The organism is Haloglomus irregulare, assembly GCF_007421925.1.
Taxonomy (GTDB): Archaea; Halobacteriota; Halobacteria; order Halobacteriales; family Haloarculaceae; genus Haloglomus; species Haloglomus irregulare.
In genome coordinates this window covers 56,175-157,944 of record NZ_QMDX01000008.1, presented here as the reverse complement: position 1 = coordinate 157,944, position 101,770 = coordinate 56,175, and the positions used below count along the sequence as shown (strand labels likewise).

Sequence of the window (101,770 nt, the reverse complement as noted above, 5' to 3'; positions counted from 1 at the left end):
GGGCGCCCACACGGGACTTGGACTGGCGCTCGGAGTGGTTGAACGCGCGCCACTCCGGCCCGGGGTCGATCTGGTCCTCCTCGATGACCAGACCGCAGTCCTCGCAGATGAGTTCCCCCCGATCGGCGCTCTTGACGACGCTCTCCGAGGAGCACTCCGGACAGATCTGCGTGTCCTCGTCCTCGGTCTCGGTCTCGGTTTCCGCCTCCCCCTCCTGCGAGCGACTACGTTCGCGCTGCCGTGTGGGCCGTGTCATCGCAGTAAAAACTTGGTGGCCGGGACCATAATAAAACCCGGGGCCATGCCCGGTTCCAGGGCAACAAAACCGCTACCCACCGACGGTCTTCGGGCCCGGCCACCGGAACCGCTAAGTGGGGGCTTGGACCACCTCCGGGCATGCCCGTGGTAGAGTGTGATCCGGCCGAGGCCCGCGAGCGACTGGCGGCGGCCGGCATCGAGGTCCGGGCGGGGAACACCGAGCACGAACTGTGGCGGGCCGAACATGCCGGCGCGACCGCCGTCGCCTACGAGGGGAAGGTGGTCGTCCAGGGTGGGTCGGCGGAGCGGCTGGTGGGGCTGCTCCGCGGGAGCGGCGGCCGCGCGCACGTCTACTTCGACGGTGCCTGTCGTGGGAACCCCGGTCCCTCGGCCGTCGGCTACGCGGTCGTCACCGGGGACGGCATCGCGGCCGAAGGGGGCGAGACCATCGGCCGCGCGACCAACAACCAGGCCGAGTACCGGGCGCTCGTCACCGCCCTCGAGGTCGCCGCCGACATCGGCTTCGACGAGGTCCACGTCCGCGGGGATTCGGAACTCATCGTCAAGCAGGTCAAGGGGGCGTGGGACACGAACGACCCCGAACTGCGGGAGTTCCGGGTCCGGGCACGGGAGCTGCTGGCCCGGTTCGACGAGTGGACCCTGGAGCACGTTCCGCGGGAGATAAACGCCCGCGCCGACGAGTTGGCCAACGAAGCACTCGATGACGCCTGAGGACAGCAGCACCGACGGGGACGCGACGGCGGCGGAGCGTGACGGTGACGAGGGGACGACCGGCGACGGCGAGCTCCCGGTCGACGCGGCCGACGAGGCCGAGCGGCTGACCCGGCTGGCGCGCGACGCCGTCGACCCGAACGAGGCGGCGGCCTACCGGGACCGCCGGGGCGACCTGCTCGCCGAGTACGGCTTCACCGCCCGGGTCCGGGGGGAGGAGTCCGAGGCGACGCTCGTCCTGCATCCGGACTCGTGGGTCGTCGACGGGAACGTCGTCCCGGCCCGCATCGAGGACACGGACCGCGCCGTGGAGCGCCCGCTGGAGGGCGCGGTCGACACGGCGGAGTGGGACGCGGTCGCGGCACATAACGAGGCGGTCGCGGAGACCGTCGCCGAGGCCCACGGCGAACCCCACGGGGCGAACGCCGAGGCGTTCGCGACGTTCATGAGCAACCATTACGCCCGCCCGGTCGAGCAGGCGACCGACCGGATGCGCGAGGAGTTCCTGGAGGAGTACTTCCCCCGGAACGCGTGGCCGGACGACGACCAGCGCGCGGCCGTGGCCGAGTCGCTGGAACTGGTCGCACGGGCCGCGACCGAGGAACGGAGCGACTAGACCGGCGGCCGGGACCGGGGGCGAGCGACCCGGAAGTGACCCCCAGTCGCTCCAGCGGCGTCGAGCCGGTGAAACAGAAACGCCTTAACAGGGCCGCACCGATTCGAGCCCATGACGAATCTCTGGACGGACCTCGAGACCGGACCGGACCCGCCGGAGGAGATCTACGCGGTCGTGGAGTGTCTGAAGGGCGAGCGCAACAAATACGAGTACGACAAGGACGTGCCCGGCGTCGTGCTCGACCGCGTCCTCCATTCGAACGTGCACTACCCCTCTGACTACGGGTTCATCCCGCGGTCGTACTACGACGACGAGGACCCGTTCGACGTGCTGGTGCTCGTCGAGGACGCCACCTTCCCGGGCTGCATCATCGAGGCCCGTCCGGTCGCACTCATGAGGATGGACGATGACGGCGAGCAGGACGACAAGGTCATCGCCGTCCCCACCGAGGACCCGCGCTTCGACCACGTCCAGGACCTCGAGGACATCACGGGGCAGCAGCTCGACGAGATCGACGAGTTCTTCTCGACCTACAAGAACCTGGAGGAGGGCAAGGAGGTCGAGACCCTGGGCTGGGAGGACAAGGGGGCCGCGATGGACGCCATCGAGCACGCACAGGACCTCTACGAGGAGCACTTCGGCTGACCGGGGCCGCGCACACCACACGCGCCGGATCCGCGACCGAGGGACCGGCAACGGTTGCCGGGAGTACAACCCACGGTAATGTCAGCCGGCAGGAGGATAACTTATGCACATGAGTAATTATTTGCGTGTGCGTCCCGTATCTACTCTCGTATGGCGACCCGAGAGCCCCCTCCGGTGGGTATCGACCACCCGACCGTCGTTCCCGAGAGCCTGACCGACCCGTCCGCCGAGGACGGGGTAGGGGAGGACGACGACGAGACCGGGACGGAGCCGTCAGCGGGGGAATGAGCGTCGCGTCGGACCCTGGCCCCGGAAATCGTTGCTGCTACCCTGGAGCGGCGCGTTCGACGGCGAAACGAAGGTTCTTGTAGCCCGACGCCGCCATCGTCGGTATGGGCCTGTTCGACCGACTGCGCGGAGACGACGGGCCGCGCGTCGCCTTCTTCGGCATCGACGGCGTTCCCTATAGCCTCATCGCGGACAACCCGGAGGTCTTCCCCAACCTGACCGACATCGCGGCCGGGGGGAGCGCCGGGGCCATCGACAGCATCGTGCCGCCGGAGTCCAGCGCCTGCTGGCCCGCCCTCACGACGGGCGTCAATCCCGGCGAGACCGGCGTCTACGGCTTCCAGGACCGCGAGAACGGCTCGTACGACACCTACGTTCCGATGGGCCGTGACGTGCGGGCGACCCGCATCTGGGACCGCGTCGAGAACGCCGACCGGAACGCCTCGGTCATGAACGTCCCCGTGACGTTCCCGCCCCAGCGGGACGTCCAACGGATGGTGAGCGGGTTCCTCTCCCCGGGGGTCGAGAAGGCCGCCTACCCCGATGAGTTCCGCGAGCAGCTGGAGGAGAACGGCTACCGCATCGACGTGAACGCCAAACTCGGGCACAAGGAGGACAAGTCCGAGTTCATGGAGGACGCTCACCGGACGCTCGACGCCCGTTTCGAGGCGTACAAGCAGTTCATCCAGCAGGACGACTGGGACCTCTTCTTCGGCGTCTTCATGACAACCGACCGGGTCAACCACTTCCTGTTCGGCGACTACGACGAGCGCCCTGACAGCGAGGAGGCCGAGCTGTTCCTGGAGTTCTACGAGAAGGTCGACCGCTATCTCGGCGAGCTCCGGGCGATGCTGGACGAGGAGACGACGATGATGGTCGCCTCGGACCACGGCTTCACCACGCTCCACCACGAGGTCCACTGCAACGCCTGGCTCCAGCGCGAGGGCTGGCTGGAGTTCGACACGGACGACCACGACGAGTTGGGCGATATCTCCGAGGACGCGAAGGCGTACTCGCTCATCCCCGGCCGGTTCTACCTCAATCTGGAGGGTCGCGAGCCCAACGGCGGTGTCCCGCAGGACGAGTACGAGGAGACCCGAGCGGAGCTGAAGTCGATGCTGGAGGAGATGACCGGGCCCGACGGCGAGCCCGTCGCCGACCGCGTCGTCACGAAGGAGGACGCCTACCGGGGCGCCCACGACGGCATCGCGCCGGACCTGACGGTGGTCCCGAACCACGGCTTCGACCTGAAGTCCGGGTTCAAGGGCCACGACGAGGTGTTCGACACCGGCCCCCGCAACGGGATGCACTCGTTCGACAACGCCTCGCTGCTCATCGACGACCCGGAGGCGCCGGTCACTGACGCCGACCTGTTCGATATCGGCCCGACGGTGCTCGACCTGATGGACGTCGACTACGACCGGCCGGAGTTCGACGGCCGCAGTCTCGTCAAGCAGTAACGGGTCGACTCCCGCCCTCTCCCGTACGTTCAAGTACGATCCCGGGAGCAACAGCCGTATGCCGACACCGGATACCGAGGCACTCGCCGCCCGCCTCCGGGCCGTCGAGCGGGCGCTGACCGACGACGGGACGACGCTGGAGGCGGCAGCCGACGACGAGCGACCGTCTCATGGAGACCCCGACAACGCACGACGCGACCCGGCCGAGAACGCTCCCGCTGATACCCCGCTGCCGGACGACGAGCGGAGACCCGCCGACGGCGTCCGGACCGACGGCGCGGGCGCCGGTGTCGAGCGGCGACTCGCCCGACTGGAGGCTGCCGTCCAGGCGCTCCGAGCCGCCCTCGGCGCGGAGGGGAACGGCTCGGGCTGCAGCATCGAGCCGGAGGCCGACATCGAGCCGCCGGAAGCGGTGACGGCCAGCGCAGCCACGCGGGCGACGGAACGAACTCGCTCGCGGCCCACTGGTCGACCCGACCGCGACTGGCCGGACGACCTGAGCGACGGGGCATGAGCGCCGTCCGCCTCGCCGTCACCGTCCTCGTCGCGGGCGCGCTGCTCGGTATTGGCGTCCCGGCCGCCGAGCGGGGGACGGAGAACCGCACGGCCACGCGACTCGACGGAACGGCCACGACGTTCACGGCGGTCCTCGAACGGTTCGCGCGGACGAACGACGCGACCCGGCGGGGAGGTGCACGCCGGTCGGCCGGGCTCCGTGTTCCCGCCGATGGGGCCGTCCGTATCGGCGAGGGCGGCGTCGCCTGGCGGGTCGACGGTGGTCCCTGGCATCGTCGTCAGGTGACCGTCCGGGTACACACCGGCGGCGACCTCATCCGCCTCGGACCCGGGCAGCACCAGCTCCGGCTGGAGCTCCAGCGTGGCGGCGACGGTCCGGTGGTGGTCATCGTGCGCCCCGACAGCTCCGGCCCGGAGATTGAAACCGGAGGCCGGGACCAGACGGCCCGTGTTCGATGAACTGGACCCGCTGCTGGGGCGTGAGGACGCAAATCCGGCCGACTGTGCCTGCGACCCCGATACGGAGGCGGAAGATACGCTCCGACTCGACGCGAGCGGCTGCCCGGGCCGCGGGCGGCTCGAGCACGCGCCGGCCTGCCGTGCGACCGCCGTCGATGCGGCCGACGGTCGCTCCCGACGGGCGGTACGGACCTCGACGGCGGGCGTCGTGCGGACCTACGAGGGACGGGGGGTCGCGCTGCTGACCGCTGCCGGTCGGTTCGCCGAGATCGCCGAGGTGCACGACGAGCGACTCGCCGAACGGGCGCGGCGTGACCCGCTGGGCGCCGCCGCGGCAGCCGCGGGGCGAAGCGGTCACACGAGTCGAGCGGCCGCTGAGACCGGATTGCTCGCCGCCGCGGAGGACGTCCCCGACTACCACGCGGCTCTCGGGCCGCTCGTCGGGCCGGCGGTGAGCCGGTCGCTGGTGGCGCGAGCGCCGCCCGCCGACGCCGTGCTCGCCGAACGGTACGAACTCGAGACGGGTGCGGTCGTGCGAGTGTACGAGCGGACCGACGGGGAGGAGGTGCCGCGCCGGTACCACGTCGAGCCGCCGGTCGTCCGGCTCGACACCGGAACGCTCGAACGGCTCGCGGCGGCACGGGAGCGGCTCGCGGAGGACGCCGAGAGCCCCGCGGCCGCCGTCGGAGCCACCTTCGACGGGGCGGGGACGACGGAGGACAGCGAGGCGGACTCCGATACCGGCCTCACGATGCTCACGCGGACCCTGGAGAAGCATACCCGCGGCGCCGGGGTGTTGGCGGACCTGTTCGCCGACACGGCGGTCTCCGACGTGTTCGCGACCTCGCCGGTCACCGAGACGCCGCTCCGGGTCCGCCGGGGTGACGAGACGATGACGACGAACGTCCGGCTGACGGTCCCGGGTGCGGCGTCGCTCGCGGGCCGGTTCCGGCGGGAGTCGGGGCGGTCCTTCTCGCGGGCCGACCCGACGCTGGCCGCGACGACGACTGTCGCCGACCGCCGCGTTCGGGTCGCGGGGGTCACCGATCCCGTGACCGAGGGCCACGCGTTCGCCTTCCGGGCCCACGACCGGGAGGCGTGGCGGCTGGTCGACCTCGTCGCGAACGGGACGGTCCCGCCGCCGGTCGCTGGGCTGCTGTCGCTGGCGGTCGAGCGCGGCGTCGCGTGCCTGGTGACGGGCGAGCGCGGCGCCGGCAAGACGACGCTGCTCGGCGCGCTCCTGTGGGAGCTGCCGGCGACCACGCGAACGGTGCTGGTCGAGGACACGCCGGAGTTGCCCGCGGCGGCGCTGCAGGGCGCCGGCCGCGACGTGCAGTCGCTCAGGGTCGGGGAGGGGGACGGGGCTGGCTCGGCCCCCTCCGCGGCCGAGGCGCTCCGGACGGCGCTTCGCCTGGGCGAGAGCGCCCTCGTCGTCGGGGAGGTCCGCGGCGAGGAGGCACGGGTGCTGTACGAGGCGATGCGTGTCGGCGCCGGCGGAGCGGCCGTCCTCGGAACCATCCACGGCGACGGCGCCGCGACCGTCCGCGAGCGACTGGTGACGGACCTCGGGGTCCTGACCTCCTCGTTCGCGGACACCGACGTGCTGGTGACGGTCGGCGCCCGCGAGGTCGAGCGCGGTCGGGAGCGCCGGGTTCGCCGCGTCGAAGAGGTCACGCGGACCGATGACGGGGACGCGGCGTTCGCGACGCTGTACGGGGGCCGAGACGGATTGGCCGCGACCGAGCGGCTCCGCGGCGGCGAGAGCGAACTGCTGGACGGACTGCGAGCCCCCGGGGAGTCCTCGGCGGACGTGCTGGCGGCGGCAGCCGAGCGCGGCGCGGCACTGGCTGCCGAGGCGGAGGTCGCGTCGTGATTCCCGACCCCCTCGTCGAACGAGTCGCGGCGCTCGGGTCGCGCCTGCAGGCCGCGCGCCGTGTCGGCGATGGCCCACGGCTGGTGGGTCGGATGGCGATCCGGGCGCGGCTCGACCCCTCGCCGGAGGCGGTCGCGGCCGCCGGCGCCGCGTGCGAGGGGCCGCTCGCCGACCGACTGGCGCGCCACGTCCGGCGGGCGCGGGGACGCGAGGGAGCCGGGCTCGACCCGTTCGCGACCGCCATCGCCGACGAGCAGCCGCGGCTCGCGGGGGCGGTCCGCGAGGTGGCGGCCGCGACGAGAGCCCCGGCGGCCGAGCGCGACCGGCGCCTCGACCGGGCAACGACGGCCGCCGTCGAGGCCGTTCGGGACCGTGCGGCGACCGCGGCGGCATCGCTTCGGGGTCCCGTGACGGCGGCCTACGCGTTCGGCGTCCTGCTCCCGCTGGCGCTCGTCGGCGTTCTCCCGGCGGTTGCGACCACGGGCGTCCCGGGCGACGTACTGCTCACTATCGTCGTGGTCGTCTACGACCTGCTTCTCCCTGCCGGGCTTGTCGTCGCGGCGGCGTGGATACTGGGGAACCGACCTGTGGCTTTCCCACGGAAGCCGGTCCCCGGGACGCACCCGGCCCGCGCCGACCGGCCGTGGCGGGCCCTGGCAGCCGGGGGTGCTGCAGCGTTCCTCGCCGGTGTCATCGTGTTGCTCGCACCGGTACCGGGATGGGCCGCTCCGGTCGCCGCGGGCGGCGCCACGACGCTCGCGCTCGCCGTTCGCTTCGGACCCGTGGTCGTCGTCCGGCGCCGGGCGGCCGCGATGGAGCGGGCCATCCCCACCGCGCTGGTCGCCGTCGGCCGGGAGGTGAGCGCCGGCGTTGCTGTCGAGCGGGCCATCGCCAACGCCGGCGGGTCGCTCGGCGTGCCCGCCGGGCCGGCGTTCGAGAGCGCGGCCGAGCGCGGCCGACGGCTCGGATGCGGCATCGAACCGGCGTTCCTGGGCACGGGGGGTCCGCTGACCGACCTGCCGAGCCCCCGCTGCGAGCGAGCCGTGGCGACGCTCGCCCGGGCCACGCGGGCGGGCGCTCCCGCCGGTGACCTGCTGGTCGAGACCGGCGACCACCTGGCGGAACTCCGTCGCGTGACGGAGCGAACCCGCCGCGAGACCGCACGCCTGACCGCGACTCTCGCCAACACGGCCGCCGTCTTCGGCCCCCTCGTCGGCGGAGTGACGGTGGCGATGGCCGCCGGGACCGCGGGACGGATGGGGGCCACCGGCGGCGGTCCGGCGACCGTCTCGCCGGCCGGAGCCGCGGAAGCCGGGCTCGGAACGGCGCTCCCGGTGGCGGAACTCGGCATCGCAGTTGGGGTCTACGTACTCCTGCTCGCGGCCGTGCTCACGGCGCTCGCGACCGGCCTTCGGTACGGGCCGGACCGTGCCCGTATCGGCTATCGGGTCGGCCTCGCGGTGCCACTCGCCGCGGCCACCTTCTGTCTCGCCGTGGCGGTCGCCGGGGTCGTGGTCTGAGCCGACAGCCGTCGCGCGCCCATCCACAAGCGCCTTACAGCGGCGCGCCGCAGCCGGAATCATGATCGGTATCGTCGGGGGCGGGATGGCCGGGCTCGCCGCCGCACGCCGGCTGCAGGACCACGGCCACGAGGTGACGGTGTTCGAGGCCGGCGAGCGCCTCGGCGGTCTGGCCGCCACCTACGAGACCCGCGGCGACCCCATCGAGAAGTTCTACCACCATCTCTCGAAGTCCGAGCGGACAATCGTCGAGCTCGCGGAGAACCTGGGCCTCGGCGACGCCGTCGAGTGGCGCGTCGGGAGGAACGCCTACTACGTCGACGGGGTCGTCCACCCGCTGGACACGCCGGACGAGATACTCGCCTACCCGCATCTCTCGCTGTACGACAAGTTCCGACTCGGGATGCTCACCCTCGAGGTGGACGTCCGGGGCGGTCGCCCCTCGTTCGACACCTACGACGACCTCGCGGACTTCGAGGACGTCCCCATCCGGGAGTTCCTGCTGGAGCACACGACCCGCGGCGTCTACGAGTTCTTCTTCGAACCGCTGCTGGACGCCAAGTTCGGGTCGCGCAAGGAGGACGTGAGCGCGGCCTGGCTGCTCGGCCGCATCAAGTTCCGCGGTGAGCGCGACCTCCGGCGCGGGGAGATTCTCGGCTACCTCGACGGCGGGTTCGCGGAGCTGCTCGACGCGCTGGTCGCGGACGTGGGCCGGGACACCATCCGGACCGGCGCCCGTGTCACCGACATCGCACACGGCGACGCCGTCGAGTCCGTCACCGTCGAGACCGATACGGGGGCGACCGACCACGATGTCGACGCGCTGGTCGTCGCCACGATGCCCCACCTCCTCGACCGCTGGGTCGGCTACGAGTGCGACATCGACTTCCAGGGCTCCGTCTGCGCCGTCCTCGGGATGAGCGAACCGCTCATGGACACCTACTGGCTCAACATCGCGGACGAGGCGCCGTTCGGCGCGCTCATCGAGCACACCAACTTCGTGCCGCCGGAGCGCTACGGCGGCGAGCACCTGCTCTACGCCGCCAGCTACGTCCAGGACCTCGATGAGCCGCTCTGGGAGATGGGCGACGAGGCGGTGCGCGAGCACTGGCTCTCGGGCATCGATGACCTGTTCCCGGCGTTCAACCGCGCGACCGTCGAGTGGATGAAGATCGGGCGGAACCCCCGGACCGCACCGGTCTACGAACGGGGCTACCTGGAGAAGGTCGTCCCGTACGACCTCGGCGACGACGTCGCCGACGGGCTCTACTACGCCGGGATGGCCTCACGGGCCCAGTACCCGGAGCGGTCGCTGAACGGCGCCGTGGTCGCTGGCTACGAATGCGCCGACCGCATCATCGGGGAGTGACTGGAATAAGGGGCCCGTATACTCTGGCAGTCCGACACCCGAGAGTGGACGGTTCGTCTCAGCGGAGATGGGGTCGGCAGATTCGTCCGGTACGTATCCGTTCTCTCACACCTCTCGCGACCGGTCGTCCTCGGAGCCGTGTCGCAGCGTCGGGGCTGTCGACTCCCCGCCGGAGGACTGGATGATGTCGAGTGCCGTCATCAGGTCGGTTCGCGAGAGGAGACCGGCGAAGGAGCCGTCCGGTTCCTCGGTGACGATGAGCCGTCCGACGCCGTGCTCCTGCATCTTCGAGAAGGCCGCCATCGCGTCGGCCTCCACGTCGATGGTGTAGAGGTCGGTGGTCATCACCTCCTCGACGCGGAGGGCGTCCCGCTCGGTCTCGTTCGCCGAGCGGGCGTCCTCCAGGGTGATCATGCCGACGAGCCGGTCGTTGCGGGTCACGGGGAAGCCGGTGTGGCGGGTTCGGAACATCCGGTCGATGAGCTCCGCGACGGAGGTTTCGGCGTCGACAGTCCGGACCTGGTCGACGGGCGTCATCACGTCGTCGACGGAGACACCCTCGAACGCGGCCCGGAGCATCGTCTGCTGGGCCTCCGAGGAGGCACCCATGTAGATGAAGAAGGCGATGGCGACGAGGTAGAGGTTGATGCCGCTGCCGCCGAAGAGCGCGAAGAAGCCCAATAGGAAGGCGAACCCCTTGCCGACCGAGGCGGCGAGTTTGGTGGCACGGGCGTACGGCCGGTCGCGGGCGAGCAGCGCCCGGAGCACGCGGCCGCCGTCCATCGGGAAGCCCGGGAGCATGTTGAACACCGCGAGCGCGACGTTGGTGAGCGCCAGGTAGCCGAGCAGGAGGGCGGCGCCGGCGTTGGCGGCCTCGGCAGACCCACCCGGGAGGACCCGGAAGGCGCTGAAGAAGGCGGCCCCGAGCGCGACGCTGACGACGGGGCCCGCGACGGCGATGTACAGCTCCTGCTTCCAGTCCTCGGGGAAGCGCGACAGCTGGGCGACGCCGCCGAACAGCCAGAGTTTGATGCTGGTTATCTCCACGCCGTAGCGCATCGCCGTCACACTGTGACCGAGTTCGTGCAGCAGCACGCAGACGAACAGCCCGACCGCCGCGGCGGCCCCGAGCCCGAAGGCGACAACCGGGTCCCGAGTCAACGGCCCGGGGGCGATACCCGCCGAGAGCGTGCCGTTCAGGATGCCCACCCACTCGCCCATCTGGGACCCGATGACGTACGCGAACACCGGGAGGACGAGCAGGAAGGTCAGGTCCAGCTCGATCGGGATGCCGAAGATCCTCCCGATGCGATAGCTTGGCATATCGCCGTTTGACCACCACGATGCTTCAACCCACGGTGTCGGAGCAACGTGCCGTGAATCAGGCGTCCGGTTCGACGAGGTCGACCGCCGCGCGGAGCCACTCGAAGGCCTCCGCCAGGGCGTCGGGATCGTCGCTCCGGAGCTTCAGGCGGTTGTGGCCGGCTTCCCGGTCCGGGTAGCAGCCCACCTCCACGCCGAACCGGTGACGGACGCTGTCGAGCCGTTCGATGAGGTTGGCCTCCGGCTCCTCCGTGTAGAGCAGCCGCGACTCGACGTCCCCGGCGAACTCGTCGGCCACTGCCTCGAACATGTGCTGCATCTCCCCCGGGATGCCCGGCAGGACGTAGACGTTCTCGACGACGGCGCCCGGCGAGAGCCCGGCATCGTTGATGAGCGGGCGGGCGCCCGCGGGGAGCGACGCCTCGGCCTCGATGTCCACGTCGAGTTCGGGGTAGTCGCCGGCGATGGCCTCCAGCGTCCGCTCGAGATCCGCCCGCGCGAGGTCGTTCGGCTCCAGCGGCAGGTCGAAGGCCGTGGCGACGGCGTCCATCGTCAGGTCGTCCGGCGTCCCGCCGAGCCCGCCGGTCACGATGACGGCGTCGTACCGGCCCGCGTACTCCCGGACCGCGTCGGCGATCTCGGCCGCCACGTCGGGGACAGTCAGCACCCGACGGACGTCAACGCCGCGCTCGCTCAGCTCGCGGGCCAGCCAGGTCGCGTTCGTGTTCTCCGTGTCACCGGCCAGGAGTTCGTCCCCGACGGTGACTAGTGCTGCGTCCATGTCCCGGACCAGGGGGGGCGGCCGCATAAGCCGGGTGGGACCCGGGCGGGCAGGGGCCGGCGACGGGGTCGGTCGGACCGGGGTTACTTTACCGCGGCACCCGTTGGGCCAATGTGTCGAACCCCGCGACTGCGGGCCTCCGCAGCCAGCACGAGGAGCGCACGACTGAGTGTTCCGTGACCGGGACCCTGCCGGGATGGCTGGAGGGGACCTACCTCGCCAACGGCCCCGGCGTCTTCGAGGCTGGCGACACCGACCTCGGCCACTGGTTCGACCCGTTCGGGATGCTCCGGCGGCTCCACGTCGGCGACGGGACCGTTCGCTACCGGAACCGCCACGTCGATAGTCGGGACCGCCGCCACGCCGACGCCGGCAGAGGCGTCCGCACGCCGTTCCCCGGGACGCCGGCCGACCGCTCGCTGCCCGTCCGGCTCTACCAGACAGTCGCCGGTGTCTTCCCCGACAACCCGGTCATCGGCGTGGCGAACGTCGCCGGAACGGACCTGGCGGTCACCGAGTCGCCCTGGGCCCAGGCCGTCGACGACGACCTCGAACCGCTGGGGCGGGCCGACGAGACCGCCGGCCTCGACTGCGACCTGACGCTCGGCCACCGCCATCACGTCCCCGCGTTCCGGCCGGACGGCCCGACGTTCTACGAACTCGGGGTCACCTACGGCCGGGAGGTCGAGTACACGCTCTTCCGCCGGCCGGACGACCCCGGCGCACCGACCGTGACCGGCGACGGCGACGTCCCGCTGCCCGAACCCGAGCCGCTCGCAACACTCTCGTTCGAGGAGTTACCGTACGTCCACGCGTTCGCACTGACCGAGAACCACGTCGTCGTCCCCGAGATCCCCTTCGGTCTCGACGGGTCCGTCCTCCTGCGGGGGGCATTCACCCGCGAGACGTTCCTCGACGCGTTCACCGACTACGGCCGCGACGCCCGGTTCCACGTCCTGACCCGCGACGGCGACCGCGTCGCCACGGTCCCGGCGGACCCCTTCTTCGTCTACCACGTCGCCAACGCGTACGAGGTCGGCGACGGGGCAGCCGAAGGGCTCGTGCTCGACCTCGTCGCGTTCCCCGACGAGCGGGCCGTGACGGGCCTCACCCTGGACAACCTCCGGAGCGACGACGTCGACCTGCCGGCGGGCGACCTCGTCCGCTACCGGCTCCCGCTCGACGGTGAGGGGGAACGCACGGCCCGCGAGCCGCTGCTCTCGGGTCCCGTCGAGTTCCCGACCGTCCACTACCGGCGCCACAACGGCCGCGAGCACCGCTACGTCTACTGCGTCGAGACGCGTGGCGACGGTTCGCTCCCGACGCATCTCGCGAAGGTCGACACCGCCCGGGCGCCGGGCTACGCCGACCGCTGGACGGAGCCGGACTGCCACCCTGGCGAGCCGGTGTTCGTCCCCGCGCCCGAGGCGGATACGGAGGACGACGGTGTGGTCCTCTCGCTCGTCCTCGACACCGACGCGGACCACACCTTCCTGCTGGTGCTGGACGCGGCCTCGTTCCGCGAGCTCGGCCGGGCCGAACTCCCGCACCGGCTCCCCTTCGCCTTCCACGGGGAGTTCTACGGGCCGACCGACCCCGGCCGGAGCGTGCAGTAGTGGTCCGGGAGCCAGCAACACGCCCAGGGAGAACGGTTCTCCCGGTACCGATTTCACGCCCGCTCGTGAGAATCCAGGGGAGATTCTCTCCAATCTAACCCACTTCGAAAGAAATGGACGCGGCTACGAGTTTATTCGAGTGATAAGTTGTGAGTCCGGGTGCGAGAATCGAACCCGCTTCCCAAGCACCACAAGCTTGGAGGATACCAATACCCCAACCCGGACACGCACCCGTGAGTAGCGCGACGGCGCGAATATACGTTACGCCTTCAGCGCTGCCCGCCACACCGACACACACCGTCGACCGCACCGCTTTAGCCGTCACGTATCCAACAGCCGGGTACGCGTGGCCATCACGGACAAGATCTACGTCAAGAACCACCGGCAGCTCGCCTCGCAACTGGAGACGAACTTCCCGAAAGGGGCGTTCTCCGGCGCGACCCTGGACATCCTGTTCGGGGGCGAGGGGCTGACCAACCTCGACGAGGCGACCCAGGACCGGGTGCTCGACTTCGCCGAGGACTTCCTCGACTGCGACTGCCAGTCCAACCCACACTGTGGCCACCCGGAGGAGAAGTTCATCTCGTACCTGCTGGACCTGCGCGCGCAGGGGCTCGGTCCGGATGCCATCGTCGACGTGATGAGCGACGACTACCTCGTCTACGCCTATCCCGGCGACGTCCTGAGCTTCCTCGACAGCGGCATCCGCACCCTGGAAGCGGCCGAGCAGCTCGCGGACGTGGACAGGCAGGGCGAGCAGGCTGAGACGATCCGGCGGCGACGGAAGGACCTGACCGGGTAGCACCGCGAACAGCCGGTACGAGTCGACTGCATACCGCACAAGCGGAGCGAGCGCGGTTTCACCGGCCGGAGTGAGGGGAGCGGACGGGGGGCAGCGGAGTTTTCCGAACGGTTTTTGCGAGGAGCGGATTGCCGGCTCCGCCGGCAATCTATGAGCTGGCGGGTCCCGCCCGCCAGCCGGTTCCCGCAGCGCCGCCGCAGGCGGCGCGAGGAGACCCGACAGGTAGAACGCTCGTCTACATGTCGGGGTACGCCTTCGCTGCGGCGACCGGTCCGGCGACGTCGTTGATCCAGCGGACGGCGACGATCTTCTTCAGCTGCTCGGCGGCCGGCCCGCCGAACGTCTCGGTGACGTTCCTGACGCCGATGACGTTGTGCGCGACGGCGTCGTCGCCGACGGAGACGAGCGTCCCCTTGTCCTCGTGCTGCCACTTCTTCATGGGCTGGCCGCGGATGGCGCGGGCGACGTTCTCGCCGGCGACCTCGGCGGCCTGCCAGGCGGCCTGGGCGGTCGGCGGGGCCGGGGTCTCGCCCTGGTCGACCAGCGCGGCGTCGCCGAGCGCGAAGACGCGGTCGTCCTCGGTGCGGAAGTCGGTGGCCGCGTGGAGACGGTGTGAGCGCTCGTCCTGATCGACGCCGGTCGTCTCGGCGGCGTTCTGGCCCGTGATGCCGCCGGTCCAGACCAGCACGTCGTAGTCCAGTTCCGTGTCGTCGCCGACGTAGACGGTGTCCTCGTCGACCTCGCCGATGAACTCCCCGGTCATGATGTTGACGCCGGCCTCCTCGAGCAGGTTCCCGAGCTTGGCCTGCACGACCGGGTCGTTGTTCGGGAAGACGTTGTCCAGCCCCTCGACGAGGTGGATATCTATCGGGGCGCGGTGGCGGTCACGGAACTCGGCGATCTCACCAGCCGACTGGATGCCCGAGAGCCCGGCACCGCCGACGACCACCTGGGCGGGGTCGTTGCGTGAGGCCTCGCGAGCGGCCTGCTTGACCTCCTCGTGGATCTCGAGGGCGTCGTCGAGGGTCTTCAGCGTGAGCGAGTGCTCCTCCAGCCCGTCGATGCCGAAGAAGGCCGTCTGCGAGCCGAAGCCGACGACGAGGTAGTCGTAGTCGACGGTCGAGTCGTCCGCGAGACGGATCGTCCGGTCGTCGACGTCGACCTCCTCGACGCGCCCCTCGACAAAACGGGTGCCCGGGCCCGCGATGTCGTCGCAGTCGAAGGTGATCTTCCCCTCGAGCGAGGGGTCCCGGATGCACCGGTGGGACTCGTGCAGCACGAGATGGTGCGGGACGTCGGAGATCCACGTCACGTCGGCCTCCCCGTCCAGTTCGTCCTCGAGACTCAGGACCGTGCCAGTCCCGGCGTAGCCCGAACCAAGCACGACAACGTCCTCTGTCATGATGCCGATTCTGGGTCGACCGGATACAAAGCTGTTGATTCGGGGGCGCGAGACCGTGTGACGTGCTCACGCAGGCGGTTCGGGACCATCGGGGGTCAGGACGACCGCTGATCACAGCCGAACCTGTCATCCACGGTCGCACAGGGTGAGGGGGCGGTGGGCTGAGGACACGCAGTCAGTGCGCGGGCTCCTCGGCGGGCGCCCGCATATCGTCGATGGTGATGATGAGCGTGTTGTTCGTGTCGTCCTTCCCCTCCAGGGTCCCCTTGATGACCAGTTTCGAGAGCGGGGTCGGCCCGACCTGGATGGGGTCGCCCTCGTGGAACGCCGAGATGGAGCCCTGCATACGGATCTCAGCGCGGCAGAGCTCCGGGTGGTGGACGCTGGTGAGGTCGATCTCCTGGACGTTGGCCCCCTCGACCGCCTCGTCGTTGTGGAAGAACGGGACGTCGGCGGCCTGATCCATCTCTTCGATCTGGAGGGCCTCGTAGGCGCCCGCGGTCGGCTTGTACCCGCCTTTGGGCCCGGGTACCCCCTCCACCAGCTGGAGGGCCTTCAGGGACTGCATCTGGTTGCGGATGGTGCCCGGGTTGCGGTCGACACGGTCGGCGATGTCCTCTCCCTTCACCGCGGTTTCGGACTCCCGGTAGAGGTTGACGAGTTCCTGTAGGATCGACTTCTGACTGGGAGTGAGCTCGATGGACGACATGTAACGGACGATACACCACCGTTTTGCATAAATCCGGTGGTGGTTCGGCTGAGCGGTGTGCTGTCCGGACGACCGCAGCGACCGCCGGAGACCGACACCGCTTTGCACGCGGCTCCGGGACCGCCGGTATGGACGGCAACCGCGTGCTCGTGACCGGCGGCGCCGGGTTCATCGGGTCGAACCTCGCGAACAACCTGGCCGCCGACAACGAGGTCATCGCGCTCGACGACGGCTACCTCGGGACGCCCGACAACCTCGACAACGCGGTCGAGTTCATCGAGGGGTCCGTACTGGACGACGACCTGCCGACCGATGTCGACGTCGTCTTCCACCTGGCGGCGCTCTCCTCGTACTTCATGCACGAGGACGACCCCGCGAAGGGCGCACGGGTCAACATCGAGGGGTTCGTCAACACGGTCGACCAGGCCCGCCGCGACGGCTGCGACCGGGTCGTCTACGCCTCGACATCCTCCATCTACGGCGACCGCACCGAGCCCTCGCCGGAGGACCTGCCCGTCACGGCCCGGACGGGCTACGAGGCCTCGAAGCTGGCGCGCGAGCGCTACGCCGAGTACTTCGCCCATCACTACGACCTCACGACCTGCGGGCTCCGCTTCTTCTCCGTCTATCAGGGCTTCGGCGGCGCAGAGGCCCACAAGGGCGAGTACGCCAACCTCATCGCCCAGTTCGCCGACGCCATCGCGCGCGGCGAGCGCCCGGAGATCTGGGGCGACGGCACCCAGACCCGGGACTTCACCCACGTCGACGACATCGTCCGGGGCATCGAACTGGCGGCCGACCACGACCTCCAGGGCATCTACAACCTCGGGACCGGCGAGTCGTACTCGCTCAACGAACTCGTCGACCACCTGAACGACGCGCTCGGGACTGACATCGAGCCCCGCTACGAGGAGAACCGCATCCCCGGGGACGCCTACGTCCACGACACGATGGCCGACCCCTCGGAGATGCGGGAGGCGACGGGCTGGGAGCCCGAGATCGACTTCGCGGAGGGTATCGAGCGCGTCTGCGACCAGTACCGGTGAGGGCCCGGCCGAACGACCGGTGCCCATAGCCATATCAGCGGGGGCGTCGGACCCGTGTGTATGGACGTTCGGCTCATCGGTGTCCCGATGGACCTCGGCTCCGACCGGCGTGGCGTCGACATGGGTCCCTCGGCCATCCGCTACGCGGGGCTGGCGACGGCCGTCGAGACCGCCGACCACACGTGCGTGGATGCCGGGAACCTCCCCGTCCCGGGGCCCGAGACCCGCGACAGCGCCAGCGGGGAGTACGGGGACCGTGCGAAGTTCCTCGCCGAAACCCGCGAGGTCTGCACCACGCTCTCGGATGCGGTGCAGGACACGCTCGCCGACGGCCAGTTCCCGCTCGTCCTCGGCGGCGACCACTCCATCGCCATCGGCTCACTCGGCGGCGCCGCCCGCGACCGGGACATCGGGCTGGTCTGGTTCGACGCCCACGGCGACTACAACACCCCCTCGACCACTCCAACCGGCAACGTCCACGGGATGAGCCTGGCGGCCACGCTCGGGGTCGACGAGTTCGTCGGCCACGACTGGGCCCGCAGCGGTATCGACCCCGCCAACACCGTGCTTGTCGGCGTCCGCTCGCTCGACGGGGACGAGCGCGACGCGCTCGCGGCCTCGGAGGTGACCGTCTACACCATGAGCGACGTCGACGAACGGGGGGTACCCGCCGTCGCCGACGAGGCGTTCGACATCGCAACCGACGCCCGGGACGGCTTCCACGTCTCGCTGGACATGGACTTCCTCGACCCCGATGAGGCGCCCGGGGTCGGGACGCCCGTCCGCGGCGGCGTCACCTATCGCGAGGCCCACGCCGCCATGGAGGGCGTCGCCGACCACCGCGACGACCTCGTCTCGCTGGAGGTCGTCGAGGTCAACCCCATCCTCGACGACCACAACCGGACCGCCGAACTCGCGGTCGAACTGGTCGCGAGCGCCCTCGGCAAGCGTATCCTCTGAACGGGCCGACGCCTCGGGCTTCCTCGCGGCGCCTGCAGCGCTCCGGTGCCGGGGGAACGCGCTCGCCTCGCTCGCGTGTGTCCGCCTCCAGTCACAGATACTGGGCCCTCGTAGAATATCTCCCCCATTTTAGAGTTACGAACCGTTTTCGACAGTTAGGCGGCTAGTTCGGAACGTATACCGACAACCGGTGATACGACACGGCGGAGGCGAGAGCTCAGACGGTCGCCGTCGCGAGAAACGCCGTCCCACCGTTGAACAGGTCGACCGCGACGCTGTCGGCGCCGAACGCCGCGCGCAGGTCGGTCGGGAGGTGGCGCCCGGGGTACCAGTTCGTCGCTCGCGCGGAGACCCGGTTGATGAGCGGGTTCAGCAGTCGACCCGGGCCGGACTGGTACGGCTGAGCGTCGAAGACGACGAACCGGCCGCCCGGGCGGAGCACGCGTCGCGCCTCGGCGATGGCGCGGACGTGGTCGGGGATCGCGGACAGCGAGAGCGTACAGAGGACGGCCCCGAAGGCGTCGTCGGGGAACGGGAGCGACGCGGCGTCACCGCGGGTAACGCGGATGGCGACGTCGTCGCTCCGCTCGGTCGCGCGGTCGCGCGCGGCCCGGACCATGCCCGGCGAGTGGTCGAGACCGACGACGGTTCCGCCCGGGGAGAGGCGCTCGGCCAGGAGGTCGAAGTTCGGCCCGGCACCGCAGGCCAGGTCCATGACGGGGCCATCACGGTCCGGGGCGAGGCGGTCCGCGGCGGTCCGCCGGAGTTCGTCGTAGCGGCCCATGAACGCGCCGCGGAGGAACGCATCGAACAGCCGCGGGTGCTCGCTCCACCAGTCGTACACCCGGTCCGCGTACGACTGCGAGCCCACGTCCGACATGGCCCGGACTGTGCGGGGGTCGGTATTGTGTCTGCTGGTCGCGGAGGCGGGGCCAGGGTTTTGATACTCGGACCCGTCCCCGAACACGTGCGCGATAACACGGAGGCCGACGGGGAGGGCGGCAACGGGCCGTCCCCGACACTGGTCGCGGGGGGCGCCGTACTGGTAGCGGTCGTGGTCGTGCTGGTCGGCGCGCTGGTCGTCGGCGGCGAGACGGGCGCCTCCCTCGCGATGGGGGCGATGACGGTCCTGTTCGTCACGGTCGGGCTCGGGCTGTTCCACATCGCCCGGAAGGTCGGTTCCGAGGCCGACGACCCCGCCGAGGTCGAGCGCCGGATGGCCGAGGGCCTCGGGATGAGCGAGGAACGGACGCAGCTGCGCGTCGACCGCGTCGAGGGCGAGGAGGAGACGATTCCGAGCCAGCGGGCGCTGGACGACCGGTTCTACGAGGACGAGCCGGAGTAGCCGGTCACTCCTCTCCCGTCGCGTCCGCCCCCGCGTCGGGGGCGTTGTCGATCGCCGGGATGGTGTCGACGCTCGCGACCCAGTCCCCGTCGTCGAGCCGCATCACGACGACCCCCATCGTGTTCCGGCCCTGGGTCGACACCTCGTCGACGTGGGTCCGCATTATTTGTCCGCTCTCGCTCATGATGACCAGCCCGTCGTCCGCGGTGACGGCGTTGACGGAGACTACGTGGCCGTTGCGCTCACTGGTCTTGATGTCGATGAGCCCCTTGCCGTAGCGCGACTGTCGCCGGTACTCCGAGAGCGGCGTTCGCTTCCCGAAGCCCATCCGGGTGACGGTCAGGAGCGCGCGCTCGTCCTCGTCGCCGGTGGCGACGAGCCCGGCGACCTCGTCGTCCCCCTGGAGCTTGATACCGTTCACGCCGCGCGCGGTCCGGCCCATCGACCGGGCCTCGGACTCGTCGAAGCGGATGGTCATCCCCTGTCGGCTGGCGATGACGAGGTCCATCTCGCCGTCGGTGACCTCGACGTCGGCGAGGCTGTCACCCCCCTCCAGTTTGATCGCGCGGATGCCGCCCGAGTGGACGTTCTCGAACTCGCCGACGGCGGTCCGCTTGACGTAGCCGTTCCGGGTGGCCATCGCGAGGTAGTTCTCCTCGTCGAGGTCGGCCACGTCGACGACGGCGTTGATCTCCTCCTCACCGTCGAGGTCGAGCACCTGCTGGGCCGACGTGCCCCGCGCGGTGCGGCCCATCTCGGGGATCTCGTAGGTCTTCAGGCGGTAGACCTGGCCCGTGCTGGTGAAACAGAGCAGGTAGTCGTGCGTGTTCGCCTCGAAGACGGTCGCGACGCGGTCGCCGTCCTTCGGCCGGACGCCGATGATGCCCTTGCCGCCCCGGTGCTGGGGGTCGAACTCCTCCAGAGGCATCCGCTTGACGTAGTCCTCCTCGGTGACGACGACGACCACGTCCTCCTCGGGGATGAGGTCCTCGCGCGTGACCGAGCCGACGTCCTCCATGAACGTCGTCCGGCGCTCGTCGTCGTACCGCGCCTTCATCTCCTCGAGCTCCTCGGTGACGACACGGTCGAGTTCGGCCTGCGAGCCGAGGATGGTCTCCAGGCGCTCGATCTCGTCCTGGACCTCCGCGTACTCGGTCTGCACGTCCTCGGCCTCCATCGACGTGAGCGACCCGAGTTGCATCCGGACGATATGCTCGGCCTGGGCCTCGCTGAGGGTGAAGCCGAGCGCGTCCTCGTCGGTCTGCAGGGCCTCGATGGCCGCCGAACGGTCCTCGCTCCCTCGGATGAGGTCGACGACCTCGTCGACGTTCTGCAGCGCCTGCAGCCGCCCCTCGAGGATGTGCGCGCGGTCCTCGGCCTCCTCGAGCAGGAACTCGGAGCGCCGGCGCACGACCTCGCGCCGATGGTCGACGTACGTCTCCAGCAGCCGCTTCAGGTCGAGCCGCTGGGGCTGGTCGTCGACCAGCGCGACGCAGTTGACGCCGAACGTCGTCTCGAGGTGGCGCTCGACCAGCTGGTTCTCCACGACCTCCGTGTTCGCACCGCGTTTCAGCTCGATGACCACGCGGACGCCGTCGCGGTCGGACTGGTCACGGATATCCGTGATGCCCTCGATCTTCCCGTCGTTGACGTCGTCGGCGATGCGCTCGATGCGCCGGGCCTTGTTCTCCTGGTACGGGAAGGCGGTGATGATGATGCGGTCCTTCCCGCCCTCGTCGTGCTCGACCTCGTAGTCGGCCCGGACCCGCACGCGGCCCTTGCCGGTCGTGTAGGCGTCGTAGACGCCCTCCTTCCCGACGATGCGCGCACCGGTCGGGAAGTCGGGACCCTCGATGGGGCCGGGCGACTCCTTCGTCTCGATGAGGTCCGCGATGGCGCAGTCCGGGTTCTCGATAACGTGGATACAGGCGTCGACCACCTCGCCGAGGTTATGGGGCGGGATGTTCGTGCTCATCCCGACCGCGATGCCGGAAGCACCGTTCAACAGCAGGTTGGGCAACGCCGCCGGCAGCACCGCCGGCTCCGTGAGCCGGTCGTCGTAGTTGGACTCGAAGTCGACGGTGTCCTGCTCGATGTCGTCCAGCATCTCCTCGGCCAGCGGCGCCATCCGGGCCTCCGTGTACCGCATCGCGGCCGGCGGGTCGCCATCGATGCTGCCGAAGTTCCCCTGGCCATCGACCAGCGGATAGCGCAGCGAGAACCCCTGGGCCATCCGCGCCAGCGCGTCGTAGATGGCGCTGTCACCGTGGGGGTGGTAGTTCCCCATCGTCTCCCCGACCACGTTCGAGGACTTCCGGTGGCCAGCGTTCGAGGTGACGCCCATCTCGTGCATCGCATAGAGGATGCGCCGCTGGACTGGCTTCAGGCCGTCCCGGGCGTCCGGCAGGGCGCGCCCGACGATGACGCTCATCGCGTAGTCGATGTACGACTGCTCCATCTCGTCCTCGACGCGGACGCTCTCTATCCGCTCGGCGACCTCGTCGGGGATATCCGGTGTCTCTGAACTCATGTTGTGTCCTGGTGGGTTCCGGTGTGGACTCGTCGGGGCCACTACGGCGGCCGAAATCGGGGGTTCATCCGGGCTGGGCCCCGAACCCGTTATCCGAACCTACGGTGCCCCCCCGTTAAAGTCTCCCGGCCCGGCACGTCCACGCCGGCTCGTTCCGCGAACTGCCGTCGAGAATCGAGTGCGGTGGGCGACTCAGATGTCGACCCACTCGGCGTCCTCGGCGTGCTCCTTGATGAACTGCTTGCGGGGTTCCACCGCGTCGCCCATCAGCACGGAGAACATCCGGTCGGCGGTCGCCGCGTCCTCGATGTTGATCTGCTTGAGGATGCGGTTGTCGGGCTTCATCGTCGTGTCCCAGAGCTGCTGCGGGTTCATCTCGCCGAGGCCCTTGAACCGCTGGACCTGGTCGGGCGAGCCGTCACAGACCTCGTTGACGATGCGGTCGCGCTCGGCCTCGGTCATGGCGTCGTATGTCTCCCCCCGGTACCGGACCCGATAGAGGGGCGGCTGGGCCGCGTAGACGTAGCCACGCTCCAGTAGCTCCGGCATGTGCCGGTAGAGGAAGGTCAGCATCAGCGTCCGGATGTGGGCGCCGTCCACGTCCGCGTCCGTCATGATGATGATCTTGTGGTAGCGACACTCCTTGATGTCGAACTCGTCGCCGATGCCGGTGCCGACGGCGGTGATGAGGTTCCGGATCTGGTCGTTCTCGAGGATGCGGTCGAGCCGGTGCTTCTCCACGTTGAGGATCTTCCCGCGGAGCGGCAGGACCGCCTGGAACTCGGGGTTCCGGCCCTGCTTGGCGCTCCCGCCGGCGGAGTCCCCCTCGACGACGAACAGCTCGGCCTCCTCCGGGTCGCGGCTCTGGCAGTCCGCCAGCTTCCCCGGGAGGCTGGTCGAGTCGAGCGCGGACTTCCGGCGGGTCAGCTCCTCGGCCTTCTTGGCGGCCATCCGGGCCTTGGCGGCTTCGACCGCCTTCGCGACGACGGCCTCGGCGGTGTCCGGGTGCTCCTCCAGATAGGCCGAGAGCCGCTTGTGGACGATGCCCTCCACTATCCCTCTGACCTCGCCGTTGCCGAGTTTCGTCTTCGTCTGCCCCTCGAACTGCGGGTCGGGATGCTTGATGGAGAGGACGGCGGTGAGGCCCTCGCGGATGTCCTCACCCTTGAGCGTGCCGTCGATATCGTTCAGCATCCCCTGTGTGGTGGCGTAGTCGTTGACCACGCGTGTGAGCGCGGTCTTGAACCCGGTCATGTGGGTACCACCCTCGCGGGTGTTGATGTTGTTCGCGAAGGCGTGGATGGAGCCCTGCACCCCGGCGGTCGCCTGGATGGCGATCTCCACCTCGACCGGGCCGTCGTCCGTCTCGCCGGTCCCCTCGATGTAGGCGACGTCGTCGTGGAGCACGTCGCGAGTCTCGTTGAGGAACCCGACGAACTCGCGGATACCGCCCTCGTACTCGAAGGTCTGGGAGCGGTCCTCGCGCTCGTCCCCGATGGTGATGGCGACGCCCGGGTTGAGGAAGGCCAGTTCCCGCAGCCGGGAGGCGAGCGTGGAGTACGTGAACTCCAGCGTCTCGAAGATCTCCGGGTCCGGCCAGAACTGGATGGTGGTCCCGGTCTCCTCGTCGGGCTCCATATCCCGGACCCGTTCGAGCCCCTGTTCGGGGTCGCCGTGGTCGAAGCGGTGCCGGTAGACCCCGCCGTCGCGCCTGACCTCGACCTCGAGCCACTGGGAGAGCGCGTTCACGACGGAGACGCCGACGCCGTGGAGTCCGCCCGACACCTGGTAGGAGTCCTTGTCGAACTTCCCGCCCGCGTGGAGGACGGTCATCACGACCTCGACGGCGGACTTGCCGGACTCGTGCTCACCCACCGGGATGCCGCGACCGTCGTCGCTGACCGTCACCGAACCGTTCTCGTGGACCGTGACCTCGATATGGTCGCAGTAGCCGGCGAGAGCCTCGTCGATGGAGTTATCGACGACCTCGTAGACGAGGTGGTGCAGCCCCCGCGTGTCAGTCGAGCCGATATACATCGCGGGCCGCTTCCGGACCGCTTCTAGTCCTTCGAGGGTCTGGATGTTGTCCTCGCTGTAACCCTGAGACATCTATCTACCGTATCTAATAGCCCCCCACTTTTAAACCCTCCCACGCGCGCGCGCGCTTTCCCCGAGCCGGTGTCGGCGTCCCCGGATGCCGGACGGCAGCCGGGCGTCCGACGGGTGCGCTCCACTTCCACCATGGTAGCGGGCAGGTTTTACGCTCGCGCGGGATAGGAGTCCGGTAATGACATCGTTCCAGTCGGAACTCGGTGGAAGCGGGGGTGATGGCGGCGAGGGCATCGCCGAGGAGCTCGCCGGGGAGCAACGCGCCATCTCCATCGCCGAGTTCTTCGACAAGAACAAGCATATGCTCGGGTTCGACTCGGGGGCCCGAGGGCTCGTCACGGCCGTCAAGGAGGCCGTCGACAACGCCCTCGACGCTACCGAGGAGGCCGACGTCCTCCCGGACATCTACGTCGAGATCGAGGAACTGGACGACTACTACCGGCTCGTGGTCGAGGACAACGGCCCCGGCATCACCAGGGAACAGGTCCCGAAGATCTTCGGCAAACTGCTGTACGGCTCCCGGTTCGGCAAGCGCGAGCAGAACCGCGGCCAGCAGGGGATCGGTATCTCCGCCGCGGTGCTGTACTCCCAGAAGACCTCCGGCAAGCCCGCGAAGATCACGTCCAAGCCACGTGGCGGCGACGCGCGCTACTTCGAGCTCATCATCGACACGGACACGAACGAGCCCGAGATCGACGTGGACCGGGGGACGACCTGGGAGCGTCCCCACGGCACCCGCATCGAGTTGGAGATGGAGGGGAACATGCGTGCGCGCCAGCAGCTCCACGACTACATCGAGCACACCGCGGTCGTCAACCCGCACGCCCGCATCGAACTGCGGGAGCCGGGACTGGACGAGCCACTGAAGTTCGAGCGCGCCACCGACCAGCTCCCCGCCGAGACGGCCGAAATCAAGCCCCACCCGCACGGGGTGGAGCTGGGAACGCTGAAGAAGATGCTCGCCGCGACGGATTCGTACTCCGTCAGCGGCTTCCTCCAGGAGGAGTTCACACGCGTCGGCGCGACCACTGCCGGCAACGTGGTCGACGCCTTCCGTGACCGCCAGTTCGGCCGGGAGATGGCCTGGCGCATCCCGACCGCGGGTGACGACGCCGACGTGACCGCCGCGGTGGTGGATGCGACGGCCAACAAGGGTGCCGAGGCGACCGACGCGTTCGGTGACCGGGTGGCGGCCGAACTCGACGAGCACGATGCCGTCGGCCACGGCGACGTGTCGCGGGCGGTCGACGCCGCTGCCGAGGCCATCGAGGAGGAGTTCGACGTCCGGCTCGGTACCACGGTCCGGGAGAACGCCGTCGCGGCCGCCTGGGCCGAGGTGACGACCGTCCGGGAGTCGGACTGCTACCGGCTCGTCGACGACGCCACCACGAAGCGGAAGGACGACGCTGCCATCGAGGGACTGGGACGCCGTGTCGCCGGGCGATTCGCCGACGCGGAGGCCGCCGAGGCTGGCGTGGGCGACGGCGCGCGGGACCGCGCCACCCGCGACACCCTCGCGGAGTGGGTGGAGTGGGCCGCCGAGCGGACCGAGGAGCGCGACGGCGAGACGTTCGGCGCGACCGCCCGGGAGAACGTGGTCGACGCGTTCTGGGCTCGCGCTCGGACGGTGCGGGCGGACCCACCGAAGGTGAGCGCCCTCGTCGACGACCGCGACGCGGTCGCGCGGCTGCTGGAGGCGATGCGGGAGACGGATATCCTCTCCCCGCCGACGGACTGCCTGGCACCCATCACCGCCGAGCTGGTGGAGGCCGGCCTCCGCAAGGAGTACGACGCGGACTTCTTCGCGGCCTGCACCCGCGACGCGGAGGTCCACGGCGGCGACCCGTTCATCGTCGAGGCCGGCATCGCCTACGGCGGTGCCTTAGACACCGAGGGGAGCGTGGAGACGCTCCGCTTTGCCAACCGCGTCCCGCTGGTCTACCAGCGCGGCGCCTGCGCGACGGTCGACGTCATCAAGGACATCAACTGGCGCAACTACAACCTCGACCAGCCGGGCGGGAGCGGCATCCCGAACGGGCCCGCGGTGCTGATGGTCCACGTCGCCTCGACGAACGTCCCGTTCACCAGCGAGTCGAAGGACGCCGTGGCCAACGTTCCGGAGATCGAGGACGAGATCGAGCTCGCGCTGCGGGAGGCCGCCCGCGAGCTGAAGACCTACCTCAACAGGCAGCGCTCGCTGAAGGAGCGCCGGCAGAAGCGGGACACGCTGGCCGAGATCCTCCCGGAGATGGCGGACAAGCTGACGGAGGTGACGGAGCGCGAGCCCCTGGACATCGACGACTCGCTGGCCCGCATCATGAACAACGTCCTCGTCGAGCGGCGCCGGGAGAACGGCCACTGCAAGCTCGTCGTCGAGAACAACGACGACGCCGGCGTCGAGCCGGAGATCACCGACATCTGCTCGGTCGACCCCGGCGAGGTCGAGGGGGCGAGCGTCGTGGAGATGGACGGGGAGTGGTTCGTCCGCTGGGAGCCGTCCGTCGGCGCGGGCGAGACGGCCGAACTCGTCTACGACGTCGACGACGCCGAGTTCGAGGTCGCCGTCGAGGGTATCGCCGAGGAGAAACTGACGACCAACACCTGACATGAGTACCGACACCGACGCCGACGCCGAGACGGACCCGAACAGCGAACGCGCCCGCGAGGAGCTCATCGAGCTCGCGAGCGAGTTCTACGACCAGTTCGCGGAGGGGGACGTCCCCCGGATGCGCATCCCCACCCGCACGAAGAGCAACATCGAGTACAGCGAGGAGAAGGGTGTCTGGGTACTGGGCGACCGCCGGACCACCCGGACGGCCAAGACGAAGGCGGGCGCCCAGAAGCTGCTGAAGGCCATCTACACCATCGAGTTCCTGGCCCAGCAGCTGGAGGAGGGCCGCTCGTCGACCCTGCGTGAGCTCTACTACCTCAGCGAGTCCTGGGACAACGAGTTCGCCCAGTTCAACGACCAGGACGACTCCAACGGCCTCATCGAGGACCTGGAGGTCGTCTCGGGGGTCACCCGCGAGGACTTCCACATGCGGCCCGAGGAGTCCGGCGCCACGCTGATGGGGCCACTCCTGCTGCGCGAGCAGACCCGCCGCGGCGAGCGCGAGATCCACTGCCAGGAGGACGTCGGCGAGGGCGGCTACCAGATCCCCAACAACCCCGACACCATCGAGTTCCTCGAGAACGACGCGGAGTTCATCCTCTGTGTGGAGACCGGCGGGATGCGCGACCGGCTCGTCGAGAACGGGTTCGACGAGGAGCACGGCTGCATCGTGGTCCATCTGAAGGGCCAGCCCGCCCGCGCCACCCGGCGCATCACCAAGCGGCTCCACGGCGAGCTGGACATCCCGGTCGTGGTCTTCACCGACAGCGACCCGTGGTCGTACCGCATCTACGGCTCCGTGGCGTACGGCTCCATCAAGTCCGCGCACCTCTCGGAGTACCTCGCCACGCCGGCGGCCCAGTTCGTCGGCATCCGCCCGCGGGACATCGTCGAGTACGACCTGCCGACGGACCCGCTGAGCGATTCGGATATCAACGCGCTGGAGTCAGAGCTGGACGACCCGCGGTTCCAGACGGAGTTCTGGCGCGAGGAGATCGAGCTCCAGCTCGATATCGGGCAGAAGGCCGAGCAGCAGGCGCTGGCCTCCCGCGGCCTCGACTTCGTGACCGACACCTACCTGCCCGAGCGGCTGGGCGAGATGGGCGTGTTCTGACCGAACCCGGCACGCCAACGCTTTTCGCGGGTCGCTCCCTCCGGGACAGCGTGCCGGAGGAGTGGATCTGCACGGAGTGTGAGTACCCCTACCACGAACCCCCGGAGGAGTGTGGCGTCTGCGGGAACGCGGTCGTCGTCCCGCAGGACGAGTACGACGCCCACACTCGCGGCGTCGACGGGGTGCTCACGCGGGCCCGGGGCCGGCTGTTGGACCCGATGTCGGCCGACCGGAACCTGCTGGGTGGTGGCCGGTTCGTGCGGCTCGCCTTCCTCGTCATCGTCGCGCTGACGGCCGTCGTCGGCCTGTTCCTCGCCGTCGGGCTACTGTTCGGCTGACTCAGCGGAGGTCACCGGGCCACGACTCCGAGAGGACGACCGGGACGCCCCGGGCGGCCACGTCGGCGGCGAACGCCCGGGAGTCAGCCTCCAGCGCGGGGAACGTGTCGTAGTGGACGGGGAGGGTCAGGTCCGGGTCCAACGCGGCGGCCAGGTCGGCCGCCCCGTGCCGGTCCATCGTGAACGAGCCACCGATGGGCGGACAGAACAGGCTCACGTCGAGTTCATCGTGGCCCGGCAGCACGTCCGTATCCCCGGGCCAGTAGACGCGGATACCGTCGGCCACGCCGGCCCCAGCGGGCGTCGGGAGCGTGAGATGGAACCCGCAGCCGAACCCCTCGGGGTGGTACGGCTCGCCCGACGGGCGCACGTGCGGGCCGTCGGGGTCGTTGTACGCCGGGGTCGTCCGCACGATGACGTCGTCGACGGCGAAATCGGCCTCGTCGTCCACGCGGCGGACGGTCCCGGGGAGGTCGACCGGTCGCGCCACATCGCGGTCGATGCGGTGGGTGTTGACCCCCTCGAACACGACGATGGTAGTCCCCTCGCTCGCGACCCGCCGGATAGCCGCCGGGTCGTAGTGGTGGTCGTGGGTGACGCAGACGAGGTCCGCGTCCACGGGTTTGACGGCCGGGCCGCGGGGATGGGTGACCCCCTCGCCGCCCGCGCCGTCGGGCGGCCACTCGCCCGCGAGGACGCCGTACCGGCCGGGGTCGCAGTAGACGACGGTTCGGTCGGCGTCGGCCGCGGCGACGGCCGGCGCGGGCGTCTCGAGCCGCAGGGTCGCGTACCCGAGCCAGTCGGCTCGGATGCCGTCGTGACGGACCATGCCCACGGCTCCGGCCAGCGGCCACCTCAACGTTCCGGCGCGGGGTTTTCAGCACCAGAGAACGCGAGAGGGTTCTTATATCGTCGGGCCGCCTCGGTCGAACAACGAGGGGTCCACAGTATGGTCAGCGACGACGAACTCGAACGACACGTGAACCGTGTAGAAACCAGCGGTCCGCGGCGTGCCCCGAGCGGTCCGACCATCGGAACCGACGACGCGGACGTCGGCCTGGCCGAACGGTTCGACCGGATGCAGACCGCCGCCCGTGACACCCACGTCGAGCTGGCACGTCGCATCGAGCACGTCGACGAGGCCAGTGCCGAGGTCGCCCGCGTCGATGACCTCGCGGCCCGGATGGAACGAATCGAGGCGCGACTCGCGGCCATCGAGGACGAGATCGCCGACTGACACTCCGGCCGTCGGCCCTCCGATATCAGCACTCGCCGTCCGCCGGCAGCCGATCTGTGATAGATATCGGATCCGAATCGCCGATTCTGCCCGGATACTGGGCATATAAATGGGTTATACCGGGGTAAAGTGAAAATAGAGTGGCCCCGTACGCGAGAGCGAAGCGGGCGCGTTTCACTCCTCCGAGACGAGCGATGTACTGGTCGTCAGGCCGGCGCACCCGAGTCGAGGAGGAGCCCTCCTCCCGAACCTTTCTCGCGCAAAGCGGATCGCCGGCGAAACCGGGCGACAAGCCGACCCGCGGCGCAGGAAACCTCCTTTACAGCACGTCGCCGAAGTCCTTGTGACCGTTGATGTCGACGCCCTCCTCGGTGACCTCGGCGAGGTAGACCCCGTTGCCGGAGCCGGTGTCGCGCTCGACGGCGGCCTTGACGCCGCTGGCGGCGACCTGCTTGGCCTCCTCGACGGAGAGGTCGTCACTGTACTCGCGCTCTAAGGTACCGTACGCGACGGTGAGGCCGGAGCCGGTGACGGTGTAGTCGTCGCCCATGACGCCGCCCGCGGGGTCGATGGAGAAGACGTGGTAGCCGTCGTCGTCGACGCCGCCGAGGATGGGGTTGATGGCGAAGAACGGGCCGCCACGGGCGAAGTTGCCAGCGAGGGTGGCGAGCGCCTCGATGTTCATGTCCTCGCCGCGACGGGCCTCGTAGAGGTCGACCTCGGCGCGCAGCGAGCGGATGAACGACTGGGCACCGCCGACGGAGCCGACGAGCGTGAGCGCGGCGTTCGGGTGGATCTGCTCGACCTTCTGGACGTTCTTGTTGGAGACGAAGCGGCCGCCGAGCGACGCGCGCATGTCCGTCGCGATGACGACGCCGTCGTCGGTGGAGATACCGATGGTGGTCGTGCCGGTGGTGTTGACCTTCTCGGCGTCCTTCTCGGAGACGTCCGGAAGGGTGCCCAGTTCGGGCTCGTACACGGCTGATTCCATCCCGTCGTCGAGGCTCGGAGCGGAGAACTCGTTCTGACGCATTGATGCCGTATACACTCGTCGCGTTGATAAAGTCACTCCTTCGGCCACCGGCGCGGCGCTCGTACCCCGGGTCACACGGGCCCGTCGTCATCGACCCCGGGGCCGGCGTCGGTGTGGGCGCGGCCGGCGAGCAGGCCGAGTGCCGCGCCGACGGCCGTCCCGAGGACCGCGGTCCCGAGGACGGTGTAGCGGAGAGCCGCCTCGAAGCCGACCACCGGCGCGCCGACGGTGACGAGGCCGCCAAGCGCCAGCGGCGCGGCCGTGGACCCGAGACGGCCCACGGACTCGCCGACGCTGACGAGACCGCCGCGGGCGCCCGCGTCCGCCAGCCCGGTCACCGTCGAGCGGTAGAGGGTGAGGACGGTCCCGAAGCCCGCGCCGACGACGGCGGCCGTCGCGGCCGCGACCGCGAGCGAGGTCGCCAGCCCGAACCCGGCGAGGCCGAGCCCGCAGAGCGCCATCGTCACGGCCAGCGGCGCCCCGCGGCCGTCGAACGCGGCGGTCAGTCGGCCGACCTGCGTCCCACCCAGCGCGGAGCCGAGACTCGCCAGCCCGACCACGAGGCCGGCGACGGCGGCCGACCCGCCCAGCAGCCGCCCGGTCACGACGGAGGCGTAGGTGAGAAAGGCGAACCAGAGGAACGAGGGGACCGCGCGACCGACGAGTGCCGCGAGGACGAGTGGGTCGCGCAGCCGCCCGAACAGCGAATCCTCGCCATCCGCATCGGCACCGTCTCCGGCGTCGGCACGGGTCGGCTCGTCGAAGACCAGCAGCACCACCAGCGCGACCGGTATCGCGGCCAGGAAGAGGGCGAACGGAAGCCGGAACTCCGCACTGACGAGCGCGCCCGCGAGGACGGGGAAGACGGCCAGCGAGAGCCCGACAGCAGCGAAGCGCACGCCCTGTGCGGTCGCCTCACGTTCGCCGGCGTACAGGTCGCCGACGCTCGCGATGAGGACCGGCCCGATGCCGGTGTAGCCGAGCCCCTGCAGGAGCCGGAGCCCGACGACGACACGGAAATCCGTCGTCAGGGCGGCAGCAGCGCCGGCGACCCCGAACAGGGCCAGCCCTGCGGCCAGGACGGGACGGCGGCCGACCCGGTCCGAGAGCGCGCCCACCAGCGGGATGGCGACGATGGACGGGGCCGTGAAGGCGGCCATCAGCAGCCCGACGCGGGCGACCGAGACACCGTAGGGACCCGCCAGCGACTCCAACACCGGCGAGACGACCGATGACCCCATCGGCGAGATGACGCTCCCGAGCAGCAGGACCTGGAACGTCCGGTCCCGGACCACGTCCGACTCCGTCCCGAACAGCCGCGTGAGGAGGCCCGCGACGGGTCCGCCCGTCGCCGAGCTCGCTCCCCCGCCGGGTCCATCGGCGCCCGACATTCAGAGACCCATGTCGGCCGTCGCGCGGTCCAGTCCCAGTACGAGCGCGGCGCCGGCGGAGCCCGCGGCGAGAAGGCCGATGACGACCGACATCGACGGCGTCGCGACGCTCCCCGCGATGCGCATCGCCGGCAGTCGGAGGGCCCCGATCATCAGGCTCACGAGCAGCGTCAGCGTCGCGGCCCGGTAGTGGTCAAGCGCCCACCGGATGGCGTGGGCCACGGTCAGCAGACCGACGACCGCGCCCGCACAGAAGGTGACCACGACCGCGCCCGGGCCGACGAGGTCCGCACGCGCGCCCCCCGTGGCCAGCGCGAGCGCGGCGTCGACGAACGTCCCCAGCGTGCCGATCATGAACTCGTACTGGCCGAGCACCAGCAGCAGGAAGGAGCCGCTGATACCGGGTAGCACCATCGCCGAGACGGCGACCGACCCGGCGAGGAAGACCACGGGGAGCGTGCTGGGCAACGCGGCCGCGATGGGCCCGGTAAGGATGAAAGCGGCCACGACCCCGCCGACCGCGACAGCGACCCGACGTGGGGTTCCGACGTCGACCTCACCGTAGAGGACGACCGCGCTGGCCGCGATGAGCCCGAAGAAGAACGCGAACGTGAGCGCGGGGAACCGGGCGAGGGCGACCGCCAGCAGCCGCGAGAGCGTCACCACGGCGGTCACGATGCCGCCGCCCAGCGCGAGCAGGAAGGGCACCTCCATCTCCCGGAGTCGGGTCACCAGCGCGGCACGCCCGGCGCTCGTGTGGACGTCGGCAAGCAGGAACACCGCCAGCGGGTCGAGCTCCGTGATGGCGGTCACCAGCCGCTCGTAGATGCCGACGATGAGCGCCACCGTCCCGCCCGACACGCCTGGAACGGTGTCGGCGGCGCCCATCGCGGCACCCTTCAGGTAGACCGAGAGCCACCAGGGGACCGCGATGCCGGAACCCGTGGTCTCGGTCGGTCGGGAGTCCGACTCCCCCATTTCAGGGGAGTGCGGCGAGCGGCGGCGTCGACCACACGGGCGCTGCCAGCGACGCCGTACCGTTGGTCGGCGCCGGGGTCGGCGTCGGCGTGGTGTTCGTCCCGGACCCACCCTCGTCCGTGGTGTTGGTATCGCCACCGGAGTCGGTGGTGTTCCCGTCGTCGGTCCGACCCTCCGGCTCGGCGAGGACCGTCTCCTCGAGCGTCACCTGCACGGTGCCGTCGTCACGGCCGATGACCTGTTCTTCGGAGACGTTGGCGGTAGCCTGGAACCGGGACGCGACGAGCGAGTCGTTGGTCGTCACCGGGGTGGTGAGCCGGTACGGCCCGGTGGCACGGACGGAGACGTTCGTCGCGCCGTTCTCCGGCCCGAACCGGTCGTACCCCTCCGTCGAGTACGGTACCGTCATCGTGAACGAGCCGTCGTCACCGGTCTCGACCTGCTGCTCGTAGGTGAACGTCCGGTTGTTGGTCGGGATGCGCATCTGTACGCTCGCGGTGACGTTCGCGTTCGCCGGACCCTCGCCCTCGATCGTCGCGCCCTCGACCCGCTCGAAGGTCTTCAGATACGGCTGCTGCTCGATGGGTTGGGGCGGCTGCCGGTTCAGCCGCGACCAGAGACCGAACGCCCGGCTGATGGGCGTCTGGGCGCTCCGTTCGGAGGCCCAGACCAGTCGGTAATGCTCCATCGCCGGCACGGGTTCGGCCGGCTTGCCGAGCACGCCGCCGATCTGCGCGGTCCCGTCCTGGCGGACGTACTGTTCCGCCGCGCTCATGTTGGGGAAGCTCCGGACCGGCTGGGTCGACGCGGTGATTCCGGGGATGGTCTGCCCCCGGTAGTCGACCCGTTCCCAGTCGGCCACAACGACGCTCCCGTCACGGAACGTCGGCTCGGCCCGGCTGCCGTGGTACTGGTAGAGCCGCGTCCGGAAGCTCTCCATCGACCGCTGGCTGTGGACCGCGTATCGGCTCACCAGTCGGGTCCGCTGCTGTCTCTGTTGGGCGACGAACAGCGTCCGCTGGAGGTCCCGCGCTCCGAGTTGCCGAAGGCCCGGGTCGGACGGCCCGGACCCCCCGTACTCCGTGACGACGTGCTCGCCGGTCTCGTTGTCGACGGCGTATCGCCGCTGCCACGCGGACGGGGCACTGAACTTCCGGGTCCCGGCGACACCCAGCTGGTAGTCGAGCATCACGTACCGGGTCTGTTCGTCGCCACCGTTGACCATCCGCTCGCGCGCGTACGACTCGTTGGTCGAGAGCAGCACCTCGGCGGAGTACTGCGCGTTCTGCTGGAACGGGTTGGCGTTCGGTACCCGGTCGCCGAGCACCGTTATCCAGTGGCCGTAGTCCCACCACGCGAGCACGCCGTAGTCCCCGGACCCGTACTGGAAGTCGTCCGTCCGCTCGTAACTGCCGTATATCCCATCCGACAGTCCGCTGTCGGGGTTCTCACCCCATTCGCCCTCCTCGGGTGTCTGCTCGTCGAGCCAGCTCAACCCGGCCTCCCAGTTCTGGACCTCGCCCGGGGAGGCCTGCCCGGCCGCCGTGTCGACGACGTTGGAGTAGCTACCGCCGCTCGGACGGATCGCGAGCGGTGCCGTCACGATGAGGAGTATCGCGACGATGGAGAGCACCTGATACCCCTGGATGCTCCGGATGTCACGGGCGATCTCGTCGACGTCGAGCAGGTCGAACGCCTGCTTGGCGGCGTAGGCGTTCAGCGTGCAGACCGAGAGGATGAAGTAGTAGTCGAAGCGCCGCTGGGTGAACATCGCGGCCAGCAGGAACAGCGACCAGATGACGATGAAGCTGCCGATGGGGTCGATATCGTCCTGCTTGAGCGTCCGGTACGTGAGGTAGACGAGACCGCCGATGGCGGTGTAGAAGGCGAGCCCGTAGGCGTTGTAGACGAACTGTCCGGGGTTCTGCACGGGCGTTGCCTCGGCGACCGTCCGGGCGGTATCGGTCGCACCGAAGCCGATGACCCGGAGGAGCTGGTTCCGGAAGAAGCCGAAGAGATCCGGGAGCACCACTGCGACCAGGCCAACGATCACGAGGCCGACGCCGACCAGCGCGGCCGGGAACGCTGCCCGTGGGAGGTCCCGGTCGAGTCGCTCCCAGACCCGGCTCCCGCCGACGATGACCACACAGGCCAGAGCGGCCCCGCCGGCGACGAACGGCTGTGCGAGCGAGAACCGGGTCGCAGAGAACCCGAACTCGTTAATCGGGAGGAGCACCATGACGGACGTAACGGTCATCGTCACCGCACCGGCGATACCGACGTGATCGGGGCTGTGACCACGGATGAACGTCCCCAGGAGGTAGAGGGCGAAGAACAGGCCCAGGATACCGGCGAGGAACACACCGGGCGGCCACACCCAGACGTAGAGGCCGGTCGCGACGCCGGCAGCGGTCGACCAGAGCAGCGTCGGCCGGAGCGCGTCCCAGTCACCCGTCGTGAAGAGCTCCCAGATGGGGCGGTCTCGCTGGGCGACCGCGAGCGCCGCGAGCACGAGGACGACGGCCACGGCCATGAACAGCGTCTCGGCGACGTGGTGGTCGGAGAAGCCGACGATGGAGCGGGTGAGGAACTGTCCAGGTGTCAGCGCGAGGACGAGTGCGCCGACGATACCCCCCGCCTTTCCGCCGACGCGCTTGCCCAGGTAGAACACCGGGATGAGAACGAGGGCACCGAAGACGGCGGGCGCGAACAGCGTCACCAGTTTGACCTGGAACTCGGTGGGCGACCCCAGCCCGTAGACGAGGGCCGCGGTCGCGATGAGTTGGTCGAACAGTGTGCCGAACTGGCCGACGCTGGTCCCGGTCGGGAAGCTGGTCCACGGGTCGAACGGCATCGTCGCCGGCCACTCCTCGACCGTGTACTGGACCATTCGGTAGTGATACCAGGCGTCGTTGCCGGCGAACAGGACCGTCTCGCCGTTGACGTACCCCTCCCAACCTCGTGCGCGGATCCAGAGCATGAACCCGAACAGCGCCGCGAGCACCGGGACGTGATAGTAGGCCCGGAGCGCGTCGGTCGACAGGTCGAAATCCTCGACCTGTTCGGAGAGCGACTTCGAGGGCTGGCTCATTGACCGAACGGGGGGCCAAAACCCGCATAAGCCTTTTGCGATGGCCGCGACGGTCACAGTGCCGGCTCTCGGCTCCGTGCGCCGTGGCCGAGGCGGTCCCGACGGGTCGCGGCGGACCGACACGCCTTTGCGCGCTTCGGCCGGGCCCCAACCCATGACCGACACCGGCGAGGACGACCCGACCGACGGGGCCGACGAGGAGGGGCTGACCTACGCCGAGGCCGGCGTCGACATCGACGCGAGCGAGGCCGCGACCGCGGCGCTCGTCGGCGCCGCCGAGGGTGTTGCGGGCGACTACGCCGGGTTGCTCGACATCGGCGACCGGTATCTCGCGCTCGCGACCGACGGCGTCGGCACGAAACTGCTCGTCGCCGAGGCGCTCGGCGACTACTCCACCGTCGGCATCGACTGCATCGCCATGAACGTCAACGACCTCGTCGCCGCTGGCGTCACGCCGGCCGCGTTCGTCGACTACCTCGCGGTGGACGAGCCGGACGAGGGGTTCGCCGAGCAGGTCGGCGAGGGACTGCGCGCGGGCTGTGACGCCGCGGACATCGAACTCGTCGCCGGGGAGACGGCCGTGATGCCGGAGGTCGTCACCGGCCTCGACCTGGCGGGCACCTGTGCCGGCCTCGCGACCGACGACGACCTGTTCCCCGGCGAGGCCGGGGCGGGCGACGCGCTCGTCGGCTTCCCCGCCTCGGGCATCCACTCGAACGGCCTCACGCTCGCGCGAGAGGTGACCACGCGCGGGCACTCGTACACGGACCCCTTCCCGGTCGCGGAGTACGGCCGGCCGAACTGCTCGCGCGTCGCGGACGGCGAGACGCCCCGCATCGGCGACGTTCTGCTGGAGCCGACGCGGATCTACACCGACCTGCTGGGTCCGCTCCGCCGGGCCGAGGCTCGCGCCGCCGCCCACGTCACTGGCGGCGGCTGGACGAACCTGACCCGCCTGGGCGAACATCGGTACGTCATCGACGACCCGTTCGACCCCGACCCGGTTCTCGACTTCGTGCGGGCCGAGGGGTCGGTCGACGACGGGGAGATGCACCGCACGTTCAACATGGGAACCGGCCTCGTCGCCGCGCTCGACCCCGCCGATGCGGACGCGGTGGTCGAGGCGACCGACGGGCGCGTCATCGGGCACGTCGAGGCGGCGGACGGCGACGCACACGTCGAGATTCGCGACCTATCGCTCGAGTAGCCGTTTCATACCGATAGTTCTGCGTCAGATATGGCTGTTCGTGTATTAGCAACGCTCGGATGAGGTAATACCTCCCCTCCGGCTCCCACTCTCGTCAGCGGAGATGCGTCGCCACGTCCGCTTCGGTGATGATGCCGACCATCGTGCCGCCGTCCATGACGATGATGGCGGGGTTGTGGTCGAGGTAGTCGTTGATCTCGTCGAGCGTGGCGTCGCCTCCGACCGTCACGATGGACTCGCCCATCGCCTCGGCGACGGGGATCTCGTCGACCTCGTCGGCGCCGTAATGACGGACGTCGGAGTTGGAGATGAGCCCGACGGGGGTGCCGCCCTCGTCGGTCACGGGGAGCTGGGAGAAGCCGGCCTCGCCCATCAGGTCGATGGCGGCGGCGACGCTGTCGTCGCGGGAGACGAAGGTGAGGTCGCGGTTCATGATGTCCTCGGCACGCTTGATGGCGCCCTCGGCCTCGTTCATCGCGTTGACGATGCGGCGCAGCGTCGAGAGCCGGGGGTCGACGTCGCCACCCTCGATGCGCGCGATGAGCGGCTGGGAGACGCCGGCCATCTCCGCCAGCTCGCTCTGGGTCATGTCCAGGTCCTTCTTCCGCCGCTCGCGGAGCTCGGCGGCCGTCGGCAGTTCCATACCGAGTGATAACCACGGGTTATCACAAAAGCGTTCTGGGGGGGACGACCCCCGGTTACAGCCCCTCGTCCGGCGTCGGGATGCCCTCCTCGGGCGGGACGCCGTCGTCCTCGAGTTCGAACGACTCGCGGACCTCGCGGATGCGGTCCCGGATGTCGGCGGCGAGTTCGAACTCCAGGTTGTCGGCGGCCTCCCGCATCCGGCGTTCGAGGCGCTCGATCAGCTCGCGGGCCTCGTCGGGGTCGTCGGCCTCGAGGCCGCTCACGTCGCCGGTCTCGGTCTCCGCGCCGGGGAGGTTCGTCTCCCCGACCTCCTTCTCGATGGTCGTCGGGGTGTGGCCCTGTGTCTCGTTGAACTCCCGCTGGATGCGACGGCGGCGCTGGGTCTCCTCGATGGCCGCCGCCATCGAGTCGGTCGTCTCGTCCGCGTAGAGGACGACCTCGCCGTTGACGTTCCGCGCGGCCCGGCCCATCGTCTGGACGAGTGTCGTCTCCGACCGGAGGAACCCCTCCTGGTCGGCGTCGAGGATGGCGACGAGACTCACCTCGGGGATGTCCAGCCCCTCGCGCAGCAGGTTGATGCCGACGAGCACCTGGATCTCGCCGAGCCGCAGGCTCCGGATGAGTTCGTGGCGCTCCAGGGTGTCCGTCTCGTCGTGCATGTACGCGACGTCGACCCCGGCCTCCTCCAGGTACTCCGTGAGGTCCTCGGCCATCCGCTTGGTGAGCGTCGTCACGAGGGCGCGCTCGTCCCCGGGCATCGCGTCGATGCGGTCAAGCAGGTCCTCGACCTGGCCCTCCGCGGGCTCGACGGTCACCTCGGGGTCGACGAGGTGGGTCGGCCGGACGATCTGCTCGACCACCTGCTCGGAGTGGTCGCGCTCGTAGTCGCCCGGCGTCGCGCTGACGTACAGGGTGCGGTCGGTTCGCTCCTCGAACTCCTCGAACGAGAGCGGCCGGTTGTCGTAGGCCGTCGGGAGCCGGAAGCCGTTGTCGACGAGCGACTCCTTGCGCGCCTTGTCCCCGGCGAGCTGTCCGCGGATCTGGGGCAGTGTCTGGTGGGACTCGTCGACGACAGTGAGGAACTCATCGGGGAAGTAGTCCAGCAGCGTGTAGGGCGCCTCCCCGGACTCGCGGTCCGAGAGGTGGACGGAGTAGTTCTCGATGCCCGAGCAGTAGCCCGTCTCGCGCATCATCTCCAGGTCGAAGGTGGTCCGCTCCTCGATGCGCTGGGCCGCAACGAGGTCGCCCTGCCGCTCGAAGTGGCGCACCCGGTCCTCCATCAGCCTCTCGATCTCCTCGATGGCGCGCTCTATGCGCTGCTCGGGGATGGAGTAGTGCTCGGCCGGGTGGAACAGCACCGCGGGCTCCTGGCTCCGGATCTCGCCCGCCAGCGGGTCGAGCTTCTGGAGCCGGTCGACCTCGTCGCCCCAGAACTCCACCCGCACCGCGTAGCGGCCGTACATCGGGAACACCTCGACTGTGTCCCCGCGCACGCGGAAGGTGCCGTTCGTGAAGTCCACGTCGTTGCGTTCGTAGTTCAGGTCGACCAGCCGCGCCAGGAGTTCGTCGCGGTCGATCTCGTCACCCTCCTCCAGCCGCATCGCCATGTCGACGTAGTTCGCGGGGTCGCCCAGCCCGTAGATGGCCGAGACGGAGGCCACCACGATGACGTCGTCCCTGGTGAGCAGCGACCGCGTCGCGGAGTGGCGCAGCCGGTCGATCTCGTCGTTGATGGAGGCGTCCTTGTCGATGTAGGTGTCCGTCCCCTCGACGTAGGCCTCGGGCTGGTAGTAGTCGTAGTAGGAGACGAAGTACTCGACGGCGTTGTCCGGGAACAGGTTGCGGAACTCCTCGTACAGCTGCGCCGCGAGGGTCTTGTTGTGCGCGATGACCAGCGTGGGCTGCTGGAGCTCCTCGACGGCCCAGGAGACGGTGTTGGTCTTCCCCGACCCCGTCACGCCCAGCAGGGTCTGTTTCGTCATCCCCGACTCGTAGCCGTCGACGAGTTCGCGGATGGCGTCGGGCTGGTCCCCGGCGGGGTCGAACGGGGCGTCGACGCGGAAGGGGCGCTCGGCCTCGGGCCGGTCGGGCGAGAGGGCACCGCCCGTCGAATCACTCATGACGGTGACTGGAGGGCGGGACACTTGAGCGGCGCGCCCGCGGGCCGGTCGGCGCGAGGGAGGCGGGGGTCAGTCGTCGCCGGCCGCCGGCTCCGCCGCCACGGTCGCCGACTCGGCACGGCGGTGTAGCGCCAGCGAGCAGGCAAGCGCGACCAGGCCGGCGAGCGTCGCCAGCCCGAACGCGACCTGGTAGCCGAACTCCGTGTAGACGCGCGCCCCGGCCACGGTCTCGCCGGTCCAGTAGGCGTCGAGGACGAGGCCCATCGCCACCGGGAAGACGGCGGCGCCGGAGAAGCCGATGCCGTTGACGACGCCCATGGCGACACCCGAGGCGGCGGCGCTGTGTTGCTCCTTGACGACGGCGTAGCCGAGCGCGAACGCGCCGCCGAGCGCGCCCGCGATGAACAGGACGATGCCGACGACGAACTTCGGCGGCGTCCCCAGCGCGAGGACGGCGAACGCGGCGGTGTAGACGACGCCCCCGGCGACCATCAGGACGGTCCGGCGCTCCAGGCGGTCGGAGAGCCGGCCGATGAGCGGCGGGCCGAGCAGCAGGCCGACGCTCCCCACCAGCGCGTAGGTCGAGGCCTCCGTCACGCCGACGTTCGGGTAGTTCTGGACCATGTACGGCACCCCCCACAGCCCGATGACGGTGAGGTTGACGCCGATCTCGCAGAAGAGGACGATGCCGACCAGCCAGGTGTCCGCGCCGCCGAGGACGCGCTTGGCGTTCGTGACGACCTTCGACAGCGACAGCGTCTCGGCCGACGGGACGCCCTCGATGGCCGGGAGTCCGGCGTCGGCGGGGGAGTCCCGGGCGGCGACGGCGACGATTACGCCCATCACGAGGCCGATGAGGCCCAGCCCCAGCATCGCGGTCTGCCAGCCCGTCCGCTCGACCAGCAGTGCCAGCGGCGTGGTGGCGATGATGCCGCCCAGCCCCGCGATGGCGATGGTGACGCCGGACATGGTGGCGAACTCGTCCGGGCGGAACCAGTTCGCGCAGAACCGCAGCGTGGCGATGAAGACGACGCTCCCGCCCAGGCCGACGAGCAGCCGCGCGGCGAAGGCCGCGGGGAACAGCGGCGCCACCGCGAACAGCACGCCGCCGATGCTCATGACGACGGTGCCGACGGCGGCCGTCCAGCGGATGCCCGCCCGGTCGGCCAGGACGCCCGCGACGATCTGGAGCGGCGCGTAGACGTAGAAGAACGCGGCGTGCAGCGTCCCGAGTTCGGCCGCGGTGGCGTCGAACGACCGCGCCAGCCGGTCGGCGAGGACGGCCGTCGACAGGCGGTGGATGTTGACCAGCAGGAACGCGCCCGCCAGGACGGCGAACACGAGCCACCGACGCTGCCCGGGGTTCCGGAGCGGTCTCACGCGTTCCACGCCGTCGGCAGCGAACTTGAAAGAACCGACTGTGGCCGGCGGCCGAACCGGCTGGACCCGCTACATCCCCTTCGCCATCAGCCGGCTCCGGATGAGGTCGGCGTCCTTGTTGCCGGCGGCCGTATTGAGCAGCACGACCGTGTCGTCCGTGCCGAACTCGCCGGCCCGGGAGAGCGCCCAGGCGCCCGCGGCGGCGGCCGCGCCGGCCACGCCCGCCTCGAGCCCCTCGTGGAGGGCCACGGTCGCCGCGGTGTCCATGATGTCCTGGTCGTCGGCCGCGACCGCGCCACCGCCCGTCTCCCTGACCGCCCGGAGCGCCGCCCGCCCGCCGGCCGGGTTCGGCACCTCCAGCGCACCACAGACCGTGTCCGGGTACTCCCACGGCTCGGCCGTCTCGGCGCCCGCCTCGAACGCCTCGACGATCGGCGCACAGCCCTCGGACTGGGCGAGGTACAGCGGCGTCGTCTCCTCGACCAGCCCGAGGTCGCGACACTCGCGGGCACCCTTGGCGAGCCCCGTCACGCCGACGCCGTCGCCGGTCGGGCAGACCACCGCGTCGGGGAGCTCCCAGTCGAGCTGCTCCAGTAGCTCGTAGTAGGCAGTTTTGGCCCCCTCGTGCCGGTACGGCGTGACGAACGCCCGGAGCGGGTGGTAGTCGTCACGCTCGGCTATCACGTCCTCGTACGCCTCGATGGCGTCGTCCAGTCGGCCGTCGACCACGTACATATCACCGCCGTGGACGTTGATCATCGCCTTGTTGACGAACGACGCCCGGGACGGGACGAACGTGTGTGACTCCATGTCGGCCCGGGCGGCGTAGGAGGCGATGGCCTGGCCGTCGTTGCCGGTCGAGGGGAGCGCCACGTCCGTCGCCCCCTGTGCGGCCGCGGCCGAGACGGCGAGCGCCGCGCCGCGGTCGTCGAACGTGCCCGTCGGGTTCCGTCCCTCGTCCTTGACGAGGACACGCCCGACCTCCAGTTCCTCGGCCAGCCGCGGGGCCTCGACCAGCGGCGTCGACCCCTCGTCCATCGTGACGGCCGCCGACTGCGGGACCGGCAGTACCGGCGCGTACCGCCAGATGCCCGCGTGCCCGTCGGTGAGCGGGTCACGCGCGAACGACTCCCGGGAGAGGTCGAGCGACTCGTAGTCGTACGTCGGGTCGAGGACGCCGCCACAGTCCGGGCAGCGCCCCGGGCCGTCGGCCGCGTCGAACGACGCCCCACAGTCGAGACAGTCCAACCCGTTGAACGCGTCCGTCGTCTGCATGCTCGACATTCGGGGGCGGTCGGCAAAGACCTGTTCGTCGCCGCCGGACGTGCCGGGAACGCCCGGCGCGGCGGGAGAATCTAGAATCAGTTCGAACGGAGTTCGCATAACCGCTTAGTGGGTGTTCCGCGTTCATCCGAGTGACATGTGCCCTGCTGGACCCGACGACGGACCCGCGGACGGACCGTCGCGGCGACGCCTCCTCGCGGCGACGGGGGGCCTCGGCGCGGCGCTGCTCGCTGGCTGCACCGGTGACCCCGACGGCGACGGTGGCGACGGCGGAACCGGCGGCAGCACCGACGGTACGAGCGGCAGTAGCGGCGGTGGTAGCGACGGTGACGGCGAGAGTGCGGCCACCTGGCGGACCGCGGAGCTCACCACCGTCCGCGGCGACGAGTCGTTCAGCATCGCGGAGCTGTCCGCGCCCGTCGTCATCCAGTCGTTCGCGGTCTGGTGCCCCAAGTGCCAGCGCCAGTCCGAGGCGCTCGCCGAGCTGGGTGACTCGGTGACGGTCGTCGGTCTCAACACCGACCCCAACGAGGACGCCGAGAAGGTCCGGACCCACGCGGAGGGTAACGGCTTCGACTGGCGGTTCGCCGTCTCACCACCGGCGATGACGGAGTCGCTCATCGACGCGTTCGGCACGACCGTCACGAACGCGCCGAGCACGCCCGTCATCGTGAGCTGTGGTGACGGGAGCGCGGAGTTCATGGCCGGCAGCATCCAGTCGGCGAGCGAGCTCCGGACCGCCGCCGGGGACTGCTGAGATGGGGTTACTCGGCCAGCTCGCGACCTCCTACACGCTCGGGCTGGCGACGCCGCTCTCGGCCGTCTGCGTCATCCCGCTCTATCCGGGGTTCCTCGCCTTCCTCTCGAACCAGGACGAGGACGCCCCCTCCATCGCCGTCCTCGGGGGGCTGGTCGCGCTGGGGGTCATCAGCTTCATGGCGGGCATCGGCGTCCTGTTCACCACGCTGCTCGAGATATCCCTGACCGCGGTCGTGGAGTCGGTGTCGGTCCCGGCGTTCGTCCTGCTGGCGGCACTCGGCGTCGTCCTCGTCGCCGACCTCCACCCGCAGTCGCGGCTCCCGACCGTCGAGCCGCCGGGGAGCCAGTACCCGTCGCTGTCCGCGTTCGCCTACGGCGCCTTCTTCGGCGCCATCGTCCTCCCCTGCAACCCGGGGTTCATCTCCGTCTTCTTCGCCCGCGCCTTCCTGTTCACCGACCCCGTGTCCAGCATCACCAACTTCGGCGTCTTCGGCGTCGGCATGGCCACCCCGCTGCTCGCCTTCGCCGTCGTCTCCGAGGGCGCGCGGAACCGCGTGCTCGGGCTGCTGACGGGACACCAGCGCACTATCGAGGTCCTCACCGGGCTGACGCTGCTCGCCATCTCGCTGTACTACCTCCTGTTCGTCTTCGAGGTCGCCGGGCCGCTGGGGCTGCCCGGCGACTCGCCGGTGGAACCGCGGCTCGTGACGACAGCGGTTTAGTCCCCGCCGCGAGAACCGCACCACATGACCGATGTCGCCGTCGTCGGCGGTGGGCTGGCCGGGCTGGTCGCCGCCCGACGACTCGCGGAGGCCGGCGCTCGCGCGGAACTGTTCGAGCGCCGCGACGAGTTCGGCGGCCGGGTCCGGACGACCCACGACGGGGACTACACGTTCGACCGCGGGTTCCAGGTGCTGTTCACCTCATACCCCGCGGCGAGGCGCGAGCTCGACCTCAAGCGGCTGAACCTGCGACGGTTCCCGCCGGGGGCCATCATCTGCCGGCCGGGGCGGCGGTCGACGCTGTCGGACCCGCTCCGGGACCCCGGGGCCGCGGTCGAGACGATACTGAACCGCGATGTCCGGCTGACCGACAAGCTCCGGCTGTTCCGGCTCCAGCGCCAGCTCGCGGGGCGGAGCGAACGCGAGGTCTTCGCCGGGGAGGATACGTCCATCCGGGAGTTCCTCGCGGACTACGGCTTCTCGACCGCGCTCGTCGAGCGGTTCGCGGAGCCGTTCTACGGCGGCGTGACGCTGGACCGCTCGCTCGCCTCGTCGGCGGCGGTGTTCCGGTACACGTTCAAATGCCTCTCCGCGGGCGCCATCGCGGTCCCGGCGGCGGGGATGGGGGCCATCCCGGAGCAGCTGGTCGCGCGCGCCGAGCGAACCGACGCGACCCTCCACGCCGGGCAGGCCGTCACCGGCGTCGAGCCGGACGGGCCGGACCCGCAGACCGACGGCGTCGCGCTCACGCTGGACGGCGTGTCCGGCACCCGTCGGTTCGATGCCTGCATGGTCGCGACGGACCCGAGGACCGCGAGCGACCTGACAGGTGTCCGGGCGCCGGAGGAGCGCCGGGGCTGCACGACGGGCTACTACTCGCTCCCGGCGAACAAGGACCTCCGGACCGGGGGGCGCATCCTGCTCAACGCCGCCGACGCGCGGCCCAACGAGGTCGTCCCGATCTCCGCGGTCGCACCCGAGTACGCCCCGGACGGCCGGCAGCTGCTGAGCGCCACGTGGCTCGGCGTCGAGGACGCGGCCGACTCGGAGCTGACCGAGGAGCTCCGTGCGGCGCTGGCCGACTGGTATCCCGAGCACCGGTTCGACGAGCTCCGGCACGAGCACACGGACCGCGTCCCGTTCGCGCAGTTCGCGCAGCCGCCGGGCTTCCGCGACAACCTGCCCGGAATCCGCGACCCCGACGGGCCGGTCTACCTCGCCGGTGATTACACCTCCTGGTCCTCCATCCAGGCCGCGCTCGACAGCGGCGCCCGCGCGACGGGGGCGGTGCTGGACGAGCAGGGCGTCTGACGGGCCGGCGACCGGTTCACAGCAGTTCCCGGAACCGGCCCAGCGGCGGGAACGCCAGCGTCTCCGCGGCGGCCTCGTCGTGGACGAGCGGCCGGAGCAGGTCCGCGTCGGTCACCAGCGGCGACATGAAGTCGGCCGTCGACATCCCGTTGACCGGCGTGCCCGCGGCCAGCCGGGTGAACGGCGGCAGCATCAGCAGGTCCGCACCCCGGTAGCAGCCCCGCCCGTGGAGGTAGCAGGGCCGGCGCTGCCCCTCGATCTCGATGGTCGGATGGTCGTGGCCCACGACGTAGAGGTCCGGGTCGGCGGGGTCGTCCCCGTCGACGGCGGGCGGCTCGTGGCCGTGCAGGACGACCACCTCGCGGTCGCCATCCGTGAGGCGGTGCGCGTCGGCCGTGGGCCCGTCCCACAGCTCCCCGAGCATGGTGTCGTGGTTGCCGGGCGTGACAACCACGCGGGCGGCGGCGTCCTCGACGGCCCGCTGCAGGTCGCGCAGCGACTCGCGGACGCCGCGCGGGACCCCCTGGAAGGAGTGGAGCAGGTCGCCGCCGACGACCAGTTCGTCCGGCTCGAACCGCTCCAGCAGCGCGACGACCCGCTGTGTGATGTCGCGGTCCTCGCCGAGCCGGAGCTGGACGTTCGAGCGCTGGTCCCGCCCGAGATGCGTGTCGGCGAGTACGAGCGCGCCGGCGCGTTCGAGGTAGACCGCGCGGTCGCGGAAGGTCGCGCCCTCGACGGCGGCACCCCGCGTGGACATGTCCCCTCGTTGCGGACGGGCGGCGAAAAGGGTCCCGGCTGTGGCGGCCGCCTCAGACCGCGAGGTCGCTCTTCTCGCTCTTGACCTCGACGGCCGCGGCGTCGACGTCAATCACGTCCATGTGCATCGGGATGAACTCCCGCTTGGCGAAGGTCTCGCGCTCGTCCTCGCTACCGACGGTGCACCAGAGCTGGACCTCGTCCGGGCCGTGCCAGTCGCCCTGGCGGGCGATGCCGAAGCAGACGTACTCCTCGCCGTCGACCTCGATGACGGCCTCCTTTCGGATGCCGGGGTCCCCGTGGATGATGAGCCGCTTCATGTGGGTGGGTTTCGAACATCGGGGGTTAAGCGTGTCGAAGCACCGCCTCCGGGGGTGAGCGGGGGTGGAACCGAACCGGTTTTAGGGGCCGACGCGCTACCGTCGGCAAACCATGGAGATGCCACGCCGGTTCAACACGTACTGCCCGCACTGTGACGCGCACCACCAACACGAGGTGGAGAAGGTCCGGACGGGCCGCTCCTCGGGCACCAAGTGGGACGCGCGTCGAACCCGTCGGGGCAAGAGCGTCATCGGCAACGCCGGGCGCTTCTCAAAGGTCCCCGGTGGCGACAAGCCGACCAAGAAGACCGACCTGCGCTACCGCTGCTCGGACTGTGGGTCGGCCCACCTCCGCGAGGGATGGCGCGCGGGCAAACTGGAGCTGACGGAATAATGTCGGGTGATTTCGTCTCGGTCCGATGTCCGGACTGCGAGAACGAACAGACCGTCTTCGGCAAGGCCTCCACCGAGGTGGCCTGCGCCGTCTGCGGCCACGCGCTCGTCCACCCCACCGGTGGCCTCGCCGACATCGAGGCCGAGGTGCTGGACGTCGTCGAGTCCCGCGCGTAGACGACCGGCATCTCTCGTCACCGTTCTCGCCCGCTCAGCGGCCGCGCTGGTCGCCGGCGCCCGCTCAGGACCGCGTCTCGACCACCGACCGGTAGGCGTCGTCCAGTTCCCGCGCCACGCGGTCCAGCGAGTGCTCGGCGGCCGTCTCCTCTGCGTTCTCGCCGAGACGCTCGCGGAGCCCCGGGTTCGCCGCCAGCCGGTCCAGCGCGTCGACGTACTCCCCGAACGACGAGCACATGAGACAGTCCTCCCCGTCCGTGTAGAACTCCCGGAAGACGGGGATGTCGCTCAGGACGACCGCTTTCCCGCAGGCCATCGCCTCCAGCACGACGATGCCCTGGTTCTCGTCCTTCGTCGGGAGGAGGAACACGTCGCCGGCGCCGTACGAACCGCGGACGTCCTCCACCCAGCCCGTGAACGTGACGTTCTCGGGCGGGTCGCTCGTCCACTCGCGGACGACCGGCGAGGCGTGCGGTCCCTCGTCGACGTGGCCGAACCAGGTGAAGTCGTAGTCGACCGCCCGCGCGAGTTCACAGAACGTCGTCAGGCCCTTGCGCTCGAAGACGCTCCCGACCGTGAACACGCTCAGCCCGTCGATACCGTACCGGTCGCGGTACTCCTCGCGGAGCCCCTCGTGGCCCGCGAGCCGCCCGGCGTCGACGCCGTTGGTCATCTGGCGGATGGGGGCGTCGACGGGGTAGGTCTCGATGTTCGAGCGGGTGTATTCGGAGGGGACGAGGACGAGGTCGGCCTGCGAGTAGAACCAGCGGAGGTAGCGCCGCAGCGGGCCCGTCACCCGGGAGGAGAACCGGAACGACTCGGCGAAGTCCTCGGCCGTGACGTGGGCGTGGAGGACGAGCGGCACCCCGTTCCGGCGGGCGTGGCGGGCGACGGCGACGCTCCCCGGCCCGATGACGTTGCAGTGGGCCAGGTCGTAGTCGCGGAAGGGCGAGTCGCCGAGCAGACGACGACCCGCCGCGGCGACCGGCGACCCGCCGCGCCACGGCGAGGTCTCGACGACGTGGTCGGTGTCGGCCAGCGCCGCCCGCTGGTGGGCAGTGCTGGTGCCGATACCGCTGCGCGCCAACCGGTCCTCCAGTTCGAGGTAGTTGAGGACCCGCATCGCCGGAGGGATTCGGGCGGCGGGCTAAACGCTGTCGGGTCGCGACGGCGGGATCGTGACGGGCCGCATCCGGTTCGACCGTGGATTCATGCCCGCTTCGGCCCTCCACGGAGGCATGGGACCGGTTCGCGCGGCCATGGACACGGTCGACCTCTCGGAGGAGCAGCGACTCGTCCGGCGGTCCATCCGCGAGATCTGCGAGGCGTACGGCGACGACTACTGGCGCGAGTGCGACCGCGAGGAGCGGTACCCGGACGCGTTCGTCGACACGCTCGCCGGGGACGGCTGGCTCGGCGCGCTCGTCCCCGAGGCGTACGGCGGCCCGGGGATGGGGACGCCGGAGGTCGTGGTGATGATGGAGGAGATCGCCGCCAGTGGCGGCGGGTTCGCCGCCACGCAGGCCGTTCACGGCGGCATCTACAACGTCCCGCCCATCGTCGAGTACGCCAGCGAGTCGCTGAAGGAGGAACTGCTGCCGAAGCTGGCCCGCGGCGAGGCGGCGGTCCAGTCGCTCGGCCTGACCGAGCCGAACGCGGGCTCGGATTCGACGGCGCTCGAGACCGTCGCCGTCCCCGCGACCGACGACGGCGACCCGGAGGAGTACGTCGTCGACGGGCAGAAGCTCTGGATCTCCCGGGTCGACCGGACGGACTACATCGTCCTGATGGCCCGGACCACCCCACGGGACGCCGTCGAGAAGCGCACCCGGGGCATCTCCATGTTCCTCGCTGACGTGGACGCGCTCCGCGAGCAGGGCGCCCTGGAGACGCGACGGATACCCAAGACGGCCGCGAGCGCGGTCCACAGCTACGAACTCTGGTTCGAGGGGGCCCGGGTGCCGGCGGACCGCCTCATCGGCGAGGAGGGCCGGGGGTTCTACCAGCTGCTGGACGGACTCAACGAGGAGCGGCTGGTCATCGCCGCCGAGTGCATCGGGCTCGGCGAGGCCGCACTCGACGCCGGCGCCGAGTACGCCGCCGAGCGCGAGGTGTTCGACCGGCCCATCGGGAAGAACCAGGCCATCCAGCACCCGCTGGCGGAGGCGTTCGCCGACCTCGTCGCCGCGAAGCACGTCGTCTACAACGCCGCCGACCGGATCCACGACGTCGAGCGCGAGCAGGCGGGCGTGCTGGCGAACACGGCGAAGTACCTCGCCGCCGAGGCCGCCTTCGAGGCCGCCGACGCCGCGGTCCAGGCCCACGGCGGCTTCGGCGTCGCCCGCGAGTACGACGTGGAGCGGTACTTCCGGGAGGCCCGCCTCTGCCGGCTGGTCCCCATCGCCCAGGAGCTCGCGCTGAACTACATCGGGACGACCGCACTCGGGCTGCCGAAGTCGTACTGATACGTCCGTTTCCGGGGCGGTTCGTGATCTATCGGGGTGATACCCGACTTGTTCCGGAGTTTGAACGGGGAATACGGACATTACCACGCGATCCGCATCGGCTCGGCATCCCGGCGGAAACCGGAACGGCGTAGTGGCGCCCACGACTCCGACCGGGTGGATGGGTGTTCGTACGGCGGCGGGCCGACTGCGCGGCGGCGGCCGGGGGTGGGTGCTACTGGCCATCGCGGCCGGTTGGGTGTTCGTCATCGGCGGGCGCTTCCTCGTTCCGGCGGTGCTGCCGCAGGTGACCGGCGCGTTCGAGGTGGGAAACACCGGCGGCGGGGTCGCGGTGACGGTCATCTGGGCGACCTACGCGCTGATGCAGTCGCCGGCCGGCGCGCTGGTCGACCGGGTGGGCGAGCGCCGGCTCCTCGCGGGCAGCCTGCTGCTGTCGGCGGGCAGCGTCGGCGTCCTCGGGGTGGCGCCCGTCTACCTCGCCTTCCTCGGCGGCTGTGCGGCCTTCGGCTTCGCGACCGGGCTCTACGGACCCGCTCGCGGGACCGCGCTCGCCCGGACGTTCCCGGACGACGACGGCGCGGCCATCGGCGCGACGCTGGCCGCCGGGTCCGTCGGCTCCGCCGTACTCCCCTTCCTCGCGGGGGCGCTGGTGGGGTCGGCCGGCTGGCGGCTGGTGGTCGCCGGGCTGGCGCCGCCGCTGCTGGTCGCCGCCGCCTTCGCCTGGCACAGCGTCCCCGAGCGCGACGGCGCGTCGACGCCCGACCCCGTCCCACTGGCCGACCTCGGCGGGGACGTGTTCCGCGCGGTCCGGCGCCGGGGCGTCGCCATCGCCGTGGCCGCGGTGACGCTGATGCTGTTCGCGTTCCAGGGGCTCTCCGCGTTCTACGTCACATACCTCGCGCGGACGCTCGACCAGCGGGTGGCCGCGGGGCTGTTCGCGCTACTGTTCGTCGGCGGCGCGGTCGCGCAGTTGGGCGGCGGCGCGCTGGCCGACCGCTACGGCGAGCGGATCGTCCTGACCGTCGTCTCCGCGGTCGGCGCCGTCGCGGTCGCGGCCGTGCCGCTCGTGGGAGGCCTGCTCCCGCTGGCCGCCCTCTCGCTCGTGCTCGGGACACGGCTCGCCATCGCGCCGGTGTCGAACGCCTACATCATCGCCGTCCTCCCGGACGCGGTGACCGGCACCGCGTGGGGCACCCTCCGGACGGCCTTCTTTCTGCTCGGGGCGACCGGCTCGACCGTCGTCGGGGTGATGGCCGACCGCGCCCTGTTCGACGAGGCGTTCTACCTGCTCGCGGCCGTCACCGCGGTCGCGGCGCTGCTCTACGCGTTCCTCCCATCGCGGGCGACGGCCGGGGCCTGACGGCCGCTCCGGCCGACGGCCCTACCGGAGCCCGCCCTCGAACAGTTCGCCGTCCTCGTTGTCGTGGGTGACCACGACGGTGGCGTCCTCGCGGCGGGCCAGCGCCTTTATTTCCCGGAGCGACTCGATCGACCGTCCGAGGTCCCAGTTGAACGAGGCCAGGTGCTCGCGCTCGTAGCCGTCCTGCGTGTGGGCGATGTCCGCCCCGAGGACGACCGTCCCCGCGTCCGGGAGCTCGACGACGACCGACTGTTGGCCGGGCGTGTGCCCGGGGGTCGGCATCGTCCGGACGCTCCCGTCGCCGAACACGTCGTACGGGCCCTGGAGCGCCGTCACGTCGTACTCGGCCGACCGGAGCATGTCGAAGTCACCCTCCAGATAGAACACCTCCTGGACCGGGACGGGCCAGTTGGCGTACCGGAGTTCCTGCTGCTGGACCAGGAACTCGGCGTTCGGGAAGCTGTCCATGTGACCGGCGTGGTCCGAGTGGAGGTGGGTCATGATGACGTAGTCCACCTCCGTCGGGTCGTAGCCGGCGTCGTCGAGATGAGCCCGCGGGTGGCTGTCCGGGCCGTAGTCGATGGTCGGCAGGAACGCCTCCATGAAGCCGGCGCCGTGCTGGCCGTACGCCGCCGGGTCGTCCAGCATCTCGTGGCTGATGCCCGTGTCGACCACGACCGTCCCCTCGGGGTGGTCGACGAGGTAGAACGGGCAGACCGCGTCGTACCCCTCGCCGGGGTTCGTCAACTGTACCAGGAAGCTGTTGTCGAGCGTCCACGTCGCCGTGTTGAACTCGTGTACCACGTCGGCTGTCGTCATGTGACAGCACGTCGCACGGACGGCTGACCGATAAAACTAGGCGGCGTGGTCGAGTCGGGTCACTCCCCGTCGTCCGCGACGTCGCGACGACGCCGCGAGCCGAAGTCGAGCATCCCGCGGGGACCGAGCGCCTCCAGTTCGTCGGTGGCCGTCTCGGGGACGTCGGACTCGCGGATGCGGCGGGCGACCTCGTCCGCCACGTCGGGCACCTCGACGGCGCCGCCGGTGGCGGTCTCGACGGCGCCGCCGGTGGCGGTCTCGACGGGTTCGCGGAACAGCTCCTCCTCGACGGTGTCGACGAGTTCGGCGGCCTCCCGGTTCAGCTCCAGCACGTCCGCAGCCAGTGTCGGGTCCGGCCCACCGGTCGCGACGGAGCGGTCGTCGCCGAGGGCAACGCGGTCGAGCTCGACCGACGGTTCCCCCTTCACGTCGGCCTCGCCCGGCACGATCGCGCCGGGTCGACCGGCCCGCAGTCGCCGGACAACGAGCGCCGCGGCGCCGAGGCAGGCGGCCGGGAACAGATACCGTCGCCAGCGGGGGTCCGGAATCGCTCATCGGCCGGTGGGAACGGCTTCGAGGAGAGAAGTCCGGGTGCTCCCGGCGGCCCGGTTCAGGCGCCGCCGTCGTCGGTCCGCTGTCGGTACTCCTCTCGGGCGGCCTTCAGCGCCGCGACCAGGACGTAGATGGCATCGACGATGTCGATGTCGTCCATCGCGGACTCCACGTCCGCGTCGACCGGGAGCGCGTCTGTCGCCGCCGGCTCCGAGGCGGCCGACTCGTCGCTTACGCTCGCCGGCTCCGAGGCGGACGACGACTCGTCGTCGGCCCCGTCGTCCCCGCCGCGGAGGACGCGGACCAGCAGTGCGACCCCCAGCAGGACGACCGCCCCGGCTGCCAGCTTCTTGCCGCCGATACCTCCCTCGTCATCGCTCTCGTCTGCCATACGCGGCCGTTCAGCCCGGTGGGGCTTAAACGGTGTCGGGAGCGGAGCGACGACGACCGCGGCCGGGCGCGAACGCCCCGTCGAAAGGACCATGCCACCCGGCCCCGAGGACGGGATATGCGTCAGGCGACGTTCGTCATCAGCGCCGGCCGCGGCGGGCTCCACCCCGCGGACGCCGCCGTCGCCGCCGAGCCGGGCATCCAGCGGCTCTCGATCCGCCAGATCGACATCCTCGACGACGGGACCGGTATCGTCGTCTACACCTCCCGCGGGGAGTTAGAGCGGGGGAAGCGGCTGCTGGAGGCCCGCGACGACATCTACGACGTCGACTACGTCGGCGAGACGGACGGCATCACGCTGGTTCACTTCGAGCCGAACGATACGGTCCGGAACCTGTTGGCCGTCGGCCGGAGCCAGCCCATCGCCCTCGACCTCCCCATCGAGTGCCTCCCCGACGGGGGGGTCCGGGTGACCGTCCTCGGCAGCGACGCCGCCATCAGCGAGGTCGTCGACGGAATGCCCGAGTCCCTGGCGCTCTCCCTGGAGTCGATGGGGACCTACGACCCGGACCGGTCGGACCCGTTCGCCGCGCTGACCGAGCGCCAGCAGGAAATCCTGCTCACGGCGCTCGAACTGGGCTACTTCGAGACCCCACGGCAGACGAACCAGGAGGCCATCGCCGAGGCGCTTGACGTCTCGACCGCGACCGTGGGCGAACACCTCAGGCGCATCCAGGCGACGCTCATCCCCTCGGTGGTGCCCCGCGCGCTCCGGGAGTAGCGACCCGGCCCCCGGGAGAGCGGCCCGTCGCGGGCATCAGCCGGAAAGGTACGAACCGATGTAGGCGCCGATGCCCCCGACCACGGCCGCGGGGATGCCGCTCTCGATGATCTGCTTGCCCAGCGCCGCCTGGTCCAGGCCACCGCCGCCACCGCCGGCGCCGGTGGAGTACTGCGCGATGACGTTGATGGTAAGGAAGAGCGTGAGACCGGTCATCAGGTAGAAGCCGACGAGCGAGGCGGACCCACCGATAGCGGTCGCGGTGAGGCGCCGCCCCGGGAGGGCACGGCCGATGAGCGCCCCTGCGCCGACCGCCATCAGCGGCCCGACCAGGAACGGCGTGATGACGTTGTGCAGCAGCATGATGCTGACGAGCGTGTTGTCCGTCGGCGCGGTGCCGGGCTCGACGAACTGCTCGATGAGGAAGCCGAGGATGAAGTTCGACCCCAGTCCGAGGCCGACCCCGGCGGCGATGAAGATGCCGACGACGCTGCCGACGTACCCCAGCAGCGAGCGCCCCCGGGGCGCAAGCAGACCGTCCTCGGTCCCGCCCTCGGCGTCACCGGCCCCCTCGGCCTCCTCCGCGACCGGCGGGAGCTCCGTGCTCCGGCCGCCCCCCTCCGGGGCCGTGGTCCCCCCGTCGCTCCCGACCGGGCGGTCGGCCGTCGTTCGCCAGCCGTCGGCCGCGAACCGCTCGGTCCCGTCCCGCTCTGTCATGTCCACGGGATGGGGAGTCGGTCACAAAGGGGTGATGCCAGGGTTGCAGGGAGGTTTAAGACGTGGAGTGGTCGGGAGCCACGGGACCTATATCCGGGGGGCGCGACCGAATCCGGCATGGAAGTCGACGGCGCGGCGGCGCAGTGTGACGCGGTGCTGGCCGAGCTGACGGCCACCGTCATCGGGGAGCGGTCGTTCTTCGAGACGGTACTGACGGGGGTCGTCGCCGACGGACACGTGCTGCTGGAGGACGTGCCGGGGACCGGCAAGACGCTGACGGCCCGGAGCCTGGCCACGACGCTCGGACTGGAGTTCAACCGTATCCAGTTCACCCCGGACCTGCTCCCCTCCGACATCACCGGGACCCACATCTACAACGAGCAGGCGGGCGAGTTCGAGTTCTCCGAGGGGCCCGTCTTCGCGAACGTCGTCCTCGCGGACGAGATCAACCGCGCGCCGCCGAAGACCCAGGCCGCACTGCTCGAGGCAATGGAGGAGGGCCAGGTCTCCGTCGACGGGGAGACGCGGAGCCTCCCGGAACCGTTCTTCGTCATCGCGACGCAGAACCCCGTGGAACAGGAGGGCACCTTCCGGCTTCCCGAGGCCCAGGTCGACCGGTTCACCGTCAAGAGTTCGATGGGCTATCCCGACCGGGACGGTGAGCTCGAACTCATCGACCGGCGGGCCGACCGGGACACCCAGGCGCCCAGCGCGTCGAGCGTCACCGAGCGCGAGGCCGTGCTGGCGATGCAGGCGGTCCCCGAGACCGTCGAGGTCCACGACTCCGTCCGGGAGTACGTCGTCGACCTCGGGCGGGCGACCCGCCAGGACAGCCGGGTCGAGGTCGGCGTCTCCCCCCGTGGCGTCCAACTTCTCTTCGAGGCCGCCCGGGCGCGGGCCGTACTGGAGGGGCGCTCCTTCGTCGCCCCCGACGACGTGCGCGCGGTGGTCTATCCGGTCATGACCCACCGGCTGGTCCTCACGGGCGAGGCGCAGGTCCGGGACATCGACAAGCGCGACGTCGTGACGGACGTCCTCGACCGGGTGCCGGTTCCGGCGATGGACGACCTGTAGCTCAGAGGCTGAACAGGAGGAGGGCTGCGCCCGTCGCCAGCACCAGCGCCATCAGCCCCGTGACGCCGGGGACGGCGACGGCCCCGGTCAGTAGTGACCCCGCGCCGAGGGCAACCCCGACGGCCAGCACGCCGACCGCGAGGCTGCCGCTCGCGTGGGTCACCTCCGCCCGGGTCGTCCGAGCGTCGGGAACCAGCTCCTCGGTCAGCCCGCGGCCGTACTCGCCGAGGTCCCAGGCGAGGACCGCGAGCGCCGCGACGGCGAAGGCGAGCGCCCCGGCCCCGACCAGCAGCGCGACGGCCGCGAGCGCGAACGTCGCGAATCCGGCCAGCGACGGCCCGAACACGCGTTTCAGCCCGGTTATGATGACGACCCCGCCGAGCAGTCGGAGCGCAGCCGACGCGGCGAACAGGCCGAGTCCGGCGACGACGACGCCGAGCGCGAAGGGGCCGAACGCGGCGAACGACTCGGCCAGCCCCGCCCCCACGAGCTCGAGGAGCCGCCCGCGGAATGTGTCCGCGACGCCGCTGGCCGTCAGGAGTCCGGCCACGGCCGCGGCGGCGAGCAGTCCGCCGAGTGGTGGCGCCACCCGCCGGGCGAGCGACTGCGGGCTGGCGCGGCTGGCCATCCGGAACAGCCGGTAGACCGCCGTGACGCCCAACGCCGCGGCCGCGAGGGCCACCAGCAGGTAGCGGAGTGCCGGCGCAGCGACGGTGCCGACGACAGGGCCGGTGATGGCAGCCGGCAGTGTCGAGCGGAGGCCGTCGAGCGTCGGGCCGTCTCCCGCGAGTGCCACGGCGGGGAGCCCGACCGCGAGGAGGAGGGCGAGTATCGCGACCGACCTCGTCCCGCGCTCGGCGGCCGCGAGTCGCGTCACGACGGCCGCCCGGCGCTCCGGGGCGACCAGCGTGTCGGCGGGAATCGTCCGCAGCGCCCGCCCGACGAGCAACGTGGTCACCAGCAGCAGGACCGGGAAGACGACCGGTGCGAGGTCCGGCGGCGAGGCGAGTAGGTGGCCGACCGCGGTGCCGAACGCGCCCGCGACGAGGCCGAACACGGCCCGGGCCAGGCCGAGGTCCGGGAGGACGAGCAGCCCCAGCAGGACGGCTGGCCCGACGGAGGCGCTCGCGGCCCGCGAGGTAGCCGCGCTCAACTCCCCCTCCTCGGGGACAGTCGACCCCGAGAGCGCCGCGACGAAGCCGGCAGTTCCGATGGCGAGCACGGTCACGAGCGCGGCGAGCCCGCCGCCGACGCTGTCGAGCGCGACGCTCGCCGGCAGCCCGGCGCCCGCGACGACGAGCAGCCCACCCGGCACCAGCAGGCCGGCGCCGAACGCCTGGACTGGCGGCCGCTCGCTCGCGAGGGTGTAGACGGCGGTCGCCAGGATGACCCCGGCGAGCAGCGCCTGCACGGTCGCGCCGAGCCCCAGCACGAGCCGTCCGACGAGCAGCGACGCCAGCAGCGCGACCGCGCCGCTGGCGGCCGAGGTGCCCTGGACGCGCCAGAGCCGTCGGCGCGCACCGACGAGCCGTTCGCGGAGCCGCTCCCGGCGCGACGGGGGCTCCGTCTCAGCGAGCGGCGAGGTCATAACGACCGCCCCCACGAGCCGAACACGTCGGCCAGGGCCAGCGCCAGCGGCGCGTCCAGCGACCAGTCGACCACGGGCACCTCCCGTCGGACGAGGCGGCGCCGACGCGTCTCGCGCCGGACCGTCGCGAGCCGTCGGCCGAGCGACGGGTCGCCGCCCTCGACAGCGGTCCGTATCGCCGGCGACAACACGGTCAGGGCGTGGCCGCGATGGACCAGCGCGTCCGACAGTCCCGTCACCAGGTCGTCGCTCAGGGGCGTGCAGCAGACCACCTGCGTCCGCGGCGGGAGCCGCTCGGCCAACCGCCGACCGACCTGCTGGCCGACCGCCTCGCCCGGGCGGCTCGAGCCGTTCCCGGTGTCGGCGTCGGTCCCGCCGTCGGGCGCGGCGGTCCGGTCGGGGCTATCGGCCGACTCCTCGCCGGCGTTCTCCAGCGCGGTCTCGCTGGCGGTCCGGACCGCCCCGCCGCCGCCCGGAGCGACGTAGCCCCCAGCGCCCTCGCCCAGGTTCGAGAGGACGCTCACCCCGACGCGGTGGTTCTCGTCGAGCAGCGTCGGCAGCGCTCGGGAGACCGCGTAGACCGAGAGGTCCAACGAGTCGGGGCCGTAGCCGGGGACTGTCCGCTGGGCGTCGGGCCGGTCATCGACGAGGAAGACGACGGTCATGGCCCGCTCCTCGCGGAGGTCGACGGTCGTCAGCTCGCCGGTCCGGGCGTAGCGGCGCCAGTCGATGCGGCCGACGGGGTCGCCGGGCTGGTAGTCACGGGTCGCGTAGAACTCGACACCGCTGCCGCCCGAATCAGTGGGCGTCCGCCCGACGTACTGGATGGTATGGTCCTGCAGCGGGACAGCGTCGAGCAGCGTCTGGCAGGTCACCGCGTCGGCCCCCGCCGCCGCGACCTCGGTCTCCGTGGCGACGGCGCCGGCCAGGGTCCGGGTTCGGGCGACCGGCGTGCCGAACTCGAAGGTCCCCCGCGGGAGGCTGCAGTCGTACGAGAGCGTGGCCGTCTCCCCCGACCGGAGCGCGGTCGCCAACTGGGTCGGGCCGTCGACCGGGACGCCGTTGGGAGGGTCGTCGGCGACCCGGAGGTCGGCCAGCGGCCGGTCGCCGGTGTTCTCGACGGCCAGCGTGACGGTCACGTCGTCGCCGGGTCGGGGCTCGGTGTCGCTCACCGAACGCTCAACGCGCAGCGATGGCTCCGGGGCGCCGCTGAGATAGCCGAACACGCCGTACGCCAGCGGCACCAGCGCGAGGATCATGAACGTCGACTCCCCGGTGGCCAGCCCGAGCACGCCGGCACCGAGCGCGGCCAGCAGCCCGGGTCGCAGCCGGTCGGCGCTCATATCGCCGCACCTCCGTCGGTCCCCCCCTCTGTGGGTGGTGACTCCCCGTCGACACCCGCGTCCGAGGCCTCCGTCTCGCCGTTACGCTCGTCGGCGAGCAGTCGTTCCGTCTCGGCCAGCGCGTGCCGGACGCGACGGTGGTAGGCACTCTCGCCCCGCAGCAGGTCGAACAGCCACTGGCCCCACGACGGCGTCGGGGCCTCGGGGCCGCCGACGAGCGCACTCGCCCGGAGGTCGTCGGTCCATGCGCCGGTCTCGACCGCCTCGCGCGCCGTCTCGTGGTCGACGCCGTGCTCGATGGCGTACGCGTCGACGGCGGCCGTCCGGACCGTCTCCTCGACGTCCTCACGCTCGTCGAGCCGGCGCTCGCGCGTCGCCTCGAGGTCTGTGGCCGCGGCCAGGTCCCCGTCGAAGCGGCCGCCGAACCGCGGCGCACACCCCGTCGGTTCCGACCGCGGGAGCAGCGGCTCGATGGTCGTCGACCGCGACGCTCGCGACCGGAGGAACAGCAGCACGAGGGCGACGCCGACGAGCAGGGACAGCACCACGGCCGGCGGCAGCGCGCGCAGCAGCTCCAGGACGACCGGCGGCAGCGGGACCGACCCCGGCGCCAGAGCGACGACGACGGCGAGCGCGAGCGCCAGCATGGCGACGACGGCCACCACCCTCCCTGCCCCACCGAGGTCGTCGCCCGCGCTCATCGGTGGGCATCCCCCTCGCCGTCCGCGTCGGGCTCGCCGGCCGGCTCGTCCGGGCCAGCATCCGCCGCGGCCGCCGGGTCGATGTCGAGTTCGGTCGCCGCCTGCTCGGCGTGGTCGGCGTGGTCGGCGGGGTCCGCGTCACTGTACTCGACGGCCCGGAAGGCATCCGTCAACTGCCGGACCGGCTCCGCCGGGAACCCCTCGTCCAGCCCGCGCCCTGCGACCTCGCCGGGCGTCGTCGTCCGTGTCCGGCGGACGCCGAGTCGGTCGACGAACCGCGCCCAGGCCCGTTCGACCCGTTCCCGTGAGTCGAGCGACCGCGATCCGGCCGCCGGGGCGTCGGCCGTCGTGGCCTCGTCGCTGCTCCCGGTGACGCGCTCGCGGAGCGATCGGACCCGCTCGCCGGGGACCGCGAGGAGCCCCAGCAGGGCGGCCCGGAGCGCGATCAGCCGCTCCCGGGCGTAGGCCCCGAGGTCGACATCCGGCGCCGAGATGGCGGCGACGGTCGCCCGGACCTGCTCGCGGAGCGCCGCGAGCGTCCCCTCCGCGCCGGAGGCGAAGCCGACGAGCCCCGACAGCAGGTCCGCCGCCAGGTCCGACAGCGTCGCCCGAAGCTCCTCGGGCAGGCTGCGCCCGGACACCCCGGACTCCCGGTACAGATAGCCGAGACCACCCGCCAGCGCGAGTAGCCCGAGGAGCACGGCCAGCGGGGTCACGAAGACGGCCTGCGACCGCGTGACCGTCAGCCCGGCCGCGGTGGTGACGGTCACGTCGACCGTCGGGGCGAGCGGGAGCGTCGTCGTCAGCGTCCCGTCGGTCCCGGTGCGGCCGGCCTCCGAGCCGTCGACCGCGACCGTCGCGTTCGCCACCGGCGACCCGCCGTCGATCACGTCGAGCGTCGCGGACCGGCCCGGGAGCCCGACCGGAAGCACCTCCGAGCGCAGCGACACCTCGATGTCGGCGAGCGTCACCGACCGCTCGGCCGCGAACTCGCCGCGCTCGGCGCGCACCGTCATCGACTCCGCCACCGGGAGCACCGCCGAGAGCTGGCCGCTGATATCGGTCTCGCCGACGCGCTCGCCGCCGACGATGACAGTCGCGTTCGGGACCGGCGTGTCGTCGAACACGACCCGTACCGTCGTTGTCTCGCCCGGGCCCGGGTCGCCCGCGAGGCGGAGTTCGAGCTCGCCGTCGATCGGGACGCTGACCGTTCCGTTGTCGGGCCGGGAGAGGGAGTAGTGCCGGTCGGATAGCGACTGGCTCCCCGGCACGGCGACAGCGTTCGCCGGCGTCCGGACCCCGACCGAGAGCTGGCGGACGAACGGGACGCGTGCGGTGACGAACCCGTCCCCGTCAGTCCGCCCGACCGCCTCGCCGTTGAACGTCACCGTGACGTCCGGGACTGGCTCGCCGTCGCGAACGACGAGGACGCGCGTCTCCCCGCCGGGAACCGGGTCGTTCGGGAAGCAGACCACGTACGGGTCCGAGTCCAGGCATTGCCCGCCAGAGCGTTCGATCGCCTCGACGAGGCTGCTGGGCGTGTCGGTCCCGTCACCGGCCTCGCCACCGGTGCTCCCGTCGCTTCCACCTGCCTGCTCGCCGGACTCGCCGCCGAACAGCCGCGCGAACGCCTCGACGAACCCGCCGCCGTCACCACCACCGCTATCCCCCGATTCGACCGCACCGCCGGAGCCGGCGGCACCGGACCCGCCGCTTCCGCCACCACCGCCCGAGCCGGCACCGGACCCACCGCTGCCACCCGAGCCCCCGCCGGCGAGGCTCTCGAACAGCGACGACGGGCCGTCACCGCTCAACAGCCCCGACTGGTCGAGCCCGAAGTCCCCGAGTCCGCCACCGCCAGCAGCATCACCGCCGCGTCCGCCGCTCCCGGCGGGCCCCGCGCTACCCTGCCCGGTCGTGGCGTTCGCTCGTTCGGAGCCGGCCAGGGCGCCGACCTCGCGGGCCACGTCGTCCGCCGGCGCGGCGGCGCCGAACAGCGGGAGCACCGCCGCCGACAGCACCAGTGCGCAGGCGGCCGCGACCGCCAGTAGGGCTCGTACGGGTCGGCGACCGCTCGACGTCACGTCACGCCCCCTCCATACCCTATCTCTCTTGCAGTGCCCGTTTATGTATTGTGGACACCCGACCGCGGGCTGGCGGGTGCTGCCATCGGTCGCATCGGTCAGTCCGGGGGGGCCGCCACCACTAGCGTCCGCCCCAGGGCGTCCCCCAGACGTTTCCCGTCGCCACGGTAGCCGATGACCGCGACCGCGACTGTCCAGTAGCCCAGGCCGTCGACGAGCCGGAGCGCGTTCCGCACGAACGAGCCCCAGGCCCCCAGCGGCGAGCCGTCGGCGGCGACGACGCGGAGGCCAAGCAGTCGCTTGCCGAGCGTCCGACCGGTGCGCCACTCCAGCAGGAAGTGGTAGCCGAAGGCGACGCCCATCGCAGCCACGAACAGCAGCGCCCGGGTCCGCCCCGGCGAGACGACTGCCGCCGGCATCACGCCGGCGGCCAGCGCCGGCCCGACGACCAGCGCGGTCACGACGGCCTGGTCGAACAGGAAGGCGACGGTCCGGCGCGGGAGCGGTGCGGGGGCGGGCGACACGTGCCGGATGAGGGGCGCCGGGACCGAGACTCCTGCGGCAGTGGTCACCACACCCCCGGCAATCGTGGACCCCGTATAGTCGGTTCGACCCGACATCTGGCTTCGATACGGCTAATAGTATCCGGATTAGCCACCCATTCAGTCGCTGAGACGCTACTGAGCGTTGCTTCCGTCAGAAACCTTTACACGGCCGATGGACGTGGTGGGCGTACGGGTATGCCAGGGAGGCTCACGACGACGGCCGACGCGGGGATGATGTCATGAGCGGGACCACCGATGGGGAGACAGGAGGGGAGCCGATACGCCGGAGCGTCGAGGTGGAGTACTGGGTCGTGGACGAGTCGGGCCACCTGACCGAGCCCGGGGAGCTGGTCGGGGCCTCCGCGGGCGTCGAGCGGGAGTTCGTCGAGCCGCTACTGGAGGTGAAGACGACACCCTGCGAGACGACGGCGGAACTGCGCCGGGAGCTACTGGGGCGACTCGGCTCCGTCCTCCGGCGCGCGGACGAACTCGGTCTGGGGCTGGTGCCCCTGGCGACACCGTTGCACGCCGACGAGATCTCGGAGCTGCGCGGCCAGCGGACCCGCATCCAGAACGAGGTCGTCGGCGAGGCGTTCCGGTACGTCCGCCACTGCGCCGGCACCCACATCCACGTCGAGCAGCAGCCGGGCCATGCGGTCGACCAACTGAACACGTTCGTGGCGCTGGACCCGGCACTGGCGCTGGTCAACTCGGCACCGTACTTCGAGGGGGAGCACCTCGCCGCCGGGGCGCGGTCCGAGCTCTACCGTCGGATGGCTTACGGGGACATGCCACATCAGGGGCGACTGTGGCCGTACGTCGACGATGCCGGGGAGTGGACCCGCAGGCTGGAGCGCCGGTACGAGGAGTTCGCGACGGCGGCGCTTGAGGCGGACGTCGACCGCGCGGTGTTCGAGTCGCAGTTCGACGCGGAGAGCGCCGTCTGGACCCCCGTCCAGCTCCGCGGGGCGTTCGGCACCGTGGAGTGGCGCTCGCCGGACGCCGCCCTTCCGGAGCAGGTACTGCGCCTCGCCGACCGGCTGGCGACGGTGACGCGGACCATCCGGGACGGCGACTGCCGCATCGATGGCCATCGCGGCAGCATCGACGACGAGGAGGTCGTGCTCCCGGAGTTCGGCGCCGTCATCAAGCGTGTCGACGCTGCCGTCTCGGAGGGCCTGGGGTCGGACGCCGTCCGGTCGTATCTCGACCGGATGGGGTTCGACGTGTCGGCCTACGACCCCATCGCGCACGAACTCGAGGGACGGGCACCGGTCTCGCCGGCGGCGGCCCGGCAGCTCCGGTTGGAGTACGCCGACCGGCTCGACCACGCCGTCCGGGAGGCCGGCTGGACGACCCTCGACCGATGACCCGCGCTGACTATCCGTCAGGTTCACGGGTGATATACACCGTGAGCGGTCGCTTCCGCCGGCACCTGCGGCAAGGATTGACGCGAGCCCGTCGGACTCCCGGCTCACGGTGGTAGGTACGGACGTGACGCGCGTCGCTCTGCTGAACGCGGCCCACGAGCCACAAGCCACCAGCCGCAACTTCCGGCGGGAACTGGACGCCGACGTCGTCGAGTTCCACTGTCCGGAGGGTGAACTCCCCGAGGGGTTCCGGTTCGACGGCGTCGTCGTCACCGGGTCGCGGGCCTCGGTCTACTGGGACCGCGAGTGGATCGGGCAGCTGAAGACCTGGGTTCGGGGGGCCGTCGAGGCCGGGCTGCCCGCGCTCGGGGTCTGTTACGGCCACCAACTCCTGGCCGACGTGCTCGGCGGCCGCGTCGAGCCCATGGACGAGTACGAGATCGGCTATCGCACCGTCGAGCAGGACGGCGAGACCCGGCTGCTCGACGGAATCGACGACGAGTTCACCGTCTTCACCACCCACTCGGACCGTGTCGTCGACGCGCCGCCGGGGGCGACGGTCTTCGCTCGCAACGACTACGGCATCCACGGCTTCCGCAAGAACCGGGCCTTCGCCGTGCAGTTCCACCCCGAGTACGACATGGAAACCGCAGCCGAGGTCACGCGCGGCAAGGACGACCAGCTCCCCGACGAGCGCATCGAGCGCGTGCTGGACGGCATCACGGTCGAGAACTACGAGGCGGCCTGCGAGGCCCGGACGCTGTTCGACAACTTCCTCGAGTTCGTCCGCGCGGTGCGGGCCGAGCGGACGGCGGCCGACTGACGACGGGACCGTCGGGCATCCCGTGGAACGTGGCATCCCGCCAGCGGTGCTCCGGGGACCGGGCGCTGACGGTTCCGTGCCGTGGCCGGTCACCGGCGCTCCGACGCCCAAAGAGGGATACGAGGGCCCGTGCTTCCTGGGGTATGCTGCTGTCCCAGGTCAACAACGCGCGACAACTGGTGGAGTTGCTGAGCGACGACGGGTTCACGCGGGCGCTCACGCAGGCAGAGGACCTCGTGGCGGACGTCAACGACACGCTGAACCGGGTCGAACGTGTCGAGGACGAGGCCGGCGAGGCGGTCAAGGAGGCCAACGAGACGCTCAACGCCGTCGATCGCCGGCTCGACAAGGTCGACCGGACGATCAACCTGCTGGAGGCGAAGATCGAGGCGGGGTTCAGCCTCGGCTTCCTCGTGTTCGCCGTCAACTTCTATCTCGCCGGCGACCTCCTGTTCGCGGTCAGTCTCGCGTTCATGGGCCTGCTCGGGGCAGGACAGCTACTCGTGACCGTCCGGAACATCCCCCAGGTCCAGAAGCTCCGTCAAGCTGCGACCTTCCTCGTCCGCCGGCTGGCGGAGGACGGCCCCCGGGACGAGGGGTCCGCGGGGCGGGCGGGGCGCGGCGAGAGGCGAGAGCGGCGGTAGCGCTGCCCGGGGCCGACCTCATGGGGCAGCCCCGGCGACGGGACCGTCCCCGGAGCCCGCACACGCCATCACGGTGGCGACGGGAACGGCGTCCCTCCGACGGGAGTCAGATGGATCCCGAATACGTCCGACTCTCGTGTGTCGTGTACCCGTCAGCGGACGCTCTCGGCCCGCTGCCGGATAGCAGGGGTTCTACGGTGGTAGGTCGGGACCCATCACGCTGGCAACCGGTAGACACAACCCGCCGCCGGCCGCGGGGCCGGACATGTCGCTCCACACTGCGGAGTTCGACGTCGAGGGGAAGCGAGCCATCGTCACCGGCGCGAGCCAGGGTATCGGGCGGACGGTCGCCGAGACGCTCGCGACCGGGGGCGCCGACGTGGCCATCTGCTCGCGGTCGCAGGACCGGGTCGACCCGGTAGCCGAGGGCATCAACGACGACCCGGCCTCCGGCGACTGCCTGGCCGTCGAGTGCAACGTCCGCGACCGCGAGGCCGTGGAGGCGTTCGTCGAGGCCACCGTCGAGGAGTTGGGCGGCGTCGACGTCCTCGTCAACAACGCCGGCGGCGAGTTCGTCGCCGCGTTCGACGACATCTCCCCGAACGGCTGGGAGTCCATCATCGACCTGAACCTCACCGGGACGTTCCACTGCACGCAGGTCGCCGGCGAGGCGATGCGGGGCGGGGACGACCCGGGTGGTGTGGTCATCAACATGTCCAGTGTGAACGGCCAACACGCCGCGCCCAACGAGAGCCACTACTCGGCGGCGAAGGCGGCCATCATCCGGCTCACCGAGACGCTCTCCGTGGAGTGGGCGAGCCACGACATCCGCGTCAACTGCGTCGCGCCCGGACTCATCCAGACCCCCGGCGTCGCGGAGACGCTCGGCATCGACGAGTCCGACATGCCACCCCGCGAGGCGGTCGACCGCCGCATCGGCCACACGGAGGACATCGCCGACGTGGTCCAGTTCCTCGCCTCCCCGGCCGCCGCGTTCGTCAACGGCGAGACGTACACCGTCAAGGGCGTCCCGCGGGCCGGGAACTCGATGAGCACCGACCTCGGCTTGCAGTAGGGCCACGGGCGTCGAGGCGGTCGGGGTCGGTCTCGCCTCCCCGAGGCGGTGTCGGCCGCCAAGTGCCGTCTGTGCGCGGAGCCGCCGGCCCGCCGAGTCGGGCGAGGTGGCGACGTGGCCGGCGGGGACGATGCGAGCCAGAGACGGCAGGGGAACGGCAGGATGCGTCCGAGCCGCCATATCACCGCGCCGTCAGAGCGGGTTGCCGACGATGGGGGTCTCGGTCGGCGTCGGCGTCGGCTCGGGCGTGGGCGACGGTGTGGGCGTGGGCGACGGGGTCGGTGTCGGCGTGGGCGTGGGCGATGGGGTCGGTGTCGGCGTCGGTGACTCCGTCGGTGTCGGTGTCGGCATGGGCGTGGGCGACGGGGTCGGTGTCGGCGTCGGCGTCTCTGTCGGTCCCTCGGTCGGCGTCGCGGTCGGGGTGGCCGTCGCGGCCACGGTCTCGTTGGCCGCGCCACCGGCCGGTCCGGGGTCCGCCTGGGCGGCATTGGTTCCGGGGACCGCCGGCGCCGCGCTGAAGACCGTGAAGGCCACGGCGACGGCGCTGGCGGCGAACAGCGCGAACGCGGCCAGTTTGATGGACGGCGTCCCGCCGCCCGACACGTCGGGCGTGGGTTCGCCGAAGCCGGCGTCCGCGGAGGCAGTCGGTCCGCTCTCGGCGGCCGCGCCGGCGCCGACGGCCGAAGCACCCGTACCGGCGGTCACACCGGTTGCGGCGGGGTCGGCCTCGGCGGTCGGCTCCGGTTCCGGCTCGGGGGCGACGAACTCGGATTCGCCGGCGCCGGCGCCGAGCCAGCCCTCGAAGTCGAAGCCGCCGTTCTCGAACTCGAAGTCGGCGGCCTCGCGGGTGGTCGTGTCGGTCGTCGTGCTCGCGCCAGCACTCGACCGGCTCGACCCCGGCAGCAGGCCGGCGGCCCGACTCAGCCCCTCCACCACGACCGCGCCGACGAGGCCGACCGCCATCAGCGGGATGGCCCTCGGTCCGGAGGGGAGTTCGGCCTGGTCACGCTCGAAGGTGACCACGCGCGGGCCCTCGCCGTCGAGTCCGACGTTCGCCGGGAGTTCGGAGGGCCGGTAGACCGGGTCCGGGGCCTCGTCCTCCTCGTCGCCGTCGGAACGCTCGGGCGGGTTGACGTTGCGCATCCAGGACTGGAAGTCGAAGCCGGTCGAGTCGGCGCCACCACCGCGCCCGCCGACCGGCTGTCCACCGTCGCTGGAGAGTCCACGGTGGTCGTCCGTCCGTTCGTCCGGTGGTGCGTTCGACCCCGGGGCGTTCCCGAACTCGAACCCACCCACATCATCGTCCCCTGTATCGTCGGCGGGAGGCCCCGCCGCGTTGTCGTCGTCTCCTGTCATGCGCGAAACTCGTCCCTGGACTCTACGCTGTGGAGGAATCGCATAAACACGCTGCTGGGTAGCTGGGGTGGTTTATCCGTCCCCGGCGACCGCCTCAGCCGAAGTTCTCGACCTTCGCGGCGTCGGGCGCCCCACCGGCGGCCGTCAACGCCTCCGTCGCGGCGTCGAGGAACGACTCGAACCCGTAGATGAACAGCTGCTCTTCGACCGCACCCGTCGCGACGGCCGCGACGGCCTCGGTCAGCGGTTCGTCGCCACCGAGGACGTAGATCTCCACGCCGGCGGCCGCGAGCGCGGACAGGCGTGCCTCGTGCACGGGCTCGTCGTCCCGGTAGACGATGGCGGCCTCGTGGCCGTCGGCGAGCGCGCGTTCGGCGATACCGACCGCGGGACCGATACCCGGCCCGCCCGCGAGCACGACCGTGCGCGGTTCGTCCTCGTAGTAGTTGGTTCCGAACGGGCCGGCCACCTGAACGCGGTCGTCGGTCGCCAGCGCGAGCAGGTACTCGCTGAACGCCCCGCCCTCCTCGGGGTCGTAGCCGACGGTGATCTCGAAGGACTCCGCCACGTCGGGCGAGGAGATCGTGTAGAACCGGGAGACGGGTTCCCCGTCGACCGCGGCGGTGAGCTTGACGAACTGGCCGGGCCGGGCATCGAACCCGTCGGGTGACTCGAACTCGATAGCGACCGTATCCGGGCCGCAGTCCCGCACCGCGACGACACGGAGGTCGGAAGCGTCCATACGGGTAGTGGGGCAGCGACCGGCAACGACCTTTCGCTTCGGACCGGCGCCAGGGGACGGGTCGCGTGCCGGCGGGGTCGGAGGGCAGCACGCCCGCGCTCGCGCTCGGTCGGGGGGGACGAGCGGGCCCGGGTGGGGAGAAACGGCAATATTCAGAAGGCTTAACGTGCGTCCATGGGAATCGGGTCATAGTATGCCAGACGACCTGAACTGGGCCATCGGCGGGGAGGCCGGCGATGGCATCGACTCTACCGGGAAGATCTTCGCACAGGCGCTCTCCCGGGCGGGTCGACACGTCTTCACCTCGAAGGACTTCGCGTCCCGGATCAGGGGCGGATACACCGCCTACAAGGTACGGACGTCCGTGGACCGCGTCGAGAGCGTCGTCGACCGACTGGATGTCCTCATCGCCCTGACCGAGCGGACCGTCGATGAGAACATGGACGAGCTCCACGACGGTTCCGTCGTTATCTTCGACGGGGAGCGGACCATGATGAAGGACTTCGAGGCCCCCGGGGAGATGACGGGGCTTGACGTCCCGCTGAAACGACTCGCGGAGGAGGCCGGTGGGGCCATCGTCCGCAACATCGTCGCGCTGGGGGCCGCCTGTGAGGTGGCCGGCTTCCCCATCGAGAACCTCGACGAGGCCCTGGAGAAGCGGTTCAGCGACAAGGGGAGCGCCATCGTCGATACCAACAAGGAGGCCGCACGGCTCGGCCAGCAGCACGTCCAGGACGAGTACGAGTTGGAGACCAGCTACGAGCTGGAGACGACGGACAGCGACTACGTCCTCCTGAACGGCGACGAGGCCATCGGGATGGGCGCCATCGCGGCCGGCTGCCGGTTCTACTCGGGCTACCCCATCACCCCGGCGACGGACGTGATGGAGTACCTGACCGGCCGCGTCGACCGCTACGGCGGCAAGGTGGTCCAGGCCGAGGACGAGCTCTCGGCCATCAACATGGCGCTGGGCGCGGCCCGGGCCGGCGCACGGTCGATGACCGCGACCTCCGGCCCGGGCATCGACCTGATGACGGAGACGTTCGGGCTCATCGCGCAGACGGAGACGCCGCTGGTCATCTGTGACGTGATGCGCTCCGGTCCGTCGACGGGGATGCCGACCAAGCAGGAGCAGGGCGACCTGAACATGACCCTCTACGGCGGACACGGGGAGATTCCCCGCTTCGTGGTTGCTCCGACGACCATCGCGGAGTGCTTCCACAAGACGATCGAGGCGTTCAACCTCGCCGAGAAGTACCAGACGCCGGTCTTTCTCGTCAGCGACCTGGCGATGGCGGTCACGGAGCAGACCTACGAACCCGAGCAGTTCGACATGGACGCCGTCGAGATCGAGCGCGGGCGCGTCGTCGACGAGGACGGGCTCGAGGAGTGGACCAACGAGAAGGCCCAGTTCACCCCCCACGCCGCCACCGACGACGGGGTCTCACCCCGCACCTTCCCGGGGGTCGAGGGCGGCGCGCACATGACGACCGGGCTGGAACACGACGAACTCGGGCGCCGGACCGAGGAGGAGGCCGTCCGCGTCGAGCAGGTCGAGAAGCGCCAGCAGAAGGTCGAGACGGCCCGCGAGCACGAGGACTGGTCGCCACGCGAGTTCGGCGACCCCGGTTCGGACAACCTCGTCATCTCCTGGGGGTCCAACGAGGGCGCCATGCTGGAGGCCATCGACCGTCTCGAGGAGGAGGGGGTCGGCGTACGGTTCCTCTCCTGCCCCTACGTCTTCCCGCGCGAGGACATCGCCGAGGAGATCAACGCGGCCGACGAGGCCATCGTGGTCGAGTGTAACGCGACCGGCCAGTGGGCGGACGTGCTCGAACACGACGCCCTGGAGCGGGTCAAGCGCATCAACAAGTACACCGGCGTGCGGTTCAAGGCCGACGAACTCGCAGAGCGAGTGAAGCAAGAGCTGGCGGGCGAGACCGCCGAGGTGGAGGCAGAATGAGCTCCGATATCAGGTTCACCGACTTCAAGTCCGACGCACAGCCCACGTGGTGCCCCGGTTGCGGCGACTTCGGCACGATGAACGGCATGATGAAGGCCCTCGCGAACACGGGGAACTCTCCGGACGACACGTTCGTCGTGGCCGGCATCGGCTGTTCCGGCAAGATCGGGACGTACATGCACTCGTACGCGCTGCACGGCGTGCACGGACGCGCGCTCCCGGTCGGCATCGGCGTGAAGATGGCCAACCCCAACCTGGAGGTCATGGTCGCGGGCGGTGACGGCGACGGCTACTCCATCGGGGCCGGCCACTTCGTCCACGCCGTCCGCCGGAACGTCGACATGTCCTACATCGTGATGGACAACCGCATCTACGGTCTGACGAAGGGCCAGTTCTCGCCGACCTCGCGCGAGGACTTCGAGACCGCCACCAGCCCGGAGGGGACCAAACAGCAGCCGGTCAACCCGCTCGCGCTGGCGCTGTCGGCCGGCGGCACCTTCATCGCGCAGTCGTTCTCCTCGGACGCCCAGCGCCACGCCGAGATCGTCCAGCAGGCCATCGAGCACGACGGCTTCGGCTTCGTCAACGTCTACAGCCCGTGCGTGACGTTCAACGACGTCGACACGTACGACTACTTCCGCGACACCATCGTGGACCTGGACGAGGCAGACCACGACCCGACCGACTACGACGACGCCAAGGAGAAGATCCTCGACGCGGACAAGGAGTACCAGGGCGTCATCTATCAGGACGAGAGCTCCGTCGGCTTCGAGGAGCGCGAGGGCATCACCGAGTCGATGGCCGACATCCCCGAGGGCGCGCCCGAGGACGCGATGGACCTCGTCCGCGAGTTCTACTGACGCCCGTTTCCGAGTTTCCGTCGCTGTAACCGGTCTGTTTCCAGCATCCGCCGACAACCCCGAGCGTTCGAAGGGAAATAGGTAGCTATCGGGGATACCGCTGGACCCGTGGACGGCGTTATCACGCGCTGAAAACGCTCGAAAACTCATTACAGACGTGTCATGTGTTACCGGCCGGGGTCAGAGGTTGTCACCCCGCGACACGGCTATCGGTGGTGGTAGCGGAACTCCGTGCCGAAGGGGGGTACGGGATGTACCCGTTCGGGGGCGGCGGCACGGCCGTGAGGCGCCCCGGTGGTGGGCGCGCGGCCGACGACAGTACGTTTTTGAGTGCAGCGGTGTTCCACCCGGGTATGTTCGGAGGAGGCGGGCTGAACCCCCGCAAGATGAAGCAGATGATGGAGCAGATGGGGATCGACCTCGAGGACATCGACGCCGAGGAGGTCGTCATCCGGACCCCCGACGAGGATCTCGTCTTCACCGACGCGGAGGTCCAGAAGATGGACGCGCAGGGCCAGGCCACCTACCAGGTCGTCGGCACGCCGGAGTCCCGGCCGCGCGGCGAGGGCGCCACGGCGGTCGGGAGCGGGGCGTCCGACGGGAGCGAGAGCGAGAGCGGGGCCGACGCCGAGGCGGAGACGGGCGGCAGCCCCGACATACCGGACTCGGACGTCGAGATCGTCGCGGCCCGGACCGGCGCGAGCGAGGACACCGCCCGCGAGGCACTGGAGGAGACCGGCGGCGACCTCGCCGCTGCCGTCGAGCACCTGGAGTGACCGACGCCGACGCCCCCGGCGGCGCGGCGGGGAGCGACGGCGACGAGGGGTCAGGCGCGCCGGTTCTGCTCGTCCGCGAGAACCGCGAGTACCTGCTCCGTCCGGGCGAGACCCTGGAGACGGACCTGGGCGTGCTGACGGTCCCGGACGACGTCCGGCCGGGCGACACCGTGGAGACCCATCTGGAGACGCCCTTCACCGTCCGCCGGCTGCGGGGGCCCGATCTGTTCCACCACTTCGAGCGGACGGGCGCGCCCATGGTTCCCCGGGATATCGGGCTGGTACTGGGCGAGACGGGCGCCGGCACCGGCGACCGCGTGCTCGACGCGGGCACCGGGACCGGCGTCCTGGCCGCCTATCTGGCCCGGGCGGGCGCGCGGGTGACGACCTACGAGACGGACCCGGAGTTCGCCGAGGTGGCGCGGCGGAACATGCGGATGGCCGGCGTGGCCGACGCCGTCGAGGTGCGGACGGGCGACGTGACCGCGGCTCTCGACGCCCTCGCGGGCGGCGAGGACGAGCGACTGGGCTCCGCCGGCGGCTTCGACGTCGTCACGCTCGACACCGCCGACGCGCCGACAGTCGCGGCCCGGGCGACGGACCTGCTCGTCTCCGGCGGCTATCTCGCGATGTACGTCCCGTTCGTCGAGGGGTCGCGCGAGGCCGCGACCGCCGCACGCGAGGCCGGGATGGTCGACGTGACGACCCACGAGACCATCCAGCGCGAGTTCGTCTACGGCGACCGCGGCTCGCGGCCGGACACCGCGCCCGTCGGCCACACCGGGTTCATCACCATCGCACGGCGGCCGGACGCGCCGACCCCCGACGCCTGAGCCGCCAACGCGGGGACGACGTCCAGGCCGGTGCCGGCCCCTGATTATAAGACGGCACTGGTCCAATACGGGAACGTCCCATGAGCGAGGCTACCACCGACATCGACGAGACGACGACGTGGCCGGAACTGGCGATCAGCCTGTACGACCGCCTCACCGGGCGCGGCGCAGAGATCAGCTACGAGTTCGAGGACATGGAGGTCGAGGTCCCGAGCAAGGCGGGCCCGGACGCCGAGCACGCCCACTGGCGCGTGGACGGGACCCTCCGCATCACGACGCGCGAACGTGAGTGACTCCGCGATACCGACACTGGTCGAGACCATCGACCGGGTCGGCGCCGGTGCCGGCCCGCCGGGGCTCGACGTCAGCGCCGACCTGACCGTCCACGTCGCCGGCCACCGGCTGGCGGTCGAGGCGTACACCGATCGGGTGTTCGTCGACTTCCCGTCGGTCGGGTCGGTTCTGGACGTGTTGCGCGCGACGCCCGGCGGCAGTGGCGACGCGAGCCAGGCCCTGCCGGCCGCGCTGGCGGCCGCGGACCTCACCGCCGTCGCCCGGGTCGGCTCCCGTGAGGTGGCCACGCTGGGGGCGGACGCGAGCGGCCCGCTCGGCTACCTGGGCTACGACCACGTCGCCGTCTCGCCGCGTCACCTCCTGCTCTCGGCGGTCGGCGTCTGACTCAGGCGTCGACCGACCGAATCAGCTCCAGCAGTTCGCTCCGGTAGTCGTCGGCGTCGGCACCGGTATCCGTCGAGAGCGTCGCGTCGAGGTCGGCCGGATAGGCCCCGCCCGAGATGACGAACCCGTCGTCCGACCAGACCGCGAGGAACCCCTCGAACTCCAGGGTCCGGCCGTCGGGGAGCGTGTAGGTCGTCTTGAACGGGGTGAACTCGGCGCGGGCGCCGGACCGGACCCTGGCGCGGTTCGTCTCCCCCTTCGCGACCCGCTCGAACCCGCGGTCGACGAGGTCATCGGCGAACGCCCCGCGGGCCTCGCTGGCGACGCGTGAGCGGATGAGCGGCGCGACACCCGTCGGCAGCGGCGGCGTGAACGACACCCGTGTCGCGAAGAAGAATCGCCACATGTGGTCGACCCCCGTCGCCGCCTCGACGGCGGCCCGGAGATCCGCGTCCTCGTACACCTGTGTCCGACCCTCGACCCGCGCGGTCGGGAGGCTGAACAGCGTCTCGACCTCGTCCTCGACCAGCGACCAGTCGTCCCGGTCGAGCCGGTCGCGGGGGAGCGCCGGCGGCCCCACGCGGGACTCCGTTCCCATACCCCGACAACGGCCGCCCGACATATAGGGCTACGCACGCGGGGACCCGCCCGCAGCGGGGTCGCCCGCCCCGCCCGATCTCACATGGATATCCGGTCGGGCAGCTCCGCGGCGACCCTCTCCAGCGGCGCGGTGTCGGTGTCGAGCTCGCCGCCGACGACGAGGGCATCCAGTAGCCGGAGCGCCGCGTCCACGTCGGGGGGGCTCGGGCGTGTGCCGGCTGCTGAACACGGCCGTCCGTCGGTCCGTCACCGTCCCGTGCGTCGAAACGCTCTTGCCCGGCGGCGGTGTCGCCCAGGCTATGACGGGCCCGGCGTGGTTGTTGCAGGCTGGCAACCAGCCCATCGACCGCACGCTCGGGCTCCTCCCGCCGTGGTTCCCGGAGCCCCTGGCCCGGCTGCTGCTCGCGCTGGCCGCCCTCGCCGTCTTCTACTACGCCTCGACGTTCGTCCAGCAGGTGCTCGGCCGGCGCATCGCTCGCCGGTTCCGTCGTCCCTCGCTCACCCGGACAGCGCTCCGGGGCATCCAGGTCGGGGTCGTGCTGGTCGGCATCGTCCTCGCGCTCCGGGTCCTGCAGGTTCCCATCGGGAACCTGGCGCTCTCGGTGACCGTCTTCTCCGCCGTGGCCGGCTTCGTCCTCGCCCCCATCATCGGGAGCGTCATCAACGGGCTGTTCGTGCTCAGCGAGCAGCCGTACGAGATCGGCGATATGATCCACCTCCCCCAGGCGGATGTCTACGCCTTCGTCGAGGACGTCACGCTCCGGTACACGAAGGTGTTCACCCTGGACAACACCTTCCTCATCATCCCGAACGGGAACATCCGGGAGCGGGACGTGGTGAACTTCTCCGCCGAGGACTCCCGGACCCGACTGTCGCTGGACGTGCTGGTCACCTACGAGTCCGACATCGCCGAGGCCCGGGAGCTCATCGAGCAGGCGGCACAGCGGACCGAGAACGTCATCGAGGGCGGGCCGGACATCCGCATCGGCGGCGCGCGCTACCCGGCCAAACCGACCTGCTACATCGACTCCTTCGCGGACCACGGCGTCAACCTGCGGCTGCGCTACTGGGCGTCGGAGCCGTACAAGTTGCTCACGCTCCGGTCCCGGGTGCAGACCGCCGTCTGGGAGCGGCTGGCGGACGCCGACGTCGAGATCGCCTACCCGCACTCGCACCTCTTCTTCGACGACACGAGCGGGGAGATGCAGGTGGCCATGCGGTCGGTCGACGGTCGCGACGGCGGCCCGGGGGGCGCCGACCCCGCGGCGAGTCGGGCGACGGGCGACGGCGACCTGCCGGAGGGGACCATGGAGCGTCCGCCCGAGGAACTGGACCGGATACCGGACGAGGATCGCGGATCGGACTGAGTCAGTCGGTCGCGTTCGCGGTGATGACGGTGCAGTCCAGCTTCTCGCGGAGGTAGGTCTCGATATCGGGGTCGTCGATGAGGCTCCGGAGCATCCGCCGCCAGCGCCCGGCCTGCTTCTGCCCGATGACGACGTAGTCGGCCCGCTCGGCGGCCACCTCCTCGAGGATAGTCTCCTCGACGAGGAACCCCGACCGAACGACGTAGGTGGCGTCGATCGGCCCGAACGCCCGCTCGACGGCGCGTTTCAGGTCGGCTCGGGTCGCGTGGTCCCCCTCCTGGTACAGGTTGACGTGCAGGACGGTCAGCCCGGCGTCGTGCTCCGCGGCGACCTCGCGGGCACGGGCGAGCGTCCCCTTCGAGTGGGCCGTCAGCGGATACCTGACCGGGACCACGACCTGCGTCATTATCCACCCCCGAGGACCGACGCGGGGTGAACCTTTCCGTTCGACGTCCGCACAGCGGGGGTCATGGGCGGCGGGGTCACAGGCCCCGCCGCTCGATGCGCCCCTCGACGGCCGGCGCGATGCCGTTCGCACGGGCGTAGTCGACCAGCAGCTGGTGCTGGGTGTCGAGCGTCGCGACCGGCTCCAGCCCGGTCAGCGTGGGGAACTCGTCGTCCGTGTGTAGCAGGTAGGCGGCCGTCACCAGCCGGTAGGTCCGGTCCGTGGCGACCGGCTCGCCGCCGACGGTGACCTCAACCAGCTCGTGGCCGCGGTAGTCGTAGGTGAGCGTCGCGCCGGCGACGTGGCCGTGCCACCACGCCGGGGCGCCGAAGCCGACGTCGGAGCCGCCGGACTCCGCGAGCACCGCGCGGAGGGCCGTCCCGTCCAGTTCGACGACGACCGCCGGCTCCTCGAACGGGATGACGCTCACCAGGTCGCCGACGGTCACGTCGCCCGCGAGCGGCGGGCCCGACCGCACGCCGCCGCTGTTCTGGAGCGCCACGTCCGCCCCGACGCCCCCCTCGCGGGCGGCCCAGAGGTAGGCGTCGGCGACGAAGTTGCCGATACGCGACTCCCCGTGGAAGCAGTCGCCCTCCGTCCGCTCGACCGGGTCGGCGGCATGGCCGACGACGTCGTCGAGCCCGGCCGCGGCCATCCGTTCGCGGAGTTCGTCGGCGAGGGCGGTGTCCATGCGGCCGTCCGCGGCCGCGTGCCGGCGGACCTCACCGGTCGCGGGCAGCACCTCGAAGCAGACCTCGCCGTTCGCGCCGGGACGGGTGAGTATCGTCCCGTCGAACCGCTCGACGGTCTCGGCGTGGAGATGCCCGCCCAGCACGACGTCGGCATCGGTCTCGACGGCGACCCGCTCGTCGTCCCGGCCCAGATGCGAGAGCGCGACCACGTAGTCGGGGGCCCGCGCCGCCTGCAGGTCGGCGATCGCCTCGCGGGCCGCCACGACGGGGTCGGTGAAGCCCAGCCCCTCCGCCTCCGGGTTGATGGAGGCGGTGAGCGCGCTGGTGATGCCGACGAAGCCAACGCTCGCGCCGGCGGCCTCCCGGACCGTCCATGGGACGGTGTGGTCGGCCGCGAACCGTGCCCCGTCCTCGCGGACGTTGGCGGTCACCCACTGCTGCGGGGAGCGGGCCACCAGCTCCCGCGTCCGCTCGGGGCCGAAATCGAAGTCGTGGTTGCCGAACGTCTCGACGTCCGCCCCGACGGCCTCGAAGAACGAGAGCGCCTGTTCGCCACGCGTCGACAGCGCGAGCACCCCGGGCGCAACGTTGTCGCCGGTCCCACAGACCAACGCGTCGCCGCCACCGTTCGCGGCGCGGCGCTCGCGAAGCGTGCCCGCCAGCCGCCCGACGCGCTCCGGCGCGTCGTACACGTTCTCGATATCGGAGTAGTGGAGGAGCCGAGGACCGCTCATCACCCGGACGGAGTCGCCGGACGGTCATGACCGCTTCGGCTTCCCCGTGACCCGTGGGAAGGTTTTAATCCCGGACTCCGCTACGCGGGGTATGACCGATGTCGACGGCGACGCGACCGCCGACCTCGAACCGGCCGACGACCGGCTGGAGGCTCGCCAGGGCCCGGAGGGACCGCTGTACGTCGCCTACGACGAGGCCGAGAAGGGACAGAAGGGCCCGTTCCTAGTCGCGTACGCCTCCCCCGCCCGCGGGGACCGCTGGGGCTACTACTGCACCAACTGCGAGACGTTCGACAACGCGATGGACTCGATGGGCCGGGTCCAGTGCAACCAGTGTTCGAACTACAAGAAACCCGACGAGTGGGACGCCGCACACGAGTAGTCCGGTAACGCCGTCTCCTTCCGCCATACTCCCCGCAGTAGTCCGAAACATCCGTATCCCGGCAGTTATTCCGTATGTAACCGGGCAGCCTCGTACGTGATCGTAGCCTGCACGAGGGGCCCAGGAACCGCGGGTCGCGTCTACGCGTGCGTGAAGTAGGTCGTCAGTTCGTCGCCCACGACGTCGTCCAGGCGGACGAAGCCGACCCGCTCGAACTGGAGCAGGTCGTCGACCCCGTAGTCGCCGACCCCGGGCTCCGCGCGCCCGGACACGTCGCCGTCCATCGTCCGCATCGTCACGGGGACGTTCTCGTCGGCGTCGACCCAGTGGACCACGTCGACGCCCTCCTCGCGGACGACCTCGATACCCTCGTCCGTGTGGACGAGGCGGCCGTCCTCGTTGCGGACGGGACCCCAGCCCTTCAGCCAGACGCGGTCGCCCTCGGCGGGGACGTCACCGGGCTCCAGCAGGACGGCGTCGTCCAGGGGGACGTCGCGGCGGCCGCGGTCCTCGTGTTCGGGGTGGACCGGCGGGTGGCCGGCGTCGGGGCCGCCGTCGACGGGCAGGCGCTCGCCGTCCCGGACCAGGAACGCGCGGTCGGTCCCCTCGTCGACGCGCTCGCGGTTGGCGCTGTAGATCGCGGACATCGAGAGGTCCGCACTGGAGGTGGAGACGCCGAGCTCCGTCATCGCGGCCACGACGGCGCCGCCACGAACGCCCCGGCGCTCCAGCGAGGCGAGCGTCGGCGCGCGGGGGTCGTCCCAGCCGTCCAGCTCGCCCTCGGCGATGCGCTCCTTGATGCTGGACGTGGAGAGGGGCACGTCGTACTCGTCGACCTCGATGCGGCCCCAGTGGGTGACCTCGGGGTACTCCCAGCCGAAGTAGTCGTAGAGGAACCCCTGGCGCTTGGCCGAGTCCTGCAGGTCGATGCCGCGGATGATGTGGGTGATGTCGAACAGGTGGTCGTCGATGGCGGACTGGAAGTCGAGCATCGGCCAGCAGCGGTACTCCGCGGCCGCCTCGCGAGGGTGCGGCGTGTCGACCATCCGGAACGCGACCCAGTCGCGCAGCGCCGGGTTCTTCTGCTCGATATCCGTCCGGACCCGGAGCACCATCTCCCCCGACTCGTACTCGCCGGCGACCATCCGGTCGAACTCGGCGTGGGTCTCGTCGGCGTCCTGACCCCGATGTGGGCAGGGCTCGGCGTCGGCCTTCAGCTCCGAGAACTGCTCCTGCGAGCAGGTGCAGGCGTAGGCGCCCCCCGCGTCGATGAGGTCGCGGGCGTGCTCGTAGTAGGTCTCCACGCGGTCGCTCGCCCGGACCACCTCGTCCGGCTCGAACCCGAGGTAGTCGATGGCGTCGATGATGCCGTCGTAGGCGTCGAGGTCCGGGCGCTTCGTCTCCGGGTCCGTGTCGTCGAACCGGCAGAGCATCCAGCCGTCGTACATCGATTTGTACGTTCCGATGACCGCGGGCATCCGGGCGTTGCCGAGGTGCCACGGCCCGTTCGGGTTCGGCGCGAGCCGCATCCGCACCTCCTCGTGGTCCGCAACATCGGGGAGGTCGGGGAGGAGCTGCTCCTCCGCCTCGGCCTCGGCCTCCAGTTCGGCGACCGCGTCGGGGTCGACTTCGGCGAGCCGGTCGCGCTTGGCCTCGTCGGCGAGGTCGTTGACCCGCTCGCAGACCGGCGCGATCACGCCCGGTATCTCGTCGCCGTGTTCGCGGAACTCCGGGTTCTCCCCCATCAGCGGGCCCATGATGGCGCCCACCTGCGCGTCGCTGCCGTGTTTGAGCGCGTTGAAGAGGGCGGCCGTCTCGGCCTCGCGTTCGACCCGCTCGCGAAGGTCCTCGTCCATGCCATGGGGTTGGCGGGTGGGGGTCAAAACGGGTGTGGATCGCGTGGGATAGCGAGCCCCGGCCGGGGACGTTCCGACCTCGGGAGCCCTCGCGCGCTCGCGCTTCCAGTCCGCCGGGCGTGACGTTCCACCCGAGCCGACACGCCGCGTGTTCGCCCGCTACGACACCCGGACGACGCGCACGTCCAGGTCGCTCGCGGCCCGGGTGACGTGGGCGCGGTCCTCGTCGCTGACGTAGACCAGCCCCTCGACCTCCCAGTCGGGCCAGTCAGCCCGGACCAGCTCCCGGGCCGCGAGCAGGTCCCCGACCGTGCCCACGCGGGCGCCACCGGGGTCGAACGCGACCAGCCGGACGGTCTCCTCGGCGAACGTGTCCCGACCGCGAAGGGTGCGGAACAGGTCGGCCTTCGTCACCTCCGGCTGCCCCTCCGGGTTGACGTACTCGGTGCCCGGGTGGGCGGTGTAGACCTCCGGGAGCTCCTGCTCGCGCCCCGTGAGACAGACCGCGTCGACGACGTGATGGTCACCCTGGTCGCCGAGCGAGAGGCCCGCCGGGAGGTTGACCCACCACTTGCCGTCGGGTGAGGCGTCCGACTCGATGAACGACCGCCGCAGCGACTCGGGAACGTCGGTCATGCTCGGCCGGGAACTCGGGGCGGAGCGGACAAAGCTCTCCCGCTACGGGCCGGGCGTTCCGACGGATGCGGACCGAAACCGGCCACCCGCCGTCGGGAGCGGAGAAACGTGGGGGGCCGGCACGAGCGAACCCTGAGCCCGTCGCCGAGCCGTCCGCCGAGGGACCCAGTCGCGCAGGAGAGCCAGAGCCCTCTACGCCTCCTCGGCCAGCTCGACGTTGAGTCGCTCCTCAAGGGCGGTGATGAGGGAGCCGCCGATGCCGGCGCGGGTGGCGCGGCCCTGCTCGACCGCGAGCACGTCGGCCTCGTCGACGCCCAGCTCGCCGGCCAGCTCCGTGGTCTGGAGGCCGGCCTCCTGCCGGGCCTCCTCCAGCCGGTCGCCGTACCCCCGCACGAGGTACGGGAGCGGGTCGTCGTCGTAATCGGTCCCCTCCTGCTCCCAGCGTTCGGAGTTCCCCGACCGGGCGTCGTTGAGCTTGGCGGTGTTCCGGGCCGCGCGACGGCGCCGCTCGCGCTCCTCGTCGCCGTCGTCGCCCCCGCCGTGGCCGCCGTCGTCGTCGCCGTGCTGGGCGCACCCGCCACAGACCTCGAGGCGCGCGCCCGCGACCGTCGCCGTCCGGAGCTCGCGGTCCTCGGCGCCGCACAGCTCGCAGCTGTCGCTGGCACCCCCGCTCTGCCCCCCGGTCGAGTACTTCGCCATGCCGCTACGGAGCACAGCCAGCCACTTCAAATCCGCGTTCGCCGCCGTTCGCCCCCGCTCGGCCGCTCGTCGTGACCCTGTGACGCACCCGCGCCCCGGCAGCGGAACGAAAACCCTATGAGCAAATCCACCATCCATCCGGATGGCTCGGCACGCAAGGTGTGCGTGGGTAGCCAAGCCAGGCCAACGGCGCAGCGTTGAGGGCGCTGTCCCGTAGGGGTCCGCCGGTTCAAATCCGGTCCCACGCACTGCCAGACCTGGGCCGTAGGCCCAGCGCAGTGCGGGTGCCATCCCTCAGGGACGGCACCCACGCAAAACTCCGTCCGACGACTCCCGGACAGCCGCAGCCACGTCCACATCGTTGAGCGCCGGGCCGGGGCCGTCGCTGGGGTCGGCGGACGCGGACGGTGGTGAGGCGTGGCCTCAGTCGCAGCGGAACGTCTCCAGGTTGCGCGGCTGGTAGGTCGCCATCCCGAACTCGTCGTACAGCGCCGAGGAGAACTGGTTCGTCGCCGTCTCGTCGCCGTGGACACAGAGCACCCGGTCGGGTCGGTCACTCATCGTGCGGACGTAGTCCATCAGGCCGCCGCGGTCGGCGTGACCGGAGAAGCCACTGACGTCCTCGACCCCGAGCTGCAGGGTGACGCGGGAGCGCCCGCCGTCCCAGCGCGGGAGGGACACCTCGCGCCGTCCCTGCTGGATGCGCCGCCCCAGTGTCCCCTCGGCCTGATAGCCGACGAAGACGAGCGTGTTCGCCGGATCGTCGGCGAGCACGTCCAGCCAGAAGAAGATGGGCCCGCCGGTGACCATCCCGGACGTGGAGAGGACGATGGCGGGCTCGCCGCTCGCGATCGCCTCGCGCTGTTCGGACCCCCCGTCGATATGCTCGAACTGCTCGGCGAGGAACGGGTTCTCGTCCTCGTAGAGGATGCGCTCGCGGAGCCCGTCGCGGAGGTACTCGGGATAGGCGGTGTGGATGGCGGTCGCCTCCCGGATCATCCCGTCGAGGTAGACCGGGACGGTCGGGAGCTCGCCGGTCCGCATCGCGTCGGCCAGCACCAGCATGAGCTCCTGCGAGCGGCCCACCGCGAACGCCGGGATGACGACGGTCCCGTCGTTTCTGACGGTCTCCCGGACGGTGTCGACGAGGGTGCGTTCGGCGTCGGCCTGGTCCGTGGAGTGGTCGCCACGCCGGCCGTACGTCGACTCCATGACGAGCGTCTCCGAGCGGGGGAAGTCGTTGTCGGCGCCGTTGAACAGCCGGGTGTCCGTGTAGTGGACGTCGCCGGAGAAGACGACGTTATGATACCCCTCGCCGACGTGGAAGTGCGCCGACGCGCTGCCGAGGATGTGGCCGGCGTTGCGCAGCGTGAGCTTCACGTCCGGCGCGATGTCGGTCACGTTCCCGTACTCGACGGGGATGGTGTGCTTGAGCGCCTGCCGGACCATCGAGGAGTCGTACGGCGGGGTGCGCCCCTCCTTGGAGGCCACGTCGAGGTAGTCCAGCTGGAGCAGGCCCATCAGGTCGCGGGTCGGCTCGGTCAGGTAGATGGGCCCGTCGTAGCCGTATTTGAACAGGATGGGCAGCAGGGCCGAGTGATCGAGGTGTGCGTGGGTCAGGACGACCGCGTCGATATCCGTCAGTGGCATCGCCTCGGGCGCCTGGAGATAGGGTACCTCGCCCTCGGCGCCGGGCTTGTCCCCGCAGTCGACGAGGACGCGGGTGTTGCCCGTGCTGAGGACGAAGCTGGCGCGGCCGACCTCGCGACAGCAGCCCAGCGTCGAGACCCGGACCCACTCCGGGTCCGCGGGGCCGCTGTGGATGGACTCGCCGACCCGCTCGAGGAACGAGCGGCGGTCGCCGCGCTCCTGCTTGAGGAAGTTCCGGACGTTGGAGACGGTCTCGGACTCCATCGGCGGCGTCCGGACGACTTCGACGGTCCAGCCCGTCTCGGCGGCGACCCGGCGTTTGGTCCGGCCCCCCCGGCCGATGACGAGGCCGGGCTTCTCGGCCTCGATGATGACCTCGCCGGTCTCGGGGTGGAACTCGATGTCGCGGATACCGGCGTCGTCGGGGAGGATGTCCTCGATGGCCGCGTGGGCCTCGGAGCGGCTGCTCCGTGCGTCGGCGGTCGGCCGGACGGTCAGGCGTTTCTGGAGACTGCTCGCGAGCCGACCGATGAGGCGGTCGTCCTCGGCGAAGACCTCGGGCGTGCTGGTGTAGACCACCAGGTCCGGCCCCTCGAAGCGGAGATCCGTGACCTCGGCGGCGTCGGGCAGCTCCTGGCTCAACTGCGTGCGGTACTCACTACGGGTCCGGTCGTGCATGGGAAGTCCGCCGTATCGAGGCCGTCTGAGAGGGTCGGAGAACTGACGCCCTCGAGGTGGGCGATACTCCCGTGTGTGCGGTCGGCATTGATAATGGTTGTGTCATCGGGCCGGCTCGGGGCGAGCAGCGAGCCTCACTCGGCGGTCGGGCGAGGGGAGGTAAACCCTCGTTTCCGATTTAACAGTCGCATATCGTGGAAAGGGGGCCGATAGAATCGAAATCGGCCACGAACGGGTTCGGTTCCCCGATTACCGGTCGCGTGCCATCCCGAGGTTCGTCAGGTAGCCCCCGCAGTCCGAGCAGAGCCGCCCGTCGATGTCGGACGGCCGGTTCCCGCAGTCCATGCACTCGTAGATGGGGTCGTCCGCGTGATGAGGGTCGGTGTGCGTCATCCGTCTACGCGGAGTTGCGACCCTTTCATGTTAAATGTTGTCACACACCGTGTGGAACCGTCGATATCCGACATCGAACGAGGGTGCTGACCGCGTTCGTACAAGTTCAATACGTCCCCGGTCCGTAGCGGATGGTATGACAACGTCGAAGCCGGGGGGCGCGCCGCTGGACCTCCGGGAGCGGGTGCCCGAGGCGACGGCGCTGCTGACCGTCGTCTCGCTGGCGCTGGTGTTCGCCGCGGCGCTGGGTGTCTTCCCCTCTGGCCTGTTGCCGCGCGCGCCGGAGGCAGTGCTCGACGCCATCCCGCCGGTGAACGCGGTCGTCAGTCTCGTCGCCATCGGCACCATCGTCGCCGGCTGGCGGGCCATCCGTCGGGGGAACGTCCGGCGTCACGCCCGCCTCATGACGACCAGCTTCGGCCTGTTCGCCCTCTTCCTCGTCCTCTACCTCTACCGGGTCGCGCTGCTCGGTCCGACCCCGTTCCCCGGCCCCGCGGCCGTCGAGCGGTTCGTCTACCTCCCGGTCCTGGGAATCCACGTCCTGCTGGCCATCGTCTGCGTGCCGCTGCTGTACTACGTGCTGCTCGTCGCCGCCACTCGGCCGACGGCCGACATCTACGGCTCGCTCCATCCCCGCGTCGGGCGCGCGGCCGCCTCGCTGTGGCTCGTCTCCTTCTCACTGGGAGTGGTCGTCTACGCGCTGCTGTACGTGGTGTACTGAGCACACCCGTCGGCGTTAAGTCCGGCCGCGGCGGAACGGGCGTATGGGCATCGGCACGGAACTCGCGGAACTCCGCGAGCAGTTCCGCGAGGAGCCGCGGGTCGTGGTCCGAGGGCTGGGTGAACTCGCGACCGTCTCGGCCCTCCTGGTCGGGACGTTCGCGTTGCTGCCCCAGGGCGTCACCGAACGCACCCGGCCGTACTGGCTGGCACTGGTCGCGCTCGGGGTCGCGTTCGTCCTGCTACCGACGCTCGTCGACCCCCTCCGCCAGGAGTACCGGCGGCTGTCCGGGGAGTAGCCGGGGAACGCGGAGTCGTCGTTACGCGACGTCCTCGTCGGCCAGGTCGTCGGCGGCGTCCTCGGCCTGCTCCTGCAGCTCCTCGACGTTGTCGCGGAGGTCCTCGAGCGCGTCGGCGGCCTCCTCGTTGAGCTCCTCGTTGGTCTCGAGCAGGCGCTCGGTCGTGTCGTCCAGCCCGTCGAGTAGATCCGCGAGCGCGTCCTCAACCGAATCCGAGCCGTCCTGCAGGCCGTTCTCCAGGCTGTCGATGGCGTCGGCGATGACCTCGGTTTCGTTCTCCTCCAGCTCGACGATGCTGTCACGGACGGACTCGAAGGCCTCGGCCAGACCCTGGGTGTCGCCGGTCGCCTCTGCCAGGTTGCCGAAGACCGCGTCAGCACCGCTCGTGACGAGGTCGCCCTCGAACTCGTTCAGGTCCCGCGCGAGCTCGAGGTCGGTACCGAACTCGCGGCTCACGTCGCGCTGGAACTCTACACCCGCCACGACCGCTTCGTGGGTCCGCTGGATGGCACTACGCTGGACCGCGAACACCGCGTCGACCGCCGAATCGTTCCGGCTCATACACGGATGGAGGCGCCATACGGGGAAGTAGCTACCGCCTGCTACCAGAGGACGGTTTAGGTTGCCAGCGATTGGGTCAGTCGTCGGCAGCCGCGGGCTCGCTACCGATGGTCGGGCGCTCCACGTCGCGGTCGGTCGTCTCGCCGTCGATGTCGTAGGGGTACTCCCCGGTGACACAGCCCAGGCAGAGGTCCGCGCGGGACTGGTCCAGCGCGCCCGCGACGGACTCGATGGAGAGGTACTCCAGCGAGTCCGCGCTGATCTCCTCACCGATCTCCTCGGTCGTGCGGTCGGCCGCGATGAGCTCCTCGCGCGAGGCCATGTCGATGCCCATGTAGCACGGGGCGACGATGGGCGGCGCGCCGATACGGACGTGGACCGCCTCGGCGCCCACGTCGCGCATCAGCTGCACGAGCTGGGTTGAGGTGGTCCCCCGGACGATGGAGTCGTCGATGAGGGTGACCGTGCGGTCCTGGACGATGTCCTTGATCGGGTTGAGCTTCAGCCGGACGGCCCGCTCGCGGGCGTCCTGCGTCGGCATGATGAACGTCCGGCCGACGTAGCGGTTCTTCATCAGCCCCTCCGCGAACTCGACGTCGGCACCGTCCTCGCCCGCAGCGTCAGCGTAGCCCGAGGCGAACGCGCGCCCCGAGTCCGGCACGGGCATCACGACGTCCGTGTCGACGCCGCTCTCCGCCCAGAGCGCACGCCCCAGGTCCCGGCGGACGTCGTAGACGAGCTGGTCGTCGATGGTCGAGTCCGGGCGCGCGAAGTAGACGTGCTCGAAGAAGCAGTGCGCGCTGTTCTCCCGGTCGAACAGCTGGTAGGCGTCGAACCCCTCGCCGTCAGGCCTGAGGATGACCAGCTCGCCCGGCTCCACGTCCCGGACCAGCTCCCCGTCGAGCACGTCGATGGCCGCCGACTCCGAGGCCAGCAGGTAGCCGTCGTCCACCTCGCCGATGCAGAGCGGGCGGTTCCCCTCCGGGTCGCGCACGCCAAGCACCGTGTCGTCGTGCATGATGGTGAGCGAGTAGGAGCCGTGGATGCGGCTCATCGTCCGCTTGACGGCGCGGACGAGGTCCTCCTCCAGCAGGTTGCGCGCGAGGTCGTGGGCGATGACCTCCGTGTCCCCGTCGGAGGTGAACGCGTGGCCCAGCCCGGCGAGCTCGTCGCGGATCTCGTCGGCGTTGACGAGGTTACCGTTGTGGCTGAGCCCGAGCGAGCCGGACTTGAACGAGACGGAGAACGGCTGCGCACAGCAGGCGTTCACGCTCCCCGCCGTCGGATAGCGAACGTGGCCGATGCCGACTGGGCCGTTCAGCTGGTCGAGATCGTCCTCGCCGAAGGCGTCCCCGACGAGCCCCATCTCGACGTGGGAGTGCTGCTGGAACCCGTCGTGCGTGACGATGCCAGCGGACTCCTGACCGCGGTGCTGGAGCGCATACAACGCGTAGTAGAGTGGCCGCGCGGCGGCCCGTTCGTCGAGGGATACCCCGACGACGCCGCATTTCTCCGTCGGCCCGCCCAGGTCCCGGTGGTCCCGGCCTGTCATTACGCGATGAGAGCGGTCGAACCGGGAAAAAGATTCGCAACTGGGTCGTTTCAGGTGACACGGCTGTCACCGGGTTCGGGGGGCCGAGTGGTGTGTCCGACCGTTCGTCCGGTTCCAGCAGGGTCCCGGTCGGGGGGTCGCCGCTTCGAACCGGGGCGACCAGCCGGAGAGGCCGGGAGCCGGCGCAGTTGCTGTTCGCATCGAAACCGGCAGAACTCGGGAATGTCGGTCGCGTCGGCCGGTCAGTGGTCGCCGCTCTTCTCCTGCCAGGCGTAGTCGCGCCGCTTGGCGGACTTGCCGAAGCCACAGGAGGCACAGACCTTCTTCCGCTTGTGGTAGGACTTCTCGCCGCAGCGGCGACAGTTCACGTGGGTCGTCTTGTTCTTCTTGCCCTGAGAGGGCGTACCGGCTCCAGTCATGGTTCTGGCTGAATCGAAACGACGTTATCGCCGCGGATAATCGTTGTGTTCTCGCCCCCCAGGACGAGGTTCATGTGCTGGTCGTACCCCTCGAGGACGCCGTCGTAGACCTCGCCGCCCTTCAGATGGACGGTCACTTCGTCTCCGAGCGTCTCTTCGAGCACGTCGAGCGGTCGTCCTGGCATGAACCGAAACCCACCCGCCGGCGGTATAAACGCACCGACAGCCGGCCCGAACGTTCGCCTTCCGTCCGGCGGTCACGGCGTCACAGTTCGACGCCGAACGGCGCGAACGCCTCCGCGCGGACGGCGAACGCGGCCGTGAGTTCGGCCGTCGCCTCCAGGTCCGCCAGGGCTACCGTCTCGACCGGCGTATGCATGTAGCGGTTCGGCACCCCGACCGAGAGCGTCGGCGTCCCACCGCCCCCGACCGAGAACTCGTCCGCGTCCGTCCCCGTCCCCGAGGGTGCGGCCGCGAGCTGGCAGTCGATGTCGGCGTCCGCGGCCACCTCCCGCGCCGCGGCGACCACGTTCGGGTGGTCGGTCGTCCCCCGGTGGAGAACGGGACCGTCGCCCAGCGCGACACCGGTGGTCGCCTCGCTCGGGACGCCCGGCGAGTCGGTGGCGTGGGTCACGTCGACCGTCAGTACCGCGTCGACATCGAGGTCCCAGCCGACCATCCGGGCGCCCCGGAACCCGACCTCCTCCTGGACCGTCGACACCGCGACGACGGTGGCATCCGCCCGGCCGACCGCGCGGCGGAACGCCTCGGCGGCGACCCAGACGCCCGCCCGGTTGTCGACGTTCCGGGCCGCGAGCAGCGAGCCGTCGAGCTCCCGGGGCGCCGCGGCGACCGTCATCGGGTCGCCGATGGAGACGAGTTCGCGCGCCCGTTCCTCGTCGGCCGCGCCGACGTCGACGAACTGCTCGGCGATGTCGGGCACCCCCTCCGCGTCGCCGTCACGGAGATGGATGGCCGTCTGCCCGACGACGCCGGACACGGGGCCGTCGTCCGTGTGGACGGTGACGTGCTGGCCGCGAGAGACGGTCCGGTCAGAGCCCCCGAGACGCGCCAGCTCCAGGAACCCCTCGCCCGTGACCCCCCGGACGGTGAAACCGATCTCGTCGGCGTGCCCCGTCACCGCGACGGTCGTCTCCGTCTCCGGGTCGCCCTCCGCGACGGCGATGGCGTTGCCGTAGGCGTCGACCCGCGTCTCGTCGGCGTGTGGTTCGACCGCGTCGAGCCAGCGCCGCTGGACGGCCGTCTCGTGCCCGGACGGGGCCGGGGTTGTCAACAGCTCCTCGAACAGCACTCGGCGGTCCTCGTCCATACGTGTTGACGCGACCCCCAACCGCTTATACCCCCCGCGGGCGCACGCCCGGCATGGTCGACATCACGTTCCTCGAGATCCATGTGGAGGACCCCCCGTTCATGCCCGGGGAACCGGTCGACGAGGACGACGACGTCGCGTTCGAGGCGGCCGAGGAGACGACGGCGCCGTCCGGAGGCGGCGGCTCGAAGGCGGCCGTCCTGGCCGCGCTCGTCGGCCTCGTTCTCCTCGCGGTCGTCGCGTACCTCGTGAAGACGCGGGTACTGGGCGATGGTGACGACGAGGAGTTCGACACCGGCCGCCACGACTGACCACGGGCGCGGCGACCACGCGCCGCCCGGGCGCTACCCGGACCCCGAGGCCCGTTCACCCTCGCGCTCGATGGCGCGCTGGGTCCGCTCGCCGAGCCGGACGAGGTTGCACAGGGGGTTCCCAGGGTGGACAAGCGGGTTCTCCAGGACACCGACCAGCAGTCCGGTGAACGGCGCCGTGACCGTCTCCACCTCGGTCTTGAACGGGTTGGTGATGGTGCAGACGGGCTCGCCCTCGCGGACGAGCGAGCCCCGGTCGTGGAGCATCTCGACGAGCCCGCCGGCGTCGGCGCGGAGCCATGTCTTCTCCTCACTCCCGTCGACGACGGTCCGCCAGCCCGGCCAGGCGACGGCGGACTCCTGCCGCAGGCCGAACTCGGCCAGCACCGAGCGCGTCCCGTCCAGTGCCCGGTCGATGAGGTCGCGCTGGAACCGGTGGGCCTCTCCCATCTCGACCGTGATGGTCGGGACGCCGGCGGCGGTAGCCTCGCGCCGGAGCGTCCCGCCCGGGCCCTCGCCGGCGATGATGACGTGCGAGGCGAACGCCCGCGCGACGCGGGCCACCCGCTCGTGGTCCATGTCCGCGCGGACGTGGAGCGTGTTGGTCCGGCCCCGCGTCGAGGTGTGGAAGTCGATGCCCAGGTCGCAGGGGACCAGGAAGTTCCGGTGGATGTTGTGGGCGATGCGTCTCGCCGAGGTCCCGTCCGGGTCGCCCGGGAACGACCGGTTCAGGTCGCGGTCGTAGATGGGGAGGTAGCGCTGCTGGGCGAGGAACGCCGGGACGTTGAGAACGGGGAGGCAGACCAGCGTCCCTGCGAGGTCGGAGTGGTCCCACTCGTGGGCCACCTCCCTGACCACCTCGATGCCGTTCAGTTCGTCGCCGTGAGCGGCGGCCGAGAGGAAGACCGTCGGCCCGGCGCGCTCGCCGTTGACGATGGTGACCGGCACTCGGACGGCATCGCCGAGGTAGGTCTCGCTGACGCCGTAGCGGACGTTCGCCGTCTCCCCGGGGTCGACCCGGCCGCCGTCGTAGGCGAACGGCTCCGGATCGTCGTCGGGGGTCGGCAGGTCGGGCGGGGCGTCCGGCGCGTCGTCGGCCATGCGTCCACGGGGGGGCGCAACTACAAAAGCCCCCGCGCCAGCATCGACGCCCGGCTGGCGGCCGACGTCGGGACCGGCCCCGTCAGGACATCGTGAAGATCAGGTCCGGGAGCGTCAGGTCCGGCCGGTCGCGCCCGGTGGTCGACGTGGTCGTCGGCGTCGGCGGCACCCAGCACACCGTCGCCGCCAGTGTCGAGGACCGCTCGCACATGGACTACTCGATGCTCCTCGGGCGCGACGCCCTCGAACACCGCCAGGTCGACGTGCGCCGCCGCGCGGATACCGACGCGGAGGGAGAGACCGAGGAGTAACAGCTCGGAGTTCGTCGTTTCGCCCGCGGTTTGCCGCTCGGATAGCTGATCTCTCGACATCCGGAATCCATTTCGGGCCGTCGGGACCGCACGTATCCTCAAATGCGGAGCCGCGGCCAGGGCGCGTATGGCCTGACGAGCAGCCCCCGGACCGCTGGCCCGGGTGGGGAGAACGCCACTCCACGCCCGGTTCGACCAGTGCGGCGTCCGGTCCGGGGGTCGTTCACGCCGCCTGTTCGCCACGAGCGGGACCCCTATGTGCCGACGACCCGCAGTCGGAGTCGATGGCCCCCGACGCCGACGACACCGGCACGACACCCGCGGAGCCGCGGGACCCGCACGCGCATCTGGCTCGGGACGGGCGTCTCGCCCCGCTAGTCGAGCGACACGGCCGACTGGAACTCGACCCGGCGGGCGACCCGTTCGAGCGCCTCGTCGTCTCCCTGGTCAACCAGCAGCTCTCCTCAGCGGCGGCGGCGACCATCCGGGAACGGCTGTTCGACCGGTTCGAGCTGACGCCCGCGGGTCTACTTGCGGCGGACGAGGACGCGCTCCACGAGGTCGGCCTCTCCCGGCAGAAGGTCGACTACGTCCGGCACGCCGCGACGGCCGCGAAGGAGGGGCGGCTCGACCGGGAGCGGTTCGTCGGCATGGACGACGCGGCCGTCGTCGCGGAGCTGACGGACATCCGCGGCGTCGGCGACTGGACCGGCAAGATGTTCGTCATGTTCGTGCTCGGTCGCAAGGACGTGTTCCCGGTCGAGGATCTCGGCATCCGGCGCGCGATGGAGTCGCTGTTCGGCGACCTCTCGCGCGTGAGAATGCGCGAACAGGCCGAGCCCTGGCGGCCGTACCGGACGTACGCGTCGCTCTACCTCTGGAACCACCACGAGGACGGCTCCCCGAACGTGCCGACGGCGGAGGGGTGACCCCCCATCGGTTCGACCCGTCGTGACGGCCGCCCCCTGGGGGGTTCGGTCCAGTGGCGCGCACCATCGAGTAGCACCACGAGCGTCACGAACCCGAACTCGGCTGCCAGCGCGCGCAGCGAGTAGCCGTCAGTACGCCGGTACGCGCGGCCGACGACGGTGGTGATGGCGCCACCGGGCAGCATGGTCGCCACGGCCCCTGCCCACAACGGCGGAGCTGCTGGAGCGATACGCGGGGCCCGAACGTATTAAAAAGCGCCGCGGGGGCGAGTCCGCCCGCTGGGAACGGGCGATTCAGCCCTGGTAGAGCGAATACGTGATGACCGCGAACCCGACGGCCGTCACGGCGCTCTGGATGAACACGTTCGTCCGGAGGCCGGCCATCCCGGTGAGGTCGCCGACGCCGGCTATGACCCCGCCGACGGTGATGATGCCGAAGCCGATGGCGAGCGCCCGGAGCGACGGGGCGCCCGTCCGGCGATACGCCTTCGCCGTCAGGTAGGTGATGAGCCCTCCGAGGACGAGCGTTACCGTCTTCGCCGCCGTGATCGCGAACTCGTGTACCATTGTCAGGTCTCCTTGCGAACCTCCTGCCACATCTCCGCCAGCCGTTCGTCCGCCGACCGGGCCGGACGGTCGATGCCGACGTCGAGTTCGTGGCCGTCCTCGAGCGCGATGATGACCCGCTCGAAGTCGACGTCGTAGAGGGTCGTGTGGTGGCCGTCCGGCCGGACCTCGGTCGCCTCCGTCAGCAGGTCCGCCTCCGTCAGTAGGTCCAGTTTCCGGTAGGCCGTCGAGGAGGGGATATCGCACCGGTCCGACACCTCCCCGGCCGAGAGGGGCTCGTCGAGCGCCCGAATGATCGCCCGGCAGTCCGCGTCATCCAGCGCCGCGAGGACCTCGTCCAGCGACGGAGCGTCCGGCTCCGAACGCGGGTCGCGCGCCATGGACCGGGCTTCCCCGTCCGGGTTCAAAACCCTCGCGAACCTGATGTCGCCCGGCGCTGCCCCGGGTCCTCGATGACAGCACTGCGAACGGACGCAGCGGTGCCGGAGCCGCCACGGAGCTCCGATTCCCGTGCCGCGTCGAGCCGTCGACCCCTTGGACCGGACGTCCGTCGCGCCCCGGACGTCCTCGGACGCGGGTTCAGGTGGCCCCGCACGGAGGCGGCGGTGCGGGCACGACGACGAAAGGGACCGCCGAGCCGCTGACCACGGTCGACCTGAAGACGACCGGCCACGTCCGGCGCGAACCCGGCGACCACCGGTTCGAGTTCACGTTCGAGGGAGACACGCTGCGGGCGTTCCTCGGTACCCTCTTGGACGAACGTCCGGCGCTGGACGGGATGCTGGTGGCCGAGACGGGGGCCGAGGCGAGCACTGACGGGTGGACCGAGGGGGAGGAGCTCCCGGGTGACCGGACGAAGAGCCCGGAGGGCGAGCGGACCCGTCCACACGTCCGCGTGGCCATCAACGGACGTTCAACGAGTATCTCGACGGCTCCGACACGACGCTCGGCGGCGGTGACCGAGTCGCGCCGATCTACCCGTTCGGCTGCTGCCGCTGACCGGGCGACTCAGTCGGCCGGTTCGGCGCCCGGGCAGTCCGGCCCACAGACGCCCGCGAGGTCCTCTTCGACCGGGGTCCCCCCGGCCACCTCCGGGTCGGATCCGTCCGTATCGACACGGCGTGCGGGGTTGCCGGCGACGGTAGCGCCGGCCGGCACGTCCTCGGTGACGACGGCACCGGCACCGACGGTCGCCTCCTCGCCGACCGTGATCGGGCCGATGAGCGTCGCGTTCGCCCCCAGCGTTACGCCGTCCTCCACCGTCGGGTGGCGCTTCTCCCGTCGGGGGGAGTCGCCGCCGAGGGTCACGCCGTGGTAGCAGGTTACGTCGTCGCCGATGACCGCCGTCTCGCCGACGACGACGCCCATCCCGTGGTCGATGAAGAACCGCCGGCCGACCTCGGCGCCGGGGTGGATCTCCACGCCGGTGAACAGCCGGACCAGCTGGGAAAACACCCGGGCGGCCAGGGCGTGCCCTCGGCCGTGGAGCGCGTGTGCGAGCCGATGGCACCAGACCGCATGGAGGCCGGGGTACAGCAGTACCTGGGCGGTGCTGGTGGCGGCTGGGTCGGTCGTCCGGGCGGTGCGGATGTCCTCGCGAAGGTGGTCTAGCATGTGGGGTGGGTCCGAGGTGGTGTCAGGAGACGGGGCGTCCGACGACGCGACGGCCGGGGTGCAGCCGTCGAGGGGAGGAGGTGGCTCAACGACAGCAGCACGCGGCCGCGCGGACGACAGGCTGGTGGACGCTGCGGGGCCGACGCGGGGGGCGCGTGCTGTCCATTGGTATCTAACGGTGAGCGACCCAGCGGCTAAAACGTGTCGCCGGCAGGCGCGGTCAGTGGTCGTCCTCGCGCCACTTGTGGTCGCAGTCCGTACAGGTGAAAAACCGCGTCTCGGACTCGTCGGCGGCGCGGATCTGCTTCATCTCGTAGCGGGCCCGGTCGTGACCACACTCCGGGCACCGGACCTTCGTCGTGGGGCCGATCTCCTCGTCATCGACCTCCGACATGTCGACGGGACCGCTGTCCATGTCCTGTCCCTGGGTCGTCGTCATCGCGGCCTCCTCGGCACTGTCCCGTGGTTTCGTGGCGCCACAGGAGCTGCATTCCCACTCCGAACCCTCCGTGTGCATCATCGAGCCGCACTCGTCGCAGAACTCCATTATACCCCCGTTAGCTGACTATCGTCCCTAAACGCACCGGTCCGGCGGCGGCCGTGGTGGGGATGCAACCGGGGCCGGTTCCGCGGTTCCCGTGGGGCGGATTCCGCGGCTCGTCCACGCTCGGGCGCCTCGTCCGGCCCTCACCCGTGCCTCCGACACCGATTTAATGCATGGTCATCTATCCGGCGGTAATGATAGAGGCCACGAGTGCGGGAGCCATCCTGTTTCGTGACACCCGTGGCTGTCGCGAGTACCTGCTCCTCAAATCCCGCCCCGGCGACTGGGAGTTCCCCAAGGGCGGCGTGGAGGGGGAGGAGGAACTCCAGCAGACGGCGATCCGCGAGGTGCAGGAGGAGGCCGGAATCGAGGACTTCCGGCTCATCGATGGCTTCCGCAAGGACTACGACTACGTCTTCGAGGCGAACGGCAACACCATCCACAAGACGGTCCACCTGTTCATCGCGAAGTCGTTCGAGGCGTCCGCCGAACTCTCGAAGGAGCACCGCGACCTGCAGTGGCGCGACTACGAGCAGGCCATCAACACCATCACCCAGGAGGGGCCCCGGGACATCCTCCGGGACGCCCACGCCCACCTCGACGAGGTGCTCGGGGCGGACGCCGAGGAGGTCGCCGAGGCCGAGGGCGAGGGCGGGGAATCGGAGGCGACCTGACCCGCGTGCCGACGGAACCGTTTAGCCGTCCGCCCGCATCAAGGCGCCCGTGACCGACGCCGCAGTCGGCGGTTGGCCCCTCCCGGACCGCGAGTTCGCCTTCGAGCTCCGGGTCTGTCGATGGGTCGAGGCGTGTTGGCCGCCGGAGCCCGGCTCCGGCGGGAATCGCGATTCTCGCTCGTCTCACGGCGGGTCACTGCCCGACGACCGGGTGGCCGTCGTGGCCCGCCAGCTGGGGGTCCAGGACCGCCGGTGGGACACGCTCGTGCTGGAGTGCGACCGGGCGAAGCTGGCCGAGCGGGCGGTGTTCGGCGAGCGGGCGCTCGATTCGGACCTGCTACACGTCGTCCGGCACGCGCCCCCGGAGTGGGCCTGGTACCGCGACGCTCTGCCGGACCCGGGCTACCCGTGGCAGTACGTCCGCGAGGCCGTCCACACGGCCGCCGACCGCGACCTCGTCGAGACGCGCAAGCGGGGGAACCGCATCGAGTTCCGGCGCCGCTGGCGGTACCCCGAGTGGGTCGAACGCGTCGTCGCCATCGAGAACAAGCCGGACCTCGACGCGAGCGCGGCGCGGGTGCTCGGCGACCAGCTCGAACGCGACGTGGCCCTCGGGCTCGCCGACGAGGTCTGGGTCGCCACCCGCGCGACCGACGGGGCCGACGGCGTCGAGCCCGCGCTGCTGGAACGGCTCCCGGTTGAGGCCGGCATCCTCGCCGTCCGCGAGGGGGACGGCCCCGCAGGGCTGGACGTCGAGCCGGTGTGGCACCCCCGGTCGCTGGCCGTCGACACCCCCGGGACCCGCATCCTCGAACGGCCCGACGGCGGGACGCACGACCGCTCGGCCGCCCGGTTCGAGTACGTCGACGCCGCGTGGAAGGCCAGCAAGCGCCGCGAGATCGCCGAGCGAGCCTACGAGCGCGGCTGGCGCGGCTACGCCGACCACGTCCGCACGGACTGTCGGCACTTCCGGGTCGCCGACGCCGAGGCGCCGCTCCCGGCCTGCGCGGCGAAGGGTCGCTGCGTCACCGCCCGCGAGTGCGCGGGGTCGTGCCCGGAGTTCGAACCCGAACCGCCGGCCTGGCGCGCGGGCGAGTGGCCCATCGACGGCGGCCCGGGAAGGGGTGCGATGCGGTTACTGGAACGGCAGCGTGAGAGACGCCGGGAGTAGCCGTTTCGAGAGTTATACGCGCTTTCCACGCACAACCTATCGGATGGACCGATAATGGGTCAATTTACGAGGTATCTCGGCCGTCGAGTCGCTCGACGGTGAGGTCCGCCCGCGGCGTCGCGAGCCGGTAGGTCGGGACGGTGAGCTTCACCTTCTCGACGACGCCCTTGTTCGCCAGCGAGCGGAGCGCCTCGCGCACCGCGTCGTTGTCGGGGTCGGGGCTCTCGCCGAGGTCGCGCACGTCGTGGAGAACGCTCACGACGCTCTGGGGGTCCTCGTCGTGGTCCGCGAGGACCCGCAGGACGTGGTACTGGAGGTCCGGGACCCGGACGGTCCGGCTGCCGTCCTCGGCGTCGGAGATGCCGGGGGCGACGCCGGCCACCGCCGCCGCCTCGGGCGTGGCCCGGATGAGGCTGTTCTCGTCGCGGAAGTAGTACTCTCCCAGGTGGGTCTCCAGATAGGAGTGGACCTCGCTCCCACCGTCCACCCCCCAGCGGTCCGCGAGTTCGGCGTTCTTGGTCGGCTGGAGCGCGACCACGTCGCCCAGCCGCTCGCGCTCCTCGTCGGTCAGGTCCGCCTCGGTCATCGAGCAACCGTTCGGCGGGTCACTTGTTACGGTTGCGGGTCGCGGCCGACCAGGCGGTGTGCCCACGACGCACGAGCGGCGACGGGTTTTCCGCGGGTGCGGACCACGTCGGGACATGAACCGGCGCGAGGTGACATCGGGAGGACTCCGGGGGGTCATCACCGGCGGCTGTGTCGCGCTGGCCGGCTGCTCGACCGATGGCGGGGGTGATAACGGCGCCCAGGACGCCGGCGGGGACAGCACCGGCAGCGGCGCGGACGACACCGCCACCACGTTGGACGGGTCCCCGGCGGGGACCACTGTGGGTGAACTGGACCTCCGGGAGGCGAACGTGACCGAGGTCTCGGTCCCGGCACGATCCGATAGCGAGTACCGCCTCGACGTGACGCTCCACCACGACGACGGCGAGGACGGCTACGCGAACTGGTGGCAGGTCGAGACGCGCGACGGCGAGCGGTTGGGACGGCGCGACCTCGCTCACGCGCACGGCACCCGCGAGTTCACGCGCTCGGGGACGGTCGCGGTCCCGGCGGACGTCGACTGCGTGGTCGTCCGGGGACACGACCAGGCACACGGGTACGGCGGGCGAGGGGCCCTCGTCCGGGTGTCGACGGGCGCGACCCGGTCCGTCGACCAGGGGCCCGCGCGGGCGTCGATGGCCGATGCGGACTGCCCCTGACCGGGGCCGCCCCCCGGGTCGACGCGGCCGTCGGATCGCGCATCGCGGCATTGAATACCGGGCGCCGCGCCGGTTCGGCCATGACCGAGGTCATCGACGGGAACGCCGTCGCCGCCGACATCCGGGACGGGCTGACCGACGCCATCGAGCGGCTCGCGGACGCCGGCAGCCGGCCGGGGCTCGCGACCGTGCTGATGAGCGACGACGCCGCCAGCGAGACGTACGTCTCGATGAAGCAGCGCGACTGCGAGGAGGTCGGCATCACCAGCCATCACGTCGAGATTCCCCCGGACGCGCCGGCCGCGGAGCTGTTCGACACCGTCGCCGACCTCAACGAGGAGGCCGACGTGAACGGCATTCTCGTCCAGATGCCGGTTCCGGACCACGTCGACAAGCGCCGGGTCCTGCGGGCTATCGACCCGGCAAAGGACGTGGACGGCTTCCACCCGGAGAACGTGGGCCGGATGGTCGCCGGGAACGCCCGGTTCAAGCCCTGCACACCACACGGTATCCAGAAACTGCTCGAACGGCACGAGGTGGCGACCGAGGGCGCCGAGGCGGTCGTCGTCGGCCGCTCGGACATCGTCGGTAAGCCGATGGCGAACCTACTCATCCAGAAGGCGCCCCTGGGCAACGCCACCACGACGGTCTGTCACTCCCGGACGGAGGACCTCGCCGCCCACACTCGCGAGGCGGACATCCTCGTCGCGGCCGCGGGCGTCCCGGAGATGATCGACGGTTCGATGATCAAACCGGGCGCGACGGTCATCGACGTCGGTATCAACCGCGTCGACGCGGACACGGGGAAGGGGTACGAGCTCATCGGGGACGTCGAGTACGAGAGCGCGGCGGAGCAGGCCGACGCCATCACGCCGGTGCCCGGCGGCGTCGGCCCGATGACCCGCGCGATGCTGCTCTACAACACGGTGAAGGCTGCGGGCGAGCAGGCGGGCGTGGCCGTCGACCTCCCCTGACGATGGGCGACGACGGGCCGGACGGTGGTTCGGACGCGGTCATCGACGATGGCGACCCGGAGACGGCGGTCCGGACCTGGCGGACGGGCGGCGAACTCCGACGCGAGCGGACCCACCGGCTGAGCGCCGAGGAGTTCGCCGAGGCATGCGACCGCGTCGACGGCGAGAACGGCCTGGAGTGGGGTGTCGGTGCGCTCGTGGAGCACGACGGGCGCGTGCTGCTCGTGCGCGAGGAGGGACGGTGGCTCCTGCCGGGCGGCGAGGTGGAAACCGGCGAGAGCCACGGCGAGGCGCTAGTTCGCGAGGTCCGCGAGGAGACCGGCATCGACGTGACGCCGGACGAGCGGCTGGCAGTCGTCCGGAACGTCCTCCGACACGGCGATGATGAACGCTCCTTCCGGTTCGCGATCCATCGCGCGACAGCCGAGTCGACGGCACTCGCGAACGACCCCGGGCTCGCGGACGAGGCGATCGAGGCCGTCCGGTGGGCGAGCGAGCTGCCCGAGGACACGCTGGACCGTGACCTCCTCTGTCGGCTCCTCGGCAACGGCTGGGGCTGAAGTTTCAAATACCGGAGCGGGACCAGACGGCCCATGAGCTGACGAGTCGCCTCCGGGCCGCCGACCCGGCCGGCGAGCACGCCACTCGCCGTTCGGTTCCGCCAGCGTGGCGCACGGTCCGGAGCATCGGTCGCGCCGCCTGTTCGCCATCCCTCCGGCCGAACCACCACACTCAGATGACGCCCTGTTCCCGGAGGTCGGCCAGTACCGCCGTCTCCAGCCCCAGTTCGTCCCCGTAGACGGTGTCGTTGTGTTGGCCCCGGCGCGGCCCGAGGCGCTCGACCGAGCCCGGCGTCCGTGTCAACCGCGGCACCACGCCGTGGGTCGTTATCTCCCCCACGTCCTCGTCGGTCACGGAGACGAGGGTGTCCCGAGCGGCGTACTGCGCGTCCGCGAACACGTCGCTCACGTCGTACACCGGCGCGACGACGGCATCGCCGGCACCCAGGTCCGCGACCGCCTCCGCGACCGTCCGCTCGGCGATGTACGGCGCGATGTACGCGTCCAGTTCGTCGGCGTGTTCGACCCGCGCGTCGTTCGTGGCGAACCGCTCGTCCTCGACGAGTTCCGGATGTCCGACCGTCTCGGCGAGGTTCTCGAAGATGGACTGTGCCGACGCGGAGAGGGCCACGTAGCCGTCCGTCGCCTCGTATACGTTCCGTGGTGCGGCGTTGCTGTGGTGGTTACCCCGTCGCTCGCGGACCTCCCCGAGTCGGTCGTACGCCTCCACGTCGCCCGGGAACATCCGGAACAGCGACTCGTAGAGGGAGACATCGATCACCTGTCCCTCGCCGCTCCCGTCACCGTCGGGGCCGACCTCCCGCTCGAACAGCGCGAACATCGCCGCCTGGACGGCGTAGTGCCCGGCGGCCATGTCGGCCAGCGGGATGGGCGGGAGCAACGGCTCGCGGTCCGGGAACCCGTTGACGTGGGCGAACCCGGACATGGCCTCGGCCACGGTCCCGAACCCGGGCTGGGCCGCGCGCGGCCCGGTCTGGCCGTAGCCGGAGATGCGGACCATGACCACCGCCTCGTTGACCGCACGGAGGTCCTCGTAGGAGAGGTTCCAGCGCTCCATCGTCCCGGGACGGAAGTTCTCGACGACCACGTCCGCGGTCTCGACGAGGTCGAGCGCGAGCGCGCGGCCCTCCGCCGTCGAGAGATCGCAGGTCACGCAGCGCTTCCCACGGCCGAGAGCCTTCCACCAGAGCGACATCCCCGACTCCGGGTCGAAGGGGCCCCAGTCGCGGATGGGGTCGCCGGAGTCCGGATGCTCTACCGCCACGACGTCCGCGCCGAAGTCGGCCAGCGTCATCGTTGCGAAGCCGCCGGCGACCATCCCGGAGAAGTCCACCACACGGAGCCCGTTCAACGGCCCCTGCCGCGGTCGCGTCGGGGACTCGTCGGCATCCTCGTCGGTCATACGCCGGGTCCGTCGGGGGAGTAGTTCACTCCTGCCCTTCCCGATGGGATAGTTCGGTCGGTCAGTCACCCCGGCGGGCTTCGGACTCGTGTGCCCAGACGAGGTCGAAGAACCGTGTCAGCCCAGCGACGAACGACTCGTTCTCCGTGATGGCGGCCTGGCGCATGTGGTTTGGCACCTCGGGCTCCTCGACCAGGAAGATGGCCTCCCCGTCGGCCCCCGTCGTGCCCGTCTCGTCGGCCGGCGGGTCGGTGAGCGTGCCCCGCCACGGCAGCGACCCGGTGGCGAACCGGAACGCCACGCCGGGGAACCCCGCCTCGAGTCGTTCCACGATACCCGCCTGGATGCGCCGGTTCTCGTCGCTCAACCGGTCCGGATGGAGGAACAGCACCCGGACCGCGACCCCCCGGTCCAGCGCGTCCGAGAGCGCCGGCGCCACGCTGTCGAGGTACTCCCAGGACTTCGTGAGGACGCGGACCTCGCGGTCGGCCTCGTGGTAGAGGCGGCGGGTTTCGGCCTCGCTCGGGTCCCCCACGTCGACGACGTGGAACAGCTCCTCACCCGGGCGGACGTTCTCGGTCGCGGAATCGAACCGTGGGCCGTACTCCGCGAGGAACGACTCGCGCGTCGTCTCCAGCTCGTCCGCGAAGGACTCGTATGCCTGTCGTCGGTTCTCCTTGGCCCGGTCGACGATCTCCGCGGGCGACCGCGGCTGGTACTCCTTCGGCCGGCCGGGGATGATCTTCACGAACCCGCGGTCGGCGAGGGCGTCGAGGACACCGTAGATGCGTGCCTTCGGGATGCCGGTCGCCTCGGCCAGGTTCGGTGCGGTCGTCCGCCCGAGCCGCAGCAGGTCGGACAGGGCCGTCTCCTCGTACTCCGTCAGGTCAAGCGCGTCGAACAGGTCGGTTCCGTCCCTGTCGGCCATATCGGGCGCTCGCCCGGGGCGACCGTAAACGCGCCGGTGGCGCGGCAGGACGCCCGAAGAGCTATTATCGCACAGGAGTTACTCGAGGTATGAGTAACATGACACCATCCAGCGGTGACCGGGACCACCTGGCGGACGTCGGCGCGGGCTGTGGCTGTGCGGAGCTCTGGGAGCGTCTCAGCGAGCAGCGCCGGAAGGGGCCGGAGTGACCGGCCGGTCACCCCGTTCGTGAGCCGACACCGGGCGGGCCGGAGCGTTTTTGCGCCCGGCCCGACGACCGGCGGGTAGATGGACCGCGACGACGTCTGCATCCTGCTGCCGACGCTGGACGAGGTCGAGACCGTCGCGAGCGTCGTCGACGGCTTCCGCGGCGAGGGGTTCGAGAACGTCCTCGTGGTCGACGGCCACTCCTCGGACGGGACCCGGGAGGTCGCCCGCGAGCACGGCGCACGCGTCATCGAGCAGAGCGGGTCCGGCAAGGGCCAGGCCGTCCGCGAGGGCCTCGACCACGTCGACGCACCGGTCGTCCTGATGGCGGACGCGGACGGGACCTACCGCCCGGAGGCGGCACACCGGATGCTGGAGCCGATCTTCGAGGGGCGCGCCGAGCACGTCATCGGCGACCGGTTCGCCGACATGGAACCGGATGCGATGACCCGGCTCAACCGCGTCGGCAACCGCCTCATCAATCGGGCGTTCGCCGTCATCCATGGCCGGAACCTCCAGGACATCCTCAGTGGCTACCGGGCGTTCACCACCAACTCGGTCGAGCGGTACGCGCTCCGCTCGGAGGGGTTCGGCATCGAGACGGAACTGAGCGTCGAGTCGGTCAAGCATGGCACCGACACGGCGGTCGTACCCATCACCTACGGCGCACGGCCGGACGACTCCGAGACGAACCTCCACCCCGTGCGGGACGGCGCCAACATCTTTCTCACGCTGTACAAACTGGCGAAGACCAACAACCCGCTGTTCTACTTCGGGAGCATCGGGAGCCTGAGCGGGCTGGTCGGGTTCGTCGTCGCGGCGTACGTCGGCTACGACTTCCTCGTCAACGGCATCGCCCACGAGGCGCTCGCTGTCGTCGCCGCCGCCGGCATCATCCTCGGGGTCCAGCTCGTCATGTTCGGCGTCCTCTCCGACATCATCGTCACGGTCAATCGCGAACAGACCCGGCGTCTGGAGGAGCTGGCCGAGCAGCTCTCCGATACCGGGTCGGTCGGCGGGCCGACCCGGAACGACGGGACGCCAACCAGCGCGACCGATCAGGACGGGGACGCCGAGCGGTCCGTCCCCGGGCCCCCGGAGGTCGGGGCCGACACCGAGGACTGACCGGGGCGGTCCGAAAGCGTCAATCTCCGGGCCCCGGTACGCTGGCTCGTGTCCCCGTACGATGCGGTCCTCTTCGACAACGACGGCGTCCTGGTCGAACCACCGACGGCCAAGGCACAAACCGCGGCCATCGAGGCGGCGTTCGAGGTCCTTGGCGTCGCCGACGTCGCCCCCGAAGACGTCGAGGCCCTCCGGCACGGCGTCACGGTCGAGCAGCTCGACGCGGTCGCGGCGGCGTACGGTCTCGACCCCGCGGCGCTGTGGGCAGCCCGGGAGCGCTTCGACGAG

The 101,770-nt window shown here is 70.8% G+C and carries 106 protein-coding genes and 1 tRNA gene (1 of these 107 running past the window's edge); 54 read left to right on the top strand and 53 right to left on the bottom strand.

All coding sequences use genetic code 11. The annotated features are described in order from the left end of the window. Positions 1 to 256 (bottom strand): TFIIB-type zinc ribbon-containing protein (locus tag DP107_RS13145; protein WP_272949844.1); only part of this gene is annotated, 256 nt, incomplete at its 3' end. 140 nt (positions 257 to 396) lie between these two features. Here DP107_RS13145 and rnhA point away from each other — a divergent pair. The 10 genes from rnhA (at position 397) to DP107_RS13100 (ending at position 9,736) form a co-directional block, all read left to right on the top strand. Then, the gene (gene rnhA / locus DP107_RS13140) at positions 397 to 990 is read left to right on the top strand and encodes a ribonuclease HI (RefSeq protein WP_144262609.1); all 594 of its coding nucleotides are present in this window, start codon (positions 397 to 399) and stop codon (positions 988 to 990) included. Further along, a complete protein-coding gene (locus DP107_RS13135) occupies positions 980 to 1,606 on the top strand; it encodes a DUF7108 family protein (RefSeq protein WP_238330879.1) in 627 nt (208 codons plus the stop codon). The genes rnhA and DP107_RS13135 overlap by 11 nt, the downstream gene beginning before the upstream one ends. A 111-nt stretch (positions 1,607 to 1,717) precedes the next feature. Further along, positions 1,718 to 2,251 (top strand): inorganic diphosphatase, encoded by a 534-nt coding sequence (locus DP107_RS13130; protein ID WP_144262608.1) that lies wholly within the window; start codon positions 1,718 to 1,720, stop codon positions 2,249 to 2,251. Between the two features lie 150 nt (positions 2,252 to 2,401). Continuing rightward, positions 2,402 to 2,539 (top strand): hypothetical protein, encoded by a 138-nt coding sequence (locus DP107_RS20125; protein WP_185977307.1) that lies wholly within the window; start codon positions 2,402 to 2,404, stop codon positions 2,537 to 2,539. A 104-nt stretch (positions 2,540 to 2,643) separates the two neighbouring features. Then, complete coding sequence (locus DP107_RS13125) at positions 2,644 to 3,999, top strand: alkaline phosphatase family protein (RefSeq protein WP_144262607.1); 1,356 nt, start codon at positions 2,644 to 2,646, stop codon at positions 3,997 to 3,999. A 58-nt stretch (positions 4,000 to 4,057) separates the two neighbouring features. Continuing rightward, positions 4,058 to 4,513, top strand: a complete 456-nt coding sequence (locus DP107_RS13120) for a hypothetical protein (protein ID WP_144262606.1) — start codon at positions 4,058 to 4,060, stop codon at positions 4,511 to 4,513. After that, positions 4,510 to 4,974: a DUF7311 family protein gene (locus tag DP107_RS13115; RefSeq protein WP_144262605.1), complete on the top strand. Its 465-nt coding sequence runs from the start codon at positions 4,510 to 4,512 to the stop codon at positions 4,972 to 4,974. The genes DP107_RS13120 and DP107_RS13115 overlap by 4 nt, the downstream gene beginning before the upstream one ends. Then, complete coding sequence (locus tag DP107_RS13110) at positions 4,964 to 6,847, top strand: ATPase, T2SS/T4P/T4SS family (protein ID WP_144262604.1); 1,884 nt, start codon at positions 4,964 to 4,966, stop codon at positions 6,845 to 6,847. The genes DP107_RS13115 and DP107_RS13110 overlap by 11 nt, the downstream gene beginning before the upstream one ends. Continuing rightward, positions 6,844 to 8,367, top strand: a complete 1,524-nt coding sequence (locus DP107_RS13105; RefSeq protein ID WP_144262603.1) for a type II secretion system protein — start codon at positions 6,844 to 6,846, stop codon at positions 8,365 to 8,367. Before DP107_RS13110 ends, DP107_RS13105 begins: the two co-directional genes overlap by 4 nt. 61 nt (positions 8,368 to 8,428) lie before the next feature. Beyond that, a complete protein-coding gene (locus DP107_RS13100; RefSeq protein WP_144262602.1) occupies positions 8,429 to 9,736 on the top strand; it encodes an NAD(P)/FAD-dependent oxidoreductase in 1,308 nt (435 codons plus the stop codon). A 105-nt stretch (positions 9,737 to 9,841) separates the two neighbouring features. Here the strand turns inward: DP107_RS13100 and DP107_RS13095 are convergent, their stop codons facing one another. After that, on the bottom strand, positions 9,842 to 11,059 hold the full coding sequence (locus DP107_RS13095) for a site-2 protease family protein (RefSeq protein WP_144262601.1): 1,218 nt from the start codon (positions 11,057 to 11,059) through the stop codon (positions 9,842 to 9,844). 58 nt (positions 11,060 to 11,117) lie between these two features. Then, complete coding sequence (locus tag DP107_RS13090; RefSeq protein ID WP_144262600.1) at positions 11,118 to 11,840, bottom strand: competence/damage-inducible protein A; 723 nt, start codon at positions 11,838 to 11,840, stop codon at positions 11,118 to 11,120. A gap of 113 nt (positions 11,841 to 11,953) precedes the next feature. Here DP107_RS13090 and DP107_RS13085 point away from each other — a divergent pair, with 113 nt between their 5' ends. Beyond that, positions 11,954 to 13,456, top strand: a complete 1,503-nt coding sequence (locus tag DP107_RS13085; protein WP_144262599.1) for a carotenoid oxygenase family protein — start codon at positions 11,954 to 11,956, stop codon at positions 13,454 to 13,456. 346 nt (positions 13,457 to 13,802) lie between these two features. After that, positions 13,803 to 14,258: a DUF5814 domain-containing protein gene (locus tag DP107_RS13080; protein ID WP_144262598.1), complete on the top strand. Its 456-nt coding sequence runs from the start codon at positions 13,803 to 13,805 to the stop codon at positions 14,256 to 14,258. A 235-nt stretch (positions 14,259 to 14,493) separates the two neighbouring features. Here the strand turns inward: DP107_RS13080 and DP107_RS13075 are convergent, their stop codons facing one another. Both DP107_RS13075 and DP107_RS13070 read right to left on the bottom strand, forming a co-directional pair. Then, the gene (locus tag DP107_RS13075) at positions 14,494 to 15,660 is read right to left on the bottom strand and encodes an NAD(P)/FAD-dependent oxidoreductase (protein ID WP_144262597.1); all 1,167 of its coding nucleotides are present in this window, start codon (positions 15,658 to 15,660) and stop codon (positions 14,494 to 14,496) included. Positions 15,661 to 15,835: 175 nt separating this feature from the next. Beyond that, positions 15,836 to 16,369 (bottom strand): HTH domain-containing protein, encoded by a 534-nt coding sequence (locus DP107_RS13070; RefSeq protein ID WP_144262596.1) that lies wholly within the window; start codon positions 16,367 to 16,369, stop codon positions 15,836 to 15,838. 128 nt (positions 16,370 to 16,497) lie between these two features. Between DP107_RS13070 and DP107_RS13065 the strand changes: the two genes are divergently transcribed. Together DP107_RS13065 and rocF are read left to right on the top strand one after the other, a co-directional pair. Next, complete coding sequence (locus DP107_RS13065) at positions 16,498 to 17,415, top strand: NAD-dependent epimerase/dehydratase family protein (RefSeq protein WP_144262595.1); 918 nt, start codon at positions 16,498 to 16,500, stop codon at positions 17,413 to 17,415. 60 nt (positions 17,416 to 17,475) lie between these two features. Beyond that, entirely contained in the window at positions 17,476 to 18,375 is a 900-nt protein-coding gene (gene rocF / locus DP107_RS13060; RefSeq protein WP_144262594.1) for an arginase, read from the top strand. Positions 18,376 to 18,592: 217 nt separating this feature from the next. Here the strand turns inward: rocF and DP107_RS13055 are convergent, their stop codons facing one another. After that, complete coding sequence (locus DP107_RS13055; protein ID WP_144262593.1) at positions 18,593 to 19,255, bottom strand: class I SAM-dependent methyltransferase; 663 nt, start codon at positions 19,253 to 19,255, stop codon at positions 18,593 to 18,595. 87 nt (positions 19,256 to 19,342) lie between these two features. On the opposite strand from DP107_RS13055, the gene DP107_RS13050 reads away from it, so the two are divergent. Beyond that, complete coding sequence (locus DP107_RS13050; protein WP_144262592.1) at positions 19,343 to 19,720, top strand: hypothetical protein; 378 nt, start codon at positions 19,343 to 19,345, stop codon at positions 19,718 to 19,720. A 4-nt stretch (positions 19,721 to 19,724) separates the two neighbouring features. Here DP107_RS13050 and gyrA read toward each other — a convergent pair whose 3' ends face one another. Together gyrA and gyrB are read right to left on the bottom strand one after the other, a co-directional pair. Further along, a complete protein-coding gene (gene gyrA, locus DP107_RS13045) occupies positions 19,725 to 22,250 on the bottom strand; it encodes a DNA gyrase subunit A (RefSeq protein WP_144262591.1) in 2,526 nt (841 codons plus the stop codon). Between the two features lie 192 nt (positions 22,251 to 22,442). Further along, entirely contained in the window at positions 22,443 to 24,359 is a 1,917-nt protein-coding gene (gene gyrB, locus DP107_RS13040) for a DNA topoisomerase (ATP-hydrolyzing) subunit B (protein ID WP_144262590.1), read from the bottom strand. A gap of 178 nt (positions 24,360 to 24,537) precedes the next feature. Between gyrB and DP107_RS13035 the strand changes: the two genes are divergently transcribed. From DP107_RS13035 to DP107_RS13025, 3 genes are read left to right on the top strand one after another with little or no spacing between them, the layout of a single operon-like run. Next, positions 24,538 to 26,964, top strand: a complete 2,427-nt coding sequence (locus DP107_RS13035) for a DNA topoisomerase VI subunit B (protein ID WP_144262589.1) — start codon at positions 24,538 to 24,540, stop codon at positions 26,962 to 26,964. 1 nt (position 26,965) lies between these two features. Continuing rightward, positions 26,966 to 28,084 (top strand): DNA topoisomerase IV subunit A, encoded by a 1,119-nt coding sequence (locus tag DP107_RS13030; protein ID WP_144262588.1) that lies wholly within the window; start codon positions 26,966 to 26,968, stop codon positions 28,082 to 28,084. A gap of 50 nt (positions 28,085 to 28,134) precedes the next feature. Further along, complete coding sequence (locus DP107_RS13025; RefSeq protein WP_144262587.1) at positions 28,135 to 28,422, top strand: hypothetical protein; 288 nt, start codon at positions 28,135 to 28,137, stop codon at positions 28,420 to 28,422. A gap of 1 nt (position 28,423) precedes the next feature. On the opposite strand, the gene DP107_RS13020 is transcribed toward DP107_RS13025, so the two are convergent. Next, entirely contained in the window at positions 28,424 to 29,251 is an 828-nt protein-coding gene (locus DP107_RS13020) for an MBL fold metallo-hydrolase (protein WP_144262586.1), read from the bottom strand. Positions 29,252 to 29,371: 120 nt separating this feature from the next. Between DP107_RS13020 and DP107_RS13015 the strand changes: the two genes are divergently transcribed. Continuing rightward, on the top strand, positions 29,372 to 29,659 hold the full coding sequence (locus DP107_RS13015; protein ID WP_144262585.1) for a hypothetical protein: 288 nt from the start codon (positions 29,372 to 29,374) through the stop codon (positions 29,657 to 29,659). A gap of 319 nt (positions 29,660 to 29,978) precedes the next feature. Here DP107_RS13015 and psmB read toward each other — a convergent pair whose 3' ends face one another. The 4 genes from psmB to DP107_RS12995 form a co-directional block, all read right to left on the bottom strand. After that, positions 29,979 to 30,692: an archaeal proteasome endopeptidase complex subunit beta gene (gene psmB, locus DP107_RS13010; protein WP_144262584.1), complete on the bottom strand. Its 714-nt coding sequence runs from the start codon at positions 30,690 to 30,692 to the stop codon at positions 29,979 to 29,981. A 71-nt stretch (positions 30,693 to 30,763) separates the two neighbouring features. Then, positions 30,764 to 32,083 (bottom strand): MFS transporter, encoded by a 1,320-nt coding sequence (locus DP107_RS13005; RefSeq protein ID WP_144262583.1) that lies wholly within the window; start codon positions 32,081 to 32,083, stop codon positions 30,764 to 30,766. Beyond that, a complete protein-coding gene (locus tag DP107_RS13000) occupies positions 32,084 to 33,061 on the bottom strand; it encodes a DUF368 domain-containing protein (protein ID WP_144262582.1) in 978 nt (325 codons plus the stop codon). Position 33,062: 1 nt separating this feature from the next. Further along, the gene (locus DP107_RS12995) at positions 33,063 to 36,152 is read right to left on the bottom strand and encodes an oligosaccharyl transferase, archaeosortase A system-associated (protein ID WP_185977306.1); all 3,090 of its coding nucleotides are present in this window, start codon (positions 36,150 to 36,152) and stop codon (positions 33,063 to 33,065) included. A gap of 154 nt (positions 36,153 to 36,306) precedes the next feature. On the opposite strand from DP107_RS12995, the gene purM reads away from it, so the two are divergent. Next, entirely contained in the window at positions 36,307 to 37,359 is a 1,053-nt protein-coding gene (gene purM, locus DP107_RS12990; RefSeq protein ID WP_144262580.1) for a phosphoribosylformylglycinamidine cyclo-ligase, read from the top strand. Positions 37,360 to 37,453: 94 nt separating this feature from the next. Here the strand turns inward: purM and DP107_RS12985 are convergent, their stop codons facing one another. The 4 genes from DP107_RS12985 to DP107_RS12970 form a co-directional block, all read right to left on the bottom strand. Next, entirely contained in the window at positions 37,454 to 38,002 is a 549-nt protein-coding gene (locus tag DP107_RS12985; protein ID WP_144262579.1) for a CBS domain-containing protein, read from the bottom strand. A 55-nt stretch (positions 38,003 to 38,057) separates the two neighbouring features. After that, complete coding sequence (uvrB, locus tag DP107_RS12980; protein ID WP_144262578.1) at positions 38,058 to 40,124, bottom strand: excinuclease ABC subunit UvrB; 2,067 nt, start codon at positions 40,122 to 40,124, stop codon at positions 38,058 to 38,060. Between the two features lie 69 nt (positions 40,125 to 40,193). Then, the gene (locus DP107_RS12975) at positions 40,194 to 41,504 is read right to left on the bottom strand and encodes an MFS transporter (RefSeq protein WP_144262577.1); all 1,311 of its coding nucleotides are present in this window, start codon (positions 41,502 to 41,504) and stop codon (positions 40,194 to 40,196) included. Between the two features lie 69 nt (positions 41,505 to 41,573). Continuing rightward, positions 41,574 to 42,779 (bottom strand): threonine synthase, encoded by a 1,206-nt coding sequence (locus tag DP107_RS12970; protein WP_144262576.1) that lies wholly within the window; start codon positions 42,777 to 42,779, stop codon positions 41,574 to 41,576. A gap of 145 nt (positions 42,780 to 42,924) precedes the next feature. On the opposite strand from DP107_RS12970, the gene DP107_RS12965 reads away from it, so the two are divergent. The 3 genes from DP107_RS12965 to DP107_RS12955 are packed head-to-tail and all read left to right on the top strand — an operon-like array spanning position 42,925 to position 45,580. Continuing rightward, positions 42,925 to 43,545, top strand: coding sequence for a peroxiredoxin family protein (locus tag DP107_RS12965; RefSeq protein WP_144262575.1), 621 nt, complete (start codon positions 42,925 to 42,927; stop codon positions 43,543 to 43,545). Position 43,546: 1 nt separating this feature from the next. Next, entirely contained in the window at positions 43,547 to 44,269 is a 723-nt protein-coding gene (locus DP107_RS12960; RefSeq protein WP_144262574.1) for a cytochrome c biogenesis CcdA family protein, read from the top strand. Between the two features lie 24 nt (positions 44,270 to 44,293). Next, positions 44,294 to 45,580 (top strand): NAD(P)/FAD-dependent oxidoreductase, encoded by a 1,287-nt coding sequence (locus DP107_RS12955; protein ID WP_144262573.1) that lies wholly within the window; start codon positions 44,294 to 44,296, stop codon positions 45,578 to 45,580. 16 nt (positions 45,581 to 45,596) lie between these two features. Here the strand turns inward: DP107_RS12955 and DP107_RS12950 are convergent, their stop codons facing one another. Both DP107_RS12950 and DP107_RS12945 read right to left on the bottom strand, forming a co-directional pair. Then, positions 45,597 to 46,337 carry a metallophosphoesterase gene (locus tag DP107_RS12950; RefSeq protein ID WP_144262572.1) on the bottom strand — a complete coding sequence of 247 codons (741 nt, stop codon included), beginning with the start codon at positions 46,335 to 46,337 and terminating at the stop codon, positions 45,597 to 45,599. Positions 46,338 to 46,389: 52 nt separating this feature from the next. Next, a complete protein-coding gene (locus DP107_RS12945; RefSeq protein WP_144262571.1) occupies positions 46,390 to 46,656 on the bottom strand; it encodes an HAH_0734 family protein in 267 nt (88 codons plus the stop codon). Positions 46,657 to 46,768: 112 nt separating this feature from the next. On the opposite strand from DP107_RS12945, the gene DP107_RS12940 reads away from it, so the two are divergent. Further along, positions 46,769 to 47,050 (top strand): 50S ribosomal protein L44e, encoded by a 282-nt coding sequence (locus DP107_RS12940; RefSeq protein WP_144262570.1) that lies wholly within the window; start codon positions 46,769 to 46,771, stop codon positions 47,048 to 47,050. Next, the gene (locus DP107_RS12935; RefSeq protein ID WP_144262569.1) at positions 47,050 to 47,226 is read left to right on the top strand and encodes a 30S ribosomal protein S27e; all 177 of its coding nucleotides are present in this window, start codon (positions 47,050 to 47,052) and stop codon (positions 47,224 to 47,226) included. The genes DP107_RS12940 and DP107_RS12935 overlap by 1 nt, the downstream gene beginning before the upstream one ends. A gap of 64 nt (positions 47,227 to 47,290) precedes the next feature. Here DP107_RS12935 and DP107_RS12930 read toward each other — a convergent pair whose 3' ends face one another. Further along, the gene (locus DP107_RS12930) at positions 47,291 to 48,349 is read right to left on the bottom strand and encodes a glycosyltransferase family 4 protein (protein ID WP_144262568.1); all 1,059 of its coding nucleotides are present in this window, start codon (positions 48,347 to 48,349) and stop codon (positions 47,291 to 47,293) included. A 115-nt stretch (positions 48,350 to 48,464) separates the two neighbouring features. Here DP107_RS12930 and DP107_RS12925 point away from each other — a divergent pair, with 115 nt between their 5' ends. Then, complete coding sequence (locus tag DP107_RS12925; protein WP_144262567.1) at positions 48,465 to 49,691, top strand: acyl-CoA dehydrogenase family protein; 1,227 nt, start codon at positions 48,465 to 48,467, stop codon at positions 49,689 to 49,691. Positions 49,692 to 49,851: 160 nt separating this feature from the next. After that, positions 49,852 to 51,051, top strand: coding sequence for an MFS transporter (locus tag DP107_RS12920; RefSeq protein WP_144262566.1), 1,200 nt, complete (start codon positions 49,852 to 49,854; stop codon positions 51,049 to 51,051). Positions 51,052 to 51,072: 21 nt separating this feature from the next. Here the strand turns inward: DP107_RS12920 and DP107_RS12915 are convergent, their stop codons facing one another. From DP107_RS12915 to DP107_RS12905, 3 genes are all read right to left on the bottom strand, one after another. Then, entirely contained in the window at positions 51,073 to 51,870 is a 798-nt protein-coding gene (locus DP107_RS12915; protein ID WP_144262565.1) for an N-acyl homoserine lactonase family protein, read from the bottom strand. A 59-nt stretch (positions 51,871 to 51,929) separates the two neighbouring features. Next, on the bottom strand, positions 51,930 to 52,316 hold the full coding sequence (locus DP107_RS12910; protein WP_144262564.1) for a hypothetical protein: 387 nt from the start codon (positions 52,314 to 52,316) through the stop codon (positions 51,930 to 51,932). Positions 52,317 to 52,480: 164 nt separating this feature from the next. Continuing rightward, positions 52,481 to 52,813: a hypothetical protein gene (locus DP107_RS12905; RefSeq protein ID WP_144262563.1), complete on the bottom strand. Its 333-nt coding sequence runs from the start codon at positions 52,811 to 52,813 to the stop codon at positions 52,481 to 52,483. A 117-nt stretch (positions 52,814 to 52,930) separates the two neighbouring features. Here DP107_RS12905 and DP107_RS12900 point away from each other — a divergent pair, with 117 nt between their 5' ends. After that, positions 52,931 to 53,593 (top strand): helix-turn-helix domain-containing protein, encoded by a 663-nt coding sequence (locus DP107_RS12900; RefSeq protein ID WP_144262562.1) that lies wholly within the window; start codon positions 52,931 to 52,933, stop codon positions 53,591 to 53,593. 36 nt (positions 53,594 to 53,629) lie between these two features. On the opposite strand, the gene DP107_RS12895 is transcribed toward DP107_RS12900, so the two are convergent. Next, positions 53,630 to 54,310 (bottom strand): hypothetical protein, encoded by a 681-nt coding sequence (locus DP107_RS12895; protein WP_144262561.1) that lies wholly within the window; start codon positions 54,308 to 54,310, stop codon positions 53,630 to 53,632. A gap of 117 nt (positions 54,311 to 54,427) precedes the next feature. On the opposite strand from DP107_RS12895, the gene DP107_RS12890 reads away from it, so the two are divergent. Continuing rightward, positions 54,428 to 55,384 (top strand): AAA family ATPase, encoded by a 957-nt coding sequence (locus DP107_RS12890; protein ID WP_144262560.1) that lies wholly within the window; start codon positions 54,428 to 54,430, stop codon positions 55,382 to 55,384. 1 nt (position 55,385) lies between these two features. Here the strand turns inward: DP107_RS12890 and DP107_RS12885 are convergent, their stop codons facing one another. The 5 genes from DP107_RS12885 to DP107_RS12865 all read right to left on the bottom strand — a co-directional run bounded on the left by DP107_RS12885 (position 55,386) and on the right by DP107_RS12865 (position 61,675). Beyond that, complete coding sequence (locus DP107_RS12885) at positions 55,386 to 56,972, bottom strand: DUF7519 family protein (RefSeq protein WP_144262559.1); 1,587 nt, start codon at positions 56,970 to 56,972, stop codon at positions 55,386 to 55,388. After that, a complete protein-coding gene (locus DP107_RS12880) occupies positions 56,969 to 58,315 on the bottom strand; it encodes a DUF58 domain-containing protein (RefSeq protein ID WP_144262558.1) in 1,347 nt (448 codons plus the stop codon). The genes DP107_RS12885 and DP107_RS12880 overlap by 4 nt, the downstream gene beginning before the upstream one ends. Next, entirely contained in the window at positions 58,312 to 59,016 is a 705-nt protein-coding gene (locus DP107_RS12875; protein ID WP_144262557.1) for a DUF7269 family protein, read from the bottom strand. Before DP107_RS12875 ends, DP107_RS12880 begins: the two co-directional genes overlap by 4 nt. Beyond that, the gene (locus tag DP107_RS12870) at positions 59,013 to 61,100 is read right to left on the bottom strand and encodes a DUF4129 domain-containing protein (protein WP_144262556.1); all 2,088 of its coding nucleotides are present in this window, start codon (positions 61,098 to 61,100) and stop codon (positions 59,013 to 59,015) included. The genes DP107_RS12875 and DP107_RS12870 overlap by 4 nt, the downstream gene beginning before the upstream one ends. Before the next feature lie 98 nt (positions 61,101 to 61,198). Further along, on the bottom strand, positions 61,199 to 61,675 hold the full coding sequence (locus tag DP107_RS12865) for an RDD family protein (RefSeq protein ID WP_185977305.1): 477 nt from the start codon (positions 61,673 to 61,675) through the stop codon (positions 61,199 to 61,201). 209 nt (positions 61,676 to 61,884) lie between these two features. On the opposite strand from DP107_RS12865, the gene DP107_RS12860 reads away from it, so the two are divergent. From DP107_RS12860 to DP107_RS12845, 4 genes are all read left to right on the top strand, one after another. Next, on the top strand, positions 61,885 to 63,015 hold the full coding sequence (locus DP107_RS12860) for a glutamate-cysteine ligase family protein (RefSeq protein ID WP_144262554.1): 1,131 nt from the start codon (positions 61,885 to 61,887) through the stop codon (positions 63,013 to 63,015). A gap of 109 nt (positions 63,016 to 63,124) precedes the next feature. Then, positions 63,125 to 63,838 carry a type 1 glutamine amidotransferase gene (locus DP107_RS12855; RefSeq protein WP_238330878.1) on the top strand — a complete coding sequence of 238 codons (714 nt, stop codon included), beginning with the start codon at positions 63,125 to 63,127 and terminating at the stop codon, positions 63,836 to 63,838. 143 nt (positions 63,839 to 63,981) lie between these two features. Next, entirely contained in the window at positions 63,982 to 64,482 is a 501-nt protein-coding gene (locus DP107_RS12850) for a hypothetical protein (RefSeq protein ID WP_144262552.1), read from the top strand. A 265-nt stretch (positions 64,483 to 64,747) separates the two neighbouring features. Then, the gene (locus tag DP107_RS12845; protein WP_144262551.1) at positions 64,748 to 65,557 is read left to right on the top strand and encodes an SDR family NAD(P)-dependent oxidoreductase; all 810 of its coding nucleotides are present in this window, start codon (positions 64,748 to 64,750) and stop codon (positions 65,555 to 65,557) included. Between the two features lie 192 nt (positions 65,558 to 65,749). On the opposite strand, the gene DP107_RS20120 is transcribed toward DP107_RS12845, so the two are convergent. Beyond that, the gene (locus tag DP107_RS20120) at positions 65,750 to 66,913 is read right to left on the bottom strand and encodes a hypothetical protein (protein WP_185977304.1); all 1,164 of its coding nucleotides are present in this window, start codon (positions 66,911 to 66,913) and stop codon (positions 65,750 to 65,752) included. 94 nt (positions 66,914 to 67,007) lie between these two features. Next, positions 67,008 to 67,655: an FAD-dependent oxidoreductase gene (locus tag DP107_RS12835; protein WP_144262550.1), complete on the bottom strand. Its 648-nt coding sequence runs from the start codon at positions 67,653 to 67,655 to the stop codon at positions 67,008 to 67,010. Positions 67,656 to 67,848: 193 nt separating this feature from the next. On the opposite strand from DP107_RS12835, the gene DP107_RS12830 reads away from it, so the two are divergent. From DP107_RS12830 to DP107_RS12805, 6 genes are all read left to right on the top strand, one after another. Next, complete coding sequence (locus DP107_RS12830; protein WP_144262549.1) at positions 67,849 to 69,618, top strand: 2-oxoacid:acceptor oxidoreductase subunit alpha; 1,770 nt, start codon at positions 67,849 to 67,851, stop codon at positions 69,616 to 69,618. Then, a complete protein-coding gene (locus DP107_RS12825) occupies positions 69,615 to 70,478 on the top strand; it encodes a 2-oxoacid:ferredoxin oxidoreductase subunit beta (RefSeq protein ID WP_144262548.1) in 864 nt (287 codons plus the stop codon). Before DP107_RS12830 ends, DP107_RS12825 begins: the two co-directional genes overlap by 4 nt. A gap of 353 nt (positions 70,479 to 70,831) precedes the next feature. Further along, the gene (locus DP107_RS12820) at positions 70,832 to 71,254 is read left to right on the top strand and encodes a nascent polypeptide-associated complex protein (RefSeq protein ID WP_144262547.1); all 423 of its coding nucleotides are present in this window, start codon (positions 70,832 to 70,834) and stop codon (positions 71,252 to 71,254) included. Further along, a complete protein-coding gene (locus DP107_RS12815) occupies positions 71,251 to 72,087 on the top strand; it encodes a methyltransferase domain-containing protein (RefSeq protein WP_144262546.1) in 837 nt (278 codons plus the stop codon). Before DP107_RS12820 ends, DP107_RS12815 begins: the two co-directional genes overlap by 4 nt. Positions 72,088 to 72,167: 80 nt before the next feature. Further along, positions 72,168 to 72,380: a hypothetical protein gene (locus DP107_RS12810; protein ID WP_144262545.1), complete on the top strand. Its 213-nt coding sequence runs from the start codon at positions 72,168 to 72,170 to the stop codon at positions 72,378 to 72,380. Next, positions 72,373 to 72,765: a hypothetical protein gene (locus DP107_RS12805; RefSeq protein WP_144262544.1), complete on the top strand. Its 393-nt coding sequence runs from the start codon at positions 72,373 to 72,375 to the stop codon at positions 72,763 to 72,765. The genes DP107_RS12810 and DP107_RS12805 overlap by 8 nt, the downstream gene beginning before the upstream one ends. A 1-nt stretch (position 72,766) precedes the next feature. On the opposite strand, the gene DP107_RS12800 is transcribed toward DP107_RS12805, so the two are convergent. Further along, complete coding sequence (locus DP107_RS12800) at positions 72,767 to 73,363, bottom strand: hypothetical protein (protein ID WP_144262543.1); 597 nt, start codon at positions 73,361 to 73,363, stop codon at positions 72,767 to 72,769. A gap of 301 nt (positions 73,364 to 73,664) precedes the next feature. Here DP107_RS12800 and DP107_RS12795 point away from each other — a divergent pair, with 301 nt between their 5' ends. Further along, positions 73,665 to 74,732, top strand: a complete 1,068-nt coding sequence (locus DP107_RS12795; RefSeq protein ID WP_144262542.1) for a mechanosensitive ion channel family protein — start codon at positions 73,665 to 73,667, stop codon at positions 74,730 to 74,732. A gap of 1 nt (position 74,733) precedes the next feature. Here DP107_RS12795 and DP107_RS12790 read toward each other — a convergent pair whose 3' ends face one another. Both DP107_RS12790 and DP107_RS12785 read right to left on the bottom strand, forming a co-directional pair. Beyond that, complete coding sequence (locus DP107_RS12790; RefSeq protein ID WP_144262541.1) at positions 74,734 to 75,138, bottom strand: universal stress protein; 405 nt, start codon at positions 75,136 to 75,138, stop codon at positions 74,734 to 74,736. Positions 75,139 to 75,214: 76 nt separating this feature from the next. Continuing rightward, positions 75,215 to 76,603: a bifunctional metallophosphatase/5'-nucleotidase gene (locus tag DP107_RS12785; RefSeq protein ID WP_144262540.1), complete on the bottom strand. Its 1,389-nt coding sequence runs from the start codon at positions 76,601 to 76,603 to the stop codon at positions 75,215 to 75,217. A gap of 145 nt (positions 76,604 to 76,748) precedes the next feature. Here DP107_RS12785 and DP107_RS12780 point away from each other — a divergent pair, with 145 nt between their 5' ends. Further along, positions 76,749 to 76,985: a DUF5816 domain-containing protein gene (locus DP107_RS12780; protein WP_144262612.1), complete on the top strand. Its 237-nt coding sequence runs from the start codon at positions 76,749 to 76,751 to the stop codon at positions 76,983 to 76,985. Positions 76,986 to 77,125: 140 nt separating this feature from the next. Here DP107_RS12780 and DP107_RS12775 read toward each other — a convergent pair whose 3' ends face one another. The 3 genes from DP107_RS12775 to DP107_RS12765 form a co-directional block, all read right to left on the bottom strand. Further along, positions 77,126 to 78,841, bottom strand: a complete 1,716-nt coding sequence (locus DP107_RS12775; RefSeq protein WP_144262539.1) for a glutamate--tRNA ligase — start codon at positions 78,839 to 78,841, stop codon at positions 77,126 to 77,128. Positions 78,842 to 79,000: 159 nt separating this feature from the next. Next, complete coding sequence (locus tag DP107_RS12770; RefSeq protein WP_144262538.1) at positions 79,001 to 79,477, bottom strand: hypothetical protein; 477 nt, start codon at positions 79,475 to 79,477, stop codon at positions 79,001 to 79,003. Between the two features lie 192 nt (positions 79,478 to 79,669). Further along, a complete protein-coding gene (locus tag DP107_RS12765; RefSeq protein WP_144262537.1) occupies positions 79,670 to 80,176 on the bottom strand; it encodes a helix-turn-helix domain-containing protein in 507 nt (168 codons plus the stop codon). 163 nt (positions 80,177 to 80,339) lie between these two features. Between DP107_RS12765 and DP107_RS12760 the strand changes: the two genes are divergently transcribed. Next, positions 80,340 to 80,424 (top strand) — tRNA-Leu (locus tag DP107_RS12760). A gap of 175 nt (positions 80,425 to 80,599) precedes the next feature. On the opposite strand, the gene DP107_RS12755 is transcribed toward DP107_RS12760, so the two are convergent. Together DP107_RS12755 and DP107_RS12750 are read right to left on the bottom strand one after the other, a co-directional pair. After that, positions 80,600 to 82,504, bottom strand: coding sequence for a beta-CASP ribonuclease aCPSF1 (locus DP107_RS12755; RefSeq protein WP_144262536.1), 1,905 nt, complete (start codon positions 82,502 to 82,504; stop codon positions 80,600 to 80,602). 249 nt (positions 82,505 to 82,753) lie between these two features. After that, positions 82,754 to 82,897: a rubrerythrin-like domain-containing protein gene (locus DP107_RS12750; protein WP_144262535.1), complete on the bottom strand. Its 144-nt coding sequence runs from the start codon at positions 82,895 to 82,897 to the stop codon at positions 82,754 to 82,756. A 136-nt stretch (positions 82,898 to 83,033) separates the two neighbouring features. Between DP107_RS12750 and DP107_RS12745 the strand changes: the two genes are divergently transcribed. Beyond that, a complete protein-coding gene (locus DP107_RS12745; RefSeq protein WP_144262534.1) occupies positions 83,034 to 83,618 on the top strand; it encodes a DUF420 domain-containing protein in 585 nt (194 codons plus the stop codon). A gap of 43 nt (positions 83,619 to 83,661) precedes the next feature. Next, positions 83,662 to 83,916 (top strand): hypothetical protein, encoded by a 255-nt coding sequence (locus DP107_RS12740; protein WP_144262533.1) that lies wholly within the window; start codon positions 83,662 to 83,664, stop codon positions 83,914 to 83,916. A gap of 21 nt (positions 83,917 to 83,937) precedes the next feature. Here DP107_RS12740 and DP107_RS12735 read toward each other — a convergent pair whose 3' ends face one another. From DP107_RS12735 to DP107_RS12715, 5 genes are all read right to left on the bottom strand, one after another. Beyond that, the gene (locus DP107_RS12735) at positions 83,938 to 84,477 is read right to left on the bottom strand and encodes a hypothetical protein (protein ID WP_144262532.1); all 540 of its coding nucleotides are present in this window, start codon (positions 84,475 to 84,477) and stop codon (positions 83,938 to 83,940) included. 76 nt (positions 84,478 to 84,553) lie between these two features. Further along, positions 84,554 to 86,029, bottom strand: coding sequence for an amidophosphoribosyltransferase (gene purF / locus DP107_RS12730; protein ID WP_144262531.1), 1,476 nt, complete (start codon positions 86,027 to 86,029; stop codon positions 84,554 to 84,556). A gap of 242 nt (positions 86,030 to 86,271) precedes the next feature. Further along, positions 86,272 to 86,448, bottom strand: a complete 177-nt coding sequence (locus DP107_RS12725; RefSeq protein ID WP_144262530.1) for a 50S ribosomal protein L37e — start codon at positions 86,446 to 86,448, stop codon at positions 86,272 to 86,274. Continuing rightward, a complete protein-coding gene (locus DP107_RS12720) occupies positions 86,445 to 86,633 on the bottom strand; it encodes an LSM domain-containing protein (RefSeq protein ID WP_144262529.1) in 189 nt (62 codons plus the stop codon). Before DP107_RS12720 ends, DP107_RS12725 begins: the two co-directional genes overlap by 4 nt. 80 nt (positions 86,634 to 86,713) lie before the next feature. Further along, positions 86,714 to 87,778 (bottom strand): M20/M25/M40 family metallo-hydrolase, encoded by a 1,065-nt coding sequence (locus DP107_RS12715; protein ID WP_144262528.1) that lies wholly within the window; start codon positions 87,776 to 87,778, stop codon positions 86,714 to 86,716. A gap of 53 nt (positions 87,779 to 87,831) precedes the next feature. On the opposite strand from DP107_RS12715, the gene DP107_RS12710 reads away from it, so the two are divergent. Further along, entirely contained in the window at positions 87,832 to 88,089 is a 258-nt protein-coding gene (locus DP107_RS12710; protein ID WP_144262527.1) for a hypothetical protein, read from the top strand. Between the two features lie 33 nt (positions 88,090 to 88,122). Here the strand turns inward: DP107_RS12710 and DP107_RS12705 are convergent, their stop codons facing one another. Continuing rightward, positions 88,123 to 89,190 carry a succinylglutamate desuccinylase/aspartoacylase family protein gene (locus DP107_RS12705; protein ID WP_144262526.1) on the bottom strand — a complete coding sequence of 356 codons (1,068 nt, stop codon included), beginning with the start codon at positions 89,188 to 89,190 and terminating at the stop codon, positions 88,123 to 88,125. Between the two features lie 92 nt (positions 89,191 to 89,282). Between DP107_RS12705 and DP107_RS20520 the strand changes: the two genes are divergently transcribed. Together DP107_RS20520 and DP107_RS12695 are read left to right on the top strand one after the other, a co-directional pair. Beyond that, positions 89,283 to 89,501 carry a putative ATP-dependent zinc protease gene (locus DP107_RS20520; RefSeq protein ID WP_202877407.1) on the top strand — a complete coding sequence of 73 codons (219 nt, stop codon included), beginning with the start codon at positions 89,283 to 89,285 and terminating at the stop codon, positions 89,499 to 89,501. A gap of 284 nt (positions 89,502 to 89,785) precedes the next feature. Then, the gene (locus DP107_RS12695) at positions 89,786 to 90,430 is read left to right on the top strand and encodes a DNA-3-methyladenine glycosylase family protein (protein ID WP_144262525.1); all 645 of its coding nucleotides are present in this window, start codon (positions 89,786 to 89,788) and stop codon (positions 90,428 to 90,430) included. On the opposite strand, the gene DP107_RS21690 is transcribed toward DP107_RS12695, so the two are convergent. From DP107_RS21690 to DP107_RS12670, 5 genes are all read right to left on the bottom strand, one after another. After that, positions 90,373 to 90,615, bottom strand: a complete 243-nt coding sequence (locus DP107_RS21690) for a DUF7521 family protein (RefSeq protein ID WP_449405196.1) — start codon at positions 90,613 to 90,615, stop codon at positions 90,373 to 90,375. The two genes, DP107_RS12695 and DP107_RS21690, sit on opposite strands and share 58 nt — an antisense overlap. A gap of 109 nt (positions 90,616 to 90,724) precedes the next feature. After that, the gene (locus DP107_RS12690) at positions 90,725 to 90,997 is read right to left on the bottom strand and encodes a DUF7521 family protein (RefSeq protein WP_144262524.1); all 273 of its coding nucleotides are present in this window, start codon (positions 90,995 to 90,997) and stop codon (positions 90,725 to 90,727) included. Between the two features lie 2 nt (positions 90,998 to 90,999). Next, positions 91,000 to 91,377, bottom strand: coding sequence for a winged helix-turn-helix domain-containing protein (locus DP107_RS12685; protein WP_144262523.1), 378 nt, complete (start codon positions 91,375 to 91,377; stop codon positions 91,000 to 91,002). 628 nt (positions 91,378 to 92,005) lie between these two features. After that, a complete protein-coding gene (gene cysE, locus DP107_RS12675; RefSeq protein ID WP_144262522.1) occupies positions 92,006 to 92,611 on the bottom strand; it encodes a serine O-acetyltransferase in 606 nt (201 codons plus the stop codon). A 220-nt stretch (positions 92,612 to 92,831) separates the two neighbouring features. Beyond that, on the bottom strand, positions 92,832 to 93,158 hold the full coding sequence (locus DP107_RS12670; RefSeq protein ID WP_144262521.1) for a transcription factor S: 327 nt from the start codon (positions 93,156 to 93,158) through the stop codon (positions 92,832 to 92,834). Positions 93,159 to 93,349: 191 nt separating this feature from the next. Between DP107_RS12670 and DP107_RS12665 the strand changes: the two genes are divergently transcribed. Beyond that, entirely contained in the window at positions 93,350 to 93,829 is a 480-nt protein-coding gene (locus DP107_RS12665; RefSeq protein WP_144262520.1) for a bis(5'-nucleosyl)-tetraphosphatase, read from the top strand. 49 nt (positions 93,830 to 93,878) lie between these two features. Further along, positions 93,879 to 95,000, top strand: a complete 1,122-nt coding sequence (locus DP107_RS12660) for a DUF5787 family protein (protein WP_144262519.1) — start codon at positions 93,879 to 93,881, stop codon at positions 94,998 to 95,000. A gap of 64 nt (positions 95,001 to 95,064) precedes the next feature. Here DP107_RS12660 and DP107_RS12655 read toward each other — a convergent pair whose 3' ends face one another. Then, positions 95,065 to 95,586: a DUF5797 family protein gene (locus DP107_RS12655; RefSeq protein WP_144262518.1), complete on the bottom strand. Its 522-nt coding sequence runs from the start codon at positions 95,584 to 95,586 to the stop codon at positions 95,065 to 95,067. Between the two features lie 115 nt (positions 95,587 to 95,701). Between DP107_RS12655 and DP107_RS12650 the strand changes: the two genes are divergently transcribed. From DP107_RS12650 to DP107_RS12640, 3 genes are all read left to right on the top strand, one after another. After that, entirely contained in the window at positions 95,702 to 96,265 is a 564-nt protein-coding gene (locus DP107_RS12650) for a hypothetical protein (RefSeq protein ID WP_144262517.1), read from the top strand. 80 nt (positions 96,266 to 96,345) lie between these two features. Then, the gene (locus DP107_RS12645) at positions 96,346 to 97,239 is read left to right on the top strand and encodes a bifunctional methylenetetrahydrofolate dehydrogenase/methenyltetrahydrofolate cyclohydrolase (protein WP_144262516.1); all 894 of its coding nucleotides are present in this window, start codon (positions 96,346 to 96,348) and stop codon (positions 97,237 to 97,239) included. Between the two features lie 2 nt (positions 97,240 to 97,241). Next, positions 97,242 to 97,799, top strand: coding sequence for an NUDIX domain-containing protein (locus DP107_RS12640; protein WP_144262515.1), 558 nt, complete (start codon positions 97,242 to 97,244; stop codon positions 97,797 to 97,799). Between the two features lie 172 nt (positions 97,800 to 97,971). Here the strand turns inward: DP107_RS12640 and DP107_RS12635 are convergent, their stop codons facing one another. Together DP107_RS12635 and DP107_RS12630 are read right to left on the bottom strand one after the other, a co-directional pair. Further along, entirely contained in the window at positions 97,972 to 99,222 is a 1,251-nt protein-coding gene (locus DP107_RS12635; protein ID WP_144262514.1) for a CaiB/BaiF CoA transferase family protein, read from the bottom strand. Positions 99,223 to 99,283: 61 nt separating this feature from the next. Next, positions 99,284 to 100,150 (bottom strand): TrmB family transcriptional regulator, encoded by an 867-nt coding sequence (locus DP107_RS12630; protein WP_144262513.1) that lies wholly within the window; start codon positions 100,148 to 100,150, stop codon positions 99,284 to 99,286. Positions 100,151 to 100,438: 288 nt separating this feature from the next. On the opposite strand from DP107_RS12630, the gene aglJ reads away from it, so the two are divergent. Then, the gene (gene aglJ, locus DP107_RS12625) at positions 100,439 to 101,482 is read left to right on the top strand and encodes an S-layer glycoprotein N-glycosyltransferase AglJ (RefSeq protein WP_144262512.1); all 1,044 of its coding nucleotides are present in this window, start codon (positions 100,439 to 100,441) and stop codon (positions 101,480 to 101,482) included. Positions 101,483 to 101,530: 48 nt separating this feature from the next. After that, positions 101,531 to 101,770, top strand: partial view of an HAD family hydrolase gene (locus tag DP107_RS12620; RefSeq protein WP_144262511.1) — the 5' portion only. The gene runs 438 nt beyond the window's last position; 240 of the gene's 678 nt are visible here — the first part of the coding sequence; its start codon is at positions 101,531 to 101,533; its stop codon lies off the right edge, out of view.

Bases quoted from the DNA above. Each gene is read 5' to 3' on its own strand.
- rnhA (WP_144262609.1), top strand. From the start codon at position 397: ATGCCCGTGGTAGAGTGTGATCCGGCCGAGGCCCGCGAGCGACTGGCG.
- DP107_RS13135 (WP_238330879.1), top strand. From the start codon at position 980: ATGACGCCTGAGGACAGCAGCACCGACGGGGACGCGACGGCGGCGGAG.
- DP107_RS13130 (WP_144262608.1), top strand. From the start codon at position 1,718: ATGACGAATCTCTGGACGGACCTCGAGACCGGACCGGACCCGCCGGAG.
- DP107_RS20125 (WP_185977307.1), top strand. From the start codon at position 2,402: ATGGCGACCCGAGAGCCCCCTCCGGTGGGTATCGACCACCCGACCGTC.
- DP107_RS13125 (WP_144262607.1), top strand. From the start codon at position 2,644: ATGGGCCTGTTCGACCGACTGCGCGGAGACGACGGGCCGCGCGTCGCC.
- DP107_RS13120 (WP_144262606.1), top strand. From the start codon at position 4,058: ATGCCGACACCGGATACCGAGGCACTCGCCGCCCGCCTCCGGGCCGTC.
- DP107_RS13115 (WP_144262605.1), top strand. From the start codon at position 4,510: ATGAGCGCCGTCCGCCTCGCCGTCACCGTCCTCGTCGCGGGCGCGCTG.
- DP107_RS13100 (WP_144262602.1), top strand. From the start codon at position 8,429: ATGATCGGTATCGTCGGGGGCGGGATGGCCGGGCTCGCCGCCGCACGC.
- DP107_RS13095 (WP_144262601.1), bottom strand. From the start codon at position 11,059: ATGCCAAGCTATCGCATCGGGAGGATCTTCGGCATCCCGATCGAGCTG.
- DP107_RS13090 (WP_144262600.1), bottom strand. From the start codon at position 11,840: ATGGACGCAGCACTAGTCACCGTCGGGGACGAACTCCTGGCCGGTGAC.
- DP107_RS13075 (WP_144262597.1), bottom strand. From the start codon at position 15,660: ATGACAGAGGACGTTGTCGTGCTTGGTTCGGGCTACGCCGGGACTGGC.
- DP107_RS13070 (WP_144262596.1), bottom strand. From the start codon at position 16,369: ATGTCGTCCATCGAGCTCACTCCCAGTCAGAAGTCGATCCTACAGGAA.
- DP107_RS13065 (WP_144262595.1), top strand. From the start codon at position 16,498: ATGGACGGCAACCGCGTGCTCGTGACCGGCGGCGCCGGGTTCATCGGG.
- rocF (WP_144262594.1), top strand. From the start codon at position 17,476: ATGGACGTTCGGCTCATCGGTGTCCCGATGGACCTCGGCTCCGACCGG.
- DP107_RS13055 (WP_144262593.1), bottom strand. From the start codon at position 19,255: ATGTCGGACGTGGGCTCGCAGTCGTACGCGGACCGGGTGTACGACTGG.
- gyrA (WP_144262591.1), bottom strand. From the start codon at position 22,250: ATGAGTTCAGAGACACCGGATATCCCCGACGAGGTCGCCGAGCGGATA.
- gyrB (WP_144262590.1), bottom strand. From the start codon at position 24,359: ATGTCTCAGGGTTACAGCGAGGACAACATCCAGACCCTCGAAGGACTA.
- DP107_RS13035 (WP_144262589.1), top strand. From the start codon at position 24,538: ATGACATCGTTCCAGTCGGAACTCGGTGGAAGCGGGGGTGATGGCGGC.
- DP107_RS13030 (WP_144262588.1), top strand. From the start codon at position 26,966: ATGAGTACCGACACCGACGCCGACGCCGAGACGGACCCGAACAGCGAA.
- DP107_RS13020 (WP_144262586.1), bottom strand. From the start codon at position 29,251: ATGGTCCGTCACGACGGCATCCGAGCCGACTGGCTCGGGTACGCGACC.
- DP107_RS13015 (WP_144262585.1), top strand. From the start codon at position 29,372: ATGGTCAGCGACGACGAACTCGAACGACACGTGAACCGTGTAGAAACC.
- psmB (WP_144262584.1), bottom strand. From the start codon at position 30,692: ATGCGTCAGAACGAGTTCTCCGCTCCGAGCCTCGACGACGGGATGGAA.
- DP107_RS13005 (WP_144262583.1), bottom strand. From the start codon at position 32,083: ATGTCGGGCGCCGATGGACCCGGCGGGGGAGCGAGCTCGGCGACGGGC.
- DP107_RS13000 (WP_144262582.1), bottom strand. From the start codon at position 33,061: ATGGGGGAGTCGGACTCCCGACCGACCGAGACCACGGGTTCCGGCATC.
- DP107_RS12995 (WP_185977306.1), bottom strand. From the start codon at position 36,152: ATGAGCCAGCCCTCGAAGTCGCTCTCCGAACAGGTCGAGGATTTCGAC.
- purM (WP_144262580.1), top strand. From the start codon at position 36,307: ATGACCGACACCGGCGAGGACGACCCGACCGACGGGGCCGACGAGGAG.
- DP107_RS12985 (WP_144262579.1), bottom strand. From the start codon at position 38,002: ATGGAACTGCCGACGGCCGCCGAGCTCCGCGAGCGGCGGAAGAAGGAC.
- uvrB (WP_144262578.1), bottom strand. From the start codon at position 40,124: ATGAGTGATTCGACGGGCGGTGCCCTCTCGCCCGACCGGCCCGAGGCC.
- DP107_RS12970 (WP_144262576.1), bottom strand. From the start codon at position 42,779: ATGCAGACGACGGACGCGTTCAACGGGTTGGACTGTCTCGACTGTGGG.
- DP107_RS12965 (WP_144262575.1), top strand. From the start codon at position 42,925: ATGTGCCCTGCTGGACCCGACGACGGACCCGCGGACGGACCGTCGCGG.
- DP107_RS12960 (WP_144262574.1), top strand. From the start codon at position 43,547: ATGGGGTTACTCGGCCAGCTCGCGACCTCCTACACGCTCGGGCTGGCG.
- DP107_RS12955 (WP_144262573.1), top strand. From the start codon at position 44,294: ATGACCGATGTCGCCGTCGTCGGCGGTGGGCTGGCCGGGCTGGTCGCC.
- DP107_RS12950 (WP_144262572.1), bottom strand. From the start codon at position 46,337: ATGTCCACGCGGGGTGCCGCCGTCGAGGGCGCGACCTTCCGCGACCGC.
- DP107_RS12945 (WP_144262571.1), bottom strand. From the start codon at position 46,656: ATGAAGCGGCTCATCATCCACGGGGACCCCGGCATCCGAAAGGAGGCC.
- DP107_RS12940 (WP_144262570.1), top strand. From the start codon at position 46,769: ATGGAGATGCCACGCCGGTTCAACACGTACTGCCCGCACTGTGACGCG.
- DP107_RS12935 (WP_144262569.1), top strand. From the start codon at position 47,050: ATGTCGGGTGATTTCGTCTCGGTCCGATGTCCGGACTGCGAGAACGAA.
- DP107_RS12930 (WP_144262568.1), bottom strand. From the start codon at position 48,349: ATGCGGGTCCTCAACTACCTCGAACTGGAGGACCGGTTGGCGCGCAGC.
- DP107_RS12925 (WP_144262567.1), top strand. From the start codon at position 48,465: ATGGGACCGGTTCGCGCGGCCATGGACACGGTCGACCTCTCGGAGGAG.
- DP107_RS12920 (WP_144262566.1), top strand. From the start codon at position 49,852: ATGGGTGTTCGTACGGCGGCGGGCCGACTGCGCGGCGGCGGCCGGGGG.
- DP107_RS12915 (WP_144262565.1), bottom strand. From the start codon at position 51,870: ATGACGACAGCCGACGTGGTACACGAGTTCAACACGGCGACGTGGACG.
- DP107_RS12905 (WP_144262563.1), bottom strand. From the start codon at position 52,813: ATGGCAGACGAGAGCGATGACGAGGGAGGTATCGGCGGCAAGAAGCTG.
- DP107_RS12900 (WP_144262562.1), top strand. From the start codon at position 52,931: ATGCGTCAGGCGACGTTCGTCATCAGCGCCGGCCGCGGCGGGCTCCAC.
- DP107_RS12895 (WP_144262561.1), bottom strand. From the start codon at position 54,310: ATGACAGAGCGGGACGGGACCGAGCGGTTCGCGGCCGACGGCTGGCGA.
- DP107_RS12890 (WP_144262560.1), top strand. From the start codon at position 54,428: ATGGAAGTCGACGGCGCGGCGGCGCAGTGTGACGCGGTGCTGGCCGAG.
- DP107_RS12885 (WP_144262559.1), bottom strand. From the start codon at position 56,972: ATGACCTCGCCGCTCGCTGAGACGGAGCCCCCGTCGCGCCGGGAGCGG.
- DP107_RS12880 (WP_144262558.1), bottom strand. From the start codon at position 58,315: ATGAGCGCCGACCGGCTGCGACCCGGGCTGCTGGCCGCGCTCGGTGCC.
- DP107_RS12875 (WP_144262557.1), bottom strand. From the start codon at position 59,016: ATGAGCGCGGGCGACGACCTCGGTGGGGCAGGGAGGGTGGTGGCCGTC.
- DP107_RS12860 (WP_144262554.1), top strand. From the start codon at position 61,885: ATGAGCGGGACCACCGATGGGGAGACAGGAGGGGAGCCGATACGCCGG.
- DP107_RS12850 (WP_144262552.1), top strand. From the start codon at position 63,982: ATGCTGCTGTCCCAGGTCAACAACGCGCGACAACTGGTGGAGTTGCTG.
- DP107_RS12845 (WP_144262551.1), top strand. From the start codon at position 64,748: ATGTCGCTCCACACTGCGGAGTTCGACGTCGAGGGGAAGCGAGCCATC.
- DP107_RS20120 (WP_185977304.1), bottom strand. From the start codon at position 66,913: ATGACAGGAGACGACGACAACGCGGCGGGGCCTCCCGCCGACGATACA.
- DP107_RS12835 (WP_144262550.1), bottom strand. From the start codon at position 67,655: ATGGACGCTTCCGACCTCCGTGTCGTCGCGGTGCGGGACTGCGGCCCG.
- DP107_RS12830 (WP_144262549.1), top strand. From the start codon at position 67,849: ATGCCAGACGACCTGAACTGGGCCATCGGCGGGGAGGCCGGCGATGGC.
- DP107_RS12825 (WP_144262548.1), top strand. From the start codon at position 69,615: ATGAGCTCCGATATCAGGTTCACCGACTTCAAGTCCGACGCACAGCCC.
- DP107_RS12820 (WP_144262547.1), top strand. From the start codon at position 70,832: ATGTTCGGAGGAGGCGGGCTGAACCCCCGCAAGATGAAGCAGATGATG.
- DP107_RS12810 (WP_144262545.1), top strand. From the start codon at position 72,168: ATGAGCGAGGCTACCACCGACATCGACGAGACGACGACGTGGCCGGAA.
- DP107_RS12800 (WP_144262543.1), bottom strand. From the start codon at position 73,363: ATGGGAACGGAGTCCCGCGTGGGGCCGCCGGCGCTCCCCCGCGACCGG.
- DP107_RS12795 (WP_144262542.1), top strand. From the start codon at position 73,665: ATGACGGGCCCGGCGTGGTTGTTGCAGGCTGGCAACCAGCCCATCGAC.
- DP107_RS12790 (WP_144262541.1), bottom strand. From the start codon at position 75,138: ATGACGCAGGTCGTGGTCCCGGTCAGGTATCCGCTGACGGCCCACTCG.
- DP107_RS12785 (WP_144262540.1), bottom strand. From the start codon at position 76,603: ATGAGCGGTCCTCGGCTCCTCCACTACTCCGATATCGAGAACGTGTAC.
- DP107_RS12775 (WP_144262539.1), bottom strand. From the start codon at position 78,841: ATGGACGAGGACCTTCGCGAGCGGGTCGAACGCGAGGCCGAGACGGCC.
- DP107_RS12770 (WP_144262538.1), bottom strand. From the start codon at position 79,477: ATGACCGACGTTCCCGAGTCGCTGCGGCGGTCGTTCATCGAGTCGGAC.
- DP107_RS12765 (WP_144262537.1), bottom strand. From the start codon at position 80,176: ATGGCGAAGTACTCGACCGGGGGGCAGAGCGGGGGTGCCAGCGACAGC.
- DP107_RS12755 (WP_144262536.1), bottom strand. From the start codon at position 82,504: ATGCACGACCGGACCCGTAGTGAGTACCGCACGCAGTTGAGCCAGGAG.
- DP107_RS12750 (WP_144262535.1), bottom strand. From the start codon at position 82,897: ATGACGCACACCGACCCTCATCACGCGGACGACCCCATCTACGAGTGC.
- DP107_RS12745 (WP_144262534.1), top strand. From the start codon at position 83,034: ATGACAACGTCGAAGCCGGGGGGCGCGCCGCTGGACCTCCGGGAGCGG.
- DP107_RS12740 (WP_144262533.1), top strand. From the start codon at position 83,662: ATGGGCATCGGCACGGAACTCGCGGAACTCCGCGAGCAGTTCCGCGAG.
- DP107_RS12735 (WP_144262532.1), bottom strand. From the start codon at position 84,477: ATGAGCCGGAACGATTCGGCGGTCGACGCGGTGTTCGCGGTCCAGCGT.
- purF (WP_144262531.1), bottom strand. From the start codon at position 86,029: ATGACAGGCCGGGACCACCGGGACCTGGGCGGGCCGACGGAGAAATGC.
- DP107_RS12725 (WP_144262530.1), bottom strand. From the start codon at position 86,448: ATGACTGGAGCCGGTACGCCCTCTCAGGGCAAGAAGAACAAGACGACC.
- DP107_RS12720 (WP_144262529.1), bottom strand. From the start codon at position 86,633: ATGCCAGGACGACCGCTCGACGTGCTCGAAGAGACGCTCGGAGACGAA.
- DP107_RS12715 (WP_144262528.1), bottom strand. From the start codon at position 87,778: ATGGACGAGGACCGCCGAGTGCTGTTCGAGGAGCTGTTGACAACCCCG.
- DP107_RS12710 (WP_144262527.1), top strand. From the start codon at position 87,832: ATGGTCGACATCACGTTCCTCGAGATCCATGTGGAGGACCCCCCGTTC.
- DP107_RS12705 (WP_144262526.1), bottom strand. From the start codon at position 89,190: ATGGCCGACGACGCGCCGGACGCCCCGCCCGACCTGCCGACCCCCGAC.
- DP107_RS12695 (WP_144262525.1), top strand. From the start codon at position 89,786: ATGGCCCCCGACGCCGACGACACCGGCACGACACCCGCGGAGCCGCGG.
- DP107_RS21690 (WP_449405196.1), bottom strand. From the start codon at position 90,615: ATGCTGCCCGGTGGCGCCATCACCACCGTCGTCGGCCGCGCGTACCGG.
- DP107_RS12690 (WP_144262524.1), bottom strand. From the start codon at position 90,997: ATGGTACACGAGTTCGCGATCACGGCGGCGAAGACGGTAACGCTCGTC.
- DP107_RS12685 (WP_144262523.1), bottom strand. From the start codon at position 91,377: ATGGCGCGCGACCCGCGTTCGGAGCCGGACGCTCCGTCGCTGGACGAG.
- cysE (WP_144262522.1), bottom strand. From the start codon at position 92,611: ATGCTAGACCACCTTCGCGAGGACATCCGCACCGCCCGGACGACCGAC.
- DP107_RS12670 (WP_144262521.1), bottom strand. From the start codon at position 93,158: ATGGAGTTCTGCGACGAGTGCGGCTCGATGATGCACACGGAGGGTTCG.
- DP107_RS12665 (WP_144262520.1), top strand. From the start codon at position 93,350: ATGATAGAGGCCACGAGTGCGGGAGCCATCCTGTTTCGTGACACCCGT.
- DP107_RS12655 (WP_144262518.1), bottom strand. From the start codon at position 95,586: ATGACCGAGGCGGACCTGACCGACGAGGAGCGCGAGCGGCTGGGCGAC.
- DP107_RS12650 (WP_144262517.1), top strand. From the start codon at position 95,702: ATGAACCGGCGCGAGGTGACATCGGGAGGACTCCGGGGGGTCATCACC.
- DP107_RS12645 (WP_144262516.1), top strand. From the start codon at position 96,346: ATGACCGAGGTCATCGACGGGAACGCCGTCGCCGCCGACATCCGGGAC.
- DP107_RS12640 (WP_144262515.1), top strand. From the start codon at position 97,242: ATGGGCGACGACGGGCCGGACGGTGGTTCGGACGCGGTCATCGACGAT.
- DP107_RS12635 (WP_144262514.1), bottom strand. From the start codon at position 99,222: ATGACCGACGAGGATGCCGACGAGTCCCCGACGCGACCGCGGCAGGGG.
- DP107_RS12630 (WP_144262513.1), bottom strand. From the start codon at position 100,150: ATGGCCGACAGGGACGGAACCGACCTGTTCGACGCGCTTGACCTGACG.
- aglJ (WP_144262512.1), top strand. From the start codon at position 100,439: ATGGACCGCGACGACGTCTGCATCCTGCTGCCGACGCTGGACGAGGTC.